This window comes from Cysteiniphilum sp. GTC20157, from assembly GCF_055396795.1.
This window is the reverse complement of record NZ_AP044698.1, coordinates 920484-1035826: the sequence shown is the minus strand read 5'-3', so window position 1 is coordinate 1035826 and position 115343 is coordinate 920484. Positions and strand designations below refer to the sequence as shown.

Here is a 115343-nt window from a genome sequence, read left to right as displayed (position 1 = left end):
ATCCAAGCACCAATTTTGTTTCTTTAACAAATCACTTTTAGACGACACGGCAACAACCAATTGATCTTCAAAAAAATCCTTGATTAACAATCCCTTGTCTTTAGGAGGTTGACTCATGATAACAAAGTCATCTAAATTTTCATTGAGTCTTTCTATTATTTCCTTTCGATTACAAACTTTGAGTTCAATGTCAAAATTTTCAGTGTGATTTTTTTTGAACGCACCTAACAATCTAGGGATGAAGTACTTTGCTGTCGATACGGCAGAGACTTTTAGTTTGCCACTGATTTGCCCATTAATATTTTTAATTTCAGTTTCTGTATTGACTAATGTTTCTTGTATTTGTGTTGCAGAATCATAAAGTTTTTGACCAGAAGGTGTTATGAACACTTTCTTACCAATTAACTCAATTAACCTACAACCATAATAATTTTCAAGTGCTTTCAAAATATTTGATACCGCTGGTTGAGTCATATGGAGTGCTTTTGCTGCAGCAGTAATACCTGATTTTTCAACGATTTTTTTGAATACTACTAATTGGTGAACTGATATCTTCATAATTAACCATCATTTTTTTATTATGTTTTACATAAAAATTTAGAATTTTACAAATGAATATTGTGTTTTATAATCCTACTTAAATTTAACAATAGGCGATCTTGTGAATAATAGTATCATTTCAGACTCCAGAGCAATCAATTTAACTCTAATTATAACAAAATACGCTAACAGCTTGCTCCTTATTATTGGTTCTCTCTTTGTGACCTAAAGATATATTAACTGCTCTCAAGTATGTTCAAGCAACTAAATTTTCTAAAACAACAGGTCTAAAAATATGAATATCTTATTATTAACTCTTATCGCAGTGTCAAGCATTTTGAGCTTTAGTGCCAAAGGTGATCAAAAAAAATTTTTTTCACTTAGTAGGCTCATTTTACTAGCTGTATTTATTATTTCACTTTTTTTACTCATTAGCCCAGTAATATCGCTCGGCGCAACAACAATTAATGTTCTTAAATATGCATCGCTACAACTAGAAATCTCATTCAAACTAGACACTTTAGCTGCTTTAATGCTTTCTGTCGTCACTTTAATTAGCTTGATCATCTATCAATATGCTGTGCGTTATCTTGAAAGTGATTTAACCAGAGCACGATTTTTAGGTCAACTTGGATTAATTACCCTCAGTGTCAGTATTCTTGTGCTTGCTAATAACTTATTCACCGCTTTTATCGGCTGGCAGTTTATTGGACTGTCGCTTTACATTACCCTAAACCATTACCATTACGATGTCTTCGCAAACCGCTCAGCCAAGAAAAAATTCGTTATTAATCGTGTTGGTGATCTGTCTTTTTTAACTGCTGTTGTATTGTGCTACCAACTTTACGGTACATCTAGTTTTGATGTCATATTGAACCAAAGCAATAATGCACTTATCGGATTCTTAGTTTTTATTGCAATTATGACCAAGTCTGCACAATTCCCATTTCATATTTGGTTGCCCGATACAATGGAAGCACCAACACCGGTTTCTGCTTTAATGCATGCAGGAGTCATTAATGCAGGTGGATATCTACTTGCATGTCTAGCGCCAATGTATCTTGAAAATACTAGCTTATTACTATTTGTTTTCACTATCGGATTAATTACGGCAATTTTAGGAAGTTTGTTTGCATTTTCCCAATACGATACTAAGAAAAAACTAGCATATTCGACCATGTCTCAAATGGGCTATATGATTTTACAATGTGGAACAGGTGCATTTTTATCAGCAGTCTATCATTTAATTGCTCACGGCTTTTTTAAAGCCAGTTTATTTCTAAATGCAGGCAGTACACTCAAATTGAGCGAAGAACCTGAGAAGGAAAACACCTCATGCAGACCAATAGTAAGCATCATTTTATCGACAGTATATCTATATGTTGCCTATAGTATTCTAAAACTATTTACGATTGACTTTCCATTTGTTATTTGGGGTTTTATATTTATCACGCTGTTACAACTCAACTATAAAATATTCAGTGCCAAACACTCGGCTAGATCCATTTTTTTATCATCTGGCTTTGTGCTTATCACACTGATAATTTATACAATAATCATTAGTTCTTTGAACTTTCTAATTCCTAACCTTGAAAGTTCAAATAGTTATTTTCAAATATTTCAAGTGAATGTAGTATTTATAGCAATATGCCTACAAATTTCAAGTTGGTTTATTCCATCCATCAAATCACCTACAAGCAACAATCAGCTGATAGAACAATTATTTATGCGCAAACTTTACATTGAAGAACTATATAGAGGGTCAGTATTACAGATTATTCGCCGACTTGGGGATTATTTTACCAGACGCAAGCTATCAACTAATAACACAAGTTACGCACATGCAATACTTATTATTAGTGTGTTAATATTTGCTTCAGGGTTATTTTTTTCATCAACAGGTCAAAATCAAACACAGATTGTTAATCTGATGGTCACTGGCGTATTCGCGTTAATTTTAATACTTACATCGATTTCGGCAAACAGAGCAAACACATTGCCTTGTATTTTTTACTGGCTAGGTATATTTGAATTGACATTTATTGGCTTAGCCCTTTTTACTGATAGTATTGCTATACAAAAAGTTGCATTATACCATTTGATAAATATATTGCCTTTAATGTTAATGACTTTTGCTTTAGCTAAAATGGCGTCACACCGTAAATCGGTTAAGGCTAACTTAAACAAACTAAGTTGGCATAAATTATATATAGGGATATTACTCATACTCATGCTTGGCGTCCCAGGAACAGCAACTTTTATTACTGAAATATACATATTAAACGGGTTAATTATTATGAATCCAATGTTAGGATTTATCTTCGCTCTAGGTGTTATTCTACTGAGTATCAGTATATTGCATTGTTTACAGCTGTATATATTTGATCGCAATGCGGTAACAAATCATAGTCCACAACCAAAACTCATCACACACATACTATGTTGGACCGTTATTTTATTAAATGTGTTTAGTGGATTTTTCCCGAACTTTATCCTCTCAATATTCAGTAATATTTAAGGCAATTAACTATGCAAAATACGATTAAAAACGCAATTTTTGAGGCATCTAAATACGTTTCTACCTATTGGCCACTACAGGCGTTTATTACAGTAAATCCTTTATGGGATATGACAGATAAACCATTTGCCACTGTGATAAAACAAATCAATGACCGCTCAGCAACTATGCCACACAATTTTTATCTTGAAAAGTATGCATCAGGTGAAATTAATGATGCTAATCTTAACAAATCATTAAAATTTCACGGTTTGCATAAAACCATCGAAGATGAGCAGCTGAAACAAAGCTTATTTAACGAAATAGCAGAAAACAATATCAACCTTACATTATATGCTCAACAGGTTGAATCATTTAACTATTATCAATCGCTTACTTGGGTTCAGGAACAATGTAACCATTGGCTTTTACAGTATTTTGGTAGACTTGCTCAAAACAACATTAGTAAAACGAATCAACAAAGCTTAGAAAGTTTCTGGAAGGGATATGTTATAAATGAGCACAAAACCTTGGGGCAAATTTTTAATGCCAGCGTTAATACATTTGAACTGATTGAAGAAATGTTAACTGACATAGGCGTACCTGAGTCACAATTGACGACATATTTTAAAGAAATATTTTTTCAGCAATATGGATGGAGTAGTCTCATAAAATGGGTTCGCTCTCGCCCAGATAATCCTTGGCTAAACACCACAACTTCACTTGATTCAATTCTGTTAATGTGGGTAAGTTACGAGTGGATTATTTTTAAGAGCAATAAAAGTGTATATAAGCAAACTGAAATGACTTCACATGAGGAATTACCAATATTAAGCATTTGGCAAAGTGCCTATGAATATAATCTACATAATCAATTACTACAAAAGCTCAAAGATAAGACTATTAATGAGAAAATCACAGATTCTCCACCCAGCGCCCAATGGGTGTTCTGTATTGATACCCGCTCTGAAGGAATAAGACGCCATATAGAATCACTTTCAAATCACCAAACCTTTGGTTTTGCAGGTTTTTTTGGTTTTGCTTTTAAATTTAAAGAGGGTAATAACAGCCGTTACCAATCACCTGCAATACTTGACCCATCAGAGGTTATCGCAGTTAAAAGGAGAAATAAGTCTTTAGCAATTTCAACTAAAGACTTAACCAACAAAGCCATTAATGACAGTAAAAATCATTTAAGCTCTCCTTTTGCCTTATTTGAGATAATGGGTATTTTCAAGCTTTTTAAACTGTTGAAAAAGACATTTATTCACACCTCTAAAGCAAGATATGCGCATCAATTATATGATGTTTCACAAATTGATGACGCTGTAGCAGCTAACTCTGCACTAGGTTTCTTAAAAACCATTGGATTAACAGATGATTTTGCAAGTGAAGTCATTATCTGTAGCCATCAATCTGTTAGCGATAATAACCCTTATGCTGCTGCTTTAGATTGTGGTGCTTGCGGCGGTAATTCTGGTATACCTAATGCCATTATTGCCGTTGAATTGCTAAATAAAAAAGCAGTTCGTAAAAAATTAGCAGAAAATGGCATTGTGATTCCTGATAACACAAAATTCTTTGCTGCTTGTCATTTTACCACCTATGACAATATTACCTTTTTAAATGATCAACCGAGTGACCAAACAATAGAAGTTGCTAAAGCTGCATCTCAACAATTAAGAATTGAGAAATCACGAGGTCTGATTTATCAAGAAAATGCTGACATGTTACGCAAAGAAAGTGACTGGGCTGACCTTATTCCAGAAACAGGTCTTGCCAATAATTATGCGCTTATTATTGGTCCAAGAAAATTAAGTAAACATGCTAATCTTGAAAGACGCACTTTTCTACATTCTTATGAGCCAGAAAATGACCCAACAGGAGAGATATTGACTGGGATTATTGCTGCTCCAGTAATTGTTGCCCATTGGATTAATAGCCAATATTATTTTTCTACCGTCAACCAACAACAATTTGGTGCTGGTAATAAAGCCATTCATAATGTCATACCTGGCATTGGTGTCATGGAAGGTAACCTGAGCGATTTAAAAATTGGTTTACCACAACAAAGTATTAGCTATCAACAGCAATTTATCCATGAGCCCAGGAAGTTATTAGTCATTATTTATGGTAACAAATCAATAATACAAAATACGGTTGCACAAAATGAAAAAGTGAGCCAGTTAATTTCCGGTGGGTGGTTGACGCTTGAAGTTATAGATATAAGTACATAATATTGAAAAAAACTCTCACGTATCCTGCTTCTTATTCAAATATAAGTAAGTCTTAGCAATTATATGTGCGCTAATAGGGTTGGTAATCCCAATGAACAAAATTAATAGGATCACTTCAGTGATAATATGCATATCTCTTGCATAAAGTGCTACACCCAACAAAACCAAACCACTTCCTAAAGTGCCTGCCTTAGTTGCAGCATGCATCTTTAAATAAAGATCTTGAAAACGATACAAGCCAATGGCTGCAATTACAATAAATAATGCGCCTAAAAATATACTTAGGCTGCCAATCAATGCTAACATATTCATTATACCCTCTTGTTTGTAAGTAATTGACAATAAGCGACAGTGCTTAAAAACATGATTAAAGACAGAGCAATACAAATATCAAGCAACAAATAAAAATCTATTTTCAAAGCCCACAAACCAACACCGCCTATAAATAGGTTAACTAGCATTTCCAGACATATGAGCTTAACAAAAACACAACGATCCTTTAACACAGTCGCTAAGACGAGAATAAAAGCTATCGCTAAAAATATTACACTGATCGCGTTTAAAGTATTAATCAGTAACTGCATATCTAAACACCTTCATAACTTTTGGTTCCAGTTGTTGCTTTATAAACTTTCTTACCTCTTCAGGCTGTTGACCAAACATCACATGAAGCTTCAATTGATGCTTATTCTTAGTAATATCAATTGATAAAGTCCCTGGTGTTAATGAAATTAGATTTGCCAACAGCGTAACCTCAATATCTAGCTGACAATCTAAATCAATATCTATGATAATAGGCGTATGATATTTCTTAGGTGTGATAACATCCCAAGCGACTATAATGCTTGATTTAAACAGCTCTTTTATACAAAAAAATAGCAGTAATAATAATGCCCATAAGCGAATTTGATAACTTATGTCATCATGCTTTGGAATGACAAAATGGCATATCAAAGCAACAACAAAACCTAATAAGATATTCAAAGGCATGAAGTTATTACTAAACCCACACCAAATAAATGTCAAAAAAATAATCATCAAGGTATCATTTCTCATCATCATTCTCTACCTGTAAAGATCAAGCGGTTGAATATGTGTTAGTTGCGAGGCGATTGGTGTTAACAATTGCAACAGACTATCTGGAAAAAGTCCAATGATAAGCATGATCACAAACAATGGCAAAATAGCCAGATTCAAACTCAATGAGAAAGGAATGACTTTTTGTGGCTTAGACTGTGGCAATTTTGGTGTTTGTGAAAAAACATAACGCCATATTTTGATCATTGAATACAGCGTTAACAAACTAACAATTATGGCAATCGCCGCACTGATATAAAAACCGTGAATAATCGCAACTTTCAACAAAATAAACTTAGCCCAAAAACCAGATAGTGGAGGGAAGCCAGCTAACGACATTGCGGCAATGAAAAAAACAAATGCCAGCCATTTGTGATGTTTAAGCATACTTCCTAGCTTCTTGAAGTCATCTGTGCCAATGTGCTGCTGAATAATTCCTGCAATCATGAACAAAATTGTTTTTACCAGTATATTGTGCACAATGAAGTAAATTGCAGCAATCACCGCCATAGGAAAAGGTAATACAATTGCCAATACAATGTAACCAATTTGACTAATAATATGAAAGGCTAAGATATCCTTAAATCGAAATTGACTAGCTGCCCCAATCACACCAAAAAACATGGTTGCTAAAGCAACACAAAGCAGACTATTTAAAAAGAATTTGTGCTGCAATATTGGCCATAGCCAAACGAATCTTAATAGAATGATCATAACTACCTTTGTCACCAAGGAAGATAATAACATTGTTGAACTAACACTGGTTTTTGGATAGGATCTCGGTAGCCAGAAATATAAAGGAAATAGTGCTCCTTTGACGCCAAGGGAAAAGATAAACAAACAGAGTATCGGCAGTATGCGTGATGTATCTTGTGTTAAATAATGAGAAATTTCATCATAGCTTAATGCCCCATTCAGCCCATAAATCAAAGCAATAGATAATAACATCAACAAAGTTCCAACAATATTCATCATCGCATAATTAAACAGGGCATGAAGTTTAGGATGGCGCGTAGTGCTTAATAAGATCAAGGAACTAACTAAAATCACTTCAAACCACACATACAGGTTGAAGATATCACGCGTCAACAACGCACCAGATATCCCTAATAATAACAGCCAAAATCCCGCATAAAATATTGGGCGTTTAGCACTTAATATGTCTTTATCCGAGTAACTATAAAAGTTGATGCAAAAAGCGACCAAAGCAAATATAGCAAGCATAAAGCTACTGAGTTTATCAACAACGATCGTAATCCCAAAAGGTGGCGCCCAATCACCTAGTCTTATGAAAATTGACTGCTTTAATTGCAAGAGTAGCAATACACTAACAACCAGCCACAAGAATACTAAGCAAAGTTGTAATCGATTGCTAAAGCGAGTATGTGCTTTGGCAATCATAAGATGAATAAAAGCGCCAAATAACGGAATGACAATAACACTTGAAGTAAGGTACTCAATCATCTTGCTTGTCCATAATTGATTTTATTAATGCGCATAAAAATGCTAACAAGCCAAAACCAATGACAATAGCCGTTAAAACAAGTGCCTGCGTTAAAGGGTTTGACAGAGCATGCTGCTTGTCGTTAATAAAAGCAGGCATTGTATTACCAAGTCTGCCACAAATCAAAATAATAATATTGGTCGTGCTACCTAAAAGAATGATGCCAAATACACGTCGAATAATATTTCTGTCCAAAAATAAATAGATACTTATGCTAATCAGTACACCACAGGCAAAAACAATCATATTTCTTTCCCCTCTAAGTTGATAATTAACCATGACAAGCTGCCTGTAATTGTAAAATAAACACCCAAATCAAAGATCAATGGAGAACCTAATTTAATCTCACTGCCGAACACTGACCAAGTTAACCATAATCCAGTGAGCATGGGTTTACCAAAAAATAGTGGCAAACAAATACTTAACAGCAAAAAAAACAATCCTAAAGTCATTAATTTACTTGTCCAATGCCTAAGACCATCGACACTGATCTCATGCGCTAATGCATATAGCGTGATCGCCAAACTGGCACAAAGAGCACCAATAAAGCCGCCTCCAGAATAATTATGCCCTCTTAAGACCAGAAGTACAGAAAGAAGCAACATAATCTGTGTAAGCAATCGTGTCGTTGTTTTAAGTAAAATAGACATCACACATTTTTTTCCTTTTTACACAATGATTTCATAGTGATAATGAGATAAACAGCCAAAGCTGTGCCTAAAATAACAATCACCTCACCAAAGGTATCAAATGCTCTGAAATCAACCAAAATAACATTAACGACATTGCGCCCATAAGCAGCAATAGAACTGTTCTCGATAAAGAAATCACTCAGCTTTGTATTCATTGGCATATTGGTTACTATCAATAACATTGCTGTAATCATCGCACCAAAAATAATTGCAATTGTAGCATTAATTATTTTGCTTCTACTTGTCGTTTTGAGTGTCGGTAACGTCGATTTACGCAGGGCGATTGCTAAAATAATGGTACTTAATATCTCAACCAATAATTGTGTCATGGCTAGATCAGGTGCTCCTTGCAATACAAAAAACGCACTAATTGCAAATCCTAGTAAAGCAAAGCCAATCATATTGATCACTATTTTGCGACTTACAAGAAAACTTACCACAATAGCAATTAACAATAAACTAACGGTATCATTAATACCAATACTAAATGATCCAATGATACTCGTGCTTAAAGGTTTGAATATCACCCAAAAAGCAATAAGCAACCACAGGATCAAGCTTGAAAGTATGATCACTAATTGCTGTGATAATGGTTGTCTTTGGGTTAAATAAGTAATAATGCGTCCAAGGTAAAGAAACCGCTCAAAAAGATATTCAAATAATTGATTGAAATTAATATGAAAGCGTAGTTGTGGTAGATGATCTTTGAGTGCTTTGACCAAAATAAAAATAACCATTCCGCCAACCACTGTGATTAAAGTCAATAACGTTGCCATCTGTGAATATATGGGTTCCAAGGCAAAACGATTACCAACGATACTGTCGATGGCATTGGCTATAACATGATCTAAATAATAGCCCAAGCCACTGAGCGCGACAATAAACAAACTCAACACCAAGGCATAACCAATACCTGTTGCATTTGCGTTATCTGGGTATACGTTGGAGCGCCCTTTGAATAAATAAAATAGGCATTTAAAACTCGTTGCCGCAATCAACATACTACTGAGTATACTTAAAAACATAAGCAGATAAGATACTGAGCCTGAAGCTAATTTCGCCTCATAAATCATTTCTTTAACAACAAAGCCGAAAAATGGTGGTAGGCCTGCCATCGCTGAAAAACAGATAATAGCGACCAATGCGCCCAATATCCATTTTTTTGCAATGCCTCTTAAACTATAAATATCACCTGTGTGATAACGCTTATCAATGGCACCAACTAGCATAAAAGCCGATGCCTTGTATACGCCATGAAAAATTAAAAAAATGATAAATGCTTCAATAGCTTGCCATTTAGGACTTGCCAAAAGATAAACCATAGAACCTAACGCAAAAAGAGTTGTATAGGCTAAAATAGCTTTTAAATCTTTTTGAAATAGACTTAGTATTGCCGCTAAAGTCATGGTGCTCATACCAAAAAAAGCTAATACAGGATACCAATAATCAAAGGAACTAAACAAAGGGTGAAAGCGTGCTAACAGATAAATACCTGCATTGACCATTGTTGCTGAATGCAAATAAGCACTTACTGGTGTTGGTGCTTTCATTGCTTGTGGCAGCCAGAAATGAAAAGGAAATTGAGCTGATTTTGTCACCACACCGAGCATGATTAATATAAAGACACTTAACAGCGAGCCTCCATCATTGAGATAAACGGCATTTTGTAGTGACCAATTGCCTGTTTTCTGATACAAGAGAATGAAACCTGCAAGCATCACGAGTCCACCTAACACTGAAATAAACATGGCATTGAATGCTGCTTGATTAGCACTTGCATCTGTTGTATTAAACTGTATCAACAGATAGGAGCTTATAGTGGTCAACTCCCAAGCAAGAAATAGTACGATCATATCGTCAGTAACAACCATGGCTAACATACTGATGGCAAAGATTTGCAACAGTGATAATAATTTAGCTTTTTTAAAACGATTTGACTGCATGTAATTTGCAGCATATAAAAAAACGCAAATACCGATCCCGCTAATGAGCATAACAAAAACATTGCTTAATCCATCACAATGCCAACTAAATGATATATCAAGAAGCTTTGACCAGTGCATACTGTGAAAGCTAAAAGGTTCGATAATTTTTAGTGACCATAAAAAAGTCAATAACCAGTATATCGACTGGATTAATCGCCACCATTTATTCGGTTGTATATACAATGGTAGCGCCAAAAGGAAACCAAAAAGTAAGAAAAGTGTAAAATCCATTTTGTTTTATATTGTATAAATCATCAGCTTAGTAATTTACTATATCCGTATCTGTAAAACATGCAAATAAAAAATACGGATAACATCCAATTTATAAATATGAAGATACTTTTTCTTTACGTCATATGTCAAAATATCAAAAACATGTTCACACAAAATCGGCTATATTCTTCTATGAATTTTCCATAAATCATAGATACTATCAATAATAAAAATACTAACTGATAGAGCTAAATATATGCTATTAAGTAGTCTGACTGTCGTTATCAGTTTGATAGTAGTTATCTATAGCGCCGAGAGACTCGTGCATCACGCTGCTGAAATTGCAAACTATTTCAAGGTATCACCATTGATTATTGGGATGGTTATCTTAGGTTTTGGTACATCAAGTCCTGAAATAGTGATTGCCATTGTTGCTTCTTTAAATGATCAAAGCACATTAGCAATTGGTAATGCGATTGGTTCTAATATTGCTAACATTGGTTTAATTCTAGGATGCGTACTATTGCTTAAACCAATTAAAGCACCTGAAGAAAATACTTTTTTACACGAGTCAGTGACTTTATTAATCATTACGCTCTTTTTATCGATCATGACTTATAATTTATATTTATCGAGATTTGACGGTATCATGCTTTTGATGATTCTACTATTATTATTTGGTATAAAAATATTTAACAAAAAACACCTATCTGATGACACAGTAACAGCAAAAACACATCATACCTCCCACCCCTTAAAATCAGGCTTATGGATTATCTTTAGTTTACTATTACTTATTCTTGGCTCAAAACTACTTGTGTTTGCGGCAACTAATGTGGGTAAATTTCTGGGAATGTCGGATTTTATTATTGGACTTATTATTGTAGCAATTGGGACATCAATACCTGAGCTAGCTGCCTCTGTTGCTGCAGTTTTCAAAAACCAAGGCGGTCTTGCTATTGGCAATGTCATTGGTTCTAATATATTTAACACACTTGCTGTAACTGGTGTTGCAACGATTATTACTCCCACTGCAGTAAGTCGTACGATCATTTATCGAGATCTCTCTTATATGGTCTTATTGACTGCTTTTTTAACTTACCTACTTCTTATGAGAAAAGGTAAACTAATAACACGAGCATATGGTGCTGCTCTGATTATATCTTATGTCATTTATATCTGCGTGACTGGCTTATTATAGTGACTAGCAGACAACGAAAACTGTATAGAAAATATTGGGAGGGGGGGAACTATTTAGTACGAACTAAAGGTGACACAAAGCCGTCTGGTTTTATCGCCATAATAGAGCACTCAAGTTGATTAATTATGGCTTCAGCAGTATTACCCATAACAAAACCATGAGGCCCACTGCGCGCTAGAGTCCCCATAATAACCAGATCAATCTTATGCTCAACGGTAAATTCACTAATTGCTTTGACAGGCTCACCATAAATTAAGTGCGTTTGGCAATTAGTCAACCTGTCTGCAAATTCCTGTTGTAACGTTTGATATGCTTTTGCCACTTCGACTTTTTTATTCATTTTAAGCTGATTAATGACATGCTCTGGCGTACGAATAAAGGGACTTTTAAGTGTACTTTCTTCGGGCAAATTCCACGCACAAACCATATGACATTCAGCCATTTCATATCGAGCAAAGGAAGTACCAATTTCTATTAACTTAGTATTTAAGGTTTTTTTGTTAATATCCTCAGCACATGGGTCAACACAAATAAGAATACGTTTGTAGTGGTTTCCTTGAATGGGTCTCGTAACCCATATAGGGCAAGGCGCTTTGCGCATTAAAGACATAGATAAAGAGCCGAAAAAGAATCGCTTCATTCCTTTAGCGTTATCAGCAGCTAATATCGCTAAATCTATTTTATTGGCATGGCAGTAGGTTGTGATTTCAACCACAGGATGTCCTGTCAAAAAAACCATATCATACTTAACCAATAATTGTTGTTTTAATGTATTATCAATATGCTTTTGATCTGAATCAGAGAGTTTGCTTCGATGAGCACAGATGACGATTAAATTAGCATCATTAGTCGTTGTAATTGATGCGGCATATTCAATGGTCTGGGCATTATTTTGATCTAATTGTAATATTAGGGCAATTTTATTGAATCGTTGCATAGTTATTTTGTATCCTTACGATTAAGATGAGTAGCTTCGAGTATAGCCGAGCTTATCTCATTTTTCTATTTCCTTAGCTAATAAATAATGACCGTATCAATCTCTTCTTAAACGATCTGAAACAGCAATCGGACTTGGGTAAGTTAAAACGACAATATAAGACGATACAATAAAGCTTAAAATAGCCACCGCTTCGACGATAATCTCAGAGCTTACGGTGGCAATGCCAGCGGTATTTGCTAATGCGATTAACATCAATGAGAACTCACTACCCTGCCCTAAACGCATACCAATCTCAAAAGACTCTTTTGGCGTTTCACGCACTAACCATAGCGTGGCAAAGTGAACGACAGGCTTTAGCACTAGGATTAAAATAGTTAACGCTAACACAACGCCCCATACCGAAGGCAACATTCCAATTTGAAAGCCTGCGCCAACGGAAAAGAAGAATAATATCAAAAAGAAATCACGCAGTGGTTTGAGGTTCTCATAAATATATTTAGCAATTGGTGAACTTGCAACGGTGACACCTGCAATAAAAGCACCGATTTCATTGGATAGTCCAAAAACAATCGCTAACTGCGCCATACCAAGACACCAACCAATCGATAATAGGAATATATACTCTTGGAAGCGGCTAAACTTTCTAAACAGTTTAAAGAGAAAATAACGTTGTGCTAAAAAGCCAACACCACCTAAAACCGGTAGTGCCAGTATTAATTTAACTAATGAAAACAAATGGAAGCTTTCGGTTTGTGATGACCATAAGCTTATAAAGGTGAGCATTAAAATCGCAATTAAATCTTGAATCAATAAAATAGCAATCACTAACTCACCAATACGCTTATGATGTAATGCCGTTGTTGGTAAAAGCTTCAAAGAGATAATCGTACTTGAGAAGATTAATGCAGCCCCAATAATCAACCCTTGTGCGCCAATACCAAAAAAATGACAAATCAGTACGGTAGCGGCAATAAACACCACACTACTGGTGATGCAAACAAACATCGCCTTACCGAGCATTTTTATCATGCTTTTGATTTCTAAATTGAGTCCCAATAAGAACAGCAGAAACATAATACCGATATCCGATATCTCATGTACCGTTGTGGTATCAGCAATAAACCCTAAACAATGCGGACCAACGATAACACCCAAAGCAATATAAGCAACAATGATAGCCTGTCGTGTATAAAGTGCTAGTGTCGCAAAGACTGAAGCCCCAAAAAACACTAAAAAGAACACAAATACCAAGCTATGCATACCCACATCATCCTTATTTTTTACTCATTATATTGAGAAACCTGATAAATAAAAAATAGCGATTGATCTAAAGCAATTACGCACACACTTTAGTGCATATACGCATCTCTATTATTAATTACTACCAAACAGCTTCACATTAGTTGATCCAACACCATTGATCTGGAAACGCTCCACATCAATTAACTGCAATATTTCCAGCTCCTTAGCCGGCGCCAGTAAGTATAACTCAATCCGTTTAGGATAGTAATAAACAAACATCTCAATTTGACATAAATCAACGTTTTGATGCTTTTCGTCAATGTAAGTTGCTAATTGTTGCAAGATCTCTTTACGCGCTGGCGGCATATCTTGAGGGTTAACAATTTCCTCAGGGTGCTCAGCAACATCGACATGGACTGTAATATCTTTAATATTGTCAATTGCTAAGGTCAGAGCACCGCGAACATGTTCCGCAATATAATGCCCTTCTGATGCCGTGATATGCGAATCAACCAAAATATGCACATCAAGTACCACTTGTCCTGCCATTTGACGCGTGCGTAAGCAGTGATGATGTTTAACACCATCAACATTTCTAATAATCTCTTCAATTTGATGCAATAATTCATCATCCACACCGGTATCTACCAACTCAGATAGTGCTTTATAACACCACTTAACACCCATCTTACCAATCATAATCGACACAATCATTGCTGCTAATGCATCCATCCACATCAAACCAAGCATACTACCGATTAAGCCGATAAGTACGACAACAGATGACCACATATCTGATCGACTATGCCAAGCATTAGCACGTAAAAGATCAGAATCAATGCGATTAGCTGTGACCATCGTATAACGAAAAAGTCCTTCATTGGCTAAAATCGAGAAAATAGCAGCATAAATGGTCCATTGATCGGGAATCACTAATTCTCCCGTAAACCAATTAGCTAACGCATGATAAGTAATGAGTAATGCCACCAGGATTAAAATGATTGATAAGATAACGGTTGCTAAAGTCTCAATGCGCTCATGTCCATACGGGTGATTGCTATCAGCGCCTTTATTGGCATGTTTTGCGGCAAACAATACCATAATATCACTTAATAAATCCGAAAATGAATGCACGCCATCGGCGAATAATGCAGGCGAGCCACCGACTAGACCAATCAACATTTTTAATAGCGCCAGAATGGTATTAACAAACATCCCAACAATGGTGACTTTTTTACTTGCTTGATAGCGTTCTAATTCAGAAACAGCCATATTTAAACTATCTTATGCTAGATCAATTGATAGTGCCTAGCATACTGAAGTTTCTTGATTTGTATATCAAAATTATTGATATAGCACCAATTTAGTGCTAATCAATAATCATTCTCAGACGTTGGTAGTAATAGTATTGCCCAACCATAATAAATAGTAAGCTTAAAATCACAATAGGACTGATAATACTCGGCAGTGGCCAACCAAAGCTTAATGCAGATATTTCATCACAAACCAGTGCTAACACGTTTAATACTAGAAAAATTAAGCTAAACCCTGTGGCATTTTTCTCTTTGATATTTTTTATAATTTGCGGCAGCCAATAAACCGCATAGCAAAACATACTGATAAAGCCGATGTTTTCTAACATTGTATTGTTTAAGTTATGTAAACTGACCAAAGCAATACCAACAGCAATAATAAGCAAGCATATAATATGAAAGTTATAATTTTTAGCGTTTATATTTGCTCCTTGATTTGAATGTTTGCTATCACGGTATATTTGCCACTGTTGGAATAACAAACATGCCAAAGTCAACATCGTGACGGCACGGTATTGCCATTGCAAATCAAAACCATAAATCAGATCCAAAACATTAGCAACAACCATCAACAAATGCGTGCCATGACTAATATGTCCTGCTTGGTGTTTTAATTGGTTATGAATAATCTGTGGCAAAAAATAAATGCAATAAATAACAAATGATATGTTAATGCTAATATGACCGATCACGCTTTGATTTTCCCCTTGGCTTGGCTTTACATATGCACAGGAAGATAGAAAAATAATGCACGACACACACTTTAGCAACTTCCTACGCTAGGATTAACTAGTTCAGGTACAAAGGGTTAGGTAAAACCTTCTCAGCAAAATGCACCCCTGTTGTTGGCATCATTCTAGTATGTATTTTTGACCTAAACAAGCCTGAGATTAGCTTATACCGCCCATAAACCATTTTACAGCATTTCTGTCATTGAATTTTATGCCCTTTTGGGTGATGCAATTTTGCCAATAGTCTCAGCTATTGTCTGCAGTTCCATCACCCAAAAACATCAAAAACCTCTTCGACATCTAACACCGCAAAATGATTTACGAGCGGTATATATTAACAGAAACAACCGCCTCTAGTTCTTTTATTTTTTCTCTTAAACTTAAAATAATTGAAATGCCCGATGGATTAACACCTAAATCACGCATTAAACGCATCGCTGATTTAGCGCGTGCAATATCATATGCTGAAACATAATAACTATCCGCTTGCACTTTAGCACTTACCACATCATGCTCAATCCATTCGATAATAATAGTTTGTGGCACACATAACATTTCGGATAACTCAACAATGCTAATATAGTCACTTTTTATAATCATCTCCGTCATCTTTATGCTCCTAATAGATCTTTACGCGGATCAAACGCCATCTCAGTGGCCATGTTTTGATAAAATGCTTTTTGTGCTGCTGATACCGCAGGCGGCAATATAACATCTAGCACCACATAAAAATCACCACCTGCCAAGCCTTTACCTTTTAAGCGCATTTTTTTACCACTTTGGGTATGCTCTGGCACCTTAAGCTTTATCTGACCATGTGGTGTTGGTAAATTAATCTCAGCACCTAACGCCGCCTCCCAAGGCGCTATGGGGATATGACTATAAATATCATTACCAACTACTTTGTATTGTTTATCAGACTGAACAATGATCTCAAGATATAAATTACCACTTAAGCCACCGCCAACACCTGCTTCTCCTTGGCCTTTTAGACGGATTTGTTGATGATTGCCAACGGCTTTAGGAATTTTAACTTTTAGACGTTTCGTTTTCTCAACAACTAGTCCCTCGTCATTAACTGCCTGATAAGCAAAATGCAGCTCACGCTCAACACCTGCTAAAGCATCGTTTACGCTAATTTCAACCTTGGTATGCAAATCCTGACCGTTCATTGCAAAACCTTGTTTACGCCCTTGACGCTGGTTATGCTGTTGGCGGAAAAATTCACCAAAGATATCCTCATAACCACTAAAATCACCTTCTTGGTAAAAGTGTTGTTGGCGATTGCCATGCCCTTGATGCGTATTTCCACTTTGATGAAAACCTCCCTGTTTGGCATGCTGCCAATTAGCGCCATATTGATCGTATAGCTTGCGCTTTTCACTATCTTTCAGTACTTCATAAGCATCTTGCACTTCTTTGAATTTCTCTTCGGCATTGGCTTCTGTACTGACATCAGGATGATACTTTTTAGCTAAACGACGATAGGCTTTTTTAATCTCAGCATCGGTGGCTGTTTTGGCTACACCTAACAGCTGATAGTAATCTTTTTCCATAGATCAATTTCCTTTTACTTAGTTTTTATTTTGTCAATACCGCTTAATAATTTAAGTTAATAACATATCTCTTTTTGTTGCTCTTTAAAGTAACGAGCAATGCCGCCTTCATAGTTATAGACGTTTTCAAAGCCAAGCTCAATAAGCTTTTGTGCAGCCTTTTGACTTCTAACGCCAAGTTTGCAAATCACTATAATTTTTTGTGCTTTACTTATACCTTCTGGCACAACACCTTGCAACACTTGCGCCAACGGCAGATGTTCTGCTTTAACGTCTAAGGCAGCAATATCAAGCTCCCATGCTTCGCGCACATCAATAATCAATGCCTCTGGATCAAGCTGATATGCCTTTTGTACTTCGATTACTGTATTATTGTTTTGCTCAAGACCAAAATCATGTGTTACACAACCCTTGCAATTTGGATTGCGTCTAAACCCATAATTTTGCCAAGTCAATGCATCACTATCAAATATCATTAGATGCTGCTTAATCTCTTTGCCTAAAAAGAAATTCACTGCCATATTTGCTGCCATCGTGCCAACGACACCGACACTTGCGCCCAACACCCCTGCTTCTGAGCAATTTGGCACTAAGTGAGCCGGAGGTGGCGATGGATATAAACAACGATAGCAAGACTTTGTGGGATCAAAAAAACTTAATTGCGCCTGTGATTTAAGCACACTGGCACTAATAAAGGGTTTATTAAACTTGCAACATGCGTCATTTACTGCATAACGCGTTTGAAAATTATCACTGCCATCGATGATTAAATCATAGTTTGTAAAAAGCTCGCACGCACGCTCAAAATCTAAGCGCTCATTATATTCGATCAACTCAATATCACTATTAATTGCTGATAAATGATTTACTGCAGTCGTTGATTTTGCAACGCCCAAATCATTTTCGGTAAATAAGATTTGTCGTTGCAAATTAGATAATTCAACCACATCAAAATCAACAAGTCCTAAAACACCAACACCAGCTGCTGCCAAATACATCGACACAGGAGAGCCAATGCCACCACAACCGATAATACAAACGCGCGCATTTTGTAATTTTTGCTGTCCTTCAATCCCCATAACCGGAAAATGACGTTGATAACGTTTATAATTCATAAGATATATTCATCAAACTCTATATGATGTCATCAATTATAACCGCTCTAAGCAAGCTATCAATTCAACAACTAGCACTTTCGATCTAAAAACCTTGTAATATTGTTGTTACGAGCAGGCAAACTAAATAGTTATAATAGCTAATCCAATTTTTCACAAACATTATTTTGTAACTGAAAATGTGCAAACTCAATATTATTCAGCAAACTTTGTAAATGCTCTAATTTAATTGCTGTCATAATAATTTGTGCATTAATATGCATCAACTTATTAAGCACTTTTTGTAAATGCATTTGATCTAGCTCTGAGTGCAGGTCATCCACAAGATAAATACAACCGGTTTGATGTTCTTTTGAAAATATCTCACCTTGTGCTAGTTTCAACGCTGATATTAAAATCTTCTGCTGACCACGTGAAAGAATATCTTGCGCTGGATGACCTTTGACCTTAAAGCGTAAATCCGCGCGATGCACACCATGACTGGTAACACCTGATTTTGCATCACTGGCATAACTTGAAGTTAATACATCTCTTAAGCTTTTATCTTGCGACCAACCACGATAATAGCTCATGTCAATAACAAGTTCACTGTTAAATTCTTTGAGAATTGACATGACTTTAGGCATTAAAATCTCAAAGTATTCAAGTCGTGCCTGATCTAAACTTTCTGATTTAGCAACAAGCTCTTGATCCAAAATTTCTATATAGCTTAATGGATAACCTTGCTTTAATGCCGCATTACGCTGCTTAATCAAACGTTTTGATTGCTGCCATAATGTTAAAAATTGGGGCTTATGATAAAAAGCCCCCCAATCTAGAAGTTTAGAGCGTTGTTGCGCGCCACTATTTATTAAGCTAAAGCTCTCAGGATTAAACAGTTGTACAGGCAATGCACGTGTTAACTGTGCTTGCGATTGTGCATCTTCAGCATTTAATTTCACGATACTTTTACTGTGTTTGTCACGCATGCTAGCAAGCGTTTTTTCTTTTAAATCATTCGCTCCATAACCACTATAAAATTTAGCAAACAGTTGAAAATTATCTTTTTCATGCTCGATGATTCGCGCAAGCTGTGAGCTTCTAAAAGAACGCCCCATCGATAAAAAGTATATAGCTTCTAAAATAGAGGTTTTGCCACTGCCATTTTGCCCACAAACAACATTCACTCGCGGATGCAATGCCAATGAGGTATTGGCTAAATTACGAAACTGAAAGATATTAAGTGCGCTGATATACATAAACGAGAAAAGCTTAAACTGGTTTAAAAATGCTTTGCACAGATGACGAGGTTAAACGATTATGTAGCTCAATCGCATAGCGATCAGTCATGCTTGCTATAAAATCACTGATGACTCGCGCACGATTAATCTGATCATCTGGGTCAAAGGCATAAAAAATCTCACCAATATCTTCAGGCAAAAGGGATGTCTCTATCTGTGAGTTAATTAATATATCAAATAATGAAGAGATAATCTTACGCCCTTGATAACGCACAACATTCATCTTGGGTGAGCTAATCACCATAAAGTAGACAAAAAGCTTTAATACTTCGACTTGTTTGTAAACGTCTGACTCAAGAGAAACTGAGGATAATACTGGACAAGTCTCATCATAATTAAGGGATACATGTGAAATACAATAATGCACAAGGTTTGAAGTGAATTTTGTGCGTAAATAGCTTGAAGTAGCCAGTTTTTTTGCCTGCTGATAAATATCGTCAAATTTAGCATCAAAATCGATAATCCCTTCAAATATTGATTTTAAAATCGCTTTAATCTCTGTGATTGATAAATAAAGCCCATCAAGCTCAGCTTGCTGCTGTACTTTTATAAGTACTTTTTCTTCGGCATTAACCATTGATAATGGATCTAAAAAACCACCCTTGAAAGCGTCCTCAATATCATAAGTCGAATACGCAATATCATCTGCCAAATCCATAATTGAGCATTCTATTGTCTTAAACTTGCGCCCTTGCAAAATATCATCAGGATAACCAAAAAGCACATGTTGTTTAATTTTCTCAACCATTGCCTTTTCGCTGGCATAGTACCCTTTTATCGGTCGATCACTCGAGCTAATAATATAACTAGGAATCTCTTTGTCATATTTGAGTGTTGCCGCCAAGGTACGATGTGTTAAATTCAAGCCAAAACGATTATCCTTACCTGAATGAATAGGTCCCTCGCCTTTAAACACTTTTTTCTCGGTTTTTGCTAATAACCTTAACGTTTGCGCATTGCCCTCAAAACCACCAAATTCACGCATTTTAGCATGTAATGCTTTCTCGCCATTATGGCCAAAGGGTGGGTGTCCAATATCATGACACAATGCTGCTGTCTCGACTAAGTCAGTATCCAAGTCTAAGTCAAAGCGTGAGTTTAATCCTGTTGCAATGGATTTGGCAACTTGCGCCACTTCCAGCGAATGCGTTAATCTGTTTCTAAAAAATTCACTTTCAGAACAAGGAAAAATCTGTGTTTTGCCTTGCAGACGCCTAAAAGATGCTGAGTGAATGACACGTGCATAATCACGACGAAAGGCAGAAAAATGCTCTTTTGGATGTGATTCATACACACCACGATAATAATCTTTTTCCTGATAAAGTGATCTTTTTAGCTTGCTTGACATAACTGTCAATATTTCCTGTTGTTAACTTAATTTCTAACACAACAGCAGTGTAACTGATTGTTTGTGCTTTTCACAGCGCTTCGTGCACTGTCAGGCATAGTATTGACGTTTTTTTGTTTGTCATTACTTTACAGAGTTAATAAATCTACGTAATAATAAGCGCGTTGTTGCATAAGCTGTTATTAGCCGAGCATCAGCAAATTAGGTTTGATAAATCCTTAAGGAAAATAATAAGAATACACAAAGGAGCATAATTTATGAAGAAAGTTTTAGTTGCAGTATTCACAGTAGGTGCGTTGTTATCGATTTCAGCTTTTGCTAAAGAGGCAGGCAAATCTGAAGTTGTTGTTGAAGCAAAAAGCATTCTTGGTGATCTTAGCATGAACCAAAAGATTGTTATTTCAGCTGCTGACGTTGCTGCAGGCAAAGACAAAACTTTTGATTTGGCCGAGTTCTGCACATATACCAATGATAAAAATGGCAAAGTAACGGTTGATGTTTCAAATAATGAGAAGAAATTTGCAGTTGTCGGTACCAAAGGTGAAGGTCAGCTACCTTACACGCTTGTGATCAATAAAACGCCTGTCAAATATGGTAAAAATGAACTGGTTGTTGATGCTAATGATTTACCATCAGGCTGTAAAACCAAAGAAGCGGTTTCTATGACATTTAAAGGTGCTGATATTCGCAATGCAAAAGCTGGGACATATAATGCCTCTTTGAATTTAAGTGTTGCTTAACAACACGTATTCAATTAAATTTTTCAGTACATAAGTAAAACCATAAGGGATATCTTTTTAGAGAGTCCCTTTTGTTATTTATAAGGAATAAAGCCATGAAATTAATGCGTATATTCGCAGGTCTTTTGTTACTGACCATTAGTACATCTTCTCTTTTTGCTGGTGCGGTACTTGATGTTGTTAAACCTGATGTTGTCATCAACCAAAAAGTTAAACGTGATTATATTCCACTGACTAACATTGGTAATAGCAAGGGTACCTTTATTGTACAAGTTAAGAATGTAACGGATCCTAAAAACATTATCACTTATAGCAATAAAGAACTTAAAAATCTACCTGTTATTATCAGCCCGATATTAATTCGTAATTTAGGCGCTGGCAATAATAAGCGTATTTCAGTGCGTGCAAAGGGTAAAGTCACTAAACCTATGAAACTACAGTTAGTGATTAGTGAATATAAAAAGTCAGCTGATGACAAAACGGCAGTTGCCGACGATGCAGCAGGTATTGATGTGCAAGGATCTATCCATTATATTGCCAACATTGCAATTGGTTAATAATCGATACTAAATCATGGGAGGCTAAATGACAGCATCAAGCAAACGTCTTGCTTTTATTTTTTTTCTTGCTGCCTTTATCCCTGCAACCCTAACGGCTTATCAGTTCAAGAACAACTCAAAATACTATGAGCGCCCAACTAAAAAAGAACAAGAAAACCCACGTTTCGTGGTTGGCAATCTGACACTCAATGAAAAAATCGTTATTAGTGCAGATATGATCACCAAAGGTCGGGATCAAATTATTCCTATAGGCACTTTCTGCGCTTATCACAAGGGTAATAAAAGCTTTCCTTTACGCGTTACCACAAATGAAGGTAAATTCATTGCTAAAGGTTTAAACAATCAAGGCAATCTACCTTATCGTATTTTAATTAACAAGATACCAATGCCTTACAACCAGATTCAGGCCATTCAAACAAATAATCACAACGTTAATGAATGTCAACTTTATGAAACCATTGCCATTAAATTCTCCAAACATGCGATTCAAAATGCCAAAGCTGGACGTTACCAGCTGTCATTAATTCTGCAAAGCAGATAAGTCATGCCTATTATTTATCAGCTCTTTTGCAAGAATAAGGTCAAGCAAATTGCTATCTATTTGAGCATCGCGCTATGCCACTGTTTATTTTTTGGCATGACACCTAAAATTTCTGCCGCCTCCGATTTACCACCGGGCTTTGAAGACTTTATTGAAGATGATGAAACAAGCCTTGTTACTATTGTTTTTGGTAAAGAAAAACTACTAGAGACAACAGCCACTTTTAATGATGATGAAATTACTTTTGATGAACCTGATCTTATATTACAAAAACTTAAACCCTATATTGCAAAAACTGCCCAACATTTACTATTGCAGGAAATATCAACACCACAAAAAACCAATGGCGAACGTAATTGCAGCAATGGTCTCAATTGTGGCTTTATTCGTCCACAAACATTGGGCGTTATTTTTGATCGCAATAATTATCGTGCGCAACTGTTTATTAATCCCAAATATCTTTTGGCACAAGATGCCGTTCCTGCTAAATTTCTGAAAGATTCAACCGCAGGCTTTGGCATGCTTAATCTATTCCAACTGGGTCTATCAGGTAATAATGATCAGAACCACTCGATGGCTTTAAATCACAATGGTTATTTAGGCTATGGTAACTGGCATTTCGATTATAAGGATAACTTCACCTATTCCGTCACCCCTGGGCAGCCACCAATTAAGCAATTTCAGTTTCGTGACTTTGATCTAAATTGGCGCCATAAACAGTATCACCTATCAATAGGCTTACAAGATACAGTAGGCACAATGATCATCCCAAGTTTACAAATTATCGGCGCCAGCGTGCAAACCAATCTTGAACTTTTGACTAACTTAAATGAGCAAATTGCCACACCAGTTGAAGTCAATATCATTGTGCCTAGCTATGTTGATGTTTATCGTGGTAATACCTTAATTGATACCCAGTATTTCCCACCAGGGAATCATTTTCTTGATACACGTAGTTTTCCCTCAGGTGCTTATATGCTACGCCTTGAAACACGCACATTGACCAATCAAACCTCTAATAAACAAGTTTATTTTATTAAGACCAACGCATTACCACTTTTGACGTTACCTAATTATTACATAAGCTATGGGCGTTTGGCTGAACTTGTTTCAGGGACGACTTTTCCTACCCTAACCGATCTTAATGTACTGACGTTTGAAGCTAAACAGCGCTTAAGTAAATCTTTTGGTATTGGTGAGCATATAACCATGTTTAATCAACAAGAAGCCATTGGTGAGTTTATGTTCATGATGGAGTTGTCACATTTAAGTTTGTATAACTCACTTGCTGTGAGTAATTTTGGTGATCTTGGTCTTGCTTTTTCTATTGCGGGTAACGTATCAGGCGTGACATTGAATACTTTTTTCCGACAAACCTGGGTTAAAGAAAATAGTAGTAGCTATATCAATCAGTATTTTGAAGACACACAAACCAGTAATACAAATATTGGCACATCATTGTCCTTTAATTGGCATGACATTAACTTCACAACTTCATTAAGCTATGCCTATATCGATAATAACTTCCAACACGATATTGGTTTTGGTATTGCTAAAACGCTAAGCTTCGGAGACAACAATGACTTAACACTCTCGTTATCTTTAGATCACTCAAAAAGCAACAAAAGCGCCTTCTTACAATTAACATGGAGCTTTGCCACACAAAATGGCTGGTATATGGCAGCAGGTCTTGAAGGTCAAGTAAGTCAACAAAGTGAGAAAGAAGTACAAAGAGAGGAAAACATTAAACTCAATATTGGCAAAGAGTTTGCAGGTAGTGACTATCAAAATGATGTAGGTGTCAGCACTGAAGTCAATCACAACACCCAATACTATTCACAATATGCAAGCACTAGCAATCGCTACTTTAATTCACTACAACAGCTTAATTTGGCACAATCAAAACATGATAAATCTGTCATTAGCTACAACATTCAAACATCAAGCTCACTTGCCTACACACCAATAACCAACTGGGGAATTAGTGGCTCAGATAATCGCAGTGGTGTACTTATTTATGTTAATGCAGATATTCCTAGTAAATATACCATCTATGTTGATGGCAAAGAAAATGCAATCATCGATAGTAATGAGAGTTACTTTGTACCAATGTCAGTATATAAAGAGCATAACGTACAAGTTCAAGCGCATGAAGTCACCTTAAGCGTTCCTAACAATGACCGCGATATTATCCTTTATCCAGGTAATGTTGAAACGATTGAGCTTAATGCTAAACCTGCTGTTTTAATCATGGGCAACTTTGTGAATAGACAAGGGGAAATACTCAGTTATGCCAAAATAACTGGTGGATTAGAGCCCAGTGAAACTGATGCCGATGGCTTTGCACAAATTGATGTCATACTAGGAGATAAACTTACCCTTGGGACCAAGGATGGACAAACTTGCACAGTCAACGCTAATGATTTAGAGGCAGAAGATGGCATTGCTTTCCAAGATGAAATCATTTGTGAGTAATCAACTACTTCTTATGCTTAAGCGCATTTTTTAATTGATCAAAGCTAATCATTGATTCATGATCGGTTTCTTTTCTTGCAATCAGTTCATTACCTTTATAGCCATAGCCATAAAACACTTCATAACTTAGCGACAACCCGAGTTTTTCCAGTCGCTGACAAAAACTTTGCCAACGAACTTTACCCGTCAAGGTTTTACGCATTTTGGTATCAGCTAAAGGCTCATTTAATGCGCGAATATCAGAAAATAAGGTGTCGATCGTTTCATATTCGAGTTTTAATGTTTCAGCATCCATTACTACACTTTGATATTGCTCTTTTTTTAGCACATCACCAATATCATGCATATCTAACATTTGATTGATATGTACCATACCATCAATAAGCTGCCAAGCTTTTTTGATCTCTTGCAAACTGCTACTTCCAAAACTGGTAAAAACCAAGACCCCTTGCGACTTTAACTGCTTATACCAGCTTCTTAATTGTGCATTGATATTTGCTGCCTGTTGAATTTTACACTGTGAAATAATCACATCATAAGCTATCTCTGAATTTAGCGTGTGATGTATTGTTGCATTCGGATAAAGCTTTTTAATTTCTGACAAATGCAAGTCTAATCCTTCAATAAAAACATAGTTAGGGTTTAATTTAATAAAGCTTAATTTATCTAATAAGCGCTCAGCAATTTCATTTTTTATAAAGCTATCATTAACAAAACGCCGCTCATATTGTTGATGTTTTTTTTGGAATAATGATTGATCAAACATATTTATTAAAACCTATAGCAATTACATTTATTTTTTAACTTCCACCCTCCGACTTCGCTCAGGGTCGACTATCAAAACTGTTGAACGAATATTTGACTTAATCTATTTCTGTTCACGCAACTTATCTAAATAGCGCAATGACAGCATATGATAAATGGGTTCTTTACAGATCACGCGTGAAGAAGCCGTACCTAGAAGAGCTGCCAACATAATGGGTAATAGCATCCCACTTGAGACATTTTGTGTCATCTCAGACACGATGATAAAGCAAGTAATTGGACTTTGCACGACACCAGAGAAATAAGCAACGGTTCCAATTAAGATAATTGCTCCAGCATATTTAGGATCAAAAAAACTACTCATCATGTGTCCAAATCCAGCCCCTGCTGATAAAGATGGCGCAAAAATCCCCCCTGGAATACCACTAACAAACGACAATAAAGTGGCAATCATTTTCCACAAGCCAAAGAAAATAGATACATGGACATCATGACCATTTAATAGTGCTACCGCTGTTTCTTTACCACTACCGTAAATAACGCCACTCGTGCACACACCAATTACCGCAATAACAAAACCGATGCTCCCTGCGAATAACACCGGATGCTTGCGAATAATTCCAACGACCGCGGCTGATACAAATAACAGCATCCGACTAAATAATCCACCCAAAAAACCACAAACAACAGCAACAATAATAAGCACGATCCAGCCACCGCCTAAAATATCTAAGGTTGCAGAACTTGCGCCAAAGTAGGCGTAATTGCCCATAATCTCTAAAGATACAAAACCACACAATACGACGGTGGTAATCATCGTACCGGTAATGCCTTTATCAAACGACCCTGCTAACTCTTCGATCGCAAAAACAACCCCTGCCAAAGGTGCGTTAAAGGCCGCAGCAATCCCAGCAGCTCCTCCGGCTAATAATAAACCTTTTTCCGTGTCTTCACGGTTAAACTTCTCTAATCGCCCTAGAAAGTGCATAACTGATGCACTTAATTGAATCGTCGGTCCCTCACGCCCAATCGAGGCGCCACTTAAAAAGCCTAATGCGGTTAATAAAAATTTGCCCAATGCAATACGCATTGACACCATCTTGCTACGTCGTTGCATATTTTTAACTTTGAGGGCTGTCATCACTTGGGGAATACCACTACCTTCAGCTCCATCAAAATAGGTTTTAAGCAAATAAATAATCACCATAAAGCCAATTGGCATAATAAATAAAGGCCAATAAGGATGATCTTGACTTAACTCATTAAAACTGTCGTTGAGATTGTCACATAGATAAGCAAACAATACACATATCAATCCAACAAGAATCGCCCCACCCCAGAAGATCAAACGCCTTCGCCAAAGTGATAGAGACATGAGTTTGCGTGATTCAGTGAAAATCTTATCTTTTTTTAACGCTTTTAAATCAAAATATTTCATGAAAACTGTCTTTACCACTCTAAGCAAAATTGCTGATGCTATTTTACGCTTTAGTTTCTTGAAAAAAAAGTACAAACAGCTTAATAACTATGACAAAATTAACCACACATCATGTTAACTCAAGTGAAATCGATGAAACAAACGCATATTATTACCATCACCTATACTTCACCTGCTGAAGTTATAGACCAAGTGAGAGCAAAACATCGCACGTTCTTAGATCGCGGTTATGAAAAAGGGCTATTTATAGCCTCAGGACCTAATAGTTCACGCAATGGTGGCGTGATATTAGCCTCAGGCGATTTAGATGAAATCAAAGCATTACTGCAGGAAGACCCCTTTATTACTGAAAAGGTAGCAAGTTACAGCTATCATAGTTTTGATCCTGTTAAGCATGCAGAAGCCTTTAAGGCCTTTATTTAAACTAAGTGTTTAATATACCCCTCAAGACTATCAAGATAACTCTCAATCGTTGATTCATCGCGATTTAATAAAGTAATGAGCTCCTTGACAAATCCTTCGATAAGTAGGCTTGTTGCTTGATCTTTATTAATACCACGTGATTGCAGATAAAATAGCGCCTGCTGATCAAGCTGACCAATCGTGGCGCCATGACTACAAACCACATCATCGGAATAAATTTCAAGCTCAGGTTTGGTATTGATTTCTGCAGTATTTGTTAGCTGAATGTTGCGATTATTTTGTAATGCTTTGATGCTGTGTAAACCTTTAGCAACATATGCCTTTGCATTAAAGGTTGCCGATGCCTTACCACCAACAACACCACGAAACGCGACATCACTTTGCGTATTTGATGCATTATGTTTGACATTAATGTGATAATCGGTTTTTGCATTATGCGTTAAAGCGTAGATACCCTTTGCATTAAAAACAGCGCCTTCACTTTGCAAATCCACATCAAACTCAATGCGCTTAAGGGCGGCATAAGCTGCCATTTGAAATGTTTCATAATAGGCATTTTTAGCTATTGAGAGTTTTAGTTTATGCGTCACCAATAACTGCTCCAGACTTTTGTTTGCCAAGGCATCATAGCAGCACTTCGCACCCTCTTTCAGATTGATATTGCTACAGATATTGGCTGCTGAATAGGTGTCACTTAATGCGATAAAATTCTCACAAATCATACACTCTGCATATTCATCAATCATCAAAGTATGTTGATAGTTAACCAACATCTTCTGACTATTATCGGTATGTAAATACGTCATGACAATAGGTTTGGTTAAACACGTATTTTTCTTAACCTGAATCGTCACACCGCCTAAATATGAGGCGATGTTTAGATTAGACAGTGCATCATTATTTTCACGCTTAGGCTCTAGTGACAAACTATCATTAATAATTACACCATCAATGTCATCAACATAAGCAAGCTGACCATCAACAAAAACAATATTATGCATATCCGTATTTAGATTAATCATTGACAATGTTTCGTCAATATTTGTATTAACCTCAAGCTTAACTTGAGTAATACCATACTTTCTATACAAAGCAGTTAAATCGGTATAGCGCCACTGTTCATTTTTTTTATTTGGAAAGCCTTGATCAATAAATGCCTGCCATGCACTTTCACGCTGTTTAATCGCACCATCTGGCAGATTAAGCTTAGAAATTGGCTGTTCTAATTGCAACATATTGCGCTCCTTAGTCATTAATCCAAGCATAACCTTTATCTTCAAGCTCAAGTGCGAGCTCTCGACCACCTGATTTAACAATTTTGCCATCTGCTAAAACATGAACGAAATCAGGTGCAATATAGTTCAATAAACGCTGATAATGGGTAATGACAATAAAGCCACGCTCACCATTGCGCATATGGTTCGCACCTTTTGATACCACCTGCAACGCATCGATATCAAGCCCTGAATCTGTCTCATCTAGAATACAGACTTTAGGCTCAAGCATCATCATTTGCAGCATTTCATTACGCTTTTTCTCGCCACCTGAGAATCCTTCATTTACACCACGCTTCATATATTTTTGATCCATTTCGAGGATATCCATATTCGCACGTAGTTTTTTCATAAAGCTCATTGCATCAAGCTCGCTTTGCCCTTTGGCTTTGCGTGTACTATTGACGGCTGTTTTTAGAAATTGCGTGTTACTCACCCCAGGGATTTCAACTGGATATTGAAAACTTAGAAACACACCAGCATGCGCACGTTCTGAAGCATCCAATTCAAAGATATTCTGACCATTTAATAATACTTCACCTTCAGTGACTTCATAACCTGATTTACCCGAAAGCACATTACCCAATGTACTTTTACCTGCACCATTTGGTCCCATAATTGCGTGGACTTCACCTGGTTTAATCTCAAGATTAATTCCCTTTAGCAGTACTTTATCTTCTACTCTGGCATGTAAATTTTTAATCTCTAACAACATATCGTTACTTCGCTTTTTCTTAATTTACTTTTCTACTTACTGAGGTTACGCATTTCATTTATTCCAACACCCGCCTCACAAGCTCGGGCCCCTCTTTGCAAGAGGGGCGGCAGCCGTAGGCTGACGGGGTGTTTTAAAAACATGGTTTTTCTAAAACACGTAACTTCAATTATTTACTTTTATTCTTGCACCTCTGAAAGCTTTTACACTTTCTTTTATTTCACTACCCTATTGCGCCCTCTAGGCTAACTTCCATCAATTTTTGTGCTTCAACCGCAAACTCAAGGGGTAGTTTTTTAAAGACATCTTTACAAAAGCCATTAACTATCATCGCCACGGCATCTTCTTCTGACATGCCCCGTTGTCGACAGTAAAAAAGTTGCTCATCAGAGATCTTTGATGTCGTGGCTTCATGTTCAATTTGCGCTGATTTTGATTTGTTTTCAATATACGGATAAGTATGCGCACCACACTCATGCCCGATCAATAAAGAGTCACATTGTGAGAAATTGCGTGCATTATCCGCTGTTGGCAGCATACGCACTAACCCACGATACGCATTTTGCGCGCGTCCCGCGGAAATACCTTTTGAAATGATCGTGCTTTTGGTATTTTTGCCCATATGAATCATTTTGGTGCCGGTATCTGCTTGTTGCGCATGACGCGTTAAGGCCACAGAGTAAAACTCACCGACACTGTTATCCCCGCGCAAAATTACCGATGGATATTTCCAAGTAATAGATGAACCGGTTTCCACTTGTGTCCATGAGATCTTAGCATTACTTCCCATACACACTCCACGCTTAGTCACAAAGTTATAAATGCCACCTTTACCGTCTTTATCACCAGGATACCAGTTTTGCACAGTGGAATATTTAATTTCAGCATCTTTTAATGCGACTAACTCAACCACTGCTGCATGCAACTGATTTTCATCACGCATAGGGGCCGTGCACCCTTCTAAATAACTGACATAACTGCCCTCATCAGCAATAATTAAGGTACGTTCAAATTGTCCCGTATTTGAGGCATTAATCCGAAAATAAGTTGATAACTCCATCGGGCAACGCACGCCTTTGGGAATATACACAAATGAGCCATCGCTAAATACAGCAGAGTTTAATGCTGCAAAATAATTATCCGTTTGCGGTACCACTGAACCAATATATTTTTCAATAAGCTCAGGATATTTCTGTAATGCCTCTGAAATTGGGCAAAATATTACACCCGCTTCAGCGAGCTTTTCTTTAAAAGTGGTCACCACAGAGACAGAATCAAATACCGCATCTACAGCAACACCGGCAAGCATTTCTTGTTCATGCAAAGGAATACCTAATTTGTTATAAGTCTCAATTAATTCTGGATCTACTTCATCTAAACTTTTCGGCTTATCAGCTGCTGACTTGGGTGCCGCATAGTAACTAATCGCTTGATAATCAATTGGCTCATAATCAACATGCGCCCATGTTGGCTCTTTCATTTCTAGCCATTTATGATATGCCTGCAGGCGCCATTTAAGCATAAATTCAGGCTCATTTTTGCGCTTGGAAATCTGTCGAATGATATCCTCATCCAAGCCGTCACGAAAACGCTCTTGTTCAACCTCAGTCACAAAGCCGTGCTTGTATTCTTGGTCAAGCATTTTATTTATTTTTTCATCCGTCATGTCGCATGATCTCTTTACTGGTTTATTACTTAATTTCTTTTACTTAGTTTGTTTTATATTATTTACTTTGTTTGATACTTTTAATTCATCCGCTGACGTATTCATTAACTCTAGCACCTTAAAGCCATTTAATGTCTCACGCACTTTTTTATTAATCACATGCCAATAGCCACCCATATGACAATCATTGACAGAACATGACACAAATCCTGCACTGCAACACTCGGTAAATGCCAACCTCCCATCGATCGCTTCAACAATGTCAAGTACTGAAATTTCACTCACTTCAGAAGCCAGAGTATAACCACCTTCAGCGCCACGCTTGGCAAGCAATATGCCTTTTAGGCTTAGCAATTTAAGCACCTTGCGCACAGTCGGCAGATTTAGTCCTGTGAGACTAATAAGGTCAGTGGCACTATATAATCCTTGCGGATTTTGTGCAAATTTAAGCACGATCATCACAGCATAATCAGCAAGTTTACTGACTTTTAACATCAAAATAGTACTGACTTGGTATCATATGCGCAAAGGTTAATGGGTTTTGGTGTTTGTGTCAACGGATTAAGGGTTTGTTTTCCGGCAATGACAATATCCCAATCCACTTTGACTCTATAAGCGTTGGCTGAGCGTAAGTCGAAGCCTCTATTAAGTGTGACTTTCCTAAACTTACCTACTTCGACTGATGCTCAGTGCATCGCTTTGACTTACGCTCAGGGTACGATGAGCCCTTTTGGGCAAATATTTAGTCTTATCCCGTTTTCCTTTTTCCTTTAGCCGTATTGACAAGAATGAATGGATACAAAAAATATTTTGCATTTTGTTTTTTTCAAGGTAGTCTATCTTCCTAATCACTGATCTTTCGGGCAAGAAAAACTTAAATGCAGCACAATAAATATCTAAACACACAGTTATCTAGCTCAAATGACTGTGCTGCTATTTTTCATCCTATTTGTTGTTGTCGATGTATTAAGCCTAATTAAGTTTTGCTGCACTTCTAGTTACTCTATTGTTAATCATGTTCAGCTTATCTTTAATTAGGCATCTTAATTTTTGATATTTTAAACGTAGAAACATAACCAATAAACAGGACAACCTAACTTATGTTTAAATCAGTATTTTTATTTATTTTAGCCGCACTGTTTCTTTTTTTTGAAATGGCACTTCAAGTCTCACCTGGCATTATGACCGAAAATCTAATGAGTAGTCTACATATTGACATATTCTGGCTTGGCGTCACCTCTGGCGCTTACTTTATTACCTATACTTTAATGCAGATTCCGGCAGGTCTTATCTATGATCGATTCTCTGCACGCAATGTGATTATGTTGCCCCTTTTGATTTGCGTCATTGGCGGATTTCTTTTTGGATTAGCACCAAATTTTTATCTTGCGGCTTGTGCACGCATTTTCATGGGCTTTGGCTCAGCCTTTGCTTTTATTGGCGTGCTTGTCGTTGCTAGCCATGTCTTTAGCAGGCGCTATTTCACTCTAATTGCCGGTGTTACGCAAATGCTTGCAGCATTGGGTGCCATGTGTGGCGCTTTGCCACTGATCCCACTGATTGATCACTTTGGCTGGCGTGCAACGATGATGATTATCAGCAGCTTTGGTTTGATTCTCTTGATTATCATGTTTTTCTATTTAAAGCTTCCTAATAAACACCTAACAACAAAACCCGTGACAAGTTCATGGCTTGCTTTTAAGTCTGTTGCGCGCCAGTCCCAAACGTGGATGATTGCAATCTATGCTTGTTTACTATGGATGCCAATGGCAGTTGTTGCCTCACTTTATGGCATTCCTTTTGTTGAGCAATACTTTAATGTTCCTTTTTCAGTCGCTGCAACCATTGTCACTTTTATGTGGATTGGTATTGCCGTTGGCAGTCCTTTGTTTGGGTTTCTTGCCGACAAAACAGAGCATATCAAACGTGTGCTTATACTTTGCGCACTACTTGGTGTCATTTCTTTTGGGTTTATTACACTAGCACCAATTAATAGCGTCATAATCCTTGTCATATTGTTTTTTGCCGCGGGCGCTGCATGTGCGGGACAAGCATTAAGCTTTTCTTTGGTTTCACGCAATAATCAACTAGAGCATCGAGCCACTGCCATTGGTTTTAATAATATGGCTGTTGTTATTTCTGGCTTTATTTTTCAGCCATTTGTTGGCTATGTCATCCGTGCAAGTCAGTTACAACCCACAACAAACTACCTATATGATGGTTCAAGCTACCATAATGGTATGATGGTTGTGTTATTTTCCTATTTTATTGCTACTGTTGCAGTTATCTTCCTTATCAAACAAAAAGCTTAATATGTGACAGGCGATATTTTGACACTTTCGATATCCAAAAGCCCGCCAAGGCTATCATTGGCACCTGTCTCTACAATTCTAAACTCTTTAGTTGTACTGTTATCTAAATTATCAAGATCAATTGAAATTGTTTGCCATTGTTTATTAAAGTCACATTGATTTCTCAATTTAAAAAGCGCTTTGATGGGCTTCTTTATGGAAGAAATCAATATCTGACGTCGCAGAGCGTGCAAACTTGGTACGCTTACGCCATTTGTAACCAAGATACAAAATAATAAATAAAATCACACCACTATATGTCGCAAAGAAAGCGCCCCACGTCGCAGTGCCTGATAGCATCTGCTCAACTTGCGCACCAAACATCATAATCACCAAAGCAACAATCGAAATAATAGGTCCATATGGATAAAATTTTGATTTATAAACCAAGTCATCAAGTGACTTCCCCTGTTTGATATACGCGCGGCGAAAACGCAAATGGCTAATTGAAATACTTAACCAACCAATATATCCAGATAAACTAATTAAATTAACGAGCCAATTGAAAATTGCGCCATTGCCAATAAAAGACGCTAAGAAAAACGTCGCTCCCAAGATCGATGTCACTAATACACCAATCACCGGCACACCACGACGGTTCGTTTTCGATAAGACTTTAGGCGCTTGTTTTGATTTAGATAAATACCATAACGTACGTGATGAAGTATAAATACATGAATTTGCAGCTGATAATACTGCCGTAACTAACACAATATTAACAAGCGTTGCAGCATAGGTGAATCCCGTACTTTGAAATACCATCGTAAATGGACTCATGGCCACATTAGATTCAGGGTTTGCTAACCAACTTGCCGTATATGGCACCAAAAAGCCGATAATGCCTAATGCGCATACATAAAATAAAGTCAAACGCCAAAATGTACTACGAATGGCTTTGGGTATTGCTTTTCTTGGGTCTTTTGCCTCGCCTGCGGCAACACCAACAATTTCCGTTCCTTGGAATGAATAACCGGCAATCAAAAACACACCGAGTATCGTGAATAACCCACCATTAAATGGCGCATCCGCAACATGCCAATTACTAAAGCCAACAGCATGACCATTCTCACTAATACCAAAAATAGCCAATGCGCCAACCAAAATAAAAATAATAACAAATGATACCTTTATAAATGATAACCAATATTCTGACTCGCCATACATTGAAACTGAGAACAGGTTTACTGCCAGAATAATAACAAAGAAAATCGCGCTCCACATCACGACAGGGGTACCCGGAAACCAAAACTGCATCAAGAGTCCAGCTCCTAATAAGTCAGCAGAAATAGTCATTGCCCAGTTAAACCAATAATTCCAACCCATGGCAAATCCAAGTGCTGGATCAACAAATTTTTCTGAGTACTTATTAAAAGACCCTGTACATGGTGCGTATGTTGACATCTCACCTAGACTAGTGCTGCATATTCTAAATAAACAAAGACAAAATGTAGTATAATAAATCCTTATAAATGACTGACTATTAAAGCGACAATGGCAAAGGCTAAACAAGCAATTATTCTGACTGAAAAACAAAGACATATTCTGTCAAAACTGCATACATCAAATACGGGACAATATCGCTATAAACTAAGAGCCAAGATTATTCTTGACAGCGCAGATCATAGACGCACAAAAGATACACTTTCTGAGTTGAATATAGTAGCTAGCACGGTAGGCAAATGGCGTGATCGTTGGAATAATGCTTCAGAAAAACTTGCATGCCTTGAACGAGAAGAAATAAAAGGTATTGAGTATGAGCGAGCTATATGCGAAATACTTGATGATCTACCTAGAGAAGGAACACCTGCAAAGTTTAGCGCAGAGCAAATTTGTAAAATTATAAGCGTTGCTTGCGAAGCACCAGAAAAATCAGGGCTTCCTTTAAGTCATTGGAGTTTACCAAGTTTGGCTGCAGAGTTAGTTAAACGACAAATAGTGGACAGCATTTCAATTTCCCAACTACATGTTTTTTTAAAATCAGGCAGATATAAAGCCCCATAAGGTAAAACAGTGGATACACACACCCATTGAGGATCAAGCCACATTTGATCATGAAGTAGCGCAAGTGTGCAACACCTATCAAAAAGCATATGATGAAAAGGACAATGACATGCTTCAAGTGGTCAGTTGTGATGAGAAAACAGGGATACAGGCATTGGAGCGTCAAATCACTCCAATGAATCTGGATCATTGTGAACGCGTTGATAACAGCTATGAACGCCATGGCACACAATGTTTAATTGCAAATTTTGATATTGCTTCAGGTAAAATAATTGCTCCAACCATAGGTGATACCAGAACGGAAGAAGATTTCAAGAATCATGTCGAGCAAACAGTGCAAACGAAGCCTAAGGCTAATTGGGTTTTCGTTGTTGATCAATTAAATACGCACATGTCTGAAGCGTTGGTTTTGCTAGTGCTTAATTTGTGTGGTATTACTGGGGTGGATATTGGTGAAAAAGGCAAACATGGCGTGTTGAAAAACATGCAAACACGTAAAGCGTTTCTTGAAGATAGTTCACATCGTATTCGGTTTGTATATACACCGAAACATGCTTCATGGCTTAATCAAGTTGAGATATGGTTTAGCATTTTGGTTAAGCGATTACTTAAACGTTTATCTACGAAGTCAACAGTTGAGCTTAAAGATAAAATAACGGCATTTATTGGGTACTTTAATGATGTATTGGCTAAGCCATTTAAATGGACATATAAGGGGAGAGTTCTACAGGCGACATAATATTTACTTATTTAAAGGATGAGGTACTAGTCATTAGCATATATACCACAATCGCAACTAATGCATAACCTATTAACGCGCCACCTGGTCCTGCCTGTGAAATGGCTGAACCACTGGCAAGAAACAATCCCGTGCCAACAGTACCACCTAACGCAATCATCGTTAAATGGCGCGTTTTTAAATCACGTTTCAATTTAGTTGATTTCATACCTTCCCCTTTTTAATGTAACACACTCGAATTTAAGTGTACTTGATAACATTCATCAATATCCTATTAATTATCCTTATAGTAATTTACCGAAAAAAATGAGCATGTGCGATAGAAAATATCTTAAATTTTATAAAATTTATCTAAAAAAATAAAAATACATGATTAAAGAAGGAAATAAACCAACAATAATCAAAATAAGGCATATTTTATAATGAAACTAAACTGCTGACATCATTATAGGTTAACTATTTACAGATCAAACTGAATATCTGCTACTTTTGAGGTTGTTAACATTTGCTCCAATGTTAAAATATTTTCTTGCAAAACAGGCATATCAGGATTAATGCAATTAGCGACCCAACCAATATAGGGTATGTGTTGCTGCTTAAGATAGTGCTCGGTTAACAAAGCATGATTAATACAGCCAAGCTTCATACCAACGACTAAAAGCACTGGAATATCCAAAGCTTTTAAATAGTCCGCCCAGGTTTCATTATAGTTTAATGGTGTTAGTAGTCCGCCTGCGCCTTCGATAAAAGTAATATCACTGTTAATTTGCGCTAAAGAATGCTTGGTTTGCTCAACCAATTTTTCAACAGTTAATGATTTATTTGCCTGCTCTGCAGCAATATGCGGGGCAATGGCAGGTTCAAAAACATTAGGGTTTACTAATTCATAAGAAAGTGACACAGAGGATGCTTCTTGTAAAGCCAATGCATCCTCATTAACTAAGTGACCATCTTTAATAAAAGCGCCTGATGCCATTGGTTTTAATCCAGCAACTGTTAAGCCCTGATTTTTTAATTGATTCATCAAGTGAACACAAACGTAAGTTTTGCCCACTTCAGTATCTGTGCCGATAATGGCAATTTGCTTATGTTTTGTTAATGAAGTTATACTCATCTATTTTCCTTATTAATTATTTTTAAAAGGCATTTCATAAAGGGCGTATGCAATACGCCCCTACGAAGGTCTTGTACGGGCAATTCACGAATTGCCCGACATATACCACACGCCACCGTAGGGGCAATTCACGAATTGCCTGATATACACCACACGCCACCGTAGAGACAATTCACGAATTGCCTGATATATTTGCCACCGTAACAGGGGTAATTCATGAATTACCCCTACGGAAATTGTTTGGCAATCACATATATTCCAATCTCATAACTTAACGTTGTCATTTGATCATTATCATCACGCAAATACCCCAAAAGCATTCTCATCTGCGGTCTTTCACACCCCAAATAACTATTCACACCGGTACTTTTCAAATGTTTGAGCTGTGTCTTCCTATTTAAAAACTCTAATTGAATGCTTTGCTTATCAATATTTATACATTGCCAATCAAACATCTTAAAAAGCGCTTTGACTTTATCATGACTTATAAACTGATTAATACGCACCACATTTTTAAGCTCATCAAAAGTATCATTAAGTGGAATGGAAAATGCCAACACACCATGTATAGATAATATTTGATTGATGCGCTTAAGTAACGTCAACAAACAATCAGACCACTGTAACGCCATATTGCTATAGATAAGGTCATATTTTTTTTGAGGTAATGCTTGCCAGAATTGTGACTGATTAAAATCACCCTGTATAAAGTTAAAGCCCCCCTTTATGGGCAAATGATCAATTTGAATTTCTTTGGCTTTATCAATTAAAATATCAGCAATATCAACTGCATCATAAGACAATGGCATTAGTCGTTTTGCGATATCCATACTAGCAACACCATCACCGCAGCCTAACTCTAATATATGCTTTATATTTCGATTAGTTTGCTCAAGATGCTTAAATACCATGTTTTTTAAATTTTGATCGACCTTGCGTTGCACTTGATCGTGCTGATGATAGCTATCTTTAGCGGCACTAAAGCTTATGCGTGGTGATTTTAGCATGCGCTTACTTCACTCTTGGCAAGATGCAATAAGCCTAGGTGGCTTTGATTCTTTGTCAGCTTACCATTAAGTAACTTTGCCAAAGATGTACTATCAACAATCGCATCTTTTTCTGCCAAAAATACCTTAACGCCAGTTTTATCACACAAAGCAAGTGCATCCGTTACTGGCATCATTTGAGCAAAGTCAAACATCCACTTTAAATAGTTTAATTGACTGTGATATTGTGCTTCATCTGTTAAAAGGCAATACGACTCTACATCTTTAAGCCTATCAACCTCTGGAAAAGCAACAAGCTTTAAAAACTTTTGTGCCAATCTATTTGGATTTAATTGATATTGCCTTATAAACGCTTGTTTTTTCTCATCACTGGCAAACTGCCATAATAATGGCAACCCATAGCAGTAAATACTTTTATCTTTGACATTCAGCTTATTTTGTTGAATGAGTCTCAAAACCCACAAACCACTATGTGACCATGCGTGAATAACTTCAGCTTTGGCTAATTTCACTGATAATTCTTGTAATATTTGCTCTTCGTTTGCACTCTTAAAACAAGGCATATCTATACACTGCGTTGATGATATCTCAGGATAAAATACTTGCCATAGACTCGCCTTAAATCCCCAGCCTGATAGAAATAAATGATTTTGAATACTCATAACACACGCACCAATTGATCCAATAATGCGTTTATATCACGTGTATCATGTAGTGCGCTTAGTGATATGCGTAATCGTGCACTATTTTGTGGTACTGTTGGTGGACGAATGCATGAAACATAAAAACCTTTATCTTTAAGCAGATTTTGTACGTTTTGTGTTTGTTGATTATCGCCAATGATAATACTGCGAATTGGCGTCAAATCATCTGACACAACATTAAGCCCAAGCTTTTCTGCATATTGGTTAAAAAAGGTAATATTCTCAAACAGCTTTTCACGTAAATAATCACCATTCATAATCAGCTTTAAACTGGCATTTAAAGCAGCAACAATGGGAATGGCAAGTGCTGTGCTGTAGATATAGCTACGTGCTGTTTGTATTAACAGCTCAATAAACTCATCACTTGCACAAACAAATGCACCCATAGCACCGAATGCTTTACCGCATGGCACGATCATGACAGGCACATCATTAAAAGTTAAATCCGCATAGTCTACCGCACCTCTACCTGATTGACCTAACACACCAAAACCATGCGCATCATCAACAATAAGTTTAGTATGGTCAACATTGGCAAGTCTTCTCAAAGGTGAGATATCACCATCCATGCTAAATATACCTTCAGTTATGACATATCTAGCTTCTGGGTGCTTCTGCAAGATAGCATGTAGACTGCTAATATTCTGATGAGGATAGCGCTTAAGTTTGGCACCAGATAGTGCAATACCATCCAAAATAGAGGCATGAACTAATTTATCCGCAACTATTGCCTGAGCATCTTTTGCCCCTTTACCTTGCATTGCCAACAAACTCATTACGGCTAAATTGGCATGGTAACCAGAGTTAAACAGCAAAGCACGTGGATAGCCTACAAACGCCGCCATATTATGCTCTAGCGACTCAATGAGATAATGACTTCCTGAAACAATCGCTGATGACGTGCTACCAACACCATAACATTCAATTGCTTGTTGCGCCTTTTTTTTAACCTCTATATGTTGCGATAATCCCAAATAATCATTACCACTAAAATTGATCAAAGCATGCTGATCAATATGAATAAGCTTATCTTTTATTTGGGTAAATACGCGTTGTCGATAACGCCCGTTTTGTTTAATTGCCGTTAAATAATCACTGTAACGCGCATCATTGGCTAACAAGCTCATGATGCTCCTCACTGTTTTTTGTTACTTTAAAGCCAAGCGTATTAAGCAGTTTTAGATCATGATTCTCTGAAGGATTCTCTGCAGTTAATAGCTTATCACCATAAAAGATAGAGTTCGCTCCCGCTAGAAATGCTAAAGCCTGCATTTCATCACTCATTTGCGAACGACCTGCTGAAAGCCTGATTTTTGAGCTTGGCATTAAGATTCTTGCCACTGCAATCGTACGTATAAAATCAAAAGTATCAATTTGTGCTTTGTTTAATTGATTGCCCAGCGGTGTTCCTGGCACTGGAATCAATTGATTGATTGGCACACTCGCAGGTGGTGTTTTTAAATTCGCCAATGTTACCAACATTTGCAAGCGATCATCAATCGTCTCTCCCATTCCAAGAATGCCGCCACAACAAACTTTCATGCCGGCATTTGACACTTCCTCTAGCGTATCTAAGCGTGATTGATAATCTCTGGTGCTAATAATCTCTTGATAAAACGCCTCTGAAGTATCCAAATTGTGATTGTAATAATCAAGGCCTGCATCAGCTAATTCTGTAGCTTGTGCTTTGGATAACATCCCTAAAGTCATACAAGTCTCTAATCCTAGTGACTTAACCGATTGGATAATTTCAATTAATTGTGGCATCGCTTTCTCCGGTGGATTGCGCCACGCAGCACCCATACAAAAACGCTTGGCACCAAGCTCTTTGGCTCTTTGGGCTTGTAACACAATACTCTCTACATCCATGAGCTTTTCTTTTTGAACACCAGCATTATAATGACCACTTTGCGGGCAATATTTACAGTCTTCAGGGCAGCTTCCTGTTTTAATACTCAGTAATACACATAACTCAACCTCATTGGCAAAATTCGCACGATGCACTGTTTGTGCTTTGAATAGCAATTCATTAAATGGTTTTTGATATAAGCTTTGTGCATAATTTAAATCAATCATTGGCATTATTATCCTTTATCCTTTGTTTTTCACATTGCGATACTTTTACATCGGCAACAATCTAGATATACTTGCCACTTTAGTCAACTTATAATTTAATTAAGGTTTACAAAAAGATGTATTCGACCAATCTTTGGCACCCTTGCTCACAGATGAAGGATTATGAAACCTTCTCGCCACTTAATATCACCAAAGCCAAAGGTAGTTTCATCTACCACAACGACAAACCAATCATTGATGCGATCTCAAGTTGGTGGTGTAAGTCATTGGGGCACAGCCACCCAGATTTGCAGCAAGCCTTAACACAACAACTAGGCACACTTGAACATACGATTTTAGCGAATACCACCAATACAACCATTGAGCAATTAACGCAAAAGCTCTGTCATCTTACCCATACTGATAAGGTACTCTTTGCCAGTGACGGTTCATGCGCTGTTGAAATTGCGATGAAAATGAGTATTCATGCGCGCGTTATCAAAGGACAGACAAACAAAACCCATTTTGCCGCACTGCAAAATGGTTATCATGGCGAAACTTGTGCCACCTTAAGCGTCAGTGATTTAGGTCTCTATAAGCGAGCGTATCAATCGCTGTTATTTGATTGCACTTTCTTACAAGATATCCCCTATGTCGCCGGTATTAACGACCCACTTTGGCATAATGCACACAGCGCTTGGCAAAAATCACAACAACAATTAGAGATGATCAAAGATAAGTTAAATGCGGTCATTATTGAGCCACTGATTCAAGGCGCTGGAGGTATGCTAATTTACAGTAAAGATTATCTAAAGAGACTCGCCAAATGGTGCAAAGAAAATGATGTTTACTTAATTGCCGATGAGATTATGACAGGCATTGGACGCACAGGCAAAATGCTCGCCTGTGAACATGCTGATATTACGCCTGACTTTATCTGCTTATCTAAAGGCATTACTTCGGGCATGTTGCCTTTGAGTATTTGCTTAACACATAATGAAATTTATGCGTTGTTTTATGATGATTATGCAACACAAAAAGGTTTTATGCACTCACATACGCATAGTGGTAATACGTTGGCCTCAAGAGTTGCTTTAGAAACGCTACATATTTTTGAACGTGAGCACACACTTGACTATGTTAATAAAACGTTAGCGCCAACGATGTATAATATGATGCTGGAAATTGCTCAAAACACTCAAAAATTGCATAACGTTCGCAGTCTAGGCGGCGTGGTTGCCGCTGATCTAAAAACCACAGAAGCACGCGCGGGTTATAAACTCTATCAAAAAGCCATTGAATTAGGTGCACTAATGCGTCCATTGGGGAATACTATTTATTGGTTGCCGCCATTAAACACTGATATTAAAACAATCGAAAAACTAGGGGAAATATTGCTTAAAGCACTATAAAATATTCCCCTGCTTTTTGGGTTTCCTTTTTAGATAAAAAAGTAAAATCGAAATCATAATACCAATAAAAATTGACTCCATTGTAAATTGTCCCACGCTTAACAGCGCATTCATAAATGGCAAGTTATTATGAAGCATAAATACAACAAATGTCACCAACCCTTGATTCAGCACCAAGATAGCAAAAGTCACTTTAATACACTGCCAAATAAAGCTAGAATTTGTACTCCATATTAAATATGCAACTATAAAACATGCAATAACAGGCTCGATATAAAAAATGGAAGTTATCACAGTTGTTGTAAAATTATACGGTGAAGGAATAATATTGGCAGGGTTTGGCGGTGTAAGCAATGGTAACAGTTTAGCGCATAACCCAGTAAGCAATGGCATTAAAATTACTACAGATAGGATTGCGTAAATAACAATTACTACTAGCTTCACAATAATATATTTGAGTTGACTATCTTGCTTTTTATTACTCAATAGCAACACGACTATTACCGATACTAACAACCATATAAGTTTGGGTAAATAGGCAGCTACCCACGTGAATAAAAATGCCTGACCGTTAACATAACCTGCCGTTAATGGCAATCTAAGTAATAACTCCATCATAGCTGCCATAATTAAGAATACAGCCGCTGTTTTTTTTACCACTCCCCAACCACTATATATACTAGCTACCTTTCCAGACAACCAATATAAGCCAAACAGCTGAACAATAACTTTAAGAGCATCATACCATTTAGGCACTAAAAAATGCTCTCCAGGATAGGGAACACCTGATTTTAGCATCTGGATATGAATATTTACTGCCAAAATGCTAATAATAAATAAATACAGTACAATCCCAACTTTTTCTCTCATTATAAAGCCTTAATAAACTGACGTATTTTCTCTGCTGCTATCTTTGTGTCATTTAAATGTTGCTCAATTAATGACGTAAAATAACTGCCAACAATCGCCGCATTGCCACCTGCTTGCCATACCGCTTTGACATGTTCTGGTTTTGAAATACCAAACCCTACTACCATTGGTTGATCAATTAACGCTCTTACCTGCTTAATTCGTGCGATGGTTTGAGGCGCAATCTCACTTTTAACACCGGTCGTACCGAAACCACTTAAGACATAATTAAATGCACTGCTGCAATTAGCCAGTTGTTTGACCCGTTCATCGCTTGAGTTTGGCGCAACCATTTGTACTGCGCCAATATTATACTTCTTAAGTAAGGTCTCATGTTCTTTTGATTCTTCTAACGGTAAATCTGCACAAACAACAGCATCCACACCAACACTTTGTAGCTTTTGATACGCGCTTTCACCTTGCTTAAACAAAAGGTTGTAATAAATTAATAAGCCAATGGCAATATCTGGATACTTTTGACGAATAATACTCAGCATCTCAATACAGCGATTAAAAGTCATGCCTGACTTTAATGCTCTTTCCATCGAGCGTTGATTGGTTGGACCATCGGCAATTGGATCAGAAAATGGGAAGCCAAGCTCAATTGCCTGAACGCCTGCATCAATTGCTGTGCTAATGATATGTAGGCTTTCATCAAAATTAGGATCACCTAAGGTGAAAAATGGCATAAATACTTTTTTGTCATGATTGTTAAATAATTTGTCGAATCGATTACTCATCAGAAAGTCCTTTATATCTAAAATAACTCTGTAGATCTTTATCACCACGCCCTGATAAATTGACTAAAATAGTTTTACCTTTTAATTGTGACTGCGCTAATTGAAATGCCAATGCCAATGCGTGCGCTGATTCAAATGCTGGAATAATACCTTCTTTCTTTGAAAGCTCTTCAAATGCAGCAATGGCTTCATTATCGGTAATGGTAAGATAAGTCACACGCTTTGTCTCTTGCAAATAAACATGCTCAGGGCCAATACCTGGATAATCCAATCCGGCTGAAATCGAATAAGGCTCTTTAATCTGACCATCTTTGTCTTGTAAGAACAGTGATTGCATCCCATGAAATACACCTATTTCACCTTTATTCATCGTCGCTGCATGCTCACCGGTTTCTAGTCCTTTGCCGGCAGGTTCCGCACCATAAATAGCCACCTTAGCATCGCTTAGAAAACCACTAAATATGCCAATCGCATTACTACCCCCGCCAATACACGCAATCACAGCATCGGGTAAGGAATTATTTGCTTTAAGCATTTGCGCACGTGCTTCTTTACCTATAACCTCTTGAAAGTAACGCACCAATGCCGGAAATGGATGCGGCCCTGCTGCAGTGCCAAAACAATAATAAGTATCTTCAGCATTACTAATCCAATCACGCATTGCATCATTGATCGCGTCTTTTAACGTCGCACTACCCGATGACACGCTATGAACCTTGGCTCCAAATAATTTCATACGCTCAACATTAGGCTTTTGTCGGGCGATATCAACTGCACCCATATAAATCTCAACTTCAAGTCCAAGCATAGCACCTGTCATTGCAGTTGCCACCCCATGTTGACCGGCACCCGTCTCAGCAATCACGCGTTTTTTACCAAGGTGTTTGGCCAAGAGCATCTGCCCAATGGTGTTATTGGTTTTATGCGCACCACCATGCAACAAATCCTCGCGTTTAAGATAAATATTAGCGCCATATTTATCTGATAAGTTACGTATATAGGTAATTGGTGTTTCGCGCCCTGCATAGTTTTTTATTAGCCGTTTAAACTCCAACTGAAAAGATTCATCTTGTTGAATGGCGATAAACCCTTTCTCAATCTCTGTCAAAATTGGCATCAAGCTCTCTGGCGCATAACAGCCCCCGAATTGTCCGTAACGTGTATTTAATTGCATAAATTAACACTTAAATTAAGCATAAGTGCAGCTACGATAACATGCTTTTTATCAACGTACAAAAGAATTTTGCAATCACGTATCGATACACAGATGCAAAGCTATAGTAATCAACTATTTTTTAGCTGGACTATTGGTCATTTTTTCAAACAAAGCATACTCATTTTTTAATAGATCAAAAAACATTGCTAATTTCTGACGACAAAAACGCTTTAATTTCTGATTGCTTTGACGGTCATCTAGTAGCAATAAAGCACGATAAACAAACATAAGCTCACGCATCGTTGACAGCAGTACTTTAATGATATTAATTTGCGCCTTATTAAGTTCTGTTTTGGTATTGATAAAATTTTCAACAGCATGTTTTTCCTGCAATGCTAGCTCATCTACAAGAAGTCTTAACATCCCCTTATCTAGCACTTGATCAAAATCATTACCCTGATCATTAGATACTTTTTCTTGCTCTACTGTTTGCATTAAAAACATTTCAATAATCTGCTTATGCGTAAGATAAACCGATGAAAACTCCACATAAAATTTTTCTCTTAAATTACTTTGTCTTAACACCCTGCTGATTAGCAGAATGACTAATGCCCCTATTGCAATATCCAATATGCGAGCAATAAGTAACGACATATCCCAAAAAGATAAGGTGCCAATAAACATCACCACAAAAATACTGCTAAAGAAAACACCTACGGCATAATGCACCACACTAAAATAAAGCGTGTACAGCGCCAACACCAAAATCACGGTGATAATGACATAAAATGGGACATATAGATTTAATATATAATACGCAACTGTCCCAGCAAAACAGCCTAAAATCGTATTGATAACAACAGCTTTGGAGCGAAATAAGACTTCTCTTGCATGCACGCTAATGCTGATAGACACAATGGCTAAAACACTCCAATAATTACGTTGTAAACCAATAGCCTCAGTGAGAATAATGGCAATTAAACAAGCGCTTGCCACTCTAATGGCTAAAAGCTTATACGCAGGTAATGCATTTAACCAATTAGCGAATCTCATCTGCGGCCTCTCTCAATGACAACGCTGTACTATGCAAACTCTCAAGAAGAAGTAATATCTCAAAAATAAGCACTTGACAGCCTTTCAACGTAGATGCGGTTAACACCTCTTCTTTAAAGTGATCACTGTATGCTTTAAACTGATTTAGTTGACGTTCAAAGTCCTCATTTTCATTTATCAAAAATACCCAAACTGCAAGTTTAGTTGACATATAGATGATATCTTTAAGTGCGGTTTTTTTAATAACCCTTTCCGCGATATCTGACTTTCTTTTGGATAAAGTATAATAGAAAAAAAGTAAACGAAAGGTGTTTTGCACTAAGCTATGATAGTGACCATAGCATTTATGCCAAGCGATTTTTCGCTTTGGCAGAATAATCCAACTTGCACCTTTACTATGCAGTGTCATCAAACGTGCACTGACTTCTTTATTGGTTTTATCTATATCAAAAGCATCAGTATGTACATCAAATACCATGTGTAAGATGTAGCGCGTTTCATTTTGCAACAAAATCGCATGCATCTGTAAAGTACGTAATAACTGCCTTGGGGTGTCCCATGGTCGCAACATTAATACCAACACAAAGAAAGCAGTGCCAACACACAGTAGGCTTATATATAATTGGGTCAAATCCTGTTTAAGCACTGGCAATTGAATCGATGATATTGCCAATACAATCACTAAATAACCAGGAAACTGATTAAATATAGGGTCATATTTTCTCACCCAAAAAGCATAATACGCACAAATAATTAACAAAGTGAAACTTAACAACTTATAGGGATGCAACCAATAAGATACGGTTAATGCCAGAGCAAAGCCTACTAAAAACCAGATAAAAATTTTGCGTCGTGAATATATATCCCCGACTGCACAGACGATGGCAGCAAATGCCAGAAAATAAAATACCCAAATAATGACTTCATAGACAAAACCAAGGCGCCATGCAATCAGAAAATAGATAAGCATAATCGCACCAACTTTGATCACCATCGACAGCACATGTGCCCCAGGATCATTCTTTGATAGGTTGTATATAAAATGTTTTAGCATTTTTACTGTGATCCATGTTTATTATCTACACGCCATGCTATAATGCGTCCAATTTTTTTATGGTTATAAGCAAAACTTAATGACTCTGCAGATTATAGCGCTTAAAAGCTAAAAATGCAGTGACACCGCTGCAACTTAGGGGTACAAAATCGTGAGACATGATGAAACAATGTTAGAAAAACTTCAAAATGGGGAGTTTAAATTAAGAAAATCTGAGCAAAAAGTTGCGAATTGGATTATTGACAACAGCTATGAAGCAACTTCTTTAAACATTACTACCATTGCACACAACATCGGTGTCAGTGAACCAACCATTGTCCGCTTTTGTCGCGCAGTTGGCTGCAAAGGTTTTCAAGAATTTAAGATTCGCTTTGCCGAGGAATTAGCTCTTGGCAAAATCAGTGAATCCATCGATATTCGACTTGATGATTCTACGGCAGTTGTTAAAGACAAAGTTGCTCAATACGCGCGCGCTGCTATTGCTAATGTTGACCGTGAAATTGATGATGAGCAGCTTGAATTAGCAACACATATTTTGATTGACTCTAATAAAGTTGTTGTTTGCGGCTTTGGCGCATCAAACTGTACTGCGTTTGATAGCTTCCATAAACTCTTTAGAATGATGCCAAAAGTTGGCTATTATCCTGATATGCACATGTCAGCAATGGCAATTGGTTCTTTAGAGCCGGGGGATGCAATTATTGCTATTTCTAATAGCGGTAAATCTGAAGCCTTAATTAGTTTGTGTAAACTAGCACGCAGTAATGGCGCTAAGGTGATCACCATCACTGATCCTGGCTCACCGGTTGATCAAACAGCCACCGTGCGTTTAAACATTAAAAAACAAGTAGATACAGGATTATTTGTGCCCATAGCACATCGTTTAAAACAGTTAACAATTATTGACTTTTTGGTATATAACTATGCCAGATTGAACGAACAACGTGCCGCACAACGCTTAAAGAAAACAAAAACGGCGTTAACCAACCTAAAACAGCAACACAGTATTATTTGATATTTACTACTGGAGTTACTCCCATTCAATCGTACCTGGTGGCTTCCCAGTCACGTCATAAACCACACGAGAGATACCTTTAACTTCATTTACAATACGATTGGAAATCTGTCCGATTAACTCATAAGGCAAATGCGCCCAACGTGCCGTCATAAAATCAATCGTTTCAACCGCTCTTAAGGCAACCACATAATCATATTTACGTTGATCACCCATGACACCAACTGATTTTACTGGTAAGAATACAGCAAACGCCTGACTGACTTTATCGTAATAACCACTTTTCTCTAACTCTTGCATATATATCGCATCGGCTTGACGCAAGATATCAGCATAATCTTTTTTAACCTCACCCAAGATACGCACCCCAAGACCCGGTCCTGGGAAGGGATGACGATAAACCATGCGATATGGCAAGCCTAATTCAACGCCCACTTTACGTACTTCATCTTTGAAAAGCTCTCTTAACGGCTCAACCAGTCCAAGCTTCATATCTTCAGGCAATCCACCAACATTGTGATGTGACTTAATGACATGTGCTTTACCAGTACTGCTACCTGCTGATTCGATAACATCAGGATAAATCGTGCCTTGCGCTAACCATTTAGCATTTTTAAGTTTGGCTGATTCTTCATCAAAAATATCAACAAACAGATTGCCAATAATTTTACGCTTTTTCTCAGGATCATTAACGCCCTCAAGCTTAGCGAGGAACCTTTCTTCAGCATTCACACGCACAACATTGACATGCATATTCTCAGCAAATGTTTGCATGACCTGATCACCTTCGTGCAAGCGCAATAACCCCGTATCGACAAATACACAGGTTAATTGTTCACCAATGGCTTTATGCAGTAAGGCTGCAACGACAGATGAATCAACACCACCAGATAAGCCTAAAACCACCTCATCAGACCCAACTTGTGCTTTGATTTTTTGTACGGCATCTTCAATAATGCTCGCAGGATTCCACAATGCTTCACAACCACAGATCTTAAACGCAAAGTTCTCAAGTAACTCTTTGCCATAAGCAGAATGTGTCACCTCTGGATGATATTGTACACCGTAATATGGCTTTGTTTTATGTGCCATCGCCGCAATCGGCGCGTTTTCAGAAGATGCAATGACCTCAAAGTCATCACCCAAAACAACCACTTTATCACCATGACTCATCCATACATCTTGAGTTTGTGGTACGGATTCGTATAAAGGGTTTGCTTTGCTTACTTCAATCTTGGCATAACCAAATTCGCGCTTATCCGATGAGGCAACCTCACCACCAAACTGATGCGCCATGGTCTGCATACCATAGCAAATACCTAATATAGGCACATTTAACTCAAATACACATTGAGGCGCTCTGACATGTGCTGATTCATTGACTGACTCAGGTCCGCCTGAAAGGATAATGCCACTGGCAGCAAAATCTTTAATAAAACTGACATCAACATCATAAGGGTAAATCTCACAATACACACCAATTTCACGCACACGACGCGCAATCAGCTGCGTATATTGCGAACCAAAATCTAAAATCAACAGTCTATGCTTATGTATATCTTGCATACAGGAAGTACTCATCACCACGTTAAAAACTGCCAGCGATTATATCATGCCAATAAAACATTGCATCCATTTGCTTGAAATTGACAATAAAAAGGCTAAGAACAAAATCTATTTTATTAATCCAGACAAAAATACTACACCTCATTAATGCACTCTAAACATACACGCTCACATAACTTTCTTAACCAGGCACTCTGGATGTTATGTTTTAGTCGCCTTGGATAAGATAAAGTCACTGAAGCCTTCTCTGTTTTAAAGGGTAAAGGGATTATCTTCAACCCTTTAAACAAAGCATATTTTGCTAATAGATTAGCAACATATCGATCTTGTAACAAAGGAATAATCCGATCTATCATTGCACACCTTAATTTAATATTTCTTGGGTCTGGATTGCCCAGATACGTTTGAATAAATAAATTATTTTCACTATTAAGGCTATGAACAACATGTGGTAGTTTTATATAAGTTTCATAATCAATAGACTGACTGGTTAGCGGGTAACGGTCATAAGCAAGCACAATGTCATCCTCTGCAATAACTTTTGTATTAAAGTTAGGTATATTCTCATAAAATCCAATGATAATATCTGCTTTGTCAAATCGATGTAAATACTCATGATTGTATACAGTTTGAAATACATGCAATGAAATCACATGCTCACTGTTATAACTTTGAATTTCATTAATTAGTCGATCTGCAATCATAGCATGTCCAAATTCACTCATATGTATGGTGAATTGACATGGTGTTTTATAAGGATCAAATTGCTCTAAATTGGGCAAAATAGCTGAAAATTCCTGATTTATCTGCTGCAGGGTTGATAATATTGCATGTGCTTTTGCAGTAACTTCCATATTATGACCATTGCGCACTAAAATCTGATCTTTAAGTTCATTACGCATCTTATTTAAACGTAAAGTAACTGTTGGTTGCGACATATTCATAAGCTTAGCAGTTCTACTGATACTGCGCTCAGTAATTAAGGTTTGCAAAATATTATAGTCTTTGACATCCATGCAGATTATGCCTCCAGTCTTAGTTTAAGCAATTGTGCTTTAGCACGAATGACTCTGGCACATAGGTTACGTATCCAACGATTTTTAGCATCAATTTGCAAAAAGTTTGGATACGAAAAGGCAATGGGCAACTGTGGTGTTGTAAATGGTAAAGGTGAATAAAAAAAACCACGTTCTCTAGCAAAAGAAGAGCCCATAGTTGCAACACATCTGCCTTTTGCAATACTCTCAGAGGCAACATCAATACTGTTCGTACGCAATTTAATATTTCGCGGATCAGGTGTTGATAGATATTCCAAGAAGATATTACTTTCATCATCCTTGGCAAAAACCACATGTGCCAACTTCAAATATTGCTGCATTGTAATCTTCTTATCAGTTTTTAACACATCCATTTGATGGATCAATTGATATTGATCCCAAGCTATTATCTCTTGTGTGTAACCTTTGATCGGGTAAAGCGTACCAATAATAATATCGGCATTTTGAAAATTATATCTCCCTTCAATTCCTTGCTCTAAAGGAAATACTGTGATCCGTACCTCATGCCGGTCATTGATTGCATAAATGGCATTAATATATTCTTCAAAACAAAAGTGGCAATGCCCATCTGATAAATATAAATTAATGATTGTCGGTGTGTTTTTAGCATCAAAATGCTCGATAGGATAAAGACTTTCAATGTTTTCATGTAAACGAGTTATTGCATTAGTAAGCGAAAGCGCTTTGGCTGTTAGCACCATCTCCTTGCCATCTCTCACTAATAACGGATCATCAAAGTACTTCCTAAGTTTATTGATTCGTGCGGTTACCGCAGGTTGTGATAGATTAATTTTCTCGCCAACCTCAGTCACCTTGGCTCCCTCAAGCAGCAAGTACAAAATCCGCACATCTTCATTGTCCATCTTATATCATCCTTCATATCAATGACTATACAGAGTATAGATGGCAATCATTAAATTAACAGCGAAACGATAAACAATTAAATATTTTCATTACTAAACGATAAACTATCCTAATACAAGAATTGTGATCTACAGCAGAGTTGTGGTAGTGCCACATATCTAAGATACGCGAATACATCTATAGTATTTCACCTTCCAAAAAGTGCACTGCGCATTTACTGACTCGGCATTTTAACGGCGACAGGGATTGATGAATTATTGGTTGTGCCATCGCCTAATTGCCCTCTATAGTTTGCACCCCAACAGTAGACTTGATCATTACTAGCAATTGCACAACTATGCCGAGATCCTACCGCCAATTTAACGAATACAACACCATCAGGCAACCTCACCATACTTGGTTGTGTTTTATAATCTATAGTACTTCCGTCACCTAATTGACCATCGAGATTCGACCCCCAGCAATATGTATTGCTATCATCACCCAATGCACAAGTGAAGCTTATTCCAGCAGATATGGAAGTAAATTTAACACCTTCAGGTGATTTTACCTGAGTTGGCATTGACTTATCTATGGTAGTTCCATCACCTAATTCACCATATTTATTCTTTCCCCAACAGTACGCATTATTATCATGAGCTATTACACAGCCATGTTCGAATCCAAGATCAAAAGAATGGACACCTATACTATTAGGCATTTTTAAAAGCATAGGTAATGCGCTAATGAAGGTGTTCCAACAATAAAGATCATTTTTATCACTCAATGCGCAAATATTATTTGGCTTGTTAGCAGCAATAGAAATGAATTTTACACCACTAGGTACCTTCATTGTTACTGGAACTAAATAATCATTATAATCATATCCCCAGTAGTATAATGTAGAATCTGTAGCTATAGCAGAGCTCTTATTTACTCCAAGACCAATTGAGGAAAACCCCATCCCAAACCTAGGCATTTTTACCAAGGTTGGTAATCTTTGGTCTATTGTAGTGCCATTACCTAACTGCCCATCAGAATTGCTCCCCCAGCAATATATATTATTATCACTCCCTAATGCGCAATTATGATCACTTCCTGGGGTATTTCCTGAGTAAATAGAAGAAATTCTTATATTGTTAGGCAGTTTCACCATGCTAGGCTTTAATCCATTTTCCTCAGCACTAAAACCATTGCCTGCATTCTCTCCCCAACAATACCCGTCTCCTGTAAGAGACATACCACATGAACCGCTTGCTCCACTCGAAATTTGCTGAAAACTTAAAAATTCTGCCACACGCAAAGCTTTAGTCACAATAGTCTCAGGCAAGGGTAAACTTGTCGTTGGATTTGGGGCAACCATTATTTCATATTCGCCAACCGCTATATCACCTGCAATCTGTACTTCAACCCTACATGCTGCTTCTGGCTGAGATCTTAATAAGGTACACTGATTGCCCTTAGGAAAAGTAATACCACTATTATTTGCTGTGACGGTATAGCTTTGATCAACCATCACCTGGTCCTGCCAACCTTGTGGAGGTCTAATGACTACTTCCACACTACTGTTTGGCGTTACTTTACTAATTGCTTGGGCATTTCTCTCGACACTGACGCTTGCTAGACCATGATCAACAATCGCCACATAATCGATCTTGATATTATCTACTGCCAGATTACTCTGTCCCATTTTTAAAATTAAATCATAATCATCCTTTGCTATCGCCGTGTCGTTAACGGCTAAACCAATATAGCAATATTCATTGGTTGCAACCGGAGCACCATCAAGACAGCTTGGTGTTTTCTCGGGAGTGGTTATTGTTAAACCCGCAGCGCCCTCTGTATGTGCGATCACATAGTCTGATACGTCTGTTGATGGTAACCAGTGAATATGTATTTCATCATTATATAACTGCAAATCATACTGTTTATTGCCCACATAGGGAATTTCCATTGCTTGTTCGCTTGGTTCATAGCTTACAAAATAAACATAATCAATTTGTGGCTTAATATGGAGCTTTGTCTGTCTTGTGATTGATGAGTTTACCGGTGTCATCATAACATCTAGGTAATTACCCGGTACGTTATAGGCGTCAAGCTTGGCTTCTACCATGAGCGCACAACTCTCGCCCGCAAATAAGGTAGTAAACTCACTACAGTTCGCAAGACCATTCACACCGCCAGTAGCTACACGTACGATCGTCTCTCCTGGCAATGATTGATCAAAGCTTATATTGTATTGATCACTGGTTGGATTATTGATAACAATATGCTGGGTACTTGGTTTACCAAATACCATGACCTGACTTAAGCTTTGTCTGACTGTTTCGTTAGATGGCGTCACAATATGCGGAAAAGTGTCAACGATCACTTTTGGTCGATAGTTATTGACTGAGTTACTTGCGGTAAAACGCACAACTTTGCCACCATTAGCATCAACTTGAGCATTATTCGCTAAATCAGTCATATTACTCTCTAACACAGCTAATAAATCATTTGCCGTTTTACCCGGCTTTAATGGTAATGTAATTGTCGCATTTTGATGATCAACCAGTGTCATTGGTGTAAATGATGAGACATCTATTAATTCATTAAACCAACTTGGCAAAATCTCGACCTGTAAATTAGATAAGACTTTCCCCGTTGTGTTTTTAATGTAAATCACAATATTATCTACATTGACATCAACATAATTAAACGTCGCATCTAGCTGATAGAGATCGGCTAAACCACTAACATCCTCACCTGGCTGAGTAGGATCAACCACCTTGATATCAATATCAGCAGTTGTCTGCGTACTATCCTGCCAATGGATAATAAGCTCTGGATTAAAATATGGCGTATTTACTTCATCACCTGAGATATCAAGCTTTAACTGGCAAGGGCTATTAGCACTTGCTAAGGTGCCGCTGATACAACTATCAGGATAAGTTAGATCTTGCGTGACCTTACTGACACCAACCAGTTCAAAACCAACAAAAGTCTTACTAATCGGTGGCGCGATCGTAAAATAAAGCGATAAATCTTTATTTTTAACGACTGTATTAGGATTTAAACCCAGGCTTGGATAGACACCACTACTGTTATAACTGGGCAATGTGATATTGCGCGTTTGATTCGCGTTGGTATTTAATAACTTTAAAAATAAGCTATTGCCTGTTTCATCTGCCAATGGCTTGACACCTAAATAACAACTTTGCCCCTTAGCTAGAGAAGTTACAGTCAAACATGATGACTCTTTGATACCACCACTTAACTCAAATCGTGATGTCACATCATTACCTGCTTCATCAACAATTCGATAATCCTCAATATTTTTTGAGGCAATCCAGTTGATAAAACCCGTATTTGATAAAGCAAGTTGATTGTTATAATTAGCAAGCAAGGTGCTTTCTACTGATAATGCCACTTCAGTTTTGCTATCAATATGAATCGCTAAAGTCGTGTTATCACGATAAATAACATCAGGTGAGCTAAGCGTAATATTAAAATGCTGTTGTGTTAGCTCACTTTTAGCAATGTCAGGATCAATGATAACTTTCAGTAAACAGCTATTATTTGCAGATAGTGGAAAACTACAACTACTTGTATCCACTGTAATCGCATTATCCTCTGGTGATATGGTTGTATCAATGCTTGCAATATCCTGACCACTGACATTTAATGCTGAAACAGTCGCCTCAAATTTACCATTCATCTCACTAAACTTGCTTAACGCATTAACTGCCAAAGATAAAGAACCTAAATGAATAACAGGCTGCAACTGATAAGCTTGTACTGGAAAACGCGCACTTCGATACTCAATACTTGAGCCCGCTTTATGAACACTCATATCACTTTGCCATTGTTTCAAGGCATCAAGCGCTGCTTGTGAGTCCTCTATGTCAAAGCTTATTTTGGCACTTTGACCACTTTTTATCTCAGTCGGTGCTGCCATATTTTTCACATAGCTTTGAATAACAGCTGGCAAGAGAATCTCAGGATTGTTAATTGAGCGCGCTGTTGCATTACTAATCGTCACATGACTTTTCATCCCCGTACCGATAGGTGAGATATCCGTAATATGAAATTTATCCAAATTAAACTCAGGATCATCGGGTGATTTAAATGTTAATTTAATCTGTGATTCTGCTTTTCCCACATTGGTATTGTAGATAATCTTACCCTCAAACTGATCAACATCTTTAGTCGTTGATGCCTGCCATGTATCAGTACATGACTCACCCATTGCCATTTCTTTATTGATCACACAACTGCTATTATCTACGGCTGTTATCGCAACACCACTATCATCTAAGCTGGTTTTGACGACTTCTTTACTTAGAATCTTTAAATGTGTGCTTTGATTTGCTGCTTTAACTTGCAAATCATTAACATCCTCAACCATAAATTGCATCTCAAGCATGGCATGACTATCACTCATATAGCTTTCTGACATACTGCTGGCTATAGCAAGTTTTGGTTGCACACCAACCACTGGATCAGGTGTTGGTGTCGGATCTGACGATCCGCCACCGCCACCACCGCCCCCGCAGGCACTTAAAACTGTTGCTAATGAGATAAGGTATAAACTTTTATAATTAAATGTTGACATGGTATCCTCCAATTGTGGATCTCAAAAAATTTAAGCTAAATAGCATTCTTTTGTAAGGTGAAATATGATCTAAATGACGGACTTGGTAAAATCAATTCTACTAATGGAATTATTTAAGGATTTGATAATGAATGTTCTAGTCTTGTTGCACGATCGGATAATAATATTGAAGCCCCAACTCTGATATCTGATAGCCCTCGCTAAAATTAGCTGATTCATAGCTTAACTCAGTCCATTGTTTGTCAACATATTCAAAAATGGATAACTTATTTGAATGCAGCGCTTGTTTTTTAACTTCTTCACCAATTAAAAGCAACTTGCCGTCAATTAGCTTCAGCGTTTTTGCGCTGGCCGCTGCAGCTGGAATTTCACTGAGTTCACGACAATGTAAATCATCACCAAAATGTCCATGCGTATAATCAATATCACACTGAGCAATTTCTTTTTTGCTGTGTCCTGCATCAACAAGCGCATAAAAAGACATTAATTCTGGAATTGCATGTACTGAGTAAATTTCTTTGTAATGACTTGGCAATAAATACGAAGCATCCGGATGATTAATAATTTTGTTATCATTTCTTTCAACTGGTCTACTTTGGTAGTTAAAGAAGTTAATGCTATGCGAACCATCTTTTTGTGCATCAATCACTGCCATATAATCATCTTGCGCAAAAGACAGACTATGCTTTAGCATACCATTTGATACATATAACTCTACCTCATCAGTACTAGGTTTAATTTTTATAAACTCATTAATTTCAGAATGAATTGTGTAACTATTGCTATGTTGATCCATTAAAAATTTCACATCATCAGAGGGTTGTATCTTAGCCTCTTTTATTAGATCCTCATGCCATGTATAACCTGACTTTGTTGGCTCTCCTACTATTTTGATGAATTTTTCTAAATCATTATCTCCAACAAAGATTTGAATTTCACCAGCTGTATTAAATATTACTCTAGCGCCAATGTACATATAACGGTTACTAGGAAAGCCAAGATTAACCCAAACACCACTGATGTTTTTTAATAACTCAATCGTTCTTCTATCTTGTTGCGACTTATCAATAACGACGACAGCAAGGGTATTATGATTTGGATCATTATCAAGCCAATAAAGCTGTTCAATAGTACCTGGTGTATGTAAATACTTAGCAATCTCATCACGATGAGCACTCATATGATCTACTAGATGGTAAAGTTCATAAGAAGTGGCATTAACCTTTGGCATATCTACATATAAAACAGTATTTTTTTCTAAGTTGAATCGATAGTCTTGACCCAGTGCATTGATCGTTAGCTGTGCTTGAGTAGTGTTCACGTCATTTGGACTATATAAATACATTTGACAAGACGCCCCTATTGCAAGATTAAATGCCTCATCATTTACCTCGCAGTAATTTGGGCAAAGCTCAGCAGTACACCATGTTGTGCTGTAGCTTGAAGTACCATTACTTCCATTATAAAACACCACATTCTCAGGCAATAAATTACGATCTAGCTGAATATCTTTAATGCTAACTTCACCATTATTAGTGAGTTTGATTGATCCCATATTTGATTGAGGTGAACCATCATTGATCTCGACAACAATACTGGCATCGGCAGCGTTTATATAAAATGACTGATTAACGTCTGAAATCATGTTATTTGCTTGATCGATATGCAATACATAGCCATCTGCTGTGACCTCTTCAGAGGCATGTATTTTGACCTGACATGATTCACCTACTGCAAGCGCAGTATTGAAACAATTCGACATTGGGTCAAGCGTTAAACCAGATATATTCTTATTTTCTTGCATAATGTTGAAATATGACATCGCAGGCAGATCTGCAGTAAATGGACCATCATTGGTAACATTAATCTCAAAAGTCTCGCCCTGCTTAGCATGAACATCATTTTCTATAGACAAACTCACTGGGTCGATATCGATATTATTTTGAGAACTTAACTGATCACCACTCTCTGTTGTATAGTTAAAAATAATTTGAGCAGGTTTTGTGTAATCGTCTAGCTTAGCATGCTCACCTGCTTTTAACATCGTCCGACAAGATGCATGCGCTGCTAGTGTCTCTTGACAAGTATTATCTTCGATAACAACACTGTCAGCTGTAATATTTTTAAGTGTGACCGAGTCAATCTTTAAATTCGCATCAGTGTTATTAGTATAAGTGACTGTTTGTATCTCAGGTTTTTGAAATACAATATCATTACTATCGACAATCGAAATCGAAACTTCTAAATCAAGTGCATGCGTATCTTTAGCATTTGCTGCCTCAATCATAATATCGACTGTATCATCTTGATGCAGCTTAAGTGCATCTATGGTTTTTTGATCCACTGCTAAACTGAAACTAAAACTAAAATTTTCACCCGCATGCAATTCATCTACTTGAGCAGTTGAAACATTTAAAGCAATGTCACTTAACCACTTTGGCAATTGCATATTTAGGGCGTTAATGGTTGCTGATGAGTTATTTCGTACATCAACATTAACCACTGAACCTGGCTTAAGATAACGACTTGTTGTGATTGAATCCGATAGATCGATTAAGCGTGTATCATTTTGAGAGACAAACTTAAGTGATTTATTAATCACTAAATCTTCTGCATTATCTGATGTTCTTACGGCTAAAGTTAAGTGCTTATCTGTTTCTTGACCAACCGCTTCATTAAGTTTGGCTAAAAAAGCAATATCACATTGATCACCTGCTGGTAATATTTTACCTTTGCCTGTTTCATCAAAGCAGGTATTTTGTGGTAAGCTCAAATCATACCTTAATTCAACACCATCCGTTACTAGCACATTAAAACTCTGAATTTCTACAGCAGCATTATTGCTTCTTTTACCAATCGCACCAATCTTTACCTGCTCTACAACAGGATTCGTCACGGTATAGGATAAAACCGTTGTTTTACCCGATTGAATAACAACTGGTGCTTTAATTGCTTCTTTAGCTTTTAACTGCGACTTTACTGGTGCTGGGATTGGCATCTCACCACCGCTGCCACCGCCACCGCAGCCAATAAGTGCTAATGAAAACAATAATGATGTATGCTTTAGATTAAATTTCATAGTTTCTCCTAATGTGATTGGGTAATGAGATAATAGTAATGTTTTTGCAGATCAAAATATGAACCACAATGAAGATTGAGTAAAATTAGATTTCCTAATAGTTTTATTTGAATTATTGATAAATGCTAATCTGAGAATACTTGTGACAGACCATTAATGAGTGCATGAGAGACAAAGTATTTATCAAGTGCCATATAAAGTTGAGCATAATAATATTCCTTACGAAAGCTTTTTAGTAAAATTTAAAAGTTGATTTAATTCGTGAGGTTTACTGTCGGCAATTTTCCAACGACAGGGGTGAGACTATTGTTAAGCGTACCATTACCAAGCTGACCGTTTGTATTTCGACCCCAACAATAGTTATAGCCCTTACTCAGAATACATGTATGTGAACTTCCCGCAGCCATTGAGCTAATAAGTCCCCCCTCTGGAATATCTCCTTGCACAATCGCAATGGGTTTATTTTCATAACTACCCACTTCAACCCCGTTGCCAAGAAGACCATCACGATTTAATCCCCAGCAGTAAACTTTATGATCACTTGCAACAGCGCAGCTATGAGCATTGCCCAATGTCATTGATTCTATATATTCACCTTCAGGCATTGACCCGCTTTCTAATTGTTTAGGTATTGACTCTCCTAAAGATGGCAGAACACCAGTGCCCAACTGCCCGTTATCATTATTACCCCAGCAATAGGCTTTATTCTGATCACTCAAACCACAGGTATGATAATGCCCAGTATATATATTTTTAAAGATTACACCTGCTAGATCTACTTTAACTGGCGTATTTGATGTATTTACTGGCAATTGAGTCCCCAGTTGCCCACTGTAATTACTGCCCCAACAAAACACTTCTTTTGTATCTGTTAATAAACAAGCATGATTATTACCAAGCGAAATGGATTCAATCTCAGCACTTAACGGTATATTGCGTACATCAACTTTGACAGGCACGTTGCTATTTGAGTCTGTACTTCCAGCACCTAACACACCATTTTGATTATCACCCCAACAATAGACATTCTTATCTGTTCCTATGGCACAAGAAAATGAAGCACCTGATTTAATGTCTGTCAGTTTCACACCCACCGGAATATCTCCTTGCGCAAGGGCACGAGGCACATTACTTTCTTGGAAGCTCCCATTTCCAAGCTCTCCTTTATAATTAGCCCCCCAACAATACACGTCTCCTAACTGGTTAAGTGCACAGGTATGATAAAATCCAGCAGCAATATTCTGCCACTTATTTCCTGCTGGTGCTTCTCCCAAAGTAACCGGTTGTGGCTCTAAAGAATACTCATAATTCTCTCCGATACCCAATTGACCATTGAAATTACGCCCCCAGCAATAAGCATTGTCTTTATCATCTAGCGCGCAGACGTGACTATTAAAACTAGAAATTAACGTATATTTTACTGAGGAAACACCTAAATCTAATTGCGACAGATTAAGCAGTAGCATCGTTTGCGCCTCAGGTGTTATCGTCAAGTGATAATTACCACTCTCCAACGCTTGGTCAATTTGAACAGAAACTTTACATTCAGTACTTGGTGTAGTCTGTGAAAGCGTACAGATATTACCTTGAGGAAAGCTAATGGATGGATGATTTGCACTCACACTAAATGACTGATCATCATCTACAGCAACATGCCAGTTCTCAGGTGGTGTAATTACGATATCAACGATTTCTCCTGAACGAATGACACTACCAATGCTATGACCATTCTGTGCTAGCTGAACACTTGCCCTGCCATACTCAACAAGCGATACTTGTCCTACATCTAGCACATCAAGTGCCAGATTACTTTCGCCCATTTTAAGGCTTAATTGATAATTTGACTGTGTTAAAGCGCTATCATTGACATCTAACCCAATGTAACAATAAGCATCTGTCGCAACAGCAGCTCCATCCATACAACTTGGCATGTTGGTTGGCGTAGTGATGCTAAGACCTGTCACGCCTTGATCATGACTGAGCATATAATCTGCAGTATTAGTTGATGGAACCCATTGTATGCCTTGTTCATTATTAACTAATTTTAAGTTATATAGTTTATTACCGGATAATGGTATTGCAATTGCTCCACCTTCTGTTTGGTAAGCAATATCATACACATAATTCACTTTAAAATTCATTTGTAGTGTTGTTGTGCTTGTCACATCACCTTCAGCGGGTGTCATGATCAAATCAAAATGATCTCCTGCAGCAACATTGGCATCTGGTGCTGCCATGAATGCTACAGCACATTTCTCACCTGTAAGCAAGACGGGGAACTCACTGCAATTTGTTAAACCATTTACTGTACCTGACATCACGCGTGTAATACCACTAGGTAAGCTATCTGTGAAGCTTATGTCATAACGGTAATCGGTTGGATTTTTGACCTCGATATACTGTTGATTAGGCTGACCAAACACCATCGTATAAGCGAGCGTTTGCTTATTCTTTTCATCATTAAAGCCTTCAGTATCAAAGTAGGGAATGGTATCCACTTTAATCTTTGGAAAATAGTCATCTAATGCATTGCTGCTTGTAAAACGTATTACCTGACCACCCGTTTCATCTTGATGATCATTATGTGTAATCTCATCAAGATGCGCTCTTAACGCAGCACTTAGATCATTCGCTGATTTATCTGTTTTAAGCGGAATATTGACAATAGTCTCTTGATCTGGAGTAAGTGTTATCATCTGCAACTGGCTTAAATCAGCTAAATCATTTAGCCATTGCGTTAGCATTTGTATGTTTAAAGCAGATAATACTTTACCCGTTGTATTCTTAATAAAGATCTGTATGCCATTTTGATTGATATCAACATAATTCGTTTGTGACTGTAAAAGTTTAATATCAGACAATCCACTGACATCCTCGCCTGATTGAGTAGGATCAACAATATCAATATTCAGCTCAACAGTTGATTGTGTACCATCCTGCCAGAGCACGACTAATTGCGGCTTAAAACTCTCACCATCAATATCCTCTCCAGCAATATCGATTTTGAGTTGACAAGAGTTATCACTACTAACCACATCGCCTTGTTTACAGCTGTTTGGATAGCTCGTATCTTGTATGGCAGATGCTATGCCAACGAGTTCAAAACCCTTAAATGTTTTTGCTGATGGTGGTGCTATCGTAAAGTAGATGGATAAATCACGCCCTTTAACTACGGTTGAAGGCGTTAACGCATTATTACCACTCATCCCATTAGCGCTATAATCTGGTAACAAGAGGGCTGCACTTTGCACATTTGAATGATCCAAATGTAATTTAAGTTGTTTCCCTGTTTGATCAGTACTTGGCAGAACAGTGATATAGCATCCTGTATTTTTAGCTACGCTATTTACAGTTAAGCAATCGGGTGACTTAATTCCACTGTCTATTATAAACTCTGAAGTGATATCATTCATCGCTTCATCAATTATTTTATAGTCTTGTATATCATGCGATGGAATCCATTCAATTAAGCTATTATTTTGTAAATATATTTGATTCTCATGCTGTGCAGTTAACGTACTTTGAAGACCAATAGCAACGTTAGCATTCATATCTAACGAAAAGCTTATTGAACTTGGTTCTCGATTACTTTGCTCATTCACCTTAAAGCTTATGTCAAAAATTTGATCGGCAGCATAGGCATTTGAAATAGCTGGATCAACAATAATGGTGACAATACAGCTATTATTTTTTTGTAATGGCAAATGGCATTTTGAGTGATCTACTGTAATATATTCACTGCCTTTGATAATATCCGTTGTTAGCTTTGTCATACTATCTTGACTGACATTAAGTATTGAAATATCCATCGCCATCTTGCCGTCTATTTCACGGAAATTTTGAGCATTTGGTTTTTGAATAACTAAATCACTCAAATAAATTGTTGGTTGTAATGGATAGATCTGTGTGGAAAAACGCGCACTTGAGTACTTTAGGCGTACATCATCTTTATTCGCATTAAGATCATCTTGCCATGATTTTAGTGCCTGTTGTGCTTCTTTACTATCAACGACCTTAAAACTCATAATGGCTGATTGACCGCTTTTAATCTCTGTCACCGTTGAAACGTCAGTGATAAATGGCTTAAGCTCTTTAGGAAACTCAATGACTGGATGGTTAATCGCATGTTGAGTGCTATTGCTTAAACTGATTCTTGTGGTTTCACCCACGGCAATTGGCGTCATTGAACTAATCGTAAAACGATCTCTTTGAAAAACCGGATCAGTTGGTGATTTGAAAACAATCTGAATCGGCGCTTGAATACTACCAAGATTTGTACTATAGATAACCTTGCCTTGATATTGATCTTCTTGATTAACAGTGCTTACTTTCCACTGATCGACACAGCTCTCTGTCGGTAATAGCCGTTTTTTTGTTAAACATGCTTGATCAGAGCTTATTTCCTCAAAATCTATTGCATGGCTTGATTGGCTGATACTCACAAATTCTCTTGAATATATTTCTAACTGAGTCTTATTATCAGCAGCTTGCAGCAGCATTTGATTGATACCTTTTACTTCAAGAGACATCTCAAGTATTGCTTCTTTATCACTCATGTATGGATGAGATACATCTGTCATAAGCTTGGCATTGGCGGCTATTGTTGGTGTATCAGGTGTCACCGATGAACCGCCACCGCCACCGCCACCGCAAGCAGTTAGTGAAGCGATAGATAATAGATACAATAATTTATGCTTTTTGCTAATCATATTTTTATTCCTCTGGATCGGGTTAAAATAATTTATTTAGTACGAAATATGATCCAAATAAACAATTACGTAAAATCAATTATTTAAATAGCAATATTATATTTTTCGATTTTTGGCTTAGTCTTAAGATATGCCCTTAACAATATTCCTGTTCACCTTGGCAACAAAGAACAATAAAAATAATGCGCCTCGGACAGCTGATTGCTATGATAGCTATGAGATAAATTTAACACCTACTAACTTATAATGGATCTTAGCTTTACACTTATTCTTTTGGCGATTTTAATTTTATGCTCTGCCTTTTTCTCAGGCTCAGAAACTGCAATGATGTCGTTAAATAAATACAAATTGCGTCACATGGCAAAACGTAAAAACAAAGCAGCTAAGCGCAGTTTAAATCTTATTAAGCGCCCTGATCGCTTATTAGGCATGATTCTTGTTGGGAATACCTTTGCTAATATCATTGCCTCAGCCATTTTAACTAGCTATGCCGAGCAACATTTTGGTCACATTGGTATGATTATCTCAACGGTTATATTAACCATTGTTATCTTGTTATTTGCCGAAATCATCCCTAAGACATTGGCAGCCCTCTTTCCTCAACAACTAGCGTTTCCTGCATCTTTTTTATTGCTCATTTTGTTGATTTTGTTTTATCCACTGGTGTGGCTATTAAATGGTTTTGCTAATCTTTTATTTCGCTTAGCTGGACTCAAAATAAAGCACAAAGAAACCGCTGAACCATTAAGCAGTGATGAGATTCATTCGGTAGTACACGACTCCAAAAGCAAACTAGGTCCCAGAAACAAAAATATGCTCTTAGGCGTATTAGAGCTTGATCAGATCAAAGTATCTGATGTGATGATCCCACACCACAAAGTTGAATATCTCAACTTAAGCCTTGATATTGAGAAAATCATTCATCAAATCATTCATGCTAAGCACTCTATTTTGATTGCCTGCTATGAAAACATTGAGAACATAGCTGGCATCATTCTTACACGTGAGGCATTAAAGTTTATTGCCACCGATGATACCCCTACCTACGAAGAAGTTTTGGCACTTCTCAAAGAACCTTATTATATTCCTGATCATATTTCTATTAAACTTCAGTTAATTAATTTCCAACAAAAAGGCATGCGTTTTTCCACTGTGGTGAATGAATATGGTGAAATTGAAGGCATTATTACCGTTGAAGATATTATTGAAGAAATCGTTGGCGAATTTGCCGATACATATAATCTTGAAACGCATATCAAAACCGGCAAAGACAACACTTATAGCACCACTGGAGATACCACTATCCGTGAGATTAACCGCCATTTACACTTACATTTACCAACCCAAGGCGCTAAAACCATCTCTGGATTTATTATAGATGAATTACGTGAAATCCCGATTGGCAATTGCTGCCTTAAAATCAATGGGTTTATTATTGAGGTGAAGAAAGTTGAAAACAATATGATTAAGCTTGTCAAAATTCATAAGATTAACTAGCGACATTTTCTAGGCGATTGCTCTACGCGATAATTGCAGATATATACAGTCAAATAACCAGTTATAGACAAAAGCATAGACCAAGAAAAATACGACAAAACCAATATCAACAATAAATGCTTGCCATAATGTCATATCAAGCCAATAAGCAACCAGTGGAATGGTGACGACGAGAAGCCCTAACTCAAATACTAATGCGTGTATTGTCCGTGTAATGACACTTCGCTTAAAACGGTCTTTGCCAAGCTTTGCCTCATAATGATCAAACGCCCAATTGTAGATAAAATTCCACAGCATTGCCATCAATGAAATAATTACACCTAACACACCCACTTCAACAATGCTCTTATTTAATACCAATGCTGCTACAGGAGCAAAAATAATAATCGCAAATGATTCAAAACCAATCATATGAATAATGCGTGTTGTCAAACTAAATCCATTACTCTGCTGCATAACAAACTCTCTTTGTTTTAATTACTGTTGAAATTGATCATTAGTTTAGTTAAATCTCTGTCATTTTAAAACACGTACTGAATACGTACTTTGCCATATTGTTATCGTCAAATTCGCACATAAGAAAAAGTTATTACCCATTGTTTAAGTCATGAGTTATTACTACGCTAAAAAGCAGATCAAATCAGACCTCAGTTAACAGGGAGTTGCCATGTTCAAAGCCATCATTTGCTATAGCAGTTTGCTCATAACAAGCCTTATATATGCTGGTGAAACAGTTCCAACAATCAACACGCATGACAAATCAAATAGTACATATGCCTCTTTATTTCCCATACAAAAGGCTTCACTATCGAGTCCGATGACAGGTGTTATTCAGAAAATCAACTTTCACCCAGGAGATCAATTCAAACAAGGTGATGTACTTGTACAGTTTGATTGTGAAGAAGTTGATTTAAAAAGCAAACGTGCTCAAGCCGAGCTTGATGCAGCTCGAGCACAACTAGATAGTACAACTGAGCTTATGCGCTTAAACTCAGCAAGCAAAATTGAGCTTGCTAAAGCAAAAAGCCAGTTTGAAATTGCCAAGGCAGATCTGAACATCATGAAATTCCAACAAAAACAATGTCAGGTTTTAGCACCCTATCACGGCGAAGTTGTCCATCAATCTGCTCAAGAAAACGAGACGGTTAAGACAGATGATCCCTTAATTGATATCATCGATAATCGTGAGCTTGAGATTAAAATGTATATCCCATCAACCTGGCTACAACATGTCAACGTGCATACGCCTTTTACCTTACATTTAGATGAACTCCCTAACAAATATTTTCAAGCCACAGTAACAAAGATCGTTGGTCAAATTGACCCAGCAAGTCAGTCCATATTAATCTATGGTAAGCTCATGCCTGTAGACTCAACTGACAAGCTCAAGCCACAAATGCTTTTCTCTGGCATGAGTGGTATTGCCTATTTTACGACAAACACACAAGCAATGATGAGTAAGGAGTAGGCAACATGAAAGATACTTTAGCTAACTTACTTTCCTTGCAACAAGAGTTAAGAGAAATTAACAAGCTCAATGAACTTGCATTTTTCATCGCCCACCAAAGTAAGGTTGTGATTGATTATCAACGCGCATTGGTATGGAGCTCTTGGCAAAATAAACATATTCAAATCAAGAGTGTGTCTGGCATTACTCGTTTGAACAAAACAAGCCCTTATCAAATATCAGCCATTCAGTTTATTGACAAACTCATTACTTATTATGCACAAAATTCTGATATACAAACTATTGATAGTGAGACGTCAGTTGAAGCAGTGAATAAAATATGGTTAGAACCCTTGTCCAAATATGCAACCTTTTATTTTTTTCGTAATAGTCACAAAGAAATTATTGGAGGTGTGCTGCTATTAAACAATGCATTACCTGAGGAAAATGAGTTTAAACAATTTGATTGGATCGCACACTCATACAAACAAGCATGGCTTCATTTAAGCAAACCTCGCACTATCTTAGGTCGTTTTGCTTATTACTTTAAAAGTCGTAAGCGTCGTATTATTTGGATGATAGTGATAGCTGCATTTCTGGCAATGTTTATACGTGTACCCCAAAGTGTATTAGCACCCGCTACCATTATTGCCAAGGACCCTACGATTATTACTGTACCGATGGAAGGCGTGATTGAAACCGTTTTTGTAAAGCCTGAGCAACATGTTACGCAAGGTGAGGTTTTATTTGATATGGATAAACGAGATCTTATTAATGCCAATGAATTGGCACGAAAAGAGCTTGCCACAGCTACAGCTAAATATAAAACAGCAGTTCAAAGCAGTTATCAGGACATTGAAAAGCGCGCTGAAATTCAAGTTTTGCAAGCGCTCATGCAAGAAAAGAAACTTGAGGTTGACTACACTGCACATCTGATAAGTGAATCCGATGTCAAAAGCCCCATTAATGGGATTGCCATTATTGATACACCTAACCAATGGTTTGGCAAACCCGTTGTAACCGGTGAAAATGTCATGCAAGTGGCAACACCTGGACAGGTTGAGATAGAAATATGGTTGCCTGTTGCTGATGCCATTAACTTTAACAAAGGTGATAAGGTAAAACTGTTCTTAAATGCTGACCCACTCAACCCTGTCTATGGTATCGTTGATTATGCAAGCTTTGAAGCAACGATTACCCCATCACAAATCTTAGCCTATCAGGTCATTGCACGTATTAACGTAGATCAAGATACACCTAAGATTGGCAGTCAAGGAACCGCCAAATTAATGGGTAATAATGTTAGTTTGTTTTATTATCTGTTTCGCAAACCAATCACAACCTTACGACAATTTTTTGGGTGGTAAATTATGCAAATGCCAATGAAATCAGAATTACCAGACATTCTGCCACCATTGCGTGAAGGGGTTACCCTGCAAAAAGGAGGCATGGACTTTAATAACAGCCCGACATGGGTTATTCAAGATCTTTTAAACAATCGTTTTTTTCATCTTGGTTGGCGCGAGCACGAGATACTACGCTTCTGGCAGGATATTTCCCCTGATGCATTAATCAATGCGGTTAAATCAAACTCACTTGTACAAGTTAGCAAGGATGATATCACGCAAATATTGCAGTTCTTGTCACAAAACTGTCTGATTGAGCAGACTTACAGCACCATGAAAACCATTAATGAAACACAAACACCTAAAAAAATGAACTGGTTTTTATGGCTTGCCAAAAACTATTTATTCTTTCGTATTCCCTTAGTGAAACCCAATCGTTTTTTAAATGCTATTTATCCTTATATGCGTTTTGCACTTGGTAAAGGCTTTGCACTTAGTATGATACTATTAGGGATTATTGCCATTATCTTTACATTGAGACAATGGGATCAATTTACGCATACATTTTTCGCACTTTTCTCCGTACAATATATCATACTTTATGGTATCGCATTAATCCTTGCTAAAAGTTGCCATGAGTTAGGACATGCACTAATGTGCAAGAAATACGCACTGAATGTGCCAACCATGGGGGTCGCTTTTCTGGTGATGTTTCCAATGCTTTACACTGACACGGGTGAAAGCTGGAAGATCAATGATCCTAAAGAGCGCGTTACCATTGCATTAGCGGGCGTTATCACTGAGACATATATTGCGATCTTTGCGTTGTGCGCGTGGTTACTCATGCCAGAAGGCGCACTCAAAAGTATTTGCTTTTTTCTCGCAACTTATAGCTTAATGACAACCTATATTATCAACATCAGCCCCTTTTTGCGCTTTGATGGCTACCATGTACTTTCTGATATTTTAAGTATGCGTAATTTGCAAACACGCGCCTTTGCACTAACTAAATGGAAATTGCGTGAAATATTATTTGGGCTTAACGCGCCTGCACCTGAGCAGTTTTCTAAAGCGCGTCAACGTGTTTTAATTACTTATGCTATATTGACTTGGATCTATCGCTTTGTCCTTTTCTTAGGGATAGCGATCATGGTCTATTACTTATTTTTTAAGGCGTTAGGCATTATCTTATTTGTCATTGAAATTGTTTACTTTATTTTACACCCCATTTATCGCGAACTAAAAATCTGGTGGAGTATGAAAGCTAATATATCACTTAATAAAAATACCTTAATTTTATCGATTATTCTCTTGATTCTGATTGGTTTATTTTTTATTCCATGGCAGTCACAAGTTTCATTGCCCGCAACTTTGTCTTATCAAACCAAGCCAATTTATACCGAGATCGCGGCACGCGTGATATCTGTCAATGTTAAAAAAGGAGATAGCGTTAAAAAAGGGCAGCTCTTAGCACAACTAACATCTGATCAACTTGATTTTCAGATTGCACAAGCCAATGAAAAACTTAAACAACTGATTTGGCAGCAAAGAAATAGCGTCCATTTTCAAACCAAATTGGATCAACAGCAAGTACTGCAAACACAAATTAATCACACTAAAACCCAATTAACTCAACTACAAAAGCAACAAGACAAGTTAAGGTTTATCGCGCCTTTTGATGGTATTGTTGAATCGTTGTCTGAAGATTTGCAGCCCGATGCCTGGCTTAAAGCAAAGCAAGCATTAATGCTGATTGTCAATAATCAAAATTTGCAACTACTACCTCATCCTTTAAATAAGTAAATATTATGTCGCCTGTAGAACTCTCCCCTTATATGTCCATTTAAATGGCTTAGCCAATACATCATTAAAGTACCCAATAAATGCCGTTATTTTATCTTTAAGCTCAACTGTTGACTTCGTAGATAAACGTTTAAGTAATCGCTTAACCAAAATGCTAAACCATATCTCAACTTGATTAAGCCATGAAGCATGTTTCGGTGTATATACAAACCGAATACGATGTGAACTATCTTCAAGAAACGCTTTACGTGTTTGCATGTTTTTCAACACGCCATGTTTGCCTTTTTCACCAATATCCACCCCAGTAATACCACACAAATTAAGCACTAGCAAAACCAACGCTTCAGACATGTGCGTATTTAATTGATCAACAACGAAAACCCAATTAGCCTTAGGCTTCGTTTGCACTGTTTGCTCGACATGATTCTTGAAATCTTCTTCCGTTCTGGTATCACCTATGGTTGGAGCAATTATTTTACCTGAAGCAATATCAAAATTTGCAATTAAACATTGTGTGCCATGGCGTTCATAGCTGTTATCAACGCGTTCACAATGATCCAGATTCATTGGAGTGATTTGACGCTCCAATGCCTGTATCCCTGTTTTCTCATCACAACTGACCACTTGAAGCATGTCATTGTCCTTTTCATCATATGCTTTTTGATAGGTGTTGCACACTTGCGCTACTTCATGATCAAATGTGGCTTGATCCTCAATGGGTGTGTGTATCCACTGTTTTACCTTATGGGGCTTTATATCTGCCTGATTTTAAAAAAACATGTAGTTGGGAAATTGAAATGCTGTCCACTATTTGTCGTTTAACTAACTCTGCAGCCAAACTTGGTAAACTCCAATGACTTAAAGGAAGCCCTGATTTTTCTGGTGCTTCGCAAGCAACGCTTATAATTTTACAAATTTGCTCTGCGCTAAACTTTGCAGGTGTTCCTTCTCTAGGTAGATCATCAAGTATTTCGCATATAGCTCGCTCATACTCAATACCTTTTATTTCTTCTCGTTCAAGGCATGCAAGTTTTTCTGAAGCATTATTCCAACGATCACGCCATTTGCCTACCGTGCTAGCTACTATATTCAACTCAGAAAGTGTATCTTTTGTGCGTCTATGATCTGCGCTGTCAAGAATAATCTTGGCTCTTAGTTTATAGCGATATTGTCCCGTATTTGATGTATGCAGTTTTGACAGAATATGTCTTTGTTTTTCAGTCAGAATAATTGCTTGTTTAGCCTTTGCCATTGTCGCTTTAATAGTCAGTCATTTATAAGGATTTATTATACTACATTTTGTCTTTGTTTATTTAGAATATGCAGCACTACGTGCTTATACAACGGCGGATGATCAGGATCAATTAAAGCTTAATCAAAAGGGTTATTTTGTCCCTGAGAATATTGATCTTGCTAAAATACCCGTTGAGATTAGATATATTGTGAGCTCACAATCAAGTGTTTTCAAAAGTCAGAATGAAAACAAAGCAAACTTAAGCTATATCCATGAAGCCGCTCCATTAAGTGCATATCACGCATCAAATTTTGGTGGTAGTATTGCAGTTAATCCTGATAAAGAAGGGAAGCTCACACCGCAGGAGAATGTTTTTTTAATTTTATTAAGCCTTAATTCTCCACTTCCTTATAAATTACCGCATGTTGTCAGAGGCAAGGTATTTATTGATATTGAGCGAAAGTCACTTGCCGCACGTTTATGGCAACAAGTCCTTATCCTTTGGGTGAAAGAGTCCGGATTCTAAGCTATATTTGCACATGTTGGCTGAACGTTAGTCGAAGCCATCTGCTGCCTTTCCCCTTCGACCTCGCTCAGGGGACGGTCTAATTAATTGCATCAATTAATGCTTTAAAGTAACTTGGCAATACGCCACGGTCATACCAACACAGTGAAATCTCATGATCATAAAACCAATTACCGTTAAGAATGGCTACTTTAGTCTGATCACAATACTGCTCAAAAAACTGCTTTGTAACGACCGTATAACCAAGCTCAAAGCCAACCAATTGCGCTAATTGGTCAGGGGAGTTGATAAAGTGTCGATCTTTGCGTGCAAACTGCAATAAGTCATACTTTGCCAAATAGGAAAACGTAATATCATCACTACCGTCAAAATCAATAATATTTTCATTAAGAACAACGTCTTTAATTGCGCGTTTTTTCCACGCCTTAGGCACGATAAAAACATAACGCTCTGGAGATAACTCTTTTGTACACATCTCTTTTGAAACCTGTTGATTGTTAACAATCGCCAGATCAACTTGCCCTGTTTTCAACAACTCATGTCGCGCTTCAATATCTTGAATTTGTAAATGCAGCCTTAATTGCGGGTATAACTTAGCAATCGCGGTCACTACTTTCACAATCCGTGTTTTCATTAATGTCGAGGAAGATACAAGTTTTAAGGCAATAATATGATTACTGTCGCTCATATTTAAGCTATGCAAATAGCTGTTTTCTAAATTTTGCATATCATGACAATACCTAAGCAGTACTTGCCCTTCTTCGGTCAATTGCATCCCCTTTCGTGAACGAATAAAAAGCGATGCGCCAAGCTTCTCTTCAAGCTGCTTTATTCTTTGTGTAACTGCAGTTTGCGTTAAAAACAAGGCGTCAGCGGCAGCATGTACCGTTTTGTTTTTTTCAACACTTAGAAAAGCCTGTAATAAAGGGCTTAGGCGAATCATGGTTTTTACTCCAACGTTTTTTAGGGCGTATACAATACGCCCCTACATATATTGCGTATTCGTGGGCGTATTCAATACGCCCCTACGGGGTTTGCATTAACTTTGAGTATTTGCAATACGCCCCTACGGTAAATTACGTGTTTGCTTGAAAATCTCATTAATCCCTTTTTTACCCAAAGCAAGCATTTGTGCAAAATCTTCCTCTGAAAAAGGTGTGCCTTCAGCCGTCCCTTGAATCTCGATAATACCTCCATCATGCGTCATTACGATATTCATATCAGTATCAGCATCTGAATCTTCAGCATAGTCTAAATCAAGCACTGGCGTTTCTTTATAGACACCGACGGAAATAGCAGCAACATGTGCTTGAATCGGCTTGGCATCTTCTTTGACTAAACCATTTGCTTGCATATAGTTCACTGCATCTTCAATGGCAAGACTAGCCCCAGTAATCGCCGCCGTTCTTGTGCCTCCATCGGCTTGCAAGACATCACAATCTACTTTTATTGTAATCCCTGGAAACGCATTCAAGTTTACTGCAGCACGTAAAGCACGACCGATTAAGCGTTGGATTTCTTGGGTTCTACCTGATTGTTTACCTCTTGCCGCCTCTCTATCCATTCTTGAGTGCGTTGAACGTGGCAACATACCATATTCAGCAGTTAACCAACCTTGATTAGCATCTTTTAAAAACTTAGGGACTTCTTTCAATACCGAGGCATTACATAATACTTTGGTATCTCCAAAAGATACTAACACTGAGCCTTCCGCATGTTTGGTAAATTGATGAATTACCGTTAATTTTCTCATTTCATTCGTTTGACGTTGACTTGGACGCATTGTTTTTTCCTTTTATTCTTTTATTTAATTGAATGCTCATCACAAACCAGAATACAATCAAATGCTGCAAAATGATTTACGATGAATGTATTTACCGTAGGGGCGTATTGAATACGCCCTAAAATCTGATTATTCTCACTTTATACATTTATCTTATAATAATCTTACCAACGATAAAATAAGTGTTGCTGATTGCTTGGCTGCTTCTTCAACAAATTGCGGGAAGTCTTCCACTGCCTGACCATCTGCTGTATCTGAGATGGCGCGCAATATCACGCAAGGTACATTAAACTCATGACACACTAGATTAACACTCGCGCCCTCCATTTCAATGGCTTGTGCATTGAAGTGCTTCACAATCCTCTCTTTAGTTTCTTTACTATGAATAAACTGATCCCCCGTCGCAATAACACCTTCTTTTAAAGCAATGCCATGCGTATTTGCCGCTTCTTTTAGCTTTGATGTTAAACTCGGGCAGGTTTCGATAAATACTTTGCTACCTGGAATTTCACCCTTTTGGCGACCAAATGCAGTGATATCAATATCATGTTGCACCGTTTGTGTAGCAACGACGATATCCCCCACTTGCACATCCGCCGAACCGCCACCAGCAACGCCAGAAAAGAACAAAACTTCTGCAGCAAAATGCTCTATCATCACGGTTGCGGTCAATGTTGAAAACACCTTACCGATTTTGCTATAGGCGATAATTAGCTCATGTCCATAATAGTGCCCTAGGTAATAGGTATTATTAGCATATTCCTTGGTTTCATAAGTGTCTAATTCAGCAAGAATTGGCGTAATTTCTTCGGGCATTGCCCCCATAATTGCAATTTTCATATTGTTTTTTTGATTTTTATTGGTCATGATCAATGGCAGATACTATACGCAAAACATTATTCGTTGACCATAAATAACTGGAATTACACACCTGTGATTAACTAAAATTTTGCATCATAATCAAATGCCGGATGTTTTGATAAGTCTATCACGCGATGCGGTGAAGGCTTGCCTTGTTTGCCAGTCGATGTCCCACCATCATACACTCTAGGAATACCCCACTTACCACTCCATACTAAACCATCGTGATTATGCCCAAATAACAGCATATCAATTTTATGCACTTTTAATATCTTGCCTAAATCATCTGAATCTTTTAAATGATGGAATGGTCGTGGTGAAAAGGGATGATGATGCAGATAGATCACACGATACTCTGCATTTTTAATATCCACATCATGACTTAAATAACCATCCAAACGCTGTAATTGAGCTTCACCCAACTGCCCTTCAGCAAACAATCGATCATACCAGTGCAGCTCCTCTGCCATTGAGTCCAGTCCCAAAAAAGCAATATTATCAATTACCGTTTTAATTGGATACTGCACATCAATACTGCCATAAAAAGCCTGTTTGAATGCGGCAACATAACCACTATAACCAATGGAGCCTGTGCCATAGTCATGATTGCCCGGAATAACAAGCACATGAAATCCGGCGCGTTTTAAGCGATTAATTTGCGCTAATGCCTCATCATAAGCACCATCCTTTGTTGCATCTTCAACGATATCACCCGTGATAACAATAATATAATCACTCGCCTTCTCCTTGGTAAAGATAATACGTGTGACTAAATCACGCATAACTGAGGATAGGTTTTCATAGCCTAAATGGGTATCGGTTAAGTGGATGATCCTTTTCATCATTAGATTCTCGCAACTTAAATTATCAATTGATTAAGTATAGCAAAATAATTCAATGCATAAATTACTGAAAACTCCGGATTTTTTATTAACTCCTTGTAGATCGCCATTCTAACAAGCTAGATTATCGAACCCCCTATCATAATGGCAATGTCTTTGCCACAGGATGCATGCAATCCATTGCAATAGATGTTGACCTTAGCAGATCTAAGCTACTAATTTTGGAGGGGTTCTCATTAATCCAGATTGTCATATAAATTATCGAATTTTTAATATAAAAATAATATAACTAGCTACGTAAAATTTTCATTGATAGAATATTACAACCTTAGTGTTCAATATGGATCTTTAATAATCTATGCTTAACAAAAATCAACGTAAAATTCTATTATTATCAAGCTTAGGCGGCATGCTTGAATTTTATGATTTTATTATCTATGCGCTACTTGCTAGCTATATATCACAACTTTTCTTTCCAACGCATTCAGCGATTAACTCACTCTTAATCGCCTTTAGTGCTTATGCTGTTGGCTATTTTGCACGCCCATTTGGTGGCATTATCTTTGGACATTTTGGCGATAAATATGGGCGCAAGAAAACCTTTACCATTTCAATTTTGGTAATGGCACTATCAACATTTGTCATTGGTATTTTACCTACTTATCAAAGCGTTGGTATGTTAGCCCCGACTTTATTAGTCATTTGCCGTATTGCACAAGGCTTCTCTGTTGGAGGAGAAATCCCAGGAGCTATTACCTATGTCAGTGAATCAGCACCTGATAAAAAAGCCTTTATGACTGGCTTTGTTTTTTGCTTTTTAATTTCTGGTGTTGCCATTGGTTTTATCGTTGAAGCACTATTGTTGCAGTTTTTTAGCCATGAGCAAATGCTTATGCATGTTTGGCGTATACCCTTTATTTTAGGAGGTATCTTTGGCTTTATTGCTTATTATCTACGTAAACAGTTAATGGATATTGAGGACTTTCAACCCTTTATCCAAAAAGAATACACTTTCCCAATTACCAAAGTCTTGCACACCCATGGTTGGAACTTAGTCTACACCACAATTATTGTTTCATTTGGTGCATTATGCTTTGTGACATTATTCTTATTACTTCCAGCATACTTTGGCACCATCTTAAACTTACACTTAAAAAACTTTGTCTGGATTAATAGCTTAGGGGTGATCATTCTGTCGATTTTGTGCATTATCGTTGGATTTTTTGCAGATAAGATCAATCGTCAATTGATTCTATTACTGACCACTATTATCACTATAATTAGCAGTTTTTTCATTTATCACATCTACACACAGAATCAAGATATTTACTTTATTGCCATCATCGTCAGTGCGATTGTTTGTGCGTTATGTTGGGGTAATATCCCCGCAATGCTTATTGATGCTTTCAAACAAGATGTGCGTTACAGTGGTATTGGCTTTGCTTACAACTTAGGCTTTGCTGTTTTTGGTGGCTTAACACCAACCATTGTTATTACCGCAATTAAAGTCAGTGGTAACTTACTAGCACCTGCTTATGTATTAAGCATTGGAGCTTTAATCACCCTTGTTGCTATGTTTGCTAATCACATGATTAAAAAATAAGATTTATGACATATGACAATTGTTCGTGTTCTAGTGCATGGTCCCTTTACGGAGGGGCTTGATTACCTGTACCCTTTGCCAGCAATAGCAATACCTTTTACGCGTGTCATCGTGCCACTTGGCACTCGAAAGGTGATTGGTGTGATTAGTGAAATCAATCCCAAAGTGAGTTTGCCCAAGGAGAAGCTCAAACCGATCATTAAAACCCTTGATAATAAGCCACTGTTATCAACACAAGCTATTGATCTTATTAAGTGGCTTGCTAATTACTATCAATGTACCTTGTATCAAAGCTTAAGGTTATCACTACCAAAACACTATTTACAAAAAGAACAGCCAGAGTGCACCAAGCAAATCATTTACACACTAAACAATGCAGATAGTAATGATTTTAAGCCTGCTAAGAATGCACATAAGCAGAATAAAGCACTAGCATTATTGCGTGAACATGACAGTGTCTCACATGATACCTTTATCAGTCATGAGATAACATTGGCAACGATTAGATCGCTCATCAACAAAAATATCATCACACAATCAAAGCATAGGCTCCTTCCAAGAGCTCACGCCACAACAGCAATAACACCACGCACACTTAACACTGCACAACAAAGCGCTGTTGATGCTGTTCTTAAGCATCTTCATCACTTTAAAACCTTTTTGCTTTTTGGCGTCACCGGAAGTGGCAAAACGGAAATTTATATTGAAGCCATTAAGCCCGTGATTCTAAGCGGTAAACAAGTATTGATGTTAGTGCCTGAAATCAACCTCACCCCACAAACATTGATGCGCTTTGAACAAAACTTCAATGAGCCTATTGCGGCTATTCATTCGCAGCTGACTGATCAAACACGCTTTGAGCTATTTGTTAGAGTGCAAAATGCTGAGATTAATATTATCATCGCGACACGCTCTGGTCTTTTATTTGATACCCCAAATCTTGGCATGATTATCGTTGATGAGGAGCATGATGCCTCCTACAAGCAACAAAACATACCTACCTATCATGCACGTGATATCGCGATTGTCAAAGCGCAAAAATATAATATTCCAATTATCCTAGGCAGTGGCACGCCATCTTTAGAAAGTTACTATCATGCGTTAAGTGGCAAATATCATTTATTAACCTTAAAAAATCGCGCATTGAATCAAGTCAATAATCAAGTATATATTATTAACCTACAGAAAAGTAAAACACAAGCAGGCTTAAGCCCCATTTTGATTGATAAAATCAAACAAACGATTGCTAACGATGAACAAGTGCTATTATTTATCAATCGTCGCGGTTTTGCCCATAGCTTAATCTGCCAAGATTGCGGTTGGTGTGCCAACTGTAATCAATGTGAAAAGCCATATACTTTACACACTAAACCTCAGCATCTGGCATGCCATTTTTGTGGCAAAGCGCGTGAGATTATTCTGCAATGCCCTAATTGCCAATCACACAATTTATCTGACATTGGGCAGGGTACTGAAAAACTAGAAGATGAATTAACTCTGCTATTCCCAACTGCTCATATCGCGCGCCTAGATCGCAGCTCAACGCAGAAAAAAGGCTTCCTTGAAAATGTGCTTAATGACATCAAATCACAACATATTGATATTATCGTTGGCACACAGATGATTGCCAAAGGTCATGACTTTCAAAATGTCAGCCTTGTCGGCATTATCAATGCCGATGCTGGCTTCTATAGCCAGGATTTTCATGCCGTTGAGAAAACAGCACAATTGATTATCCAAGTCGCAGGCAGAACAGGACGTGGCAATAAGCCTGGGGATGTTTATATTCAAACCTATCAGCCAGATAACCCTGTATTGCAGCTGATTCTACAGGCTGATTATAAGAAATTTTTAGAACATAGCCTTGAAACACGTAAGCTTCTCAACTATCCACCCTTCTCTTATCAGGCATATATTTACGCCCAAGCAAGCAAGACACAAACTTGCACGCACGCATTACAGCAACTAAATCATGCACTTGTAAACTCTAATGAACTAACGAAATTACACTGTCAAATTTCGCATGTATTACCCGCAATTAATATCAAACAAGCCGGACATTATCGCTTTATGTTGATGTTGACAGCAAGTACACGCAAACAGCTGCAACAACTGTTAAATGCTGTTAGTAATGACATTAAGTTTGCGCGTAAAAAAGTGAAAATCACAATTGATATTGATCCAGTGGATATTAAATAAAACCCCACGGGCTCACGCCCATGGGGTTTTATTCTATTTGTTCCCTGATTTAAGTCAAAATTAAACCAAGGCGTCAGACTTTGGGCCGTATTGCTCATACTTTTTGCCTAAGTCATTATTAGTAAACTTCTTGAAGTTGTTGACAAACATCTCAGCAAGCTGTTGATATTGAGCATCATAAGCCGCTTTATCTGTCCAAGTGTTGCGTGGATTTAGAATATTACTGTCAACATCATGCAAAGCTTGTGGAATCTCAAACCCAAATACTTCATCTTTGTGCAATGGCGCATGATCAATCGAACCGTCAAGTACCGCATCAATAATTGCACGTGTATCTTTGATTGAAATGCGATGCCCTTTGCCATAACCACCACCGGTCCAGCCGGTATTAACCAAATAGGCACTGGCGCCATGCTCAAGCATTTTCTTACCTAGAATTTCAGCATACTTTGTTGGGTGGAGCAATAAAAACGGCTGCCCAAAACATGATGAGAATACCGCTGTTGGCTCTTTAACACCTAGCTCAGTACCCGCAACTTTTGCTGTATAACCGGATAAGAACTGATACATTGCTTGCTCAATCGATAGCTTTGACACAGGAGGTAGCACACCATAAGCATCACAGGTTAAGAAAATAATTTTAGTTGGGTGTCCGGCTTTAGATACTGGCTTAACAATATTATCAATATGATAGATTGGGTACGAAACACGCGTGTTTTCAGTTTTAGCATTTGATGCAAAATCAATGGTTTTATCATCGTTTAAAACCACATTTTCAAGTAATGCATCACGACGAATCGCATGATAAATATCTGGCTCATTTTCTTTAGATAGATTAATAGTTTTAGCATAACAACCACCTTCTAAGTTGAAGATACCATCATGATCCCAACCATGCTCATCATCACCGATAAGCTCACGTTTTGGATCAGCTGAAAGCGTTGTTTTACCTGTGCCTGATAACCCAAAGAATAAGGCTGAGTCGCCCGCCTTACCGACATTTGCAGAACAATGGAAAGAACCGATTTCTTGCAATGGTAAGAAGTAATTCATCATCGAAAAAATACCTTTTTTGATCTCACCACCATACCATGTGCCACCGATTAACGTCATACGTTCAGCAATATTAAATGCAACAAAAGTCTCTGAATTTAAACCCCATTTTTGATAATCTTCACATTTTGTTTTACACGCATTTAAAATCGTCCAATCTGGGGTGAAATTTTTAAGCTCATCTGCCGTTGGACGAATAAACATATTTTTAAAGAAGTGTGCCATCCATGCAACCTCAGTCACCAAGCGCACAGATAATCGTGTTTCAGGGTTCGCACCACAAAAGCCATCCATCACATAAAGTTTCTTATCCTTAAGCTGTGTTGTTGCTAATGATTTTAAATGCTGCCAGCTTTCAATAGACAATGGCTTATTGTCTGAGCCATCTTTTGCCCACCAAACATTTTTCTTAGCCTCAGCCGTTTCAACGATAAACTTATCTTTTGGTGAACGTCCGGTATATTTACCAGTATCTACAGCAACAGCACCAGTGGCCGTTTCAACACCTTTTTCATACCCTTGAGTAGTTGCTGACGTTTCGTGATCATACAAGGCTTCATAAGAAATATTGTGAAATATTTCTTTTGTTTCATTAATTCCGCATTTTTTCAACTGATCAAGTAGCATTTTTGTAAATTCTCCATTGTTTTGTACATAAATATAATAATATGCCAAAGATAAATGAACAACCCACTCTAACCAACTTTATCAAAATTTTATTCGCTTTACTAAGCTTGCTATTGAGCTCACTGATAAAGCACTTTACAATAGCGCGGTTAACTAAAAATAAACTCGAGTAAATAATGTCTGAAACTGCACACAAGACCAATTTTATACGTAATATTATTGATACAGATCTTGCTGACAATAAAACGCATGGCAAGGTAATCACACGCTTCCCACCAGAACCCAATGGCTACTTACATATTGGACATGCCAAATCGATTTGTCTTAACTTTGGTTTGGCACAAGATTACCAAAGAGGACCTTGCCACTTACGATTTGATGATACTAACCCCGCTAATGAAGAAGCAGAATTTGTTGCGGCAATCAAAGAAGATGTCAAATGGCTTGGCTTTGATTGGGGAGATTATCTTTTCTATGCCTCTGACTATTTTGAAACACTTTACGCGCTAGCAGTTAAGCTAATTAAAGATGGTAATGCTTATGTTTGTGATTTAACGGTCGAAGAGGTGCGCGCTCACCGGGGTACCCTAACTGAAACGGGTAAAGATAGTCCATATCGCCAACGTAATGTTGAAGAAAATTTACAAAAGTTTGAACAAATGCGTCAAGGTCTCTTTGATGAAGGCACTTGTACATTACGTGCTAAAATTGACATGAGTGCCGGCAACATCAATATGCGTGATCCTGCACTTTATCGCATTAAGAAAGTAACGCACCCACATACTGGCGAGCTTTGGCGTATTTATCCTATGTATGATTTCGCGCATGCTGCCTCTGATGCTATTGAGAAAATCACTCACTCACTGTGTACCCTTGAGTTTCAAGATCACCGTCCACTGTATGACTGGGTTGTTGAAAAGTGTGGATTTGAGAATAAACCACAGCAAATTGAGTTCTCACGCTTGAATTTAAACTACACCATCACCAGCAAACGCAAATTAAAATATCTTGTTGAGCATAAGCTTGTTTCTGGCTGGGATGACCCGAGAATGCCTACCATTCGCGGATTACGCCGTCGCGGTGTGACACCTGCTGCCATTCGTCGTTTGATTGATCTTGTAGGTATTTCAAAACAAGATTCGATTACTGATTACGGCTTATTTGAAGAGGTCATTCGCAATGATCTAAACAAAACGGCTGAGCGTCGCAATGCCGTGTTGAGGCCGTTATTAGTTGAGATCGATGACCTAAACAACGAAGTACTCAATGTACCAAATCACCCACAGAACCCGGATTTTGGACGCAGAGATATTACTATTTCAAAGCATATTTATATTGAACAAGATGACTTCATAGAACAGTTAGAAAAGGGTCATAAAAAGCTCTCTTTAAATGGACGTGCGCGTTTATTAAACGCATATGTGATCGAATGCTATGATCTTGAAAAAGATGACTCAGGTCACATCACTAAGTTAAAATGTCGCTATTTACCAGAAACGCTAGGTGGTAAAAAACCAAACGATGGTATCAAACCACAAGGGATGCTCCATTGGGTGGATGCTAATAATTGCATCAATGCCGAAATCAGACAATATGACCGCCTATTCAACTGTGAAAGCCCCGCCGCCTTAGACAATTTAGAGCAAGGCTTAAACCCCCACTCTTTAGTGGTTATCAACGATGCCAAGCTTGAAGCCTCATTAGCACAAGCTGAAGCCGAAATACGTTTTCAGTTCAACCGTTTAGGCTATTTTTGTGCTGATCAAATTGAACATAGCGCTAACAATATTGTCTTTAATCAAATTGTTAACCTTAGAGATACTTGGGCAAATTAATTTATTTTGGCAACTAATGGCATGACCTTGGAAAATCCCTAACCATCCATGGCAGCTTCGCATTGGATCCTCACGCCCTCCTGGCTCAGGATGACGAGTCACAGGGTGTCATTGCGAGCATGGATGCGTGGCAATCCATTTTATCAGGGATGATAGATTTAAAGTGGGTTGAAATGTTGTCATCTAATATCAGCGCTCACAGCATCTTTCGTAATACAATTACATAAAAACGCAACAGCAACACTAAGAGTTATCATACAAAATGTATCAAAGCCATCAATCAACCACAAATTGAAGTAAATTTACAGTCGTTTACTTATTTTCGGTTGCTTTTAATGATAAAAGGATTTATAAATAACTCCAGAGCGGAAGAAGGTCAAAACATATAACCTAGAGAATTACTATGCATCATGATTAGTTGTTATGCATGGCAATTTTATTAGCGTTTTATATAACTTCTGACTCTAAATGTTATCAAAAATACGGGAGAAACTACATGTCAAATGAGGTTATTGCCTCTAGAGGTCTGCCTAAACCATTTTGGGTGATCTGGGGAATTGAATTATGGGAACGTTTTGGTTATTACGCAACCCAAGCCATTTTAGCACTTTACTTTGTCAGTCACTTAGGCTTTAGCCAAGAGTTAAGTATTTATACTTTTGGTTCTTTCTCCGCTTTTGTTTATGGCTTTGTTTGGGTGGGTGGTTACGTTGGTGATAAATACTTAGGCGCAAAACGCACAGTTGCTCTTGGTGCGATTGTTTTATTTATTTCATATTTAGCATTAGCAATGTCGACTAAAGGCACTATTTTTTATGCGCTTGGTGGGATTATCGTCGGTAATGCACTATTCAAAGCAAATCCATCTTCACTTATCTCAAAGCTATATGAAAAAGGCGATCCAGCCTTAGATGGCGCGATGACCTTATACTATATGGCAATTAATTTAGGCTCTTTCGTTTCTATGCTTATTGCCCCAATTGCAGCACAAGCCTATGGTTGGGAAGCTGCGTTTTGGATTAGTGCTTTTGGTTTATTACTTGGTCTTTTAAATTACTTTGTGTTTTATAAAGTTTTAGGCTCTATATCAACTGAAGCAGGCGCAAAGCCAATGATTTTTGGTCGCTTGATCACCATTATTGTTGCCTCAATTGTTGCTGTTATTGTGTTTGGTAAACTACTTCCTCATACCACTGTCTGCTATACAATCGTTTACATTGTAGTTGCCGGCGGTTTTTTATATTTCTTAAAAACGGCATTGAGCTTAAAAGGCTCTGATCGCATTCGCATGCTTATTGCATTTTTATTAATTCTTGAAGGAATTGTCTTCTTTGTCCTTTATAACCAGATGCCAACTTCACTCACATTCTTTGCCGTTCATAACATTGATAATAATTTCTTTGGTTGGACTATTCCTGCAGCTTCTTATCAGGTATTAAACCCATTAGTGATCATCATTGCATCACCTATTCTGGCTGTAATTTATCGAAAACTACCTGGCACACATGTCACTAAGTTTTGCTTTGGTATGACTTTGTGTGGGCTTGCCTTTTTAGTGCTTTACTTGCCACGCTTTACCGCAGCTGAAACCGGTCTTGCTTCACCTTGGTGGATGGTGTTGACTTATACTTTACAATCTACGGGTGAGTTATTAGTTTCTGGCTTAGGTGTTGCCATGGTTGCTGAGCTTTGCCCACGCGCTATGTCTGGTTTTGTTATGGGCATTTGGTTCTTAACCTCAATGCTTGCGGGCCCTCTAGGTGCCTTTGTAGGGAACATGACCTCGCCACCGACTGGCGTGACCTTAAGCACACTAGAAAGTCTTCATGTATACACTGGTGTATTTGCACAAATCGGTATTGTTACCTTGATTATTGCCGCAATCATGTGGCTATCACGCCCCATTTTGAATAAATACATTCATGATAAAAAAGATATCACCAGTGACCATCAAATCAATGAAGTAGTTAACTAAGCATCTATTTACTTTTATACTTATTTATATTTTAATGGCACTACCTTTAGCAGGATCACTAACCATCCATGGCAGCTTCGCATTGGATCCTCACGCCATCCTAGCTCAGGATGACGAGTCAGAAGGTGTCATTGCGAGCATGGATGCGCGGCAATCCATTTTTGTCAGGGATGATAGGTTTAAGTTCGTTGCAAGCCTATATTTATAAGCTAATTCTTAAGGTAGTGCCATTAATTTATATTTCTACTTGCACTATTTACTAATTTCTGTAACTTTAACTTCATCAATTAATCTTTATATAAAGGACATAATTAATGGAGTTTTACACACAGAATATTAACCAATACTTTCAATGGATTATAACCCTTATCTTAGAACACCTACCAAGCATCGTTCTTGCTTTAATCATTCTTATTATTGGTCTTATTGTTGCCCGAATTATTCGTTCAACCACACAAAAGTTACTGTTTAAAACCAAGCTAGATAAAGCGGTAACGATGTTTTTAATGCAGATATTACATATCTTTTTGGTTATTTTTGTCATTTTAATCGCACTAAGTGAAATGGGCATATCCACTACCCCAGTGACTGCCGCGATTACCGCCCTTATTGTTGGTATTGGTATGTCACTTAGAACTTCTGCTAATATCATTGTTTCAGGGATTATGATTGTCTCGACACGCCCGTTTAAAATTGGGGAGTTTGTCGACATGGGTGGCACCTCTGGCACGGTTGAAGAAATCAATTTTGTCTTTTGCACACTGCGTACCAGTGATGGGCGTCAAGTTAAAGTACCTAATAGCTTAGTAACCTCACGTATTATTACTAATTTTTCTAACAACGAATTCAGACGCAATGATTTTATTATTGGTATTGGTTACAGCAGCGATTTACAACAAGCAAAGTCATTACTACAAGCACTTGTAAACAATAATGAGAACATTATTAAAGAAGAAGGCAAGGCACCTATTATACGCGTTGATGAATTGGCTGATAGTAGCGTGAATCTGTTGGTTCGCTATTGGACAAAGCGTGCTGACTTCCTCGAAACAAAGTGGGCGTTAACCGAGCAAACAAAACTTTGTTTTGATGAACATCATATTGAAATTCCTTTCCCTCAGAGAGCTATGCATATTGAAAATAATTCAACTCAACTCAGTGTCGACAAAAAATAATTGGCAAGCACCAGATCTTCTGATGTAGTGACTTTAATATTACGCTTATCGCCATCAATAAGAATAGGCTGATGATCAAGCGCTTCAACGGCTGATGCTTCATCAGTTACAGCGATATTATTGTGCAAGCAAAAATAATATCCCATCAATAAAGTGCGATAACAAAACACCTGCGGCGTTTGCGCAAGATAAATCTTTGTTCTATCGAGCGTTTTTACGATATTAAACGCCTCATCTATTGCTTTAACGGTATCACAGGCTGCCGTTGCTAAAATGCCACCTATGGCATTTTCGACACGAATAGCTGCATAAAGCCTTCTAACATCATCTAAACGCACACAAGGCCTTGCTGCATCATGCACAAAAACCCAATCGTTATCACTGGCTACATTTTTTAATGCCATCAAAGCATTACGCACACTATCACTGCGTTCTTTGCCACCAGCGCATATCTTAATGCGTGCATTACTGATATGAATTGAGTTTTTCCAGTAACGGTCTTTTGAATTAAGTGCCACCACAACCAAATCAAAAAAAGGCTCACTTAACAGGCGTGAAATTGTCGTATCAAGAATCGTCAACCCATTATCCAATTTGATATATTGTTTAGGAATATCTTGATTCATGCGGCTACCAACCCCGCTTGCCGGAATCACCAGAATTCTTTTCATTAATTATCTTCCTGCAATGAAACTCTTTTATCCTGCGGTGTGACGATTTGATAGAAAACCTCACCATTTTTTATAAAACCAAGATTAACGCGTGCCATGCCTTCAAGTACTGAGTCATTTTGACGCAAAGAGACAATCTCTGCATACCAATGCATATTACGCGCTAGAAGTTCATTATTTTTTTGCTGCTTGACACTTACCTGTTCCTCCAGCTCATGCGTGGCAAAAAAACCTGTTTTGCTCCACCAAAAATCGTATTGCAAGGCAATAATGCCAATAAATAGTACGGTAATAAACAGGGTGTAGCGTGAGATCATTATACTTTTATTTTTTTTTTGGTTTTTGATATTTGCTTATGCTTTTGGCTCGACTTCTGCTTCCGTACCACTATCAACCGACTCAGCTTTTTTAATTTCTTTGTCCTCTTTAACCTGTGCATCATCTACTAAAACTTCCGTTTTTTCAACGATGTGTTCCTTAACCTCGGTGGTATGATTTTTTTGATCTTCAACAATGACTATCGTCTCTTCAACAACTGTATTTGTTTGTGCAGCCTCTGTTTCTGTAACCACATCTGCTTGGGCACTTTGCTCACGAGCCGTTTCATCAGCACCAACATCGTCACTAAAATTAAATGTCTTAAGTCCCGGATAAATTGCGTTATCTGCCAAATCTTCCTCAATACGTAATAACTGATTGTATTTAGAAACACGATCTGAGCGGCATAGTGAACCTGTTTTGATTTGTCCTGCACCCGTTGCCACGGCTAAATCAGCAATCGTTGTATCAGATGTCTCACCTGAACGATGCGAAATAACACAAGTGTATCCAGCCTCTGCTGCCATTGCCATGGCTTCAAATGTCTCACTTAATGTACCGATTTGATTGAGTTTAACTAAGATCGAATTAGCAACGCCCTTGTCAATTCCCTCACGCAATATTTTGCTGTTAGTCACAAATAAATCATCGCCAACCAATTGTACTTTTTTGCCTAAACGCTCAGTTAACAACTTCCAGCCATCCCAGTCATTCTCAGCCATGCCATCTTCAATAGAAATAATCGGATAGCGATTAACCCAATCTTCTAGATAATCAACAAACTCTGCTGAGCTTAGTGATTTATTCTCAGATGCCAATACATATTTGCCCTCTTTGTAAAATTCACTACTGGCTAGATCTAGTGCGATATAAACCTCTTCACCGGCTTTGTAACCCGCCTCTTCAATTGCTTTTAAAATCATTTCAATCGCCACAGCATTTGATGGTAAATTAGGAGCGTATCCTCCCTCGTCCCCTACACCGGCAACGCTAAAGCCCTCATTTGCTAGCACTTTTTTCAAGGTGTGGAAAATTTCAGCACCACAACGAAGTGCATCAGAAAATTTATCAAAGCCAACCGGCATAATCATAAACTCTTGCATATCGACATTATTATCAGCATGCTCACCACCATTAATGACATTCATCATCGGCACCGGCATAATATACTCTTTAGAGTTCATCAAATAACGATAAAAAGGCTTTCTAAGGTGAGAAGCTGCCGCTTTTGCAGATGCTAAAGATACTGCTAGAATCGCATTAGCACCTAATTTTTCTTTATTCTCGGTACCATCAAGATCAATCATCGTCTGATCAATCAAACGTTGATCTAAAGCATCTAAGCCAACAACCGCTTTTTTAATCGATTTATTGACATTATTCACTGCTTTTTGCACGCTTTTACCAAGATAGTTCTTCTTATCACCATCGCGTAATTCCAGTGCTTCTCTCGTACCCGTTGACGCACCTGAAGGTGCAGCCGCGCGGCCAAAAGCACCTGATTCTAAGATAACATCGGCTTCAATGGTTGGATTACCGCGAGAGTCTAAAATTTGTCTTGCAACAACATTACTAATTTTTGCGTTCATTGTTTTACCTTTAATTTGTTTATTCCATTCCTAAAAACTGGCATAAGGATACCAATATTTACTCTAAATGCCTAGCAGATTAAGCGTTAGATTGAGTCACCAATCTCAAAGGAACAACAATGTGCGGATTAACTTTTTCGCCACGCAAGAATTTAATCGCCGCTTCAACACCAAGCTCACCCATTAAATACGGTTGTTGAGCAATAGTTGCAGCCATTTTACCGGCTTTAACTGCATTGATACCCTCTTTTGTGCCATCAAAGCCTATAAGGATAATATGCTTTTTGCCTGCATCTTCAATCGCACGCATTGCTCCTAATGCCATTTCATCATTTTGCGCAAAAACACCATTAATATCAGGGTTAGATTGCAATAAGTTTTGCGTGACATTCAAGCCTTGTGTGCGATCAAAATTCGCTGGCTGTTTAGCTACAATTTTGATATCTGATGTTGCCATTTTAGTATCAAAACCTTGACCACGCTCTTTAGACGCTGAAGCACCTGGGATCCCTTGAAGCTCAATAATTTTGCCGTTGTTATTCAAGCGATCAATCATATATTGCGCTGCCATTTTACCACCCGCCACATTATTTGATTCAATATGTGATAATACCTTGCCTAAATCAGCTGTGCGATCTAAAGTAATGATTTCAACACCATGTTTATTGGCATATTTCACCGCATTAGAAACGGCTTGTGAATCGGTTGGATTGATAATAATCACTTTAATGTTTTTTGTGATCAAGTCTTGAACATTAGATAATTCTCTTGCCGGATCATTACGTGAGTCAAGCGTAACAACTTTATACCCTTCTGCTTTGGCGGTTTCTTCAGCCCCGTTTTTCATGCTAACGAAAAACGGATTATCTAAAGTTGATACCACAAACCCAACCGTTTTATCATTATCATTTGAGCTACCACAGCCTGCCACTACCAGCATTGCGACAACACCAACAATCGCTGTAATTACTTTAAAAATACGCATTTTCATTTTAATTTCTTCTCCATGAGGTTAGTTACACTAGGTTTTCACTTTAAAATCAAATAATACCGCAATCAATATGACCAGCGCCTTGACGATCATCTGATAATACGAGGAAACGTCCATTAAGTTAAGCGCGTTACTTAATAAACCGATAATAAGCGCACCCATCAATGTGCCCATAATTTTACCTTTACCACCAAAAAGGCTCGTCCCGCCTAAAACTACTGCAGCAATTGCATCAAGCTCGTAACCTGTACCTGCTGTAGGTTGTGCTGATGAAAGCCGTGATGTAATAATCATTGCCGCGATTGCTGATAAAGCGCCTGAAATGGCATAAACAGCAAATTTAATACGATTAACACGAATACCGGCAAGCTTTGTTGCCTCTTCATTGCCACCTGTGGCATAGACATATCGCCCAAAACGCGTATATTTCAATACATAAAAAGACACCGCAAAAACCACTGCCATAATGTATACAGGAAAAGGAATGCCCAACAAACTCCCTGTACCTATAAAAGCAAAAGCGTCAGAGCTTGTTGCCACCGGATAACCATCACTCAACACCATCGTTAATCCACGAAACAAGGTCATGGTAATCAATGTCGCAATAAATGGTTGCACCGCACCTTTGGTTACAATCGTACCACTGACACCGCCAAAGATAACACCGGCTAAAATCGTCAACGGAATCACCAAATAAATCGGCACCATCCACTGCAATAAAAACGCACAAATCACACCACAAAGTGCTAATACAGATCCAACGGACAGATCAATGCCTTTGGTTAAAATAACAAAAGTCATACCCACTGCAATCACGGCATTAACAGATGTTTGTTGCAAAATCACTAAGATATTATTCCACGTCAGAAAGTACTGATTCAAACATGACATCACGACAATCATAACAACAAGCGCCAATGCTGCTTTATGCTCAATTAAAAATTGTTTATTAACCTTATTCATCACGCTATTTTTTAGCATTACTCACCCCTTAAATCATTTAAGCAATTGCCAATTTCATTACCGCTTCTTGCGAGATATCATCTGACATCAGCTCACCCTTTATCTCACCTTCACGCATCACCAACATGCGATCACTCAAGCCAATCACCTCAGGCATTTCTGAGGAAATAAATAAAATCGCCAAACCCTGTGCTTTAAGTGTATGAATCAAGCGATATATCTCGCGTTTTGCTGCCACATCAATTCCGCGCGTTGGCTCATCTAAAATTAACAGCTTAGGTTGACATAATAAGCCCTTAGCAATCGCAATTTTCTGTTGATTACCACCGCTTAGATTACTGACCAGCTGCTGTTGATTAGGTGTTTTAATTTTAAGTTGATCTATATACTTAGAAACCACTTCTTTTTCTTGTGATCGGTTAATATGCCCCAATGCATTTGCAAGGTTTTTAAGTGATGCTAGCGTCATATTCTCTTTAACACTAGCACCCAAGACAAGTCCATCAACCTTGCGATCTTCTGAGATATAAACAATTCCATAAGCCAAAGCTTGCGTTGGATTGTTTACACGAATCACCTCACCTGCCAATGTCATTTGTCCCTCTTTAATCGGATAACAACCATAAATGCTGCGCGCAAGCTCCGTTCGTCCGGCACCAATTAACCCATATACACCAAGCACTTCACCTTGATGAATAACGAGACTTGCTGGCTTGATTTTGTCATTACTAATATTTTCTGCTTTAAATAATTGCTGCATCGGCTGCTCTGAGATCTGAGTGTGCTCTGTTGATGAGAATGCCGTCATCTTACGACCAACCATTTTCTCAATGATTTGTTCATGCGTTAATGCATCTGTTTTACGCTCAATAATAAACTGACCATCACGCATAATCGTAATATCATCACAAATCTCAAAAATTTCTTCCATGCGATGCGAGATATAAATAATACATTTGCCTTGTTCACAAAGCTTTTTAATGATTTCAAACAAGCGTCTGACTTCTTTCTCGGTTAAGGCGTCTGTAGGTTCATCCATGACAATGATTTGCGCATCTAATGATAAAGCTTTAGCAAGCTCCAGAAGCTTTTGATCGCCAATACTTAAATTATTTGCCAAGCTTGCTGCCTTTTGTTGCATGTGCAACCTAGCGAGTATTTGATCAACTTTTTGATAAGTTGCCTTCCAATCGATACTTAAGCGATTGCGCATAATCTCGCGACCCAAGAGAACATTCTCAGCAATCGTCAGATCTGGCAATATATGCGGCTCTTGATGCACCATAGCAATGCCTGCTGCTTGCGCTTTGGCAATACCATCAAATTCAACCTTTTCACCAAAACAATAAATATCACCTTCATATTTTTGGTAAATACCATTTAACACTTTCATTAACGTTGATTTACCAGCACCATTCTCACCCAAAAGCCCCATTACTTTGCCACGATATGCTGTTAAGCTGACACCGTCTAATGCTTTAGTCCCTGGAAAACTTTTATGGATATTTTCTAAGCGTAATACACATTGATCTTCATGCCTTTGCACAATCTTCCCCCTCTTAAGATTTAGCCGCTAGATACTTTCCAAATCAACAAATGGCAGATTATACCATTGATCAAGCTTATGTTTTAACTTATCCAATCCCATTTTGCTTTGCGCCGAAAACAATTGAAAACTAATATTATCAGGTGCGCGCACTTGCTTTAAATAGTCTCTCAATAAGCGTTCCGCTTTGGCTCTTTCTGAATTATTGAGCTTATCCGCCTTGGTTAATAAAACATGCAAATTCAAATCATTCTGCACTGCGGCTTCAATCATCATACAATCAAAGCTTTTAATGGGATGACGAGAATCTACGAGCAACACGATCCCCTTTAAACAGGCTCTGGTTGTCAGATACATCTCTAGTGTTTTCTGCCAACTTGCTTTGATCTTTTCCGACACTTTGGCATAACCATAACCAGGTAAATCAACCAAACGCTTATGTTCTTCCAACTCAAATAAATTGATCAGTTGCGTCCGCCCAGGTGTTTTACTGACACGTGCTAACTTGGTCTGCTCGGTTAATGCATTTAAGGCACTGGATTTACCCGCATTAGAACGCCCCGCAAACGCCACTTCAATGCCATAGTCGGCAGGAAGCTGCTCAACTAACGCAGCCCCCATTACATATGTTGCTTGACGATAATTCATCGGCTTTATTGATGGTGTATCATTTGGCTTAGCTTCCACTATCTGTGATTGTCTTAGTTCAGGTGTCTCTTTCACGTCGTTTACACCTTGTACATCTTTTACATCTTTTACTTTTTTGATTCTTTTATCACTCATAAAAATATCTTCTATCTATTGCTACATAATTCATGCTTAATAATAAGGGCATATGCAATATGCCCCTACTTTACCTTTAATTCACCTTTTAACACTTCTAGTAAATTTCTGCATGCCGTGTCAATCATCAAATACACTTGGTCAAATCCATCATTATAGTATGGATCAGGCACATTATTTATTGCCAAAGTAGGCGCATATTGCAGTAATTTTGTCACCTTTTGCATGTTGCTATTTGGCGCAATCATCTGCATATCTTTAAGGTTTTTATCATCCATGGCAATCAGATAATCATAGTGCTTAAAATCTTCTGCCACTAACTGCCTTGAACGTAGGTCACGAATATCACAACCATATTTCAACGCTGTTGCTACCGTTCTTGGGTCAGAGGCATCACCTTTGTGCCACTGATTAGAGTGTGTGCCAGATGACTCAATCTCAAAATGTGACTGTAAATGCCCTTCAGCAACCAATTGACGGAAAACACCATGCGCCGTTGGTGAGCGACAAATATTGCCCATACAGACAAACATGACTTTAATCTTCTTCATATGCTTGGTGATAACCACAAGGTTAATCATTACTCCTAGGCGTTAGTGTATTACATTTGACTAGAAGATTGACAGCACTATTTATACGCATTGTGCATCAGCTCATACTATTTTTACTACATTCTTCTTAAATTAATGGCAAAAGAATAAATTTTAATCTACTTTAAACAATGACTCAATCAACTTTTAGAGGTGACATCATGATGAAGGTAAAAAAACTTGAAAAAGAAATCGCTGAAAGCATCGATAACCCAAAAGATAAAACCATTAATGCCAAATCGGCTAATTTATTTATCAGCAAATTCAAACCAATTGCTTATGGTTTTGTGCTACCGATGAAAACGCTTAAACACTAGAAGTGTTATACCGCTCGTAAATCATTTTGCGGTGTTAGATGTCGAAGAAGTTTTTGATGTTTTTGGGTGATGGAACTGCAGGCAATAGCTGGGACTATTGGCAAAATTGCATCACCCAAAAGGGCGCAAAATTCAATGACAAAAATGCTGTAAAATGGTTTATGGGCGGTATAAATATTCACAACCCATTTTTGCACAACTGTGAACAATTCAATTATTTCCATTTTTACCCCCACTTTATTTCTAAGCTGCCTATGCGGCAGTGAACTCAATTTATACTTGATCCCCAAGATCTTGCTTGCGTGATTTTTTGTCCCTAAGTTAAATGATTTATGTGTTAAGCAGCTTGACTTAACTTCCGCTTTTTTCTGGCTTCTTGCTTGCGTCGTTTTTTCTGCACAATTTCACCAATGCGTTGAACATTGCAAGATAAAACAGCCAAAGCCACATAACAATAAAAACCTTCTTTGCCCTTATCTGGGCAGCGATCAAGTCCATGTTGCTCCAAACAGTTGATTGCTGACTCAACGGCTGAATGCTGATGTCTGGTTTTGACAAATTTAGGATCGCTTTCTTGAATCTTTTCTAACTGGTTTAACTTGCCTTTTTTGGGCATAACAACCTTATCAATAAGCTTTTTAGCCTCTGCAAGATTCACCGCCGAGTAAAAACCTTTATCAAAACTACAGCCTTGCAAACGATCATAATCACAATCAAGATTTAAACGCATAACGCCAAGCACATTAGCATTTTTTGAGACCTTTTTTGTGTCTCTAACTATGGTCTAAAATATGGGGAGTATTATACTATTGGCAATGTGATTTCAAATGTCACCGCGCCAGACGTATTATCAAGTGTTATACGCCCATGATGCGCTTCAACAATACGCCAGACAATTGCTAACCCGAGTCCGCTACTTTGTTTTGATTGTGAATTAAATGGCTGATTTAAGACATCCTCAAGATCAAACAAAAATCCCTCACCATTATCTGTAATTTTAATCACCGCATCGTTATCAAAAATGCTAATCGATACATTGATTATATCACCGCCATATTTATAGGCATTAATCAGTAGATTATTTAATACTTTTTGTATTGCAAATTTATCTAACAAAACCATTATATTCGGATGATCACAAGTAAAGTGCCATGCTTTATCTGGATAAGTAGTACGATGAATTGTAACGATTTTTTCAACCATTGTCGGAAGTAATACTTTATCTAAATTCAATGGTAATTTTACATAACTATATTTTGAATAATCTAGCTGCTGATTAATCAAATGATCTATTTGTATAATATCTTCTTTGATTGATAAGATATGCTTTGCGCGCGCTTCGTTTGTTTTAGCGCTTTCTAACAACCGTAAGGTGAAATGGACTTGCGCTAATGGCGTTTTAATCTCATGTGCGACCATATTAGCAAAAGTCGTTTGTCGTTTTATCAGCGATTGAATGCTGTTTCCCATATCCTTAAGCGTCTGATAAACCGACCATAATACCGATTTAGTCGATAGTTGGATGTCCTTATCAAATGCATTATTGCCATAATTCTGTGCTAAAGACTTTAATTTAATCAAATCCCGATAAAGTGGGTAGGAAATAATAAGTGTCAAAAACACCAATAAAATAGCATCAATGATTAACGCATAAATGTGTGGGTGCAGCTTAACCCAATTATCTCGATAAGGGCCAATAATAATGACTTTATTCGGATTTGGTGATAAGAATTGAATATACCCTTCAACACCATGAAAGGGTTGTGTCGGGAAATAACCCCACTTTTTAATGTCTTGCTGCTCTTGTTGTGTATAAGTTGATAAATTTTTCACCTCAACACCAACTTGATAGACATTCTCTATATATTGAATCACTGAACTCCACTGAGACTCTGGTGTGTTTTTAAATTTACTATAAGCCAATTGATGAATCCACGCATTATTCTTCTGATACTCTATGATTTCAGGCGCACGTTTTTGCAGTGCAAAAAACAAATCACTCTTTAAAACCCGTTGATAAATCATGCTTGGCTTAAACATATCAAAGTTACTTGTGTAGTCATGATTATTATAATCAAAAAGCATCTCACCGGCGTATAACGCTTCTTTTTGTGAACGTATATCTTCTGGTAACTGATCAAAATGAAGTAAATGTAATGGTCTTGTATGCAGGCTTTTTAGTTTATCAATAATAAAAGACCACTTACTTTCTGGCTCGTTCTGAAACCGAGCTTCCAAAGCTCTGAAAACACCAGCAGCATTCATTTCTGCATTTTGCTGGTTGACTTTAAAACCAATATAAGTACTCGATGAAACAACAAAAATGGTCAATATCACTAGCACAGACAGATAGATTAATAACTGACGCGCAATAAATTTAAGCATACTCATTCCCAAGCACCTTGACAAAAAATATACCCTTTACCCCAAATTGTTTTAATTTTGGTCGGATTTTTGGCGTCATCCTCCAAATGCTGGCGTAACTTTGACACCATCACATCAATAAACCGATCAACACCATCATACCCAACACCTTTAATCATCAAATAAAGATACTCTCGCTTTAACAACCTATCAGGATTAAGCGCAAAAATTTTCATTAATTCAAACTCTTTGCTCGTTAACTCAACTGGCTTATCTTTATAGCGCACTTCATAGTTTTTCACATCAACCGCTAATGTCCCATAGCTTAACACATCAGGAACAACATCATTAACAGTCCGCGATGTTAATATCTTGTTAACACGCAACAGTAAAGCCTCGGGTGATACCGGTTTTTTAAGATAGTCATCAGCGCCTAGTCTCAAGCCCTTTAACTCATCGTCAGGATCAGTATGACACGTTAAGAATAAAATCACGCCTTGATAGTCTGCTCGCAACAACTGACAAACTTCATAGCCTGACAAATCAGGCATTTCAACATCTAAGATAATCAAATCAGGGGCAAAGCTCTTAGCAAAAAAAATTCCTTCTTCACCATCATGTGCTGAGCGAACAGTAAAACCATTATCAGCTAAAAAATTGCTAATGAGCTTATTAAGCTTTACATTGTCGTCTATCACTAAGATCTTCTTATCCTGCATGATCCACTCTACTGCACGATATCTCCATAAATAAAGCATAGACAAAAATATTTAAACTGCAATATAACCATTTTTATACTTATAACCACCGACTATAAGCTTTGCAAGTTATCAATAATTTTCTAACGCATCCTTGGCATTTTATTAGAGGAATTATTTTGAGTATAGTTCTCCATAACTTTTGGTTGATCTGGAGTTCGTTTACGTTTTAGTTGATCTGGAATTTGATTATGTTTTAGCTTTTCTGTAACATCCTTGCATTGACGTTCTAGATATTCTATAACAAGCGACTGTTTATTTTTCAGATGTTCTGCACCAAGATTTTTTATATTTTCTTGATATTTTGCAAGATCTTGTTTGTTTTCTAGAAATGTTGTAACGGACAAAGGTGGATAATTAATACACTCTTTCTTCTGATTATTAATGGTTCGACAGGCTAACCAATGATAAACGGTTACTTCGTTCTTAGGCGCGTTGTGGCATAATTCAGACAATCTTTGATAGGACTGATAACTAGCGCTAAATCTACACATCGTTTTCCCTACCTTCCTAAAGTTTTCTATTAACCCTTGGTATTGTCCCTCATACATGTCAGAATGAAAACCGTTAATATAGCCTAAAAAGTGCTCAGGAATTACACTTCCTGGTTCACTTAAAGTAACAAGATTTATACCTTTATTATCCGATAGATCCGATAGATAAGCAGGGGTAATTTTTGTATAACCTATTGCCCCACCTAAAACTAATTTTGAATATAAAGAGTTCCTAAATTCTTTAAATCCTTCAAATGTGAATTTTTTATCCCCATAATCCCTAATTTCGTTAGATATCAAATGCTTGTATGAAGCTGTGATACCAACGTTTAATGGAGAGTAAAACACAACATAAACATTGCCAGGTAACTCAAAGCTTTTATCTTCCTTTATTTCCCCATGACCTAATAAAAAAGATTGTGACGCTTGAGTTTCAACAGACCTGTTTATCTCTTTGCCAGATTGTTTATTTTTATTTGCATTTTGTTTTATAATCATTCAAACTAAATCCTTAATTTTTTACTTATTCTTCTTACATTTTACTCTACGACAACTCCTGTTTAACAGGCTGTAATTGCGTCATTTTGACACATTAAACCAAATCAAGGTTAAGTTTTTTATTCTGACAAATTTTCTCATCATCAATCCAACGCTCAACCAGATCAATTAAATACATTACTAAAATCAGATTTTGCGCTTCATCCTCCGCAAACAACACTTCCTCTGAGCATAAGGCATCTTCTTTGCGTACGAAATTCACTGCAGGTTTTCGATTAAACACATATTTATAATTTCCCTCAACACAGTGAATCATTCGTGGCAAAAAGCCATCTGTTGCCAATACCTCATCAAGCGTATAACCATTGTCTTTATAGCAAAAAGTAATATCTGAATGATACGTCATAAAATACTGACATAATATATTGCAAACACTCATCGTCGACCCACTCCATAAACTTTAGTAATTTGCGATAATTTTTCATACACTTCATCCATCGATTGACATGGGCTATATTTCAAAGCGGTAACCTGTGTTAGCTGACCTAGCAGGCGTTTTTGAATAGCACTAATTTTCGTTGGATGAATACCCTGTTGCAAAGCAAAGTAATGCGTCATACGCATAATCTTTTCTGCCGAAACGGGCGCATCGTTAAAATCAGCATGCAACACATCATAATACGCACTATCTAAACGTCTACTTAATGGGATATTGCGATATAAAGTATCATTAACCTCATGTTGTCCATGCGCATTAATAAACGTTGCACTCTTTTGTAGCTCAGTCAATAGTTGTGCCATATTATCAACTAATAACTGTTCATTTTGCGCCAATGAATCATGACTTTGCTGCACCAATGCCTTTTGATCTATTTCCTGATCTTCTGTCATTTTATGAAACAGCTCTTTGAGTGAATCGCCTAGCTCATGGCGGAGAGTGATGTCATTATCCATCGAAGGAGAGTAGCTTAATATAGCTTTTAGCTGCTGGATTTTATCTTGCGTTAAAGGGGGTACTTTAATAAATCGATTGACTTTAATCTCATCGGTTTGTTTGGGGTTAGCATAAAACATGCGACTACGAATAATCTGTGATCTAAAGAAAATATGGGCATCGCCTTCTCGTTGATCTTTCAAATCCATCAGATCAACACGACTGCGCTTTTCAACAGCTGCCGTTCTCGTATCTCTATAACCTAAAGCATCACCTTGATCTCCCATATTAAATTCTTTGACCGCTGTCAGATAAGCCTCTCCTGCAGTCTTATTAAAAAACTCCCACGTCTCTTGCGGATCCTCAAGTTTCATACAGATCTTAATGTTGGTATTGGCACAAATGGAAGCGGCCTCTTCCTTTGAGGCTTTCTGAAAAGCTGGTAAGTCTTGACCGGCAAAAATCACTGAAAATCCCAATGATCGAGCTTGCGCTGGTACCACAGCGAACCCCTTAACCGCATAATAACCATATTCATCCAATACACAGAGAAATGGCGTATCTGAATTAGAAGGTTTGGCATCTAATACTTCGCGTCGGTGCCCATCAATCTTATTCCCTAAACCTGAGGCAAGCATCGCTTTGAGTGAAGCAATAATTAATTTACCCAAGTTTGCTAATTCATCGGGTGATTTCTCGAGTGCTGGTAACAATACCACCAAAATACGGCGATTTAACACCACATCCTGAAAGTCAACCTCAGCAAGCTCTGTCTTCATAATATGTGCATAGACATCAGCAAGTGAACCAAAAACACGTGTCAACTGCATCGTAATGTAGCCATGTTGCTCATAGGTTTTGTCCGATTGTCCACCGACATTCTTTACCTGATATCCCGGTAAGGTTGCCAAATAATTATGCATCGGATCTGTCACGGCTAAAGGGATATTGCCTTCAAAGACAATACTTTTACCTTCGTGATTAATCAGTTGTTTGTTATAAAGAAAATTTTCGACAACGTCTAATACAAAATAACGTCTAATCAAACTTGCTTCTAATAATAAATAACCTTGATCTCTTAAATACACCAGCATGCGCATTAATGCTTCAACAAATGAAATGGCACGCCCTTTCCACATATCTCCATCACCACCACCTGAAGACTCTGAGGACATCATACTGACCACTAACTGTGACAGCATATCTGATGAACCAATCGCAAAGGGGTTTAAGGTATTTGATAATTTTTCTTCTTTATTTTCTGATGTACTGATATCTTTAGCACCCGTCATAAAATTGATGACCAACACATCATCTTCTCGCCCTAAATAGCGTGCCATCGAATAAATCTTGGCATACAGTGCATTATCCCCCTTACCATCGACATAAATAAAGCCACTACCTTGAACAAGTGCATTGTATGCCAGTGAAACGAGTGTTTCTGTCTTACCACTTCCGGTTGAGCCAAAAATAAGCGCATGTGTGCGCATATCCTCATTGCTAAACCAAAGCTCATGATTACTTTCCTTTTCATTACCAAAAAAGTAAATGCCCTTAGCTTTGCCTGGCTTTGTCTGTCCAGGAAGCGCATTATTATAATCTTTATAACGTGCACCGATGGGCAGTTTAAAGGGTAACTTAGGTGACTGCGTTAACACAACGATTGATAATATTAACGGCAGCCAAATCAACACAATCAATAATTGAGGAACAATTAAAATCACCATCAGTAAACAAAGCATAATAGCAACACTATTGATTGGCTCTAAGACAAAGCTTATGAGTCGCTTTGTTAATGAGCGTGTATCACGAATCGTCGATGCGGCATTCGTTTCTTGTGATTTGGTGACTCCTCTAAAATGCGTCATTGCTAATTACCTTTTTATTGCCAACGAGTAAACTTCGGAACTTTAAACAAAGCCCGATTGGCGAATACTTAAAGAGCTCACACAACAAAAAAAATACGCCACATATAACACTAATGGCAATCGTCCATTGACAAAAATGTACAGCCATTAGCAATAACGGCAAGGCCATATAGGCATTGATAAATAGTAGCTTTGGCGTTAATGCGCTATTGCGCCAATGATAATTGTTATTTGCCATTTTTAAATTTCCTTAATCGCCTTAAAATTTTGTTGATAATAGTGCCAATCCTCTTGGGTTAATTCTCCACGTTGATAATAAGCCATCATTTTCTCCAAAGGCGATGCTTTAGCATCAAGGTGCTGACGTAGATAGCCGATGCCGTCATGCATTGATAACTCAAACAACGCAACTCTCAACGCATGATCAAAAATCACTGTCTGCTGTATCGGCACTAACGTGCCATCAATCAACTGAATAAGCATTTGCCAAACAATAACAGATAGACTACTAATCAACTGGCGATAGTACGCCTCCCTTTGTGCCACGGGCACCATTAACAACATACGATAAAAAACATCAGCCGCATTATTGGCATGTACCGTTGTAATACAAGCATGCCCTGTTAATGCTGCTTCAATTAAGGCATTTAATGTTTCAAAATCGCGTGTCTCACCCAACATAATCACATCGGGAAAGCGACGCATGGCATTAAATACCGCATAACGATAATCCGGTAAGATATCAGGAATTTGCGTTTGACTGACAACTGCTTCACCTGCCTGACTACCAAAAGTATATTCGATCGGTGATTCATAGGTTAATATTTTATGGACATAGGGTAACGCCTGTTGTGCTTTTAAAATACTTGCAATCAAGGTGCTTTTACCACTGCCTGTTGCCCCTGAGATAATTGTTAAGCCTTGTAAATGTATTAATTTCTCAACAACTTCAGCTTGTAAATTTAGTGCTTGAAGCGGCAGGATCTTGTCTTTTATTAATCGCAATGAAATGCTAATACCAAACTGGCTCTGTTGCTGACAAACGGTCATATTGACACGCCAACGCATAGCGGCTGATCTGACGATATAATTGGTATCAATATCATTGCCAGCATGCAAGTGCGCAATGGCATTAGCACCATAAATAAGTTGCGCAATATCTTCTATTTCCTGCACAGATAATTGACGCATACCTTGATAAAGGCGCTTCTTATGTCGCAAAACCAATATGGGTGTATTGGTTTGTAACGTGATATCAGTAGTCTCAGCTGCAGCACATGTCAATAGCAACTGATTGAACTGTTGCTCATTGAGATAGTGATCATCTAGTTTCAATACGTGCATTGGTTTGTTACCTCTGTCATTCAATGGTTTTGCATAAGCGTTGGCTGAGCGTTGGCTGAGCGTTGGCTGAGCGTTAGTCGAAGCCATCATTGCCTTGCCTCGTTGATTTCGACCCTTCGACTTCGCTCAGGGTACGCTTTATACCGTTGGCTGAGCGTTAGTCGAAGCCATCATTGCCTTGCCTCTTTGATTTACCCCCCCCGACTTCGCTCAGGGAACGGGCAATATACATAATTCCAGTTATTTAGTGTTTTCATTTTGTTGCTTTTTGTTGCTTTGCTTTCATCAAAGGCGCCCATAATTTAAAGGCTTTTTCAAATTGCGGATCAGCTTTGATTTGCCAACTATGATCATTGATAATCAGATTATTTTTATCCCCAGTAATACCATGGTTTTGCTTTTGAACATAAGGCAAGCTCACCATATGTTGCAATAATAATTGATGAAACAATACCATTCCCACGTAATCTTGCGTCAATTGATTGAGATTACTTTGGAATATCACGCGTGCCTGATGAATCCCTAAATGCCAGCCCTTAGTAACCGCATCATCCCACTGCTTCTTCTCCTCTTTGGTCTGTGGCAACAAACTTTTATCAGGCACATCCGGTTTAGGGTAATCCATATAAAGATACGTGCGCCAATTAGGTGCCGCTGTTGAAAAGTACGCATTTTTAATGATTCGATAACGCTGACTACCAAAGCGAATCACATTATCACTAATATTGACAAGATTATTTTCTTGCGTGATGACCGGTGGCACAACATAATCATTAAGCATCAAACTAGAAAAGTTATAGATCATATTCAATTTATTTTTTAGTGCATTCTCCTGATCATCAATTGCTTGTGATGCCCAGTATAAACCAGATTGAATGCCCAAGTTCTTTGCTGCATCCAACATTGCTTTCTGACGAATCGTGAGATCTGGCAAGTGACTGACATAGGCACTAGGCGCATACATATTATCTAGTAGCTGTGCATTAGTTACCATTGCCATTACTGATACCTCAAGCTGATAATTTTCTCTTTGGCATTAACATATATACTGGCGCCACCTTTGCTCTGCACATCAATACTTCTTAAGGTATCCAGTATAGTCTGCCAGTCATTGGCTTGATTAAGCACAATCACAATCGGAATGGCAGGTGGGTTGCCGTACACTTGAACAGTAAAGCCTGCAATTTTTGCTAATTTCTCAATCACTGGCTGAATCGGTCCATTCCACACTAAGGTGACTTTTTGCGCTAGTACGTCATCAGGGACTTGTGCTAATGGTAGATCAACCTTTGGAAAGCGCATCGCATTATAGCTGTTTAAGGTATTGACACTTTGACTAATGGTTTGTGCTGATTGATCAAGCGATTTGAGCATAAAGCCATTTATCTCCAACTGCTCAGCTTGTAAGTCAATACTTTGAGGCGTACTGGCACAACCTGATAACATCGCAACCCCTAATAGGGCAATTATATTTTTATTGATCATTGTGTTTCATCATTAATTGTTGTTCAAAGCATTGCTATCAACACTAAAAGTACTGATTGGTTTTGAAGTATCTCCTGCATTATTATCAATAGAGACTTGGAACATCTGGATAAAAGCAACGACACTGATCAGAATAACGCCTATCACAATATGACCAAACGCTTGTTTTAATATATCTTGCTGTGCGCCTTGTGGTGTCAGTGATTTGCGTAATTGTAATAATCCCAAAATCAAATACCACATGCCAATTAATAAGCAAATAAACACCAAAAAGGTTTTGATTTGCTCAAATAGTGTGACAATTCCTGCTGCCCACGACTTAAATCCTTTCACCTCATCGGCAAAGCTCATATTGATTAATAAAACATTAATCAAACCTGCCAAGAGGATATGCTTTAGATTGTGATATAAATTTCTCATTATTATGCTCCTTATTAAAATAAATTGATTAAACTCACAACATTAATGGCATTAACAGCAACCGCGCCAGCAATAATATGTGTCAACACCCTGCCCACTGAACCATCCTGTCCTTCACCTAATTTCACCGCCAAGATAAACCCACGCAAAATAGCGACAATACCAATTACAACCATACACGCAAAAAACAGCTGACTGATGCTACCCCATAACGGATCGTTATTAATCGTAATCGGTTGGTAGTTGAAAACATTATCTGGCTGCCAATTATCATTAAAAAAACTTTTGACTAATAGTTGAATAATCGCTTGAAGACTTAATAAAAATGATCCTGAAAACAGATACATCACAGTTGCCCACGGCGAGTAATGGCGCATCATATGATGCGGTTTACAGTGCATTCTTAAGCGATTAACAAAAACACATAACAATATAAAGCCAATCACACTCGATAGCATAAATAACAGGCTAAACTGATCACTGTTTTGTGGTAATACCAGCACACGTAAATTATCCAGTAAATGCTGTAGGATCGCAGTTAATGACTGATTCATATTATTCATCGTTTTACTTCACTTAAGCTATTGGTGATCAAGGTTACGATTTGCCTATGATTATAATCATGGCAAATTGCACTTGAGAAACACTTCAAAATTTGTTTTGACACGTTTTAGATAAAAACGAAATGTAAACCATTGTATATTAACGTTTTATATTGATACATTTTATAGCTGATTGATATGACTGCTAAATGCTTGAGATTGAATGTTGCCACTATTAATCCAACCACAGGCACTTTGATTATCACCTGCCATCCCAATACTGCTGCTACCGCTACAGGCAAAAATAAATTTTGGCTCATAATAATTAGATTGGTAACTGCAACTCATCGGCGCATATTGGACTGGCTTAACTGAGGTAATACTTGATAAATCATCACTCATATACACCTTACAAAATGGCTGTTGATTATACGATGCCTCAAAATACAACTGAGGTGTTGATGTGCCATCCTTTGCATAATCTTGCTCTGATTTTTGCTGCCAACTAACCATACCATTATTATGAGCAAAACCTAGTAAATATTCCTTAGCACTGCCCATAAAAAGATTGGCTATGTTGATCGTTACAAAATACATTCGATATCTCTTATTATCACTTGGATTAGTCATACACTCGGGTGTGTCATAAGTAATATTATTAGGCCACAACTTATAGCAAGCATTAAATTGATGCAAATCACCCTCTGGCATAAAGCTATTATTATCCTGCCACTGCCCATGTATCACTGGTTTAACCGTTTCATAAATATTCAATGTCATATGTTTTAATAAACTATTATCAATATAATATCTTCCGCTGTAGGACTTAAATTGATGGTTGCCATCTGGTTGATTAATGGATTTTTTCTGTGAATTCCAGATGCCTAACATCCAATCGTAGGTTGCATCATTAGAATAATCATCATAAAAAGGATTTAAATAAAACACAAATTGACCATTATCCTTTAGTTTCAACGTCACTTTGTACTCACTATCTTTTTGATTGCTATTCCATAATAAATAATGATGCTGATATTGATCCGTTGAAACATCATCCAAATTACCATCTTTAACTGCTTCAAAATTAATCGCTTTAATCTCTCTTTGCGACTGAGCATCCATAGTAAACTTTACTTCAAACACTTGTCGCCCACTGCCATCGTCTGCATAGCTTGTCTGAATAAATATCACGATTGAAATCAATAATGCCAAAAATATCCGCTTCATTTCTTCCTCATTCTTTTATCACTTGATTTCGTTATTAATCTCTTTAACCAGTTCTTGCATAAATTTCTCAATAACCGGTTGCGGTAAATGCTCTGCCTTAAGTCGCCTTTCCGCTTCAGAGTCTACCATATACGCAGGATAGGTAACTTTCTCCACATCCTGATTTTTGTAAATCTCTTCATTATTAATTTGTCTTATGACTTTCTCTTGAAATTTCGCTTGTTCCATTTGCTTGTTCTTTAAGATGTCATTTTGCGCTTTGTCTCCTTTGATTTGCACACCCGAAATATCAACACCCTGTTCAATTAATTGATCTAAAACACTTGTCAATTCATTATCTTTTAAGTTTTTTAATGTGCCATGTGGTTGATAGCCTGCTTCTAACATAATTGCTTCAGCCAACGCTTTTGTATGAAACTTTCCATGTTCAAAGCGTAGTGAAAACCCGCCTGCGTGATGGTCATCGCGATACATTTGAAACTGCTGATTTTCGCCTAGTGCCAACTGATATGTATCCTGTCCTCGAGTGTTTATCACTAAAAAATTATGACGCTCATTTTGGTGGTACTCAAACTTGTCAATATAACCGTGCTTATCTTGCGCCTTATAGGCGCTTACTCTTAGGCTTTTAGCAACCTGCTTTAATTTAGCTTGCTCTGCTGCATTTAATAGTTTTTTATCTTTTGCATTATGATTAACCAACGCTTCACTAATCAGATAAGCAAATTTATTTAAGAATTGCGGTGAACGATATTCCTCCAAGGGCACAGAAGCCAAACGTTTACTTTTAAAAAATGCGGTAATATCACTATCTAACTTACCTCTTAAACGATCCAATGATGCATTTGACTGTAAGCTATAGTCTTGTTTGCTTAAAATTTCACGTACTTTTTTTTCCAGTTCAGTTAGAGGCTTAATCTCTTGCTCATACACTGCCGAATCGTCTACATTGCGATTTTTATCCGTTATATCCTCCTGCTTAATGCGCTGATTATTATCTTGGTTCACGTGATTTAATGTATCATTAGTTTTTTGACCTTCTTTAGCCATAACTTTATTTACTCCTCAATTAATCCTTTTGTTCAAAGACATCATTTTTACCATTTTTACGATCATGTTTTTCTTTGCGATCAGCGTAATCAGTTGCTAACTTAGCATTACTATCTCCGCCTAAAGCACCTGACGCTGCCTCACCAACACCGGATATTGCTTTGCCGGACTCCATAACATGTCCTTTACGTGTTGATAGACCTTCCTCTGCACTTTTTTGTCCGGCTTGACTTGCTTGTTGCGCGCCACCTTCTGTGCTTGATTTAATTTGCTGAAACTCCTGCTCGCCAGCTCGCTCGCCACCTGAATGCCCGACCCATTGCAACACTTTATCAGGTAGTAAATAGATAATTGAAAAGCATTTGTTAAAAGCAATTGCCAAAAAGCTCACAAATACAAAAATGGTAAATAAAGCAATAACACCGGATGAAATATTATTGGTCGCAGTATAGTCAACAGCAATTAAATTCATACTACTAACAATACCATGGAAAGCTTGCACCGAGTACTTGACGACAACATAGGTCAATATAACAGAAGTCACTAAGCCAATAATCATCAATACCGGTCGGAAGAATAAATTCACTGCCATTTGAATCCCTGGTTGTGATTTACCAAACACTTGATGTCCCTCAGGATATACCATTCCTAAGGCGACAAAAGGGGCAGCAATAAAGGCTTCAATAACCAATAATAGCCATGCAATTTTACCCGCCCAAAAGAAGAAAAAAGGCGCTAACGGTAAAACTAATGAGAACATAATACCATTAATAAAAACCAAACTTAAAATAACAAATAAAATCGGTAAATACATCATTTGTAACATCAACTTATAGAGGCTCATCACTGAAATAGCGGTTTGTGCCTGCATCGTTAAATGTGCCGTCCCTTGCAGTAATTTACCCGTTCCCTGCAGCGCCATTCCGACAAATCCAGGCTCATTATTAAAAATGGCAAATGCCGAGGTTGCAACGCCTGCAGTACCAAGTGCTAGAGCACCGGCATTTAAGCCAAATGACGCCCATGCTGCATTTTTTTGAGCCACTTGCAGGTTATTAAATTGTGACGCAAAGTAGGTATAGGTATTTTGATAGGCATTAAGTGCACGATTAATCATATCACGCCCTAAATTTTGCAACTGCTGAATATATGAGCTTTGGGTATATCCACCGTTATCCTTACTCTGACCAAACTTATAAATCTCATCGAGAATACTGGTCACATCATCTTTTGCTTGATTTGATGAGGCATTCTGATTTTGGAACAACTTATTTAAAATCGCAGTCACTGCATCTTTGGCTATGTCAGAGGTGTTATCACTCATACTATTGTTGCTTTGAATAAAACTGACACCATTGATATCAAAGTACGTCATCAGATTAATTAAATTATTTAATAAGTTTTGCGCCTCTGTTTGATTTTGTTTATATAGCGGTTCGGCAATACTCATAATCATTTGAATATAAGATTGGGCTTTAGCCGATAAACCATTGTTGATAGACTGCTTAGCCAATATATATTGATCAGAAGACTGACCAAATACTTTAGCAATAAAAGCTAAGGTCGATTGCATTGATCCGGCTTGCAGCTGCCCACTGGCAACTAACTTCCAAAGATCGGGGGCATTTTCTTCTGTGACATTTGCCGTCCCTTTTAATACATCTCTATTTTCTGTAATTGACCGTGGCAATTGCTGTGAACCATTAATGTTATATACACCGTTGCTATCCGGCTGAAGTCCTGTATTGCTAAAAATAGTTTGTGCAGACACTTTCTGTAGATAAATATTAGATATAACATTGGTAATTTGTGTGTCACTTGATGCTACTTGCATTTTTTGACTAATCTGACTAAATGCTTGCTGCAATGCTTGAATATTGTCGCTAAGCATTTGATCCAAAAACAGATATTTTTGATCAGCATCCCACCAGGTACTTTCTAGCTTATCGCTAGACCGCTTGGGAATTTTCTGGTGATTTATTGCATATATGGTATTACCACTATAGCTAGATAATAGCTGTGCATCGGTTGAATTAGGTGTGAAAATATCCATTTTAGCAAAGGGGTTGTTATCCCTTGTAAGGTTTTTTAACTGTGTATTAAACTGAGCTTGAGATGGAATCTTTAGATGAGTTTTTTCTATTTCATCTCGGTACGTATCTAAATATTGAGTCTGACTATTAGCTCTAAGTAAATAATCAGCATTTACTGTCATATTGCCCAACCCCAGCTGATAATAGGTTAGTTTACCGTTATTATCATTAAGCATGACGCCACATATGCTATTACCCAACTGTATGCATTGACTGAAATTATTGGTCAGAAAATTACTCACCCCGCCACTATCTTGTGGTAAGAAAGTTGCCAAATTAAGACTTGACTGTTGATCTGGCTGCCATATATCAAGCAGTTGATTGATATTGGATTGATTAACCCCTTTGAGTGATACATCATAGCTAAATTGACATTTTTTCAATTCCTGACTATTGTTACTTGCTGTTAATGTCATCTGTAATGTTTTATCGATATCCGAATTGCAGTTAATAACCTTATCATTTTGTGCTGCGGCATAAGCATTAATCACAAAACCATGCAACAAAAAATAGGCATTTTGATCAATAATCTGTTGTGATAGCCCACTGGGAATAACTGCCTGTGAGCCATGAGCGGCAGCAGTATACGCATCATGCCAAATATGATCCGCAAAACCCACCCCCATGCTGACTAAATTAAATATTGCCCATTGCGCCATACAATAGCCTGATTTCGTTGGAATCACAGCAATGGCACCAAATACCGTTCTCAATGGTAACCAATAGCTATCCCAATCTTTGCCTAAAAACACACCATCGCGTGCTGAATGAATGGTGCCTGCAAATAGGATATAGCCAAACAACACCATACCAATGGCTAACATACCAATATTAAAGCCATAGATAACTTGCTGAAAAAGTGTCACTGAGGCATCATGCAATGAAAATGGCATGCCGCCGGTTAAAAATTGTTGCAGAATGCTTATTGATGTATCCTTACTTGCTGGTGCCCACATACTCATAATTAAACGCCCTTTTAGCTTTGCTGATTTTTGTCATTTTTTCTATTATCTGCACAGTTCTTATCATGCTGATGATTATTGATAGAGGAATTGCCTCTCAATAGTTGAAAATATCCAGCTAAAGAAAGTCGCTTTAGTTTGTGCTTTGCTTGTGTTGACCACATGTGGTAACGAAAGACATATAAAAATAAAATCACGTTGATCATCAACATCATTAACGCTGATTGCCAAATCGCATGGCTTTCAACCAACAAATACAGAAAGTATCCCGTGCCGAAAATAAATAATATAAGAAAAAAATACAAACGATACTTTAACGCTGTTAAGCACTGATGATAAAGCGTATCATCCGCTAGCATTTGATCGACTTTTTGCGCATCTACACTGTGTTGATTGATCTTTGCTATCGTTTTAAATGGTGCTTTCAAAATATCTTTTAGCACACTATGCTGCTGTTTGATAGCATCCACCATAAATGCACTACGTACCAATTTTTTCGTTCGCTTAAATGTAAACATACTTACTTACCATTGAACTGACTCATCCTGATACAAAATGATAATAACAAATACAGATTACACACTTTCTTTTATGCCGCAAAATGACATCTTCATATTACCTAGACAACATAAATGGTTAGGCTATTTAACCTCTTTTTAATGACACAAAGTTTACGCTTTCCTACATATACCCATCACAAAGTAATGAATCAAGAATAAGTTGCGTCAGCTAATACCTCTCCCCTTGCGGGAGAGGTCGTGCAGCTTAAGCTGCACGGGTGAGGGGGGTAATTAAAGCCCAACTTATTTTTGAATTATTACAAACCAATTTACAGCATTTCTGCTATTGAATTTCTTGCACTTTTGAATGATTGGTTTTTGCTAATAGTCCTAGCTATTATCTGCAACCCAATCACCCAAAAGCATCAAAAACTTCTTCAACATTAAACACCACAGAATGATTTACGATGGGTATACCCCTCAAAAATTGAGGTGATTTCAAAATAAATCTGTCGATAAAATATACTCACCCCTAGCATATACCGCTTGCAAAAATTTTGTAACCGGTACGACCTATCATCAATTATTTTCTGTAATGACTAATTGATTGATGACGGCTATCAACAAATGGCAAAACAACAAGAAACAAAAAGGATTTAAAATGAAGCAGCACATTGTCTTTATCGGTAATAATGATCTTAAAAACAGTGACCTATATCTCAAAATGCAGGCACTTAATCACTGGAATTTATTTGTTGCTAAAACGCCAAAAGATATCAATCGCATGCATATGCAAGGATCACTCTGCTTAATTCATGCTGCGTATTTTTTACAAACTGACGTTGCCACATGGCGCACACTAAAAGCGCGACATAATTTATGTTATATCGTCTATGATTTCACGCAAGAGAATGAGTTTACCAGTTTAAAAAATGGTGCTGATGATTATATTGCACTGCACAATCCCTTTGATTATTTGATTAACCGTGTCAGCTCCAGACTAGACTATGTATCTGTCAAATCGACTATACCACTAGCACAAAAAGCACAAAATATCGTGCGCTTTAATCAGTGGCATTTTGATCTGATTTCACTGTCGCTTTACTTTGAAGGTAACGAGATTCACTTAACCCAAAAAGAAAAGCTGTTAATGAATATCTTTATGCAGCATGACTTTGAAATTTTATCGCGCGAGAAATTACATGCCATTTTATATGGTGAAACCGATAACCCAGAGTTTTTGCGTCGCATTGATCTGCTGGTCTCAAGACTCAAACGTCGCTTAGAGTCGTATGCAGACGATCATCAGTATTTCCAAGCCATCCGCCATAAAGGTTATATTTTCTGTATCCCAACACGTTGGTAGTTTTTTTACGTACAATTTCCATACAATTTTAGCATTCTGACAACAGCTTATAGATGATAGATTATTGCCACCTAGATTATTGAATAGATGACTAACGATCATATGAAATCAAAGCAACAAAACACACAGTCAAATGCACATGAGTTATTACAACCAAGCATTCAATTGCAAACATTCATGACATCGATACACCGACATTTGCAAACGCACAATCTTAGTCTAAGTGAGATCAATCTGATATTTACTGACAAAAAATCACAGGAACAAGTCAAACAAGTCAAAGCATTTGCCAATTTATCCTATGCCAAAAGATACTATCAGGCAAAGGTCTTTGATATTGATCCGAGCTTTTTGACGGATACAACGTTTAATGATAAAAGCTATAGCTGGCAAACGGTCTTCTCGCAACAACTAATTGGGCATTATTTTCAATCGTTGCAATACCCAAATATCCCTTATCGCCTTGTGACACAAACAACCATTGATCATATGACGTTGATACTACACTATGATTACCCCATGGAGGTTTTATTGTCACTGAATCAACAGAATTACTTGATGGAAGCAAGTAAAATTGCATCAGACTATGTACTTACAAACTATGCTAATAAACTCAAACAACTCGAAAAATTTGCCTACGCATATACTTCAAGCCTTAAAGATTCATTCAATATGCATCAAAGTTTAGCCCCTTATAAAAGTGATCAATTAATTGCGTTTTATAATGCATTACATCAAGAACATCAATTGTTACCCTTGTCACAAAAACAAAAACAAATTGCCAAACTTGCTTATGAAGGCTGTACCACTAAAGAAATCGCCTATAAGCTTAATATTGCCAGTTCAACAGCCATTGATTATCTGAATACCATCAAAGCAAAACTAGGCACTGACAGCAAAAGTGCATTAATCCAACTATTACATCATTGTCCGTTTTTATTTGCCGCTTAATCGTTTCCTAAATCATTTACTAGCATATTACCGATCATATCTACTCCTTAAAGCTTGTTGTTTTTTAAATTCGCCCCTTCGACTTTGCTCAGGAGACGATTGATATTGTTGAACAATGTTTACCTCTCCCCTTGCGGGATGCTCGCATAGCTTGCTATGCGGGTGAGGGGTGTTGCGACAAAATTTAACTCCACCCCTGTCACCTTAGTTTTCCTTCACCGCTGTTTCACAGCTGATGTGACCTACTTTTGGCATTGCCCCAAAAGTAGGCAAAAACGCTAGCCTCACAAATTTCTTAACGCTTTTAAAACAGGTGCTTTGCAAACTCGTTTCACTCAAACAGTGCAATGCATTTATCTGTTTTAAAACCTAAAATTTGCTATGGCAATATTACCGATCCCCCCACGCGCTGGCTGAGCGTTAATTACCTCTCCCCTTGCGGGAGAGGTCGCATAGCTTGCTATGCGGGTGAGGGGTGCTTAAATTAAACTCAACTCATTCTTGATCCATTGACTGACTTAATGCCCATTAACTTTTTGCGCCCAATCCCATGGGATTGGCATTAACAAAACGTGTAGGGCGAGCTTTTTGGTGACACAGTTGAGTGAACAGTCTCGCCACGCCAGTGGCAGGCATCATCAAAAAGTTTCAATTATTCGCTGCTCACGCATTAACTTCAACTTGAGGTTGATTAACCATCTCATTATACGCTTGGATTAAATGATCCGTTTCTTTCTTGGTTGTAGAAGTCATCTGCCCTAAGAATGACGTTCGGTTTTTATATAACTCGCCTTTATCTTCAATGCTAATAGATTTGCCATGCGCTAACTTATCAATGACTTTATCAATCTCAGCAATTTTCTTATAGCCTGGCTCTAGGCGGTAGATTTCATCGTCAATTGCCTTATTAATTTCTTTAGCTGCACTACTTTTCAAGCGATCATCACTTTTAGCATATCTAGATTCAATTTTTTTCACTGCCTGCGATAAGTTTTGAAATGATGTTGTTACACCATTATGCATCCCAAAAAAACCACCTCCTCTGTGCACATTCACATTATATTTTTTTAATTGTGCATCTGTACTTTTAATCAACTCGTCCATAAACTCGCTACTAAATTTACCACTCTCTGGTTTATAGCTAAGAGCAACTTTCATATCTTTAAGACCTCTTAAGCGACTGTCTAAATGCGAATTATTATGATCATTTCGTCTATCTTGAATCTCCTGAAGTATACGTTCTTTTTGTGATGTCAGTTTCTTAATTAAACCACCTGTTAAATCAACTGAATAAGTATTAAATCGCTCGATTGGTTTTTTTAATTTACTCTGTTGGGTTTGACTTAACTCTATGTCATTAGCAATGTCCTCATCAATGTTAACCTTTTCGTTGCTGCCAATTTTCTTGGCTAATTTGCACAGTGACATACCTGGTATATCATTTTTAGCAAAGCTATTATCACTTGAATTATCTGAACCAAAATTAGAACTCCTTGCATCGTTATTATTTTTATTCACATTTACAGCCGAGAGATTTTGATCAAAATGATCTTGTATGACTTCAGTGTAGATTGACTTAATCGTATTTAAAGCCTCTTTTTGGTATGAATTATAGTTCTTGTCCTTGCTATCAATAGTATTAAAATCAAAACCTTCTTCGTGCTTAGCTAAAAGATCAAACGTTGT

Annotated in this window: 100 protein-coding genes, 2 pseudogenes and 1 riboswitch (2 of these 103 cut by a window edge); of the genes and pseudogenes, 26 read left to right on the top strand and 76 right to left on the bottom strand. The window is 37.6% G+C overall.

What is annotated here, in order from left to right; all coding sequences use genetic code 11:
• Positions 1-558 carry the 5' portion of a LysR family transcriptional regulator gene (locus ACZ5V8_RS04635; RefSeq protein WP_464218547.1) on the bottom strand. It extends 360 nt beyond the left edge of the window, so only the first 558 of its 918 coding nucleotides appear in the window; the start codon lies at positions 556-558; its stop codon lies beyond the left edge, outside the window.
• A gap of 277 nt (positions 559-835) precedes the next feature.
• Between ACZ5V8_RS04635 and ACZ5V8_RS04630 the strand changes: the two genes are divergently transcribed.
• Both ACZ5V8_RS04630 and ACZ5V8_RS04625 read left to right on the top strand, forming a co-directional pair.
• Positions 836-3058: an NADH-quinone oxidoreductase subunit 5 family protein gene (locus tag ACZ5V8_RS04630; RefSeq protein ID WP_464218546.1), complete on the top strand. Its 2223-nt coding sequence runs from the start codon at positions 836-838 to the stop codon at positions 3056-3058.
• 11 nt (positions 3059-3069) lie between these two features.
• Positions 3070-5274 carry a putative inorganic carbon transporter subunit DabA gene (locus ACZ5V8_RS04625; protein WP_464218545.1) on the top strand — a complete coding sequence of 735 codons (2205 nt, stop codon included), beginning with the start codon at positions 3070-3072 and terminating at the stop codon, positions 5272-5274.
• A gap of 15 nt (positions 5275-5289) precedes the next feature.
• On the opposite strand, the gene mnhG is transcribed toward ACZ5V8_RS04625, so the two are convergent.
• From mnhG to mbhE, 7 genes are read right to left on the bottom strand one after another with little or no spacing between them, the layout of a single operon-like run.
• Positions 5290-5586, bottom strand: a complete 297-nt coding sequence (gene mnhG, locus ACZ5V8_RS04620; protein ID WP_464218544.1) for a monovalent cation/H(+) antiporter subunit G — start codon at positions 5584-5586, stop codon at positions 5290-5292.
• Complete coding sequence (locus tag ACZ5V8_RS04615; protein WP_440615543.1) at positions 5586-5858, bottom strand: monovalent cation/H+ antiporter complex subunit F; 273 nt, start codon at positions 5856-5858, stop codon at positions 5586-5588. The genes mnhG and ACZ5V8_RS04615 overlap by 1 nt, the downstream gene beginning before the upstream one ends.
• Entirely contained in the window at positions 5842-6336 is a 495-nt protein-coding gene (locus ACZ5V8_RS04610; RefSeq protein ID WP_464218543.1) for a Na+/H+ antiporter subunit E, read from the bottom strand. Before ACZ5V8_RS04610 ends, ACZ5V8_RS04615 begins: the two co-directional genes overlap by 17 nt.
• A gap of 3 nt (positions 6337-6339) precedes the next feature.
• On the bottom strand, positions 6340-7815 hold the full coding sequence (locus tag ACZ5V8_RS04605; RefSeq protein ID WP_464218542.1) for a complex I subunit 5 family protein: 1476 nt from the start codon (positions 7813-7815) through the stop codon (positions 6340-6342).
• Positions 7808-8101 (bottom strand): NADH-quinone oxidoreductase subunit K, encoded by a 294-nt coding sequence (locus tag ACZ5V8_RS04600; protein WP_464218541.1) that lies wholly within the window; start codon positions 8099-8101, stop codon positions 7808-7810. Before ACZ5V8_RS04600 ends, ACZ5V8_RS04605 begins: the two co-directional genes overlap by 8 nt.
• Positions 8098-8505 carry an MnhB domain-containing protein gene (locus ACZ5V8_RS04595; protein ID WP_464218540.1) on the bottom strand — a complete coding sequence of 136 codons (408 nt, stop codon included), beginning with the start codon at positions 8503-8505 and terminating at the stop codon, positions 8098-8100. Before ACZ5V8_RS04595 ends, ACZ5V8_RS04600 begins: the two co-directional genes overlap by 4 nt.
• Positions 8505-10610: a hydrogen gas-evolving membrane-bound hydrogenase subunit E gene (mbhE, locus tag ACZ5V8_RS04590; protein ID WP_464218539.1), complete on the bottom strand. Its 2106-nt coding sequence runs from the start codon at positions 10608-10610 to the stop codon at positions 8505-8507. The genes ACZ5V8_RS04595 and mbhE overlap by 1 nt, the downstream gene beginning before the upstream one ends.
• A gap of 391 nt (positions 10611-11001) precedes the next feature.
• Here mbhE and ACZ5V8_RS04585 point away from each other — a divergent pair, with 391 nt between their 5' ends.
• A complete protein-coding gene (locus tag ACZ5V8_RS04585) occupies positions 11002-11946 on the top strand; it encodes a calcium/sodium antiporter (protein ID WP_464218538.1) in 945 nt (314 codons plus the stop codon).
• Positions 11947-11995: 49 nt separating this feature from the next.
• Here the strand turns inward: ACZ5V8_RS04585 and ACZ5V8_RS04580 are convergent, their stop codons facing one another.
• The 9 genes from ACZ5V8_RS04580 to dgt form a co-directional block, all read right to left on the bottom strand.
• Positions 11996-12883 carry a universal stress protein gene (locus ACZ5V8_RS04580; RefSeq protein WP_464218537.1) on the bottom strand — a complete coding sequence of 296 codons (888 nt, stop codon included), beginning with the start codon at positions 12881-12883 and terminating at the stop codon, positions 11996-11998.
• Positions 12884-12979: 96 nt separating this feature from the next.
• The gene (locus ACZ5V8_RS04575; protein ID WP_464218536.1) at positions 12980-14146 is read right to left on the bottom strand and encodes a cation:proton antiporter domain-containing protein; all 1167 of its coding nucleotides are present in this window, start codon (positions 14144-14146) and stop codon (positions 12980-12982) included.
• Between the two features lie 114 nt (positions 14147-14260).
• Positions 14261-15400 (bottom strand): cation diffusion facilitator family transporter, encoded by a 1140-nt coding sequence (locus ACZ5V8_RS04570; protein WP_464218535.1) that lies wholly within the window; start codon positions 15398-15400, stop codon positions 14261-14263.
• A 97-nt stretch (positions 15401-15497) separates the two neighbouring features.
• Positions 15498-16133, bottom strand: coding sequence for a PQ-loop repeat-containing protein (locus ACZ5V8_RS04565; RefSeq protein ID WP_464218534.1), 636 nt, complete (start codon positions 16131-16133; stop codon positions 15498-15500).
• 62 nt (positions 16134-16195) lie between these two features.
• A riboswitch (TPP riboswitch) is annotated at positions 16196-16292 on the bottom strand.
• Positions 16293-16490: 198 nt separating this feature from the next.
• The gene (locus ACZ5V8_RS04560) at positions 16491-16781 is read right to left on the bottom strand and encodes a chaperone modulator CbpM (protein WP_464218533.1); all 291 of its coding nucleotides are present in this window, start codon (positions 16779-16781) and stop codon (positions 16491-16493) included.
• Positions 16782-16783: 2 nt separating this feature from the next.
• Positions 16784-17728 (bottom strand): DnaJ C-terminal domain-containing protein, encoded by a 945-nt coding sequence (locus tag ACZ5V8_RS04555; protein ID WP_464218532.1) that lies wholly within the window; start codon positions 17726-17728, stop codon positions 16784-16786.
• 56 nt (positions 17729-17784) lie between these two features.
• Positions 17785-18843: a ThiF family adenylyltransferase gene (locus ACZ5V8_RS04550; protein WP_464218531.1), complete on the bottom strand. Its 1059-nt coding sequence runs from the start codon at positions 18841-18843 to the stop codon at positions 17785-17787.
• Positions 18844-18983: 140 nt separating this feature from the next.
• A complete protein-coding gene (recF, locus tag ACZ5V8_RS04545; RefSeq protein WP_464218530.1) occupies positions 18984-20081 on the bottom strand; it encodes a DNA replication/repair protein RecF in 1098 nt (365 codons plus the stop codon).
• Between the two features lie 13 nt (positions 20082-20094).
• A complete protein-coding gene (gene dgt / locus ACZ5V8_RS04540) occupies positions 20095-21471 on the bottom strand; it encodes a dGTP triphosphohydrolase (protein ID WP_464218529.1) in 1377 nt (458 codons plus the stop codon).
• Positions 21472-21728: 257 nt separating this feature from the next.
• Between dgt and ACZ5V8_RS04535 the strand changes: the two genes are divergently transcribed.
• The 4 genes from ACZ5V8_RS04535 (at position 21729) to ACZ5V8_RS04520 (ending at position 25787) form a co-directional block, all read left to right on the top strand.
• Positions 21729-22211 carry a hypothetical protein gene (locus ACZ5V8_RS04535; protein ID WP_440615559.1) on the top strand — a complete coding sequence of 161 codons (483 nt, stop codon included), beginning with the start codon at positions 21729-21731 and terminating at the stop codon, positions 22209-22211.
• Between the two features lie 95 nt (positions 22212-22306).
• On the top strand, positions 22307-22768 hold the full coding sequence (locus ACZ5V8_RS04530) for a hypothetical protein (protein ID WP_464218528.1): 462 nt from the start codon (positions 22307-22309) through the stop codon (positions 22766-22768).
• A 28-nt stretch (positions 22769-22796) separates the two neighbouring features.
• Positions 22797-23312 (top strand): hypothetical protein, encoded by a 516-nt coding sequence (locus tag ACZ5V8_RS04525; RefSeq protein WP_464218527.1) that lies wholly within the window; start codon positions 22797-22799, stop codon positions 23310-23312.
• 3 nt (positions 23313-23315) lie between these two features.
• Positions 23316-25787, top strand: a complete 2472-nt coding sequence (locus ACZ5V8_RS04520; RefSeq protein WP_464218526.1) for a TcfC E-set like domain-containing protein — start codon at positions 23316-23318, stop codon at positions 25785-25787.
• Between the two features lie 4 nt (positions 25788-25791).
• Here the strand turns inward: ACZ5V8_RS04520 and ACZ5V8_RS04515 are convergent, their stop codons facing one another.
• Together ACZ5V8_RS04515 and ACZ5V8_RS04510 are read right to left on the bottom strand one after the other, a co-directional pair.
• Positions 25792-26553 (bottom strand): malonyl-ACP O-methyltransferase BioC, encoded by a 762-nt coding sequence (locus ACZ5V8_RS04515; RefSeq protein WP_464218525.1) that lies wholly within the window; start codon positions 26551-26553, stop codon positions 25792-25794.
• 102 nt (positions 26554-26655) lie between these two features.
• Positions 26656-27990: a chloride channel protein gene (locus tag ACZ5V8_RS04510; RefSeq protein WP_440615564.1), complete on the bottom strand. Its 1335-nt coding sequence runs from the start codon at positions 27988-27990 to the stop codon at positions 26656-26658.
• Between the two features lie 132 nt (positions 27991-28122).
• Between ACZ5V8_RS04510 and ACZ5V8_RS04505 the strand changes: the two genes are divergently transcribed.
• Positions 28123-28413 carry a YciI family protein gene (locus ACZ5V8_RS04505; RefSeq protein ID WP_440615565.1) on the top strand — a complete coding sequence of 97 codons (291 nt, stop codon included), beginning with the start codon at positions 28123-28125 and terminating at the stop codon, positions 28411-28413.
• On the opposite strand, the gene sufD is transcribed toward ACZ5V8_RS04505, so the two are convergent.
• The 4 genes from sufD to ACZ5V8_RS04485 form a co-directional block, all read right to left on the bottom strand.
• A complete protein-coding gene (gene sufD / locus ACZ5V8_RS04500; protein ID WP_464218524.1) occupies positions 28410-29648 on the bottom strand; it encodes a Fe-S cluster assembly protein SufD in 1239 nt (412 codons plus the stop codon). The genes ACZ5V8_RS04505 and sufD overlap by 4 nt on opposite strands.
• A 10-nt stretch (positions 29649-29658) precedes the next feature.
• Positions 29659-30402 carry a Fe-S cluster assembly ATPase SufC gene (gene sufC, locus ACZ5V8_RS04495; protein WP_464218523.1) on the bottom strand — a complete coding sequence of 248 codons (744 nt, stop codon included), beginning with the start codon at positions 30400-30402 and terminating at the stop codon, positions 29659-29661.
• 223 nt (positions 30403-30625) lie between these two features.
• Positions 30626-32068, bottom strand: a complete 1443-nt coding sequence (sufB, locus tag ACZ5V8_RS04490) for a Fe-S cluster assembly protein SufB (protein ID WP_464218522.1) — start codon at positions 32066-32068, stop codon at positions 30626-30628.
• A gap of 39 nt (positions 32069-32107) precedes the next feature.
• Entirely contained in the window at positions 32108-32563 is a 456-nt protein-coding gene (locus ACZ5V8_RS04485) for an SUF system Fe-S cluster assembly regulator (RefSeq protein ID WP_464218521.1), read from the bottom strand.
• A gap of 605 nt (positions 32564-33168) precedes the next feature.
• Here ACZ5V8_RS04485 and ACZ5V8_RS04480 point away from each other — a divergent pair.
• Positions 33169-34380 (top strand): MFS transporter, encoded by a 1212-nt coding sequence (locus tag ACZ5V8_RS04480; protein WP_464218520.1) that lies wholly within the window; start codon positions 33169-33171, stop codon positions 34378-34380.
• Here the strand turns inward: ACZ5V8_RS04480 and ACZ5V8_RS04475 are convergent.
• Together ACZ5V8_RS04475 and ACZ5V8_RS04470 are read right to left on the bottom strand one after the other, a co-directional pair.
• Positions 34377-34547, bottom strand: coding sequence for a hypothetical protein (locus ACZ5V8_RS04475; RefSeq protein WP_440615571.1), 171 nt, complete (start codon positions 34545-34547; stop codon positions 34377-34379). The genes ACZ5V8_RS04480 and ACZ5V8_RS04475 overlap by 4 nt on opposite strands.
• A gap of 1 nt (position 34548) precedes the next feature.
• Entirely contained in the window at positions 34549-35958 is a 1410-nt protein-coding gene (locus ACZ5V8_RS04470) for an amino acid permease (protein WP_464218519.1), read from the bottom strand.
• Here ACZ5V8_RS04470 and ACZ5V8_RS04465 point away from each other — a divergent pair.
• Positions 35911-36420 carry a helix-turn-helix domain-containing protein gene (locus ACZ5V8_RS04465; RefSeq protein ID WP_464217022.1) on the top strand — a complete coding sequence of 170 codons (510 nt, stop codon included), beginning with the start codon at positions 35911-35913 and terminating at the stop codon, positions 36418-36420. The genes ACZ5V8_RS04470 and ACZ5V8_RS04465 overlap by 48 nt on opposite strands.
• Before the next feature lie 64 nt (positions 36421-36484).
• The gene (locus ACZ5V8_RS04460) at positions 36485-37159 is read left to right on the top strand and encodes a transposase (RefSeq protein WP_464217023.1); all 675 of its coding nucleotides are present in this window, start codon (positions 36485-36487) and stop codon (positions 37157-37159) included.
• Between the two features lie 25 nt (positions 37160-37184).
• On the opposite strand, the pseudogene ACZ5V8_RS04455 reads toward ACZ5V8_RS04460, so the two are convergent.
• The 6 genes and pseudogenes from ACZ5V8_RS04455 to bioB all read right to left on the bottom strand — a co-directional run.
• A pseudogene (locus ACZ5V8_RS04455) lies at positions 37185-37367 on the bottom strand (lysine transporter); the annotation flags it as partial.
• A gap of 252 nt (positions 37368-37619) precedes the next feature.
• Positions 37620-38273 (bottom strand): dethiobiotin synthase, encoded by a 654-nt coding sequence (gene bioD / locus ACZ5V8_RS04450; protein WP_464218518.1) that lies wholly within the window; start codon positions 38271-38273, stop codon positions 37620-37622.
• Between the two features lie 227 nt (positions 38274-38500).
• Entirely contained in the window at positions 38501-39280 is a 780-nt protein-coding gene (locus ACZ5V8_RS04445) for a methyltransferase domain-containing protein (protein WP_464218517.1), read from the bottom strand.
• Positions 39274-39942 (bottom strand): hypothetical protein, encoded by a 669-nt coding sequence (locus ACZ5V8_RS04440; RefSeq protein WP_464218516.1) that lies wholly within the window; start codon positions 39940-39942, stop codon positions 39274-39276. Before ACZ5V8_RS04440 ends, ACZ5V8_RS04445 begins: the two co-directional genes overlap by 7 nt.
• Positions 39939-41111 carry an aminotransferase class I/II-fold pyridoxal phosphate-dependent enzyme gene (locus ACZ5V8_RS04435; protein WP_464218515.1) on the bottom strand — a complete coding sequence of 391 codons (1173 nt, stop codon included), beginning with the start codon at positions 41109-41111 and terminating at the stop codon, positions 39939-39941. Before ACZ5V8_RS04435 ends, ACZ5V8_RS04440 begins: the two co-directional genes overlap by 4 nt.
• On the bottom strand, positions 41092-42057 hold the full coding sequence (bioB, locus tag ACZ5V8_RS04430) for a biotin synthase BioB (RefSeq protein ID WP_440615594.1): 966 nt from the start codon (positions 42055-42057) through the stop codon (positions 41092-41094). Before bioB ends, ACZ5V8_RS04435 begins: the two co-directional genes overlap by 20 nt.
• Before the next feature lie 119 nt (positions 42058-42176).
• Between bioB and bioA the strand changes: the two genes are divergently transcribed.
• Positions 42177-43451, top strand: a complete 1275-nt coding sequence (gene bioA, locus ACZ5V8_RS04425) for an adenosylmethionine--8-amino-7-oxononanoate transaminase (protein WP_464218513.1) — start codon at positions 42177-42179, stop codon at positions 43449-43451.
• Here bioA and ACZ5V8_RS04420 read toward each other — a convergent pair.
• The 5 genes from ACZ5V8_RS04420 to ACZ5V8_RS04400 all read right to left on the bottom strand — a co-directional run bounded on the left by ACZ5V8_RS04420 (position 43446) and on the right by ACZ5V8_RS04400 (position 48363).
• On the bottom strand, positions 43446-44321 hold the full coding sequence (locus ACZ5V8_RS04420) for a hypothetical protein (protein ID WP_464218512.1): 876 nt from the start codon (positions 44319-44321) through the stop codon (positions 43446-43448). The genes bioA and ACZ5V8_RS04420 overlap by 6 nt on opposite strands.
• Positions 44321-45100, bottom strand: a complete 780-nt coding sequence (trpA, locus tag ACZ5V8_RS04415) for a tryptophan synthase subunit alpha (protein ID WP_464218511.1) — start codon at positions 45098-45100, stop codon at positions 44321-44323. The genes ACZ5V8_RS04420 and trpA overlap by 1 nt, the downstream gene beginning before the upstream one ends.
• The gene (gene trpB, locus ACZ5V8_RS04410; RefSeq protein ID WP_464218510.1) at positions 45093-46274 is read right to left on the bottom strand and encodes a tryptophan synthase subunit beta; all 1182 of its coding nucleotides are present in this window, start codon (positions 46272-46274) and stop codon (positions 45093-45095) included. Before trpB ends, trpA begins: the two co-directional genes overlap by 8 nt.
• Before the next feature lie 114 nt (positions 46275-46388).
• Complete coding sequence (locus ACZ5V8_RS04405) at positions 46389-47309, bottom strand: FUSC family protein (RefSeq protein WP_464218509.1); 921 nt, start codon at positions 47307-47309, stop codon at positions 46389-46391.
• Entirely contained in the window at positions 47296-48363 is a 1068-nt protein-coding gene (locus ACZ5V8_RS04400) for a hypothetical protein (RefSeq protein ID WP_440615581.1), read from the bottom strand. The genes ACZ5V8_RS04405 and ACZ5V8_RS04400 overlap by 14 nt, the downstream gene beginning before the upstream one ends.
• Before the next feature lie 169 nt (positions 48364-48532).
• Between ACZ5V8_RS04400 and ACZ5V8_RS04395 the strand changes: the two genes are divergently transcribed.
• Positions 48533-49378 carry a MurR/RpiR family transcriptional regulator gene (locus tag ACZ5V8_RS04395; protein WP_464218508.1) on the top strand — a complete coding sequence of 282 codons (846 nt, stop codon included), beginning with the start codon at positions 48533-48535 and terminating at the stop codon, positions 49376-49378.
• A 15-nt stretch (positions 49379-49393) separates the two neighbouring features.
• Here ACZ5V8_RS04395 and guaA read toward each other — a convergent pair whose 3' ends face one another.
• The 6 genes from guaA to ACZ5V8_RS04365 form a co-directional block, all read right to left on the bottom strand.
• Complete coding sequence (gene guaA / locus ACZ5V8_RS04390; RefSeq protein WP_440615583.1) at positions 49394-50944, bottom strand: glutamine-hydrolyzing GMP synthase; 1551 nt, start codon at positions 50942-50944, stop codon at positions 49394-49396.
• Between the two features lie 134 nt (positions 50945-51078).
• Complete coding sequence (locus tag ACZ5V8_RS04385; protein ID WP_464218507.1) at positions 51079-51960, bottom strand: LysR family transcriptional regulator; 882 nt, start codon at positions 51958-51960, stop codon at positions 51079-51081.
• Between the two features lie 5 nt (positions 51961-51965).
• Positions 51966-52865, bottom strand: coding sequence for a LysR family transcriptional regulator (locus tag ACZ5V8_RS04380; RefSeq protein ID WP_464218506.1), 900 nt, complete (start codon positions 52863-52865; stop codon positions 51966-51968).
• 215 nt (positions 52866-53080) lie between these two features.
• On the bottom strand, positions 53081-57439 hold the full coding sequence (locus ACZ5V8_RS04375; RefSeq protein WP_464218505.1) for an RCC1 domain-containing protein: 4359 nt from the start codon (positions 57437-57439) through the stop codon (positions 53081-53083).
• A gap of 136 nt (positions 57440-57575) precedes the next feature.
• Complete coding sequence (locus ACZ5V8_RS04370) at positions 57576-60518, bottom strand: COG1470 family protein (RefSeq protein WP_464218504.1); 2943 nt, start codon at positions 60516-60518, stop codon at positions 57576-57578.
• A 254-nt stretch (positions 60519-60772) separates the two neighbouring features.
• Positions 60773-65227 (bottom strand): RCC1 domain-containing protein, encoded by a 4455-nt coding sequence (locus ACZ5V8_RS04365; RefSeq protein WP_464218503.1) that lies wholly within the window; start codon positions 65225-65227, stop codon positions 60773-60775.
• Positions 65228-65473: 246 nt separating this feature from the next.
• On the opposite strand from ACZ5V8_RS04365, the gene ACZ5V8_RS04360 reads away from it, so the two are divergent.
• On the top strand, positions 65474-66724 hold the full coding sequence (locus tag ACZ5V8_RS04360; RefSeq protein WP_464218502.1) for an HlyC/CorC family transporter: 1251 nt from the start codon (positions 65474-65476) through the stop codon (positions 66722-66724).
• Positions 66725-66733: 9 nt separating this feature from the next.
• On the opposite strand, the gene ACZ5V8_RS04355 is transcribed toward ACZ5V8_RS04360, so the two are convergent.
• Positions 66734-67180: a PACE efflux transporter gene (locus ACZ5V8_RS04355; protein ID WP_440615589.1), complete on the bottom strand. Its 447-nt coding sequence runs from the start codon at positions 67178-67180 to the stop codon at positions 66734-66736.
• Positions 67181-67391: 211 nt separating this feature from the next.
• Here ACZ5V8_RS04355 and ACZ5V8_RS04350 point away from each other — a divergent pair, with 211 nt between their 5' ends.
• Genes ACZ5V8_RS04350 through ACZ5V8_RS04340 form a run of 3 tightly spaced genes read left to right on the top strand, consistent with a single transcriptional unit; the run spans position 67392 to position 71320 of the window.
• Positions 67392-68192: an efflux RND transporter periplasmic adaptor subunit gene (locus tag ACZ5V8_RS04350; protein ID WP_464218501.1), complete on the top strand. Its 801-nt coding sequence runs from the start codon at positions 67392-67394 to the stop codon at positions 68190-68192.
• A gap of 5 nt (positions 68193-68197) precedes the next feature.
• Entirely contained in the window at positions 68198-69538 is a 1341-nt protein-coding gene (locus ACZ5V8_RS04345; RefSeq protein WP_464218500.1) for an efflux RND transporter periplasmic adaptor subunit, read from the top strand.
• 15 nt (positions 69539-69553) lie between these two features.
• Entirely contained in the window at positions 69554-71320 is a 1767-nt protein-coding gene (locus tag ACZ5V8_RS04340; protein WP_464218499.1) for a hypothetical protein, read from the top strand.
• A 3-nt stretch (positions 71321-71323) separates the two neighbouring features.
• Here ACZ5V8_RS04340 and ACZ5V8_RS04335 read toward each other — a convergent pair whose 3' ends face one another.
• Together ACZ5V8_RS04335 and ACZ5V8_RS04330 are read right to left on the bottom strand one after the other, a co-directional pair.
• On the bottom strand, positions 71324-71998 hold the full coding sequence (locus tag ACZ5V8_RS04335; protein ID WP_464217023.1) for a transposase: 675 nt from the start codon (positions 71996-71998) through the stop codon (positions 71324-71326).
• 64 nt (positions 71999-72062) lie between these two features.
• Complete coding sequence (locus ACZ5V8_RS04330) at positions 72063-72572, bottom strand: helix-turn-helix domain-containing protein (protein ID WP_464217022.1); 510 nt, start codon at positions 72570-72572, stop codon at positions 72063-72065.
• Positions 72573-72762: 190 nt separating this feature from the next.
• Between ACZ5V8_RS04330 and ACZ5V8_RS04325 the strand changes: the two genes are divergently transcribed.
• Positions 72763-73080, top strand: a complete 318-nt coding sequence (locus ACZ5V8_RS04325; protein WP_464218498.1) for a hypothetical protein — start codon at positions 72763-72765, stop codon at positions 73078-73080.
• 79 nt (positions 73081-73159) lie between these two features.
• Here ACZ5V8_RS04325 and ACZ5V8_RS04320 read toward each other — a convergent pair whose 3' ends face one another.
• The 4 genes from ACZ5V8_RS04320 to ACZ5V8_RS04305 all read right to left on the bottom strand — a co-directional run bounded on the left by ACZ5V8_RS04320 (position 73160) and on the right by ACZ5V8_RS04305 (position 76569).
• Entirely contained in the window at positions 73160-74023 is an 864-nt protein-coding gene (locus tag ACZ5V8_RS04320) for a LysR family transcriptional regulator (RefSeq protein WP_464218497.1), read from the bottom strand.
• Between the two features lie 123 nt (positions 74024-74146).
• The gene (gene rph / locus ACZ5V8_RS04315; RefSeq protein WP_464218496.1) at positions 74147-74863 is read right to left on the bottom strand and encodes a ribonuclease PH; all 717 of its coding nucleotides are present in this window, start codon (positions 74861-74863) and stop codon (positions 74147-74149) included.
• Between the two features lie 153 nt (positions 74864-75016).
• A complete protein-coding gene (locus ACZ5V8_RS04310) occupies positions 75017-75730 on the bottom strand; it encodes a 5'-methylthioadenosine/adenosylhomocysteine nucleosidase (RefSeq protein ID WP_464218495.1) in 714 nt (237 codons plus the stop codon).
• Positions 75731-75804: 74 nt separating this feature from the next.
• Positions 75805-76569: a metallophosphoesterase family protein gene (locus tag ACZ5V8_RS04305; protein ID WP_464218494.1), complete on the bottom strand. Its 765-nt coding sequence runs from the start codon at positions 76567-76569 to the stop codon at positions 75805-75807.
• A 355-nt stretch (positions 76570-76924) separates the two neighbouring features.
• Between ACZ5V8_RS04305 and ACZ5V8_RS04300 the strand changes: the two genes are divergently transcribed.
• Together ACZ5V8_RS04300 and ACZ5V8_RS04295 are read left to right on the top strand one after the other, a co-directional pair.
• Positions 76925-78169: an MFS transporter gene (locus ACZ5V8_RS04300; RefSeq protein ID WP_464218493.1), complete on the top strand. Its 1245-nt coding sequence runs from the start codon at positions 76925-76927 to the stop codon at positions 78167-78169.
• A 12-nt stretch (positions 78170-78181) separates the two neighbouring features.
• Positions 78182-80368, top strand: a complete 2187-nt coding sequence (locus ACZ5V8_RS04295) for a primosomal protein N' (RefSeq protein ID WP_464218492.1) — start codon at positions 78182-78184, stop codon at positions 80366-80368.
• Positions 80369-80428: 60 nt separating this feature from the next.
• On the opposite strand, the gene pckA is transcribed toward ACZ5V8_RS04295, so the two are convergent.
• Positions 80429-82048, bottom strand: coding sequence for a phosphoenolpyruvate carboxykinase (ATP) (pckA, locus tag ACZ5V8_RS04290; RefSeq protein ID WP_464218491.1), 1620 nt, complete (start codon positions 82046-82048; stop codon positions 80429-80431).
• A 173-nt stretch (positions 82049-82221) separates the two neighbouring features.
• Here pckA and ACZ5V8_RS04285 point away from each other — a divergent pair, with 173 nt between their 5' ends.
• The 3 genes from ACZ5V8_RS04285 to ACZ5V8_RS04275 all read left to right on the top strand — a co-directional run bounded on the left by ACZ5V8_RS04285 (position 82222) and on the right by ACZ5V8_RS04275 (position 87033).
• Positions 82222-83883 (top strand): glutamine--tRNA ligase/YqeY domain fusion protein, encoded by a 1662-nt coding sequence (locus ACZ5V8_RS04285; protein ID WP_464218715.1) that lies wholly within the window; start codon positions 82222-82224, stop codon positions 83881-83883.
• Between the two features lie 496 nt (positions 83884-84379).
• Complete coding sequence (locus ACZ5V8_RS04280; protein ID WP_464218490.1) at positions 84380-85858, top strand: oligopeptide:H+ symporter; 1479 nt, start codon at positions 84380-84382, stop codon at positions 85856-85858.
• A 314-nt stretch (positions 85859-86172) separates the two neighbouring features.
• Complete coding sequence (locus ACZ5V8_RS04275; protein WP_464218489.1) at positions 86173-87033, top strand: mechanosensitive ion channel family protein; 861 nt, start codon at positions 86173-86175, stop codon at positions 87031-87033.
• Here the strand turns inward: ACZ5V8_RS04275 and ispD are convergent.
• From ispD to ACZ5V8_RS04235, 8 genes and pseudogenes are all read right to left on the bottom strand, one after another.
• Positions 87009-87704, bottom strand: coding sequence for a 2-C-methyl-D-erythritol 4-phosphate cytidylyltransferase (ispD, locus tag ACZ5V8_RS04270; protein ID WP_464218488.1), 696 nt, complete (start codon positions 87702-87704; stop codon positions 87009-87011). The two genes, ACZ5V8_RS04275 and ispD, sit on opposite strands and share 25 nt — an antisense overlap.
• Positions 87704-88021 carry a septum formation initiator family protein gene (locus ACZ5V8_RS04265; RefSeq protein ID WP_464218487.1) on the bottom strand — a complete coding sequence of 106 codons (318 nt, stop codon included), beginning with the start codon at positions 88019-88021 and terminating at the stop codon, positions 87704-87706. The genes ispD and ACZ5V8_RS04265 overlap by 1 nt, the downstream gene beginning before the upstream one ends.
• A gap of 207 nt (positions 88022-88228) precedes the next feature.
• Positions 88229-89611, bottom strand: a pseudogene (gene eno, locus ACZ5V8_RS04260) (phosphopyruvate hydratase); the annotation flags it as partial.
• Positions 89612-89690: 79 nt separating this feature from the next.
• Entirely contained in the window at positions 89691-90602 is a 912-nt protein-coding gene (gene rbsB / locus ACZ5V8_RS04255) for a ribose ABC transporter substrate-binding protein RbsB (protein WP_464218486.1), read from the bottom strand.
• A 30-nt stretch (positions 90603-90632) separates the two neighbouring features.
• Complete coding sequence (rbsC, locus tag ACZ5V8_RS04250; protein WP_464218485.1) at positions 90633-91583, bottom strand: ribose ABC transporter permease; 951 nt, start codon at positions 91581-91583, stop codon at positions 90633-90635.
• 19 nt (positions 91584-91602) lie between these two features.
• Complete coding sequence (locus tag ACZ5V8_RS04245; RefSeq protein WP_464218484.1) at positions 91603-93111, bottom strand: sugar ABC transporter ATP-binding protein; 1509 nt, start codon at positions 93109-93111, stop codon at positions 91603-91605.
• A 27-nt stretch (positions 93112-93138) separates the two neighbouring features.
• Positions 93139-93759, bottom strand: a complete 621-nt coding sequence (gene yihA / locus ACZ5V8_RS04240; protein WP_464218714.1) for a ribosome biogenesis GTP-binding protein YihA/YsxC — start codon at positions 93757-93759, stop codon at positions 93139-93141.
• A 200-nt stretch (positions 93760-93959) separates the two neighbouring features.
• Complete coding sequence (locus ACZ5V8_RS04235) at positions 93960-94475, bottom strand: low molecular weight protein-tyrosine-phosphatase (RefSeq protein ID WP_464218483.1); 516 nt, start codon at positions 94473-94475, stop codon at positions 93960-93962.
• Positions 94476-94645: 170 nt separating this feature from the next.
• Between ACZ5V8_RS04235 and ACZ5V8_RS04230 the strand changes: the two genes are divergently transcribed.
• On the top strand, positions 94646-94801 hold the full coding sequence (locus tag ACZ5V8_RS04230) for a hypothetical protein (RefSeq protein ID WP_440616306.1): 156 nt from the start codon (positions 94646-94648) through the stop codon (positions 94799-94801).
• Between the two features lie 5 nt (positions 94802-94806).
• Here ACZ5V8_RS04230 and ACZ5V8_RS04225 read toward each other — a convergent pair whose 3' ends face one another.
• The 17 genes from ACZ5V8_RS04225 to ACZ5V8_RS04145 all read right to left on the bottom strand — a co-directional run bounded on the left by ACZ5V8_RS04225 (position 94807) and on the right by ACZ5V8_RS04145 (position 111358).
• A complete protein-coding gene (locus ACZ5V8_RS04225) occupies positions 94807-95025 on the bottom strand; it encodes a hypothetical protein (protein ID WP_440616308.1) in 219 nt (72 codons plus the stop codon).
• A gap of 113 nt (positions 95026-95138) precedes the next feature.
• Entirely contained in the window at positions 95139-95531 is a 393-nt protein-coding gene (locus ACZ5V8_RS04220) for a hypothetical protein (RefSeq protein ID WP_464218482.1), read from the bottom strand.
• A 71-nt stretch (positions 95532-95602) separates the two neighbouring features.
• Complete coding sequence (locus ACZ5V8_RS04215; RefSeq protein ID WP_464218481.1) at positions 95603-97192, bottom strand: sensor histidine kinase; 1590 nt, start codon at positions 97190-97192, stop codon at positions 95603-95605.
• A complete protein-coding gene (locus ACZ5V8_RS04210) occupies positions 97189-97884 on the bottom strand; it encodes a response regulator transcription factor (protein WP_464218480.1) in 696 nt (231 codons plus the stop codon). The genes ACZ5V8_RS04215 and ACZ5V8_RS04210 overlap by 4 nt, the downstream gene beginning before the upstream one ends.
• 122 nt (positions 97885-98006) lie before the next feature.
• Positions 98007-98915, bottom strand: coding sequence for a putative adhesin (locus tag ACZ5V8_RS04205; RefSeq protein WP_464218479.1), 909 nt, complete (start codon positions 98913-98915; stop codon positions 98007-98009).
• A 94-nt stretch (positions 98916-99009) separates the two neighbouring features.
• On the bottom strand, positions 99010-99354 hold the full coding sequence (locus ACZ5V8_RS04200; RefSeq protein WP_440616314.1) for a hypothetical protein: 345 nt from the start codon (positions 99352-99354) through the stop codon (positions 99010-99012).
• Positions 99351-101717, bottom strand: coding sequence for a type IV secretory system conjugative DNA transfer family protein (locus tag ACZ5V8_RS04195; protein WP_464218478.1), 2367 nt, complete (start codon positions 101715-101717; stop codon positions 99351-99353). Before ACZ5V8_RS04195 ends, ACZ5V8_RS04200 begins: the two co-directional genes overlap by 4 nt.
• Positions 101704-101955 carry an IcmT/TraK family protein gene (icmT, locus tag ACZ5V8_RS04190; protein WP_440616318.1) on the bottom strand — a complete coding sequence of 84 codons (252 nt, stop codon included), beginning with the start codon at positions 101953-101955 and terminating at the stop codon, positions 101704-101706. The genes ACZ5V8_RS04195 and icmT overlap by 14 nt, the downstream gene beginning before the upstream one ends.
• Positions 101956-101957: 2 nt before the next feature.
• Positions 101958-103151 (bottom strand): ATPase, T2SS/T4P/T4SS family, encoded by a 1194-nt coding sequence (locus tag ACZ5V8_RS04185; protein WP_464218477.1) that lies wholly within the window; start codon positions 103149-103151, stop codon positions 101958-101960.
• A gap of 163 nt (positions 103152-103314) precedes the next feature.
• Positions 103315-104061, bottom strand: coding sequence for a type IV secretory system conjugative DNA transfer family protein (locus ACZ5V8_RS04180; protein ID WP_464218476.1), 747 nt, complete (start codon positions 104059-104061; stop codon positions 103315-103317).
• Positions 104061-104546, bottom strand: a complete 486-nt coding sequence (locus tag ACZ5V8_RS04175) for a DotD/TraH family lipoprotein (protein WP_464218475.1) — start codon at positions 104544-104546, stop codon at positions 104061-104063. Before ACZ5V8_RS04175 ends, ACZ5V8_RS04180 begins: the two co-directional genes overlap by 1 nt.
• Positions 104547-104558: 12 nt before the next feature.
• Positions 104559-104966, bottom strand: a complete 408-nt coding sequence (locus ACZ5V8_RS04170; RefSeq protein WP_440616323.1) for a hypothetical protein — start codon at positions 104964-104966, stop codon at positions 104559-104561.
• Positions 104967-104980: 14 nt separating this feature from the next.
• A complete protein-coding gene (locus tag ACZ5V8_RS04165; RefSeq protein ID WP_464218474.1) occupies positions 104981-105529 on the bottom strand; it encodes a hypothetical protein in 549 nt (182 codons plus the stop codon).
• A 162-nt stretch (positions 105530-105691) separates the two neighbouring features.
• Complete coding sequence (locus tag ACZ5V8_RS04160) at positions 105692-106735, bottom strand: hypothetical protein (protein ID WP_464218473.1); 1044 nt, start codon at positions 106733-106735, stop codon at positions 105692-105694.
• Between the two features lie 18 nt (positions 106736-106753).
• Positions 106754-107785, bottom strand: a complete 1032-nt coding sequence (locus ACZ5V8_RS04155; protein WP_464218472.1) for a hypothetical protein — start codon at positions 107783-107785, stop codon at positions 106754-106756.
• 19 nt (positions 107786-107804) lie between these two features.
• Positions 107805-110840, bottom strand: coding sequence for a DotA/TraY family protein (locus tag ACZ5V8_RS04150; protein ID WP_464218471.1), 3036 nt, complete (start codon positions 110838-110840; stop codon positions 107805-107807).
• 14 nt (positions 110841-110854) lie between these two features.
• Positions 110855-111358 carry a hypothetical protein gene (locus ACZ5V8_RS04145; protein ID WP_464218470.1) on the bottom strand — a complete coding sequence of 168 codons (504 nt, stop codon included), beginning with the start codon at positions 111356-111358 and terminating at the stop codon, positions 110855-110857.
• A gap of 643 nt (positions 111359-112001) precedes the next feature.
• On the opposite strand from ACZ5V8_RS04145, the gene ACZ5V8_RS04140 reads away from it, so the two are divergent.
• Both ACZ5V8_RS04140 and ACZ5V8_RS04135 read left to right on the top strand, forming a co-directional pair.
• Positions 112002-112706: a response regulator transcription factor gene (locus ACZ5V8_RS04140; RefSeq protein ID WP_464218469.1), complete on the top strand. Its 705-nt coding sequence runs from the start codon at positions 112002-112004 to the stop codon at positions 112704-112706.
• 87 nt (positions 112707-112793) lie between these two features.
• Entirely contained in the window at positions 112794-113657 is an 864-nt protein-coding gene (locus ACZ5V8_RS04135; RefSeq protein WP_464218468.1) for a helix-turn-helix transcriptional regulator, read from the top strand.
• A gap of 663 nt (positions 113658-114320) precedes the next feature.
• Here ACZ5V8_RS04135 and ACZ5V8_RS04130 read toward each other — a convergent pair.
• A protein-coding gene (locus tag ACZ5V8_RS04130; RefSeq protein WP_464218467.1) for a hypothetical protein crosses the window boundary here: on the bottom strand, positions 114321-115343 show its final stretch. It continues 2001 nt past the right edge of the window; only the last 1023 of its 3024 coding nucleotides appear in the window; the start codon falls outside the window, past its right edge; its stop codon occupies positions 114321-114323.

What these genes read in the sequence shown, in the direction of transcription:
- ACZ5V8_RS04630 (WP_464218546.1), top strand. Translation starts at nt 836, where the DNA reads ATGAATATCTTATTATTAACTCTTATCGCAGTGTCAAGCATTTTGAGC.
- ACZ5V8_RS04625 (WP_464218545.1), top strand. Translation starts at nt 3,070, where the DNA reads ATGCAAAATACGATTAAAAACGCAATTTTTGAGGCATCTAAATACGTT.
- mnhG (WP_464218544.1), bottom strand. Translation starts at nt 5,586, where the DNA reads ATGAATATGTTAGCATTGATTGGCAGCCTAAGTATATTTTTAGGCGCA.
- ACZ5V8_RS04615 (WP_440615543.1), bottom strand. Translation starts at nt 5,858, where the DNA reads ATGCAGTTACTGATTAATACTTTAAACGCGATCAGTGTAATATTTTTA.
- ACZ5V8_RS04610 (WP_464218543.1), bottom strand. Translation starts at nt 6,336, where the DNA reads ATGATGATGAGAAATGATACCTTGATGATTATTTTTTTGACATTTATT.
- ACZ5V8_RS04605 (WP_464218542.1), bottom strand. Translation starts at nt 7,815, where the DNA reads ATGATTGAGTACCTTACTTCAAGTGTTATTGTCATTCCGTTATTTGGC.
- ACZ5V8_RS04600 (WP_464218541.1), bottom strand. Translation starts at nt 8,101, where the DNA reads ATGATTGTTTTTGCCTGTGGTGTACTGATTAGCATAAGTATCTATTTA.
- ACZ5V8_RS04595 (WP_464218540.1), bottom strand. Translation starts at nt 8,505, where the DNA reads ATGTCTATTTTACTTAAAACAACGACACGATTGCTTACACAGATTATG.
- mbhE (WP_464218539.1), bottom strand. Translation starts at nt 10,610, where the DNA reads ATGCACTGGTCAAAGCTTCTTGATATATCATTTAGTTGGCATTGTGAT.
- ACZ5V8_RS04585 (WP_464218538.1), top strand. Translation starts at nt 11,002, where the DNA reads ATGCTATTAAGTAGTCTGACTGTCGTTATCAGTTTGATAGTAGTTATC.
- ACZ5V8_RS04580 (WP_464218537.1), bottom strand. Translation starts at nt 12,883, where the DNA reads ATGCAACGATTCAATAAAATTGCCCTAATATTACAATTAGATCAAAAT.
- ACZ5V8_RS04575 (WP_464218536.1), bottom strand. Translation starts at nt 14,146, where the DNA reads ATGCATAGCTTGGTATTTGTGTTCTTTTTAGTGTTTTTTGGGGCTTCA.
- ACZ5V8_RS04570 (WP_464218535.1), bottom strand. Translation starts at nt 15,400, where the DNA reads ATGGCTGTTTCTGAATTAGAACGCTATCAAGCAAGTAAAAAAGTCACC.
- ACZ5V8_RS04560 (WP_464218533.1), bottom strand. Translation starts at nt 16,781, where the DNA reads ATGACGGAGATGATTATAAAAAGTGACTATATTAGCATTGTTGAGTTA.
- ACZ5V8_RS04555 (WP_464218532.1), bottom strand. Translation starts at nt 17,728, where the DNA reads ATGGAAAAAGATTACTATCAGCTGTTAGGTGTAGCCAAAACAGCCACC.
- ACZ5V8_RS04550 (WP_464218531.1), bottom strand. Translation starts at nt 18,843, where the DNA reads ATGAATTATAAACGTTATCAACGTCATTTTCCGGTTATGGGGATTGAA.
- recF (WP_464218530.1), bottom strand. Translation starts at nt 20,081, where the DNA reads ATGTATATCAGCGCACTTAATATCTTTCAGTTTCGTAATTTAGCCAAT.
- dgt (WP_464218529.1), bottom strand. Translation starts at nt 21,471, where the DNA reads ATGTCAAGCAAGCTAAAAAGATCACTTTATCAGGAAAAAGATTATTAT.
- ACZ5V8_RS04535 (WP_440615559.1), top strand. Translation starts at nt 21,729, where the DNA reads ATGAAGAAAGTTTTAGTTGCAGTATTCACAGTAGGTGCGTTGTTATCG.
- ACZ5V8_RS04530 (WP_464218528.1), top strand. Translation starts at nt 22,307, where the DNA reads ATGAAATTAATGCGTATATTCGCAGGTCTTTTGTTACTGACCATTAGT.
- ACZ5V8_RS04525 (WP_464218527.1), top strand. Translation starts at nt 22,797, where the DNA reads ATGACAGCATCAAGCAAACGTCTTGCTTTTATTTTTTTTCTTGCTGCC.
- ACZ5V8_RS04520 (WP_464218526.1), top strand. Translation starts at nt 23,316, where the DNA reads ATGCCTATTATTTATCAGCTCTTTTGCAAGAATAAGGTCAAGCAAATT.
- ACZ5V8_RS04515 (WP_464218525.1), bottom strand. Translation starts at nt 26,553, where the DNA reads ATGTTTGATCAATCATTATTCCAAAAAAAACATCAACAATATGAGCGG.
- ACZ5V8_RS04510 (WP_440615564.1), bottom strand. Translation starts at nt 27,990, where the DNA reads ATGAAATATTTTGATTTAAAAGCGTTAAAAAAAGATAAGATTTTCACT.
- ACZ5V8_RS04505 (WP_440615565.1), top strand. Translation starts at nt 28,123, where the DNA reads ATGAAACAAACGCATATTATTACCATCACCTATACTTCACCTGCTGAA.
- sufD (WP_464218524.1), bottom strand. Translation starts at nt 29,648, where the DNA reads ATGTTGCAATTAGAACAGCCAATTTCTAAGCTTAATCTGCCAGATGGT.
- sufC (WP_464218523.1), bottom strand. Translation starts at nt 30,402, where the DNA reads ATGTTGTTAGAGATTAAAAATTTACATGCCAGAGTAGAAGATAAAGTA.
- sufB (WP_464218522.1), bottom strand. Translation starts at nt 32,068, where the DNA reads ATGACGGATGAAAAAATAAATAAAATGCTTGACCAAGAATACAAGCAC.
- ACZ5V8_RS04485 (WP_464218521.1), bottom strand. Translation starts at nt 32,563, where the DNA reads ATGTTAAAAGTCAGTAAACTTGCTGATTATGCTGTGATGATCGTGCTT.
- ACZ5V8_RS04480 (WP_464218520.1), top strand. Translation starts at nt 33,169, where the DNA reads ATGTTTAAATCAGTATTTTTATTTATTTTAGCCGCACTGTTTCTTTTT.
- ACZ5V8_RS04465 (WP_464217022.1), top strand. Translation starts at nt 35,911, where the DNA reads ATGGCAAAGGCTAAACAAGCAATTATTCTGACTGAAAAACAAAGACAT.
- ACZ5V8_RS04470 (WP_464218519.1), bottom strand. Translation starts at nt 35,958, where the DNA reads ATGTCTTTGTTTTTCAGTCAGAATAATTGCTTGTTTAGCCTTTGCCAT.
- bioD (WP_464218518.1), bottom strand. Translation starts at nt 38,273, where the DNA reads ATGAGTATAACTTCATTAACAAAACATAAGCAAATTGCCATTATCGGC.
- ACZ5V8_RS04445 (WP_464218517.1), bottom strand. Translation starts at nt 39,280, where the DNA reads ATGCTAAAATCACCACGCATAAGCTTTAGTGCCGCTAAAGATAGCTAT.
- ACZ5V8_RS04440 (WP_464218516.1), bottom strand. Translation starts at nt 39,942, where the DNA reads ATGAGTATTCAAAATCATTTATTTCTATCAGGCTGGGGATTTAAGGCG.
- ACZ5V8_RS04435 (WP_464218515.1), bottom strand. Translation starts at nt 41,111, where the DNA reads ATGAGCTTGTTAGCCAATGATGCGCGTTACAGTGATTATTTAACGGCA.
- bioA (WP_464218513.1), top strand. Translation starts at nt 42,177, where the DNA reads ATGTATTCGACCAATCTTTGGCACCCTTGCTCACAGATGAAGGATTAT.
- ACZ5V8_RS04420 (WP_464218512.1), bottom strand. Translation starts at nt 44,321, where the DNA reads ATGAGAGAAAAAGTTGGGATTGTACTGTATTTATTTATTATTAGCATT.
- trpA (WP_464218511.1), bottom strand. Translation starts at nt 45,100, where the DNA reads ATGAGTAATCGATTCGACAAATTATTTAACAATCATGACAAAAAAGTA.
- trpB (WP_464218510.1), bottom strand. Translation starts at nt 46,274, where the DNA reads ATGCAATTAAATACACGTTACGGACAATTCGGGGGCTGTTATGCGCCA.
- ACZ5V8_RS04405 (WP_464218509.1), bottom strand. Translation starts at nt 47,309, where the DNA reads ATGAGATTCGCTAATTGGTTAAATGCATTACCTGCGTATAAGCTTTTA.
- ACZ5V8_RS04400 (WP_440615581.1), bottom strand. Translation starts at nt 48,363, where the DNA reads ATGCTAAAACATTTTATATACAACCTATCAAAGAATGATCCTGGGGCA.
- ACZ5V8_RS04395 (WP_464218508.1), top strand. Translation starts at nt 48,533, where the DNA reads ATGTTAGAAAAACTTCAAAATGGGGAGTTTAAATTAAGAAAATCTGAG.
- guaA (WP_440615583.1), bottom strand. Translation starts at nt 50,944, where the DNA reads ATGCAAGATATACATAAGCATAGACTGTTGATTTTAGATTTTGGTTCG.
- ACZ5V8_RS04385 (WP_464218507.1), bottom strand. Translation starts at nt 51,960, where the DNA reads ATGGATGTCAAAGACTATAATATTTTGCAAACCTTAATTACTGAGCGC.
- ACZ5V8_RS04380 (WP_464218506.1), bottom strand. Translation starts at nt 52,865, where the DNA reads ATGGACAATGAAGATGTGCGGATTTTGTACTTGCTGCTTGAGGGAGCC.
- ACZ5V8_RS04375 (WP_464218505.1), bottom strand. Translation starts at nt 57,439, where the DNA reads ATGTCAACATTTAATTATAAAAGTTTATACCTTATCTCATTAGCAACA.
- ACZ5V8_RS04370 (WP_464218504.1), bottom strand. Translation starts at nt 60,518, where the DNA reads ATGAAATTTAATCTAAAGCATACATCATTATTGTTTTCATTAGCACTT.
- ACZ5V8_RS04365 (WP_464218503.1), bottom strand. Translation starts at nt 65,227, where the DNA reads ATGATTAGCAAAAAGCATAAATTATTGTATCTATTATCTATCGCTTCA.
- ACZ5V8_RS04360 (WP_464218502.1), top strand. Translation starts at nt 65,474, where the DNA reads ATGGATCTTAGCTTTACACTTATTCTTTTGGCGATTTTAATTTTATGC.
- ACZ5V8_RS04355 (WP_440615589.1), bottom strand. Translation starts at nt 67,180, where the DNA reads ATGCAGCAGAGTAATGGATTTAGTTTGACAACACGCATTATTCATATG.
- ACZ5V8_RS04350 (WP_464218501.1), top strand. Translation starts at nt 67,392, where the DNA reads ATGTTCAAAGCCATCATTTGCTATAGCAGTTTGCTCATAACAAGCCTT.
- ACZ5V8_RS04345 (WP_464218500.1), top strand. Translation starts at nt 68,198, where the DNA reads ATGAAAGATACTTTAGCTAACTTACTTTCCTTGCAACAAGAGTTAAGA.
- ACZ5V8_RS04340 (WP_464218499.1), top strand. Translation starts at nt 69,554, where the DNA reads ATGAAATCAGAATTACCAGACATTCTGCCACCATTGCGTGAAGGGGTT.
- ACZ5V8_RS04330 (WP_464217022.1), bottom strand. Translation starts at nt 72,572, where the DNA reads ATGGCAAAGGCTAAACAAGCAATTATTCTGACTGAAAAACAAAGACAT.
- ACZ5V8_RS04320 (WP_464218497.1), bottom strand. Translation starts at nt 74,023, where the DNA reads ATGATTCGCCTAAGCCCTTTATTACAGGCTTTTCTAAGTGTTGAAAAA.
- rph (WP_464218496.1), bottom strand. Translation starts at nt 74,863, where the DNA reads ATGCGTCCAAGTCAACGTCAAACGAATGAAATGAGAAAATTAACGGTA.
- ACZ5V8_RS04310 (WP_464218495.1), bottom strand. Translation starts at nt 75,730, where the DNA reads ATGACCAATAAAAATCAAAAAAACAATATGAAAATTGCAATTATGGGG.
- ACZ5V8_RS04305 (WP_464218494.1), bottom strand. Translation starts at nt 76,569, where the DNA reads ATGATGAAAAGGATCATCCACTTAACCGATACCCATTTAGGCTATGAA.
- ACZ5V8_RS04300 (WP_464218493.1), top strand. Translation starts at nt 76,925, where the DNA reads ATGCTTAACAAAAATCAACGTAAAATTCTATTATTATCAAGCTTAGGC.
- ACZ5V8_RS04295 (WP_464218492.1), top strand. Translation starts at nt 78,182, where the DNA reads ATGACAATTGTTCGTGTTCTAGTGCATGGTCCCTTTACGGAGGGGCTT.
- pckA (WP_464218491.1), bottom strand. Translation starts at nt 82,048, where the DNA reads ATGCTACTTGATCAGTTGAAAAAATGCGGAATTAATGAAACAAAAGAA.
- ACZ5V8_RS04280 (WP_464218490.1), top strand. Translation starts at nt 84,380, where the DNA reads ATGTCAAATGAGGTTATTGCCTCTAGAGGTCTGCCTAAACCATTTTGG.
- ACZ5V8_RS04275 (WP_464218489.1), top strand. Translation starts at nt 86,173, where the DNA reads ATGGAGTTTTACACACAGAATATTAACCAATACTTTCAATGGATTATA.
- ispD (WP_464218488.1), bottom strand. Translation starts at nt 87,704, where the DNA reads ATGAAAAGAATTCTGGTGATTCCGGCAAGCGGGGTTGGTAGCCGCATG.
- ACZ5V8_RS04265 (WP_464218487.1), bottom strand. Translation starts at nt 88,021, where the DNA reads ATGATCTCACGCTACACCCTGTTTATTACCGTACTATTTATTGGCATT.
- rbsB (WP_464218486.1), bottom strand. Translation starts at nt 90,602, where the DNA reads ATGAAAATGCGTATTTTTAAAGTAATTACAGCGATTGTTGGTGTTGTC.
- rbsC (WP_464218485.1), bottom strand. Translation starts at nt 91,583, where the DNA reads ATGCTAAAAAATAGCGTGATGAATAAGGTTAATAAACAATTTTTAATT.
- yihA (WP_464218714.1), bottom strand. Translation starts at nt 93,759, where the DNA reads ATGAATTATCGTCAAGCAACATATGTAATGGGGGCTGCGTTAGTTGAG.
- ACZ5V8_RS04235 (WP_464218483.1), bottom strand. Translation starts at nt 94,475, where the DNA reads ATGATTAACCTTGTGGTTATCACCAAGCATATGAAGAAGATTAAAGTC.
- ACZ5V8_RS04230 (WP_440616306.1), top strand. Translation starts at nt 94,646, where the DNA reads ATGATGAAGGTAAAAAAACTTGAAAAAGAAATCGCTGAAAGCATCGAT.
- ACZ5V8_RS04225 (WP_440616308.1), bottom strand. Translation starts at nt 95,025, where the DNA reads ATGGAAATAATTGAATTGTTCACAGTTGTGCAAAAATGGGTTGTGAAT.
- ACZ5V8_RS04220 (WP_464218482.1), bottom strand. Translation starts at nt 95,531, where the DNA reads ATGCGTTTAAATCTTGATTGTGATTATGATCGTTTGCAAGGCTGTAGT.
- ACZ5V8_RS04215 (WP_464218481.1), bottom strand. Translation starts at nt 97,192, where the DNA reads ATGAGTATGCTTAAATTTATTGCGCGTCAGTTATTAATCTATCTGTCT.
- ACZ5V8_RS04210 (WP_464218480.1), bottom strand. Translation starts at nt 97,884, where the DNA reads ATGCAGGATAAGAAGATCTTAGTGATAGACGACAATGTAAAGCTTAAT.
- ACZ5V8_RS04205 (WP_464218479.1), bottom strand. Translation starts at nt 98,915, where the DNA reads ATGATTATAAAACAAAATGCAAATAAAAATAAACAATCTGGCAAAGAG.
- ACZ5V8_RS04200 (WP_440616314.1), bottom strand. Translation starts at nt 99,354, where the DNA reads ATGAGTGTTTGCAATATATTATGTCAGTATTTTATGACGTATCATTCA.
- ACZ5V8_RS04195 (WP_464218478.1), bottom strand. Translation starts at nt 101,717, where the DNA reads ATGACGCATTTTAGAGGAGTCACCAAATCACAAGAAACGAATGCCGCA.
- icmT (WP_440616318.1), bottom strand. Translation starts at nt 101,955, where the DNA reads ATGGCAAATAACAATTATCATTGGCGCAATAGCGCATTAACGCCAAAG.
- ACZ5V8_RS04185 (WP_464218477.1), bottom strand. Translation starts at nt 103,151, where the DNA reads ATGATGGCTTCGACTAACGCTCAGCCAACGCTCAGCCAACGCTCAGCC.
- ACZ5V8_RS04180 (WP_464218476.1), bottom strand. Translation starts at nt 104,061, where the DNA reads ATGGCAATGGTAACTAATGCACAGCTACTAGATAATATGTATGCGCCT.
- ACZ5V8_RS04175 (WP_464218475.1), bottom strand. Translation starts at nt 104,546, where the DNA reads ATGATCAATAAAAATATAATTGCCCTATTAGGGGTTGCGATGTTATCA.
- ACZ5V8_RS04170 (WP_440616323.1), bottom strand. Translation starts at nt 104,966, where the DNA reads ATGAGAAATTTATATCACAATCTAAAGCATATCCTCTTGGCAGGTTTG.
- ACZ5V8_RS04165 (WP_464218474.1), bottom strand. Translation starts at nt 105,529, where the DNA reads ATGAATAATATGAATCAGTCATTAACTGCGATCCTACAGCATTTACTG.
- ACZ5V8_RS04160 (WP_464218473.1), bottom strand. Translation starts at nt 106,735, where the DNA reads ATGAAGCGGATATTTTTGGCATTATTGATTTCAATCGTGATATTTATT.
- ACZ5V8_RS04155 (WP_464218472.1), bottom strand. Translation starts at nt 107,785, where the DNA reads ATGGCTAAAGAAGGTCAAAAAACTAATGATACATTAAATCACGTGAAC.
- ACZ5V8_RS04150 (WP_464218471.1), bottom strand. Translation starts at nt 110,840, where the DNA reads ATGAGTATGTGGGCACCAGCAAGTAAGGATACATCAATAAGCATTCTG.
- ACZ5V8_RS04145 (WP_464218470.1), bottom strand. Translation starts at nt 111,358, where the DNA reads ATGTTTACATTTAAGCGAACGAAAAAATTGGTACGTAGTGCATTTATG.
- ACZ5V8_RS04140 (WP_464218469.1), top strand. Translation starts at nt 112,002, where the DNA reads ATGAAGCAGCACATTGTCTTTATCGGTAATAATGATCTTAAAAACAGT.
- ACZ5V8_RS04135 (WP_464218468.1), top strand. Translation starts at nt 112,794, where the DNA reads ATGACTAACGATCATATGAAATCAAAGCAACAAAACACACAGTCAAAT.